The 114,117-nt window shown below is 70.5% G+C and carries 103 protein-coding genes, 1 tRNA gene, 3 pseudogenes and 1 riboswitch (1 of these 108 only partly in view); of the genes and pseudogenes, 52 read left to right on the forward strand and 55 right to left on the reverse strand.

The window, feature by feature from the left end; all coding sequences use genetic code 11:
* Positions 1–246 precede the first annotated feature (246 nt).
* From TN53_RS06790 to TN53_RS06800, 3 genes are all read right to left on the reverse strand, one after another.
* A complete protein-coding gene (locus TN53_RS06790; protein ID WP_046257472.1) occupies positions 247–1,611 on the reverse strand; it encodes a phosphomannomutase/phosphoglucomutase in 1,365 nt (454 codons plus the stop codon).
* Between the two features lie 102 nt (positions 1,612–1,713).
* Positions 1,714–3,330, reverse strand: a complete 1,617-nt coding sequence (locus TN53_RS06795; protein WP_046257473.1) for an L-lactate permease — start codon at positions 3,328–3,330, stop codon at positions 1,714–1,716.
* 171 nt (positions 3,331–3,501) lie between these two features.
* Positions 3,502–3,921 carry a DUF3499 domain-containing protein gene (locus tag TN53_RS06800; RefSeq protein ID WP_095046354.1) on the reverse strand — a complete coding sequence of 140 codons (420 nt, stop codon included), beginning with the start codon at positions 3,919–3,921 and terminating at the stop codon, positions 3,502–3,504.
* 294 nt (positions 3,922–4,215) lie between these two features.
* Between TN53_RS06800 and TN53_RS06805 the strand changes: the two genes are divergently transcribed.
* Positions 4,216–4,659 carry a metallopeptidase family protein gene (locus tag TN53_RS06805; protein ID WP_095046355.1) on the forward strand — a complete coding sequence of 148 codons (444 nt, stop codon included), beginning with the start codon at positions 4,216–4,218 and terminating at the stop codon, positions 4,657–4,659.
* Positions 4,660–4,663: 4 nt separating this feature from the next.
* On the opposite strand, the gene TN53_RS06810 is transcribed toward TN53_RS06805, so the two are convergent.
* From TN53_RS06810 to TN53_RS06820, 3 genes are all read right to left on the reverse strand, one after another.
* Complete coding sequence (locus TN53_RS06810; RefSeq protein ID WP_046257476.1) at positions 4,664–6,154, reverse strand: DUF5719 family protein; 1,491 nt, start codon at positions 6,152–6,154, stop codon at positions 4,664–4,666.
* The gene (locus TN53_RS06815; RefSeq protein ID WP_095046338.1) at positions 6,151–9,783 is read right to left on the reverse strand and encodes a glycosyltransferase family 2 protein; all 3,633 of its coding nucleotides are present in this window, start codon (positions 9,781–9,783) and stop codon (positions 6,151–6,153) included. Before TN53_RS06815 ends, TN53_RS06810 begins: the two co-directional genes overlap by 4 nt.
* Positions 9,784–9,963: 180 nt before the next feature.
* A complete protein-coding gene (locus tag TN53_RS06820) occupies positions 9,964–10,227 on the reverse strand; it encodes a WhiB family transcriptional regulator (RefSeq protein ID WP_003990679.1) in 264 nt (87 codons plus the stop codon).
* Between the two features lie 594 nt (positions 10,228–10,821).
* Between TN53_RS06820 and TN53_RS06825 the strand changes: the two genes are divergently transcribed.
* From TN53_RS06825 to TN53_RS06840, 4 genes are all read left to right on the forward strand, one after another.
* A complete protein-coding gene (locus TN53_RS06825; protein ID WP_046257478.1) occupies positions 10,822–11,334 on the forward strand; it encodes a cysteine dioxygenase in 513 nt (170 codons plus the stop codon).
* A gap of 34 nt (positions 11,335–11,368) precedes the next feature.
* Positions 11,369–12,328 carry a 2-phospho-L-lactate transferase gene (gene cofD / locus TN53_RS06830; RefSeq protein WP_046257479.1) on the forward strand — a complete coding sequence of 320 codons (960 nt, stop codon included), beginning with the start codon at positions 11,369–11,371 and terminating at the stop codon, positions 12,326–12,328.
* Positions 12,325–13,626: a coenzyme F420-0:L-glutamate ligase gene (locus TN53_RS06835; protein ID WP_046257480.1), complete on the forward strand. Its 1,302-nt coding sequence runs from the start codon at positions 12,325–12,327 to the stop codon at positions 13,624–13,626. Before cofD ends, TN53_RS06835 begins: the two co-directional genes overlap by 4 nt.
* 82 nt (positions 13,627–13,708) lie before the next feature.
* Positions 13,709–14,713, forward strand: a complete 1,005-nt coding sequence (locus TN53_RS06840; RefSeq protein ID WP_095046340.1) for a DNA-3-methyladenine glycosylase family protein — start codon at positions 13,709–13,711, stop codon at positions 14,711–14,713.
* A 39-nt stretch (positions 14,714–14,752) separates the two neighbouring features.
* On the opposite strand, the gene TN53_RS06845 is transcribed toward TN53_RS06840, so the two are convergent.
* Complete coding sequence (locus TN53_RS06845; RefSeq protein ID WP_046257482.1) at positions 14,753–15,835, reverse strand: sugar phosphate nucleotidyltransferase; 1,083 nt, start codon at positions 15,833–15,835, stop codon at positions 14,753–14,755.
* Positions 15,836–15,989: 154 nt separating this feature from the next.
* Entirely contained in the window at positions 15,990–17,327 is a 1,338-nt protein-coding gene (locus TN53_RS06850; protein WP_095046356.1) for a peptidoglycan recognition protein, read from the reverse strand.
* Positions 17,328–17,455: 128 nt separating this feature from the next.
* On the opposite strand from TN53_RS06850, the gene TN53_RS06855 reads away from it, so the two are divergent.
* From TN53_RS06855 to TN53_RS06905, 11 genes are all read left to right on the forward strand, one after another.
* Entirely contained in the window at positions 17,456–18,211 is a 756-nt protein-coding gene (locus TN53_RS06855) for a TIGR03089 family protein (protein ID WP_046257484.1), read from the forward strand.
* Between the two features lie 186 nt (positions 18,212–18,397).
* Positions 18,398–19,699 (forward strand): LCP family protein, encoded by a 1,302-nt coding sequence (locus tag TN53_RS06860; protein ID WP_046257609.1) that lies wholly within the window; start codon positions 18,398–18,400, stop codon positions 19,697–19,699.
* Between the two features lie 231 nt (positions 19,700–19,930).
* Positions 19,931–21,679 carry an LCP family protein gene (locus TN53_RS06865; RefSeq protein WP_095046341.1) on the forward strand — a complete coding sequence of 583 codons (1,749 nt, stop codon included), beginning with the start codon at positions 19,931–19,933 and terminating at the stop codon, positions 21,677–21,679.
* 273 nt (positions 21,680–21,952) lie between these two features.
* A complete protein-coding gene (locus TN53_RS06870) occupies positions 21,953–22,330 on the forward strand; it encodes a hypothetical protein (protein WP_052745148.1) in 378 nt (125 codons plus the stop codon).
* Positions 22,331–22,556: 226 nt separating this feature from the next.
* Complete coding sequence (locus TN53_RS06875) at positions 22,557–24,191, forward strand: LCP family protein (protein ID WP_095046357.1); 1,635 nt, start codon at positions 22,557–22,559, stop codon at positions 24,189–24,191.
* 558 nt (positions 24,192–24,749) lie between these two features.
* Positions 24,750–26,312 carry an LCP family protein gene (locus tag TN53_RS06880; RefSeq protein WP_095046358.1) on the forward strand — a complete coding sequence of 521 codons (1,563 nt, stop codon included), beginning with the start codon at positions 24,750–24,752 and terminating at the stop codon, positions 26,310–26,312.
* Between the two features lie 145 nt (positions 26,313–26,457).
* A complete protein-coding gene (locus tag TN53_RS06885; RefSeq protein WP_046257489.1) occupies positions 26,458–26,904 on the forward strand; it encodes a hypothetical protein in 447 nt (148 codons plus the stop codon).
* A gap of 14 nt (positions 26,905–26,918) precedes the next feature.
* Positions 26,919–27,368: a hypothetical protein gene (locus tag TN53_RS43990; protein WP_052745150.1), complete on the forward strand. Its 450-nt coding sequence runs from the start codon at positions 26,919–26,921 to the stop codon at positions 27,366–27,368.
* A 94-nt stretch (positions 27,369–27,462) separates the two neighbouring features.
* Positions 27,463–27,882 (forward strand): spore-associated protein A, encoded by a 420-nt coding sequence (locus tag TN53_RS06895; protein ID WP_095046342.1) that lies wholly within the window; start codon positions 27,463–27,465, stop codon positions 27,880–27,882.
* 116 nt (positions 27,883–27,998) lie between these two features.
* Entirely contained in the window at positions 27,999–28,418 is a 420-nt protein-coding gene (locus TN53_RS06900) for a hypothetical protein (protein WP_046257490.1), read from the forward strand.
* Positions 28,419–28,690: 272 nt separating this feature from the next.
* The gene (locus TN53_RS06905; protein ID WP_046257491.1) at positions 28,691–29,158 is read left to right on the forward strand and encodes a hypothetical protein; all 468 of its coding nucleotides are present in this window, start codon (positions 28,691–28,693) and stop codon (positions 29,156–29,158) included.
* A gap of 68 nt (positions 29,159–29,226) precedes the next feature.
* Here TN53_RS06905 and TN53_RS06910 read toward each other — a convergent pair whose 3' ends face one another.
* Positions 29,227–30,279 carry a glycosyltransferase family 2 protein gene (locus TN53_RS06910; protein WP_046257492.1) on the reverse strand — a complete coding sequence of 351 codons (1,053 nt, stop codon included), beginning with the start codon at positions 30,277–30,279 and terminating at the stop codon, positions 29,227–29,229.
* A 126-nt stretch (positions 30,280–30,405) separates the two neighbouring features.
* Between TN53_RS06910 and TN53_RS06915 the strand changes: the two genes are divergently transcribed.
* The 3 genes from TN53_RS06915 (at position 30,406) to TN53_RS06925 (ending at position 32,694) form a co-directional block, all read left to right on the forward strand.
* Complete coding sequence (locus TN53_RS06915; protein ID WP_046257493.1) at positions 30,406–31,848, forward strand: LCP family protein; 1,443 nt, start codon at positions 30,406–30,408, stop codon at positions 31,846–31,848.
* 170 nt (positions 31,849–32,018) lie between these two features.
* Positions 32,019–32,378, forward strand: coding sequence for a four-helix bundle copper-binding protein (locus TN53_RS06920; RefSeq protein ID WP_046257494.1), 360 nt, complete (start codon positions 32,019–32,021; stop codon positions 32,376–32,378).
* A 52-nt stretch (positions 32,379–32,430) separates the two neighbouring features.
* Positions 32,431–32,694 (forward strand): hypothetical protein, encoded by a 264-nt coding sequence (locus tag TN53_RS06925; RefSeq protein WP_046257495.1) that lies wholly within the window; start codon positions 32,431–32,433, stop codon positions 32,692–32,694.
* Here the strand turns inward: TN53_RS06925 and TN53_RS06930 are convergent.
* Positions 32,675–33,973, reverse strand: coding sequence for an LCP family protein (locus TN53_RS06930; RefSeq protein WP_046257496.1), 1,299 nt, complete (start codon positions 33,971–33,973; stop codon positions 32,675–32,677). The genes TN53_RS06925 and TN53_RS06930 overlap by 20 nt on opposite strands.
* A 119-nt stretch (positions 33,974–34,092) precedes the next feature.
* Between TN53_RS06930 and TN53_RS06935 the strand changes: the two genes are divergently transcribed.
* On the forward strand, positions 34,093–34,641 hold the full coding sequence (locus TN53_RS06935) for an acyl-CoA thioesterase (RefSeq protein ID WP_046257497.1): 549 nt from the start codon (positions 34,093–34,095) through the stop codon (positions 34,639–34,641).
* Between the two features lie 60 nt (positions 34,642–34,701).
* On the opposite strand, the gene TN53_RS06940 is transcribed toward TN53_RS06935, so the two are convergent.
* Positions 34,702–35,859 (reverse strand): acyl-CoA dehydrogenase family protein, encoded by a 1,158-nt coding sequence (locus tag TN53_RS06940; protein ID WP_046257498.1) that lies wholly within the window; start codon positions 35,857–35,859, stop codon positions 34,702–34,704.
* Positions 35,860–36,048: 189 nt separating this feature from the next.
* Between TN53_RS06940 and TN53_RS06945 the strand changes: the two genes are divergently transcribed.
* The 6 genes from TN53_RS06945 (at position 36,049) to TN53_RS06970 (ending at position 42,060) form a co-directional block, all read left to right on the forward strand.
* Positions 36,049–37,392 carry a UDP-glucose dehydrogenase family protein gene (locus tag TN53_RS06945; RefSeq protein WP_046257499.1) on the forward strand — a complete coding sequence of 448 codons (1,344 nt, stop codon included), beginning with the start codon at positions 36,049–36,051 and terminating at the stop codon, positions 37,390–37,392.
* Between the two features lie 426 nt (positions 37,393–37,818).
* Entirely contained in the window at positions 37,819–38,460 is a 642-nt protein-coding gene (locus TN53_RS06950; protein WP_046257500.1) for a hypothetical protein, read from the forward strand.
* Positions 38,457–39,758: a copper resistance protein CopC gene (locus tag TN53_RS06955; RefSeq protein WP_095046344.1), complete on the forward strand. Its 1,302-nt coding sequence runs from the start codon at positions 38,457–38,459 to the stop codon at positions 39,756–39,758. Before TN53_RS06950 ends, TN53_RS06955 begins: the two co-directional genes overlap by 4 nt.
* Positions 39,759–39,798: 40 nt before the next feature.
* Complete coding sequence (locus tag TN53_RS06960; protein WP_046257501.1) at positions 39,799–40,794, forward strand: cupredoxin domain-containing protein; 996 nt, start codon at positions 39,799–39,801, stop codon at positions 40,792–40,794.
* A gap of 112 nt (positions 40,795–40,906) precedes the next feature.
* Entirely contained in the window at positions 40,907–41,398 is a 492-nt protein-coding gene (locus TN53_RS06965) for a hypothetical protein (RefSeq protein WP_046257502.1), read from the forward strand.
* Positions 41,395–42,060 (forward strand): cupredoxin domain-containing protein, encoded by a 666-nt coding sequence (locus tag TN53_RS06970; protein ID WP_046257503.1) that lies wholly within the window; start codon positions 41,395–41,397, stop codon positions 42,058–42,060. Before TN53_RS06965 ends, TN53_RS06970 begins: the two co-directional genes overlap by 4 nt.
* Positions 42,061–42,070: 10 nt before the next feature.
* On the opposite strand, the gene TN53_RS06975 is transcribed toward TN53_RS06970, so the two are convergent.
* Positions 42,071–42,571 carry a CGNR zinc finger domain-containing protein gene (locus tag TN53_RS06975; protein ID WP_046257504.1) on the reverse strand — a complete coding sequence of 167 codons (501 nt, stop codon included), beginning with the start codon at positions 42,569–42,571 and terminating at the stop codon, positions 42,071–42,073.
* A gap of 95 nt (positions 42,572–42,666) precedes the next feature.
* Here TN53_RS06975 and TN53_RS06980 point away from each other — a divergent pair, with 95 nt between their 5' ends.
* Positions 42,667–43,029 carry a VOC family protein gene (locus tag TN53_RS06980; RefSeq protein ID WP_046257505.1) on the forward strand — a complete coding sequence of 121 codons (363 nt, stop codon included), beginning with the start codon at positions 42,667–42,669 and terminating at the stop codon, positions 43,027–43,029.
* A 17-nt stretch (positions 43,030–43,046) separates the two neighbouring features.
* Positions 43,047–43,430 (forward strand): VOC family protein, encoded by a 384-nt coding sequence (locus TN53_RS06985; RefSeq protein ID WP_046257506.1) that lies wholly within the window; start codon positions 43,047–43,049, stop codon positions 43,428–43,430.
* 241 nt (positions 43,431–43,671) lie between these two features.
* Here the strand turns inward: TN53_RS06985 and TN53_RS06990 are convergent, their stop codons facing one another.
* The gene (locus tag TN53_RS06990) at positions 43,672–44,790 is read right to left on the reverse strand and encodes a dipeptidase (RefSeq protein WP_046257507.1); all 1,119 of its coding nucleotides are present in this window, start codon (positions 44,788–44,790) and stop codon (positions 43,672–43,674) included.
* 103 nt (positions 44,791–44,893) lie between these two features.
* Complete coding sequence (locus TN53_RS06995) at positions 44,894–45,253, reverse strand: MerR family transcriptional regulator (protein ID WP_046257508.1); 360 nt, start codon at positions 45,251–45,253, stop codon at positions 44,894–44,896.
* A 122-nt stretch (positions 45,254–45,375) separates the two neighbouring features.
* Between TN53_RS06995 and TN53_RS07000 the strand changes: the two are divergent.
* A pseudogene (locus TN53_RS07000) lies at positions 45,376–45,702 on the forward strand (alkene reductase); the annotation flags it as partial.
* Here TN53_RS07000 and TN53_RS07005 read toward each other — a convergent pair.
* The 3 genes from TN53_RS07005 to TN53_RS07015 form a co-directional block, all read right to left on the reverse strand.
* Positions 45,651–46,829, reverse strand: coding sequence for a dipeptidase (locus TN53_RS07005; RefSeq protein WP_046257510.1), 1,179 nt, complete (start codon positions 46,827–46,829; stop codon positions 45,651–45,653). The pseudogene TN53_RS07000 and the gene TN53_RS07005 overlap by 52 nt on opposite strands.
* Before the next feature lie 5 nt (positions 46,830–46,834).
* Positions 46,835–47,335: a 5-(carboxyamino)imidazole ribonucleotide mutase gene (purE, locus tag TN53_RS07010; protein WP_046257613.1), complete on the reverse strand. Its 501-nt coding sequence runs from the start codon at positions 47,333–47,335 to the stop codon at positions 46,835–46,837.
* 77 nt (positions 47,336–47,412) lie between these two features.
* Entirely contained in the window at positions 47,413–48,552 is a 1,140-nt protein-coding gene (locus tag TN53_RS07015; RefSeq protein WP_046257511.1) for a 5-(carboxyamino)imidazole ribonucleotide synthase, read from the reverse strand.
* Positions 48,553–48,748: 196 nt separating this feature from the next.
* On the opposite strand from TN53_RS07015, the gene TN53_RS07020 reads away from it, so the two are divergent.
* Complete coding sequence (locus tag TN53_RS07020) at positions 48,749–49,306, forward strand: GtrA family protein (protein ID WP_046257512.1); 558 nt, start codon at positions 48,749–48,751, stop codon at positions 49,304–49,306.
* Between the two features lie 9 nt (positions 49,307–49,315).
* Here TN53_RS07020 and TN53_RS07025 read toward each other — a convergent pair whose 3' ends face one another.
* Together TN53_RS07025 and TN53_RS07030 are read right to left on the reverse strand one after the other, a co-directional pair.
* Complete coding sequence (locus TN53_RS07025; protein WP_046257513.1) at positions 49,316–50,587, reverse strand: ATP-binding protein; 1,272 nt, start codon at positions 50,585–50,587, stop codon at positions 49,316–49,318.
* A gap of 119 nt (positions 50,588–50,706) precedes the next feature.
* Positions 50,707–51,384: a response regulator transcription factor gene (locus tag TN53_RS07030; protein ID WP_046257514.1), complete on the reverse strand. Its 678-nt coding sequence runs from the start codon at positions 51,382–51,384 to the stop codon at positions 50,707–50,709.
* A gap of 325 nt (positions 51,385–51,709) precedes the next feature.
* Between TN53_RS07030 and TN53_RS07035 the strand changes: the two genes are divergently transcribed.
* The gene (locus TN53_RS07035; protein WP_046257515.1) at positions 51,710–53,206 is read left to right on the forward strand and encodes an oligopeptide:H+ symporter; all 1,497 of its coding nucleotides are present in this window, start codon (positions 51,710–51,712) and stop codon (positions 53,204–53,206) included.
* A 95-nt stretch (positions 53,207–53,301) separates the two neighbouring features.
* On the forward strand, positions 53,302–54,114 hold the full coding sequence (locus tag TN53_RS07040) for an alpha/beta hydrolase (RefSeq protein ID WP_046257516.1): 813 nt from the start codon (positions 53,302–53,304) through the stop codon (positions 54,112–54,114).
* A gap of 3 nt (positions 54,115–54,117) precedes the next feature.
* On the opposite strand, the gene TN53_RS07045 is transcribed toward TN53_RS07040, so the two are convergent.
* From TN53_RS07045 to TN53_RS07075, 7 genes are all read right to left on the reverse strand, one after another.
* Positions 54,118–55,386: a hypothetical protein gene (locus TN53_RS07045; RefSeq protein ID WP_046257517.1), complete on the reverse strand. Its 1,269-nt coding sequence runs from the start codon at positions 55,384–55,386 to the stop codon at positions 54,118–54,120.
* On the reverse strand, positions 55,383–56,438 hold the full coding sequence (locus TN53_RS07050) for a hypothetical protein (protein WP_199924528.1): 1,056 nt from the start codon (positions 56,436–56,438) through the stop codon (positions 55,383–55,385). Before TN53_RS07050 ends, TN53_RS07045 begins: the two co-directional genes overlap by 4 nt.
* A gap of 2 nt (positions 56,439–56,440) precedes the next feature.
* Positions 56,441–57,256 (reverse strand): LPXTG cell wall anchor domain-containing protein, encoded by an 816-nt coding sequence (locus tag TN53_RS07055; RefSeq protein ID WP_046257519.1) that lies wholly within the window; start codon positions 57,254–57,256, stop codon positions 56,441–56,443.
* Positions 57,257–57,380: 124 nt separating this feature from the next.
* A complete protein-coding gene (locus TN53_RS07060; RefSeq protein ID WP_046257520.1) occupies positions 57,381–58,061 on the reverse strand; it encodes an LPXTG cell wall anchor domain-containing protein in 681 nt (226 codons plus the stop codon).
* A 168-nt stretch (positions 58,062–58,229) separates the two neighbouring features.
* On the reverse strand, positions 58,230–59,507 hold the full coding sequence (gene serS / locus TN53_RS07065; protein WP_046257521.1) for a serine--tRNA ligase: 1,278 nt from the start codon (positions 59,505–59,507) through the stop codon (positions 58,230–58,232).
* A 335-nt stretch (positions 59,508–59,842) separates the two neighbouring features.
* Positions 59,843–60,358 (reverse strand): ATP-binding protein, encoded by a 516-nt coding sequence (locus TN53_RS07070; RefSeq protein ID WP_046257522.1) that lies wholly within the window; start codon positions 60,356–60,358, stop codon positions 59,843–59,845.
* Between the two features lie 243 nt (positions 60,359–60,601).
* Complete coding sequence (locus TN53_RS07075) at positions 60,602–60,970, reverse strand: STAS domain-containing protein (protein ID WP_046257523.1); 369 nt, start codon at positions 60,968–60,970, stop codon at positions 60,602–60,604.
* A gap of 240 nt (positions 60,971–61,210) precedes the next feature.
* Here TN53_RS07075 and TN53_RS07080 point away from each other — a divergent pair, with 240 nt between their 5' ends.
* Positions 61,211–62,116 (forward strand): RNA polymerase sigma factor SigF, encoded by a 906-nt coding sequence (locus tag TN53_RS07080; protein WP_046257524.1) that lies wholly within the window; start codon positions 61,211–61,213, stop codon positions 62,114–62,116.
* Positions 62,117–62,185: 69 nt separating this feature from the next.
* Here the strand turns inward: TN53_RS07080 and hutI are convergent, their stop codons facing one another.
* The 4 genes from hutI to hutU form a co-directional block, all read right to left on the reverse strand.
* Complete coding sequence (hutI, locus tag TN53_RS07085; protein ID WP_046257525.1) at positions 62,186–63,490, reverse strand: imidazolonepropionase; 1,305 nt, start codon at positions 63,488–63,490, stop codon at positions 62,186–62,188.
* Positions 63,487–64,839, reverse strand: a complete 1,353-nt coding sequence (locus TN53_RS07090) for a formimidoylglutamate deiminase (RefSeq protein ID WP_046257526.1) — start codon at positions 64,837–64,839, stop codon at positions 63,487–63,489. The genes hutI and TN53_RS07090 overlap by 4 nt, the downstream gene beginning before the upstream one ends.
* The gene (locus TN53_RS07095) at positions 64,836–66,092 is read right to left on the reverse strand and encodes an allantoate amidohydrolase (RefSeq protein ID WP_046257614.1); all 1,257 of its coding nucleotides are present in this window, start codon (positions 66,090–66,092) and stop codon (positions 64,836–64,838) included. The genes TN53_RS07090 and TN53_RS07095 overlap by 4 nt, the downstream gene beginning before the upstream one ends.
* 125 nt (positions 66,093–66,217) lie before the next feature.
* A complete protein-coding gene (gene hutU, locus TN53_RS07100) occupies positions 66,218–67,882 on the reverse strand; it encodes a urocanate hydratase (protein ID WP_046257527.1) in 1,665 nt (554 codons plus the stop codon).
* 115 nt (positions 67,883–67,997) lie between these two features.
* On the opposite strand from hutU, the gene TN53_RS07105 reads away from it, so the two are divergent.
* From TN53_RS07105 to TN53_RS07125, 5 genes are all read left to right on the forward strand, one after another.
* On the forward strand, positions 67,998–69,434 hold the full coding sequence (locus tag TN53_RS07105; RefSeq protein ID WP_046257528.1) for a diaminopimelate decarboxylase: 1,437 nt from the start codon (positions 67,998–68,000) through the stop codon (positions 69,432–69,434).
* A 187-nt stretch (positions 69,435–69,621) separates the two neighbouring features.
* A complete protein-coding gene (locus TN53_RS07110; RefSeq protein ID WP_046257529.1) occupies positions 69,622–70,026 on the forward strand; it encodes a hypothetical protein in 405 nt (134 codons plus the stop codon).
* Positions 70,023–70,910, forward strand: coding sequence for a hypothetical protein (locus tag TN53_RS07115; protein WP_046257530.1), 888 nt, complete (start codon positions 70,023–70,025; stop codon positions 70,908–70,910). Before TN53_RS07110 ends, TN53_RS07115 begins: the two co-directional genes overlap by 4 nt.
* 34 nt (positions 70,911–70,944) lie before the next feature.
* The gene (locus TN53_RS07120) at positions 70,945–71,430 is read left to right on the forward strand and encodes a roadblock/LC7 domain-containing protein (protein WP_046257531.1); all 486 of its coding nucleotides are present in this window, start codon (positions 70,945–70,947) and stop codon (positions 71,428–71,430) included.
* A gap of 24 nt (positions 71,431–71,454) precedes the next feature.
* Positions 71,455–71,829, forward strand: a complete 375-nt coding sequence (locus TN53_RS07125; protein WP_046257532.1) for a hypothetical protein — start codon at positions 71,455–71,457, stop codon at positions 71,827–71,829.
* A gap of 3 nt (positions 71,830–71,832) precedes the next feature.
* Here TN53_RS07125 and TN53_RS07130 read toward each other — a convergent pair whose 3' ends face one another.
* The 3 genes from TN53_RS07130 to TN53_RS44740 all read right to left on the reverse strand — a co-directional run bounded on the left by TN53_RS07130 (position 71,833) and on the right by TN53_RS44740 (position 75,374).
* The gene (locus TN53_RS07130) at positions 71,833–72,426 is read right to left on the reverse strand and encodes a hypothetical protein (protein WP_095046345.1); all 594 of its coding nucleotides are present in this window, start codon (positions 72,424–72,426) and stop codon (positions 71,833–71,835) included.
* An 81-nt stretch (positions 72,427–72,507) separates the two neighbouring features.
* Positions 72,508–73,440, reverse strand: coding sequence for a MurR/RpiR family transcriptional regulator (locus TN53_RS07135; protein ID WP_234441523.1), 933 nt, complete (start codon positions 73,438–73,440; stop codon positions 72,508–72,510).
* Positions 73,437–75,374, reverse strand: coding sequence for an aromatic amino acid ammonia-lyase (locus TN53_RS44740; protein ID WP_046257534.1), 1,938 nt, complete (start codon positions 75,372–75,374; stop codon positions 73,437–73,439). The genes TN53_RS07135 and TN53_RS44740 overlap by 4 nt, the downstream gene beginning before the upstream one ends.
* A gap of 141 nt (positions 75,375–75,515) precedes the next feature.
* Here TN53_RS44740 and TN53_RS07145 point away from each other — a divergent pair, with 141 nt between their 5' ends.
* The 5 genes from TN53_RS07145 to TN53_RS07165 all read left to right on the forward strand — a co-directional run bounded on the left by TN53_RS07145 (position 75,516) and on the right by TN53_RS07165 (position 79,318).
* Positions 75,516–76,553 (forward strand): ABC transporter ATP-binding protein, encoded by a 1,038-nt coding sequence (locus TN53_RS07145; RefSeq protein WP_046257535.1) that lies wholly within the window; start codon positions 75,516–75,518, stop codon positions 76,551–76,553.
* A complete protein-coding gene (locus TN53_RS07150; RefSeq protein ID WP_046257536.1) occupies positions 76,550–77,191 on the forward strand; it encodes an ABC transporter permease in 642 nt (213 codons plus the stop codon). Before TN53_RS07145 ends, TN53_RS07150 begins: the two co-directional genes overlap by 4 nt.
* Complete coding sequence (locus TN53_RS07155) at positions 77,191–77,853, forward strand: ABC transporter permease (RefSeq protein ID WP_046257537.1); 663 nt, start codon at positions 77,191–77,193, stop codon at positions 77,851–77,853. The genes TN53_RS07150 and TN53_RS07155 overlap by 1 nt, the downstream gene beginning before the upstream one ends.
* Positions 77,854–77,863: 10 nt before the next feature.
* Complete coding sequence (locus tag TN53_RS07160; protein ID WP_046257538.1) at positions 77,864–78,796, forward strand: ABC transporter substrate-binding protein; 933 nt, start codon at positions 77,864–77,866, stop codon at positions 78,794–78,796.
* An 87-nt stretch (positions 78,797–78,883) separates the two neighbouring features.
* Positions 78,884–79,318, forward strand: a complete 435-nt coding sequence (locus TN53_RS07165; RefSeq protein WP_046257539.1) for a membrane protein — start codon at positions 78,884–78,886, stop codon at positions 79,316–79,318.
* A gap of 15 nt (positions 79,319–79,333) precedes the next feature.
* Here the strand turns inward: TN53_RS07165 and TN53_RS07170 are convergent.
* Positions 79,334–79,885, reverse strand: a pseudogene (locus TN53_RS07170) (SDR family oxidoreductase); the annotation flags it as partial.
* Between TN53_RS07170 and TN53_RS44745 the strand changes: the two are divergent.
* Positions 79,885–80,181, forward strand: a pseudogene (locus TN53_RS44745) (transcriptional regulator); the annotation flags it as partial. The pseudogenes TN53_RS07170 and TN53_RS44745 overlap by 1 nt on opposite strands.
* Before the next feature lie 443 nt (positions 80,182–80,624).
* On the opposite strand, the gene TN53_RS07175 reads toward TN53_RS44745, so the two are convergent.
* A complete protein-coding gene (locus TN53_RS07175) occupies positions 80,625–82,010 on the reverse strand; it encodes a cystathionine beta-synthase (RefSeq protein ID WP_046257540.1) in 1,386 nt (461 codons plus the stop codon).
* A gap of 149 nt (positions 82,011–82,159) precedes the next feature.
* Here TN53_RS07175 and TN53_RS07180 point away from each other — a divergent pair, with 149 nt between their 5' ends.
* The 3 genes from TN53_RS07180 to TN53_RS07190 all read left to right on the forward strand — a co-directional run bounded on the left by TN53_RS07180 (position 82,160) and on the right by TN53_RS07190 (position 85,617).
* Entirely contained in the window at positions 82,160–83,185 is a 1,026-nt protein-coding gene (locus TN53_RS07180) for an SGNH/GDSL hydrolase family protein (RefSeq protein ID WP_046257541.1), read from the forward strand.
* Positions 83,186–83,330: 145 nt separating this feature from the next.
* Positions 83,331–84,551 carry an acetyl-CoA C-acetyltransferase gene (locus TN53_RS07185; protein ID WP_046257542.1) on the forward strand — a complete coding sequence of 407 codons (1,221 nt, stop codon included), beginning with the start codon at positions 83,331–83,333 and terminating at the stop codon, positions 84,549–84,551.
* Positions 84,552–84,834: 283 nt separating this feature from the next.
* On the forward strand, positions 84,835–85,617 hold the full coding sequence (locus tag TN53_RS07190; RefSeq protein WP_199924529.1) for a hypothetical protein: 783 nt from the start codon (positions 84,835–84,837) through the stop codon (positions 85,615–85,617).
* Between the two features lies 1 nt (position 85,618).
* Here the strand turns inward: TN53_RS07190 and TN53_RS07195 are convergent, their stop codons facing one another.
* Entirely contained in the window at positions 85,619–85,900 is a 282-nt protein-coding gene (locus TN53_RS07195) for a hypothetical protein (protein ID WP_046257544.1), read from the reverse strand.
* A 134-nt stretch (positions 85,901–86,034) separates the two neighbouring features.
* Here TN53_RS07195 and TN53_RS07200 point away from each other — a divergent pair, with 134 nt between their 5' ends.
* Entirely contained in the window at positions 86,035–86,265 is a 231-nt protein-coding gene (locus TN53_RS07200; protein ID WP_046257545.1) for a DUF4287 domain-containing protein, read from the forward strand.
* Between the two features lie 76 nt (positions 86,266–86,341).
* On the opposite strand, the gene TN53_RS07205 is transcribed toward TN53_RS07200, so the two are convergent.
* From TN53_RS07205 to TN53_RS07215, 3 genes are all read right to left on the reverse strand, one after another.
* Positions 86,342–87,268: a Bax inhibitor-1/YccA family membrane protein gene (locus TN53_RS07205; RefSeq protein ID WP_046257546.1), complete on the reverse strand. Its 927-nt coding sequence runs from the start codon at positions 87,266–87,268 to the stop codon at positions 86,342–86,344.
* A 193-nt stretch (positions 87,269–87,461) separates the two neighbouring features.
* The gene (locus TN53_RS07210) at positions 87,462–88,637 is read right to left on the reverse strand and encodes a 4-hydroxybenzoate 3-monooxygenase (RefSeq protein WP_046257547.1); all 1,176 of its coding nucleotides are present in this window, start codon (positions 88,635–88,637) and stop codon (positions 87,462–87,464) included.
* A gap of 242 nt (positions 88,638–88,879) precedes the next feature.
* Positions 88,880–88,962 (reverse strand) — tRNA-Leu (locus tag TN53_RS07215).
* A gap of 392 nt (positions 88,963–89,354) precedes the next feature.
* Between TN53_RS07215 and TN53_RS07220 the strand changes: the two genes are divergently transcribed.
* A complete protein-coding gene (locus TN53_RS07220) occupies positions 89,355–90,179 on the forward strand; it encodes an ABC transporter ATP-binding protein (RefSeq protein ID WP_046257548.1) in 825 nt (274 codons plus the stop codon).
* Positions 90,179–92,707 carry an ABC transporter permease gene (locus TN53_RS07225; RefSeq protein ID WP_046257549.1) on the forward strand — a complete coding sequence of 843 codons (2,529 nt, stop codon included), beginning with the start codon at positions 90,179–90,181 and terminating at the stop codon, positions 92,705–92,707. The genes TN53_RS07220 and TN53_RS07225 overlap by 1 nt, the downstream gene beginning before the upstream one ends.
* A gap of 53 nt (positions 92,708–92,760) precedes the next feature.
* Here TN53_RS07225 and TN53_RS07230 read toward each other — a convergent pair whose 3' ends face one another.
* The 15 genes from TN53_RS07230 to TN53_RS07300 all read right to left on the reverse strand — a co-directional run bounded on the left by TN53_RS07230 (position 92,761) and on the right by TN53_RS07300 (position 112,054).
* The gene (locus TN53_RS07230; RefSeq protein WP_046257616.1) at positions 92,761–94,050 is read right to left on the reverse strand and encodes an SAM-dependent methyltransferase; all 1,290 of its coding nucleotides are present in this window, start codon (positions 94,048–94,050) and stop codon (positions 92,761–92,763) included.
* A 220-nt stretch (positions 94,051–94,270) separates the two neighbouring features.
* Positions 94,271–95,653: an NAD(P)/FAD-dependent oxidoreductase gene (locus TN53_RS07235; RefSeq protein WP_046257550.1), complete on the reverse strand. Its 1,383-nt coding sequence runs from the start codon at positions 95,651–95,653 to the stop codon at positions 94,271–94,273.
* Positions 95,654–96,073: 420 nt separating this feature from the next.
* Complete coding sequence (locus TN53_RS07240) at positions 96,074–97,015, reverse strand: Ppx/GppA phosphatase family protein (RefSeq protein WP_046257551.1); 942 nt, start codon at positions 97,013–97,015, stop codon at positions 96,074–96,076.
* The gene (locus tag TN53_RS07245; RefSeq protein ID WP_046257552.1) at positions 97,015–97,614 is read right to left on the reverse strand and encodes a DUF501 domain-containing protein; all 600 of its coding nucleotides are present in this window, start codon (positions 97,612–97,614) and stop codon (positions 97,015–97,017) included. Before TN53_RS07245 ends, TN53_RS07240 begins: the two co-directional genes overlap by 1 nt.
* A 45-nt stretch (positions 97,615–97,659) precedes the next feature.
* Positions 97,660–98,136, reverse strand: coding sequence for an FtsB family cell division protein (locus TN53_RS07250; RefSeq protein WP_046257553.1), 477 nt, complete (start codon positions 98,134–98,136; stop codon positions 97,660–97,662).
* A gap of 101 nt (positions 98,137–98,237) precedes the next feature.
* A complete protein-coding gene (gene eno / locus TN53_RS07255) occupies positions 98,238–99,518 on the reverse strand; it encodes a phosphopyruvate hydratase (RefSeq protein WP_095046362.1) in 1,281 nt (426 codons plus the stop codon).
* Between the two features lie 340 nt (positions 99,519–99,858).
* The gene (locus TN53_RS07260) at positions 99,859–100,548 is read right to left on the reverse strand and encodes a transglycosylase family protein (RefSeq protein ID WP_046257555.1); all 690 of its coding nucleotides are present in this window, start codon (positions 100,546–100,548) and stop codon (positions 99,859–99,861) included.
* Positions 100,549–100,551: 3 nt separating this feature from the next.
* Positions 100,552–100,719, reverse strand: a riboswitch (cyclic di-AMP (ydaO/yuaA leader).
* 204 nt (positions 100,720–100,923) lie between these two features.
* Positions 100,924–101,847, reverse strand: a complete 924-nt coding sequence (locus tag TN53_RS07265; protein WP_046257556.1) for a transglycosylase family protein — start codon at positions 101,845–101,847, stop codon at positions 100,924–100,926.
* A 215-nt stretch (positions 101,848–102,062) separates the two neighbouring features.
* Entirely contained in the window at positions 102,063–103,343 is a 1,281-nt protein-coding gene (locus tag TN53_RS07270; RefSeq protein WP_046257557.1) for a cytochrome P450 family protein, read from the reverse strand.
* Positions 103,340–105,475 carry a hypothetical protein gene (locus TN53_RS07275; RefSeq protein ID WP_046257617.1) on the reverse strand — a complete coding sequence of 712 codons (2,136 nt, stop codon included), beginning with the start codon at positions 105,473–105,475 and terminating at the stop codon, positions 103,340–103,342. Before TN53_RS07275 ends, TN53_RS07270 begins: the two co-directional genes overlap by 4 nt.
* A gap of 188 nt (positions 105,476–105,663) precedes the next feature.
* Positions 105,664–106,650 (reverse strand): nucleoside triphosphate pyrophosphohydrolase, encoded by a 987-nt coding sequence (locus TN53_RS07280; protein ID WP_046257558.1) that lies wholly within the window; start codon positions 106,648–106,650, stop codon positions 105,664–105,666.
* An 88-nt stretch (positions 106,651–106,738) separates the two neighbouring features.
* The gene (locus tag TN53_RS07285) at positions 106,739–107,383 is read right to left on the reverse strand and encodes a SurA N-terminal domain-containing protein (protein WP_046257559.1); all 645 of its coding nucleotides are present in this window, start codon (positions 107,381–107,383) and stop codon (positions 106,739–106,741) included.
* A 171-nt stretch (positions 107,384–107,554) separates the two neighbouring features.
* Positions 107,555–109,048 (reverse strand): serine/threonine-protein kinase, encoded by a 1,494-nt coding sequence (locus TN53_RS07290; RefSeq protein ID WP_267886524.1) that lies wholly within the window; start codon positions 109,046–109,048, stop codon positions 107,555–107,557.
* Positions 109,049–109,086: 38 nt separating this feature from the next.
* Positions 109,087–109,728 carry a hypothetical protein gene (locus tag TN53_RS07295; protein WP_046257561.1) on the reverse strand — a complete coding sequence of 214 codons (642 nt, stop codon included), beginning with the start codon at positions 109,726–109,728 and terminating at the stop codon, positions 109,087–109,089.
* A 226-nt stretch (positions 109,729–109,954) separates the two neighbouring features.
* Positions 109,955–112,054, reverse strand: coding sequence for an N-6 DNA methylase (locus TN53_RS07300; protein ID WP_046257562.1), 2,100 nt, complete (start codon positions 112,052–112,054; stop codon positions 109,955–109,957).
* A 230-nt stretch (positions 112,055–112,284) separates the two neighbouring features.
* Between TN53_RS07300 and TN53_RS07305 the strand changes: the two genes are divergently transcribed.
* A complete protein-coding gene (locus tag TN53_RS07305) occupies positions 112,285–112,965 on the forward strand; it encodes a hypothetical protein (RefSeq protein WP_046257563.1) in 681 nt (226 codons plus the stop codon).
* A 131-nt stretch (positions 112,966–113,096) separates the two neighbouring features.
* Entirely contained in the window at positions 113,097–113,900 is an 804-nt protein-coding gene (locus TN53_RS07310) for a hypothetical protein (RefSeq protein ID WP_046257564.1), read from the forward strand.
* Between the two features lie 12 nt (positions 113,901–113,912).
* Here TN53_RS07310 and TN53_RS07315 read toward each other — a convergent pair whose 3' ends face one another.
* A protein-coding gene (locus tag TN53_RS07315; RefSeq protein ID WP_046257618.1) for a GNAT family N-acetyltransferase crosses the window boundary here: on the reverse strand, positions 113,913–114,117 show its end. The gene runs 539 nt beyond the window's last position; 205 of the gene's 744 nt are visible here — the last part of the coding sequence; the start codon falls outside the window, past its right edge — the gene reads right to left on this strand; it ends in the stop codon at positions 113,913–113,915.

Below are 114,117 nucleotides of genomic sequence, written 5' to 3' on the forward strand. Positions count from 1 at the left end.
GTTGGGGACAGGGTGGGTGGGTGTGGCCGCCGGAGGGTTTTCGCCCCCGCCGCCCTTACCCATTCCCATCCCCAGGGGCTGCGGCCCCTTCGACCACGCTCCCAGGGGGCTCCGCCCCCTGGACCCCCGTCGGCCCGAAAGGCCTCGTCCTCAAGCGCCGGACGGGCTGGAAGACGCGGGTGGGTGGGGGCGGGACGGCACGTTCTCGTCCTCACGCGCCTGACGGGCTGGAAGACGCGCGTTCCGTCAAGCTCGGATGATCGCCAGTACCTCGTCCCGGATCTTCGCCATCGTCGTCTCGTCCCGTGCCTCCGCGTTGAGGCGCAGCAGGGGCTCTGTGTTGGACGGGCGGACGTTGAACCACCAGTCGCCGGCGCTGACCGTGAGGCCGTCGAGCTCGTCCAGGGTGGTGCCTTCCTGGGACTCGTAGGCGGCGCGGATCGCTGCCAGGCGGCCGGTCTGGTCGGCGACGGTGGAGTTGATCTCGCCGGAGCCGGTGTAGCGGTCGTACTCGGCCACGAGGGCGGACAAGGCTCCCTGCTGACCGCCGAGGGCGGCGAGGACGTGGAGGGCGGCGAGCATGCCGGTGTCGGCGTTCCAGAAGTCCTTGAAGTAGTAGTGGGCGGAGTGCTCGCCGCCGAAGATCGCGCCGGACTTCGCCATCTCGGCCTTGATGAAGGAGTGGCCCACGCGCGTGCGTACCGGCGTGCCGCCGTGCTCCTCGACGACCTCGGGCACCGACCAGGAGGTGATCAGGTTGTGGATGATCACGCCGCTGCCACCGTTCCTGGCGAGCTCGCGCGCGGCGACCAGGGCGGTGATCGCGGATGGGGAGACCGGGTCGCCGTTCTCGTCGACGACGAAGCAGCGGTCGGCGTCGCCGTCGAAGGCGATGCCCAGGTCGGCGGACTCCTCGCGCACCCTCTTCTGCAGGTCCACGATGTTCGCCGGGTCGAGGGGGTTGGCCTCGTGGTTGGGGAACGTGCCGTCCAGTTCGAAGTACATCGGGACGAGCGTCAGGGGCAGGCCCGCGAAGACCGTGGGGACCGTGTGACCGCCCATGCCGTTGCCCGCGTCCACGACGACCTTGAGGGGGCGGATGGAGGTCAGGTCGACCAGGCCCCGCAGGTGGGCGGCGTAGTCCTCCAGCGTGTCGCGCCGGCTGATCGTGCCCTGGGTCGCCGCCGGGGCCGGGGCGCCCGAGTCGATCCAGCCCTCGGCCAGTTCGCGGATCTCGGTGAGACCCGTGTCCTGGCCGACCGGGGCGGCGCCCGCGCGGCACATCTTGATGCCGTTGTACTGGGCCGGATTGTGCGAGGCCGTGAACATCGCGCCCGGCAGGTTCAGCGCGCCCGAGGCGTAGTACAGCTGGTCGGTGGAGCACAGGCCGATCTCGGTGACGTCGACGCCCTGCGCGGCCGCCCCGCGCGCGAAGGCACGCGACAGGCCGGGGGACGAGGGCCGCATGTCGTGCCCGACCACGATCGCGCTCGCTGCGGTCACCCGGACGAAGGCGACCCCGAAGAGCTCGGCCAGCGTCTCGTCCCACTGGTCGGGAACGACACCGCGCACGTCGTACGCCTTCACGAGCTGTGACAGATCAGCAGCCACGGCCTAACCCTTCTCAAAGTCCTGTCGGTCGCCCCAAACTACCCGCCCCCACCGACAGCGGTGCCGTACGTCCCCAGAGTGGAACCTGGACGTAACCTCAGGTCAGGGCAGCATCCACCCCAGGACCGGCGAGCTCTGCCCGACCACGATGAGACACATCACCAGCAGCAGCCCCAGGCTCCAGGGCAGCACCTTGCGCAACAGGTCCCCCTCGCGGCCGGCGAGACCGACGGCGGCACAGGCGATGGTGAGGTTCTGCGGGGAGATCATCTTGCCGAGGACACCACCCGAGCTGTTCGCGGCGGCCAGGAGCTCCGGCGACAGCCCCGACTCGCGGGCCGCGGTCACCTGGAGCGCTCCGAACAGTGCGTTGGCCGAGGTGTCGGAGCCGGAGACGGCCACGCCGAACCAGCCCAGCACCGGAGAGAGGAAGGCGAGTCCGGCGCCCGCCGCCGCCACGAAGTGGCCGATGGTGGCCGCCTGTCCGGAGAGGTTCATGACGTACGCCAGTGCCAGCACCGAGGTGACGGTCAGGATCGCGAACCGCAACTCGTGGACGGTGGCGAGCCATTCCTTGACCGCCACGCGCGCGTGCACGCCGAGGACGACCGCCGTGCACAGCCCGGCGAGCAGCACGAGCGTGCCGCCGGTGGCCACGATCGGCCAGGTGAACACGTTGCCGCCGACCGGGTCGCCGTCGGGGTCCACGACGTTCAGGAAGGGCCAGTCGTAGGTCTGGGTCGCCTTCGCCAGCCAGTCCTTGACGACGGGGATCTGCGCGAAGGAGAAGATCACGACGATCAGGGCGTACGGGGCGTAGGCGCGCACGACTTCGGCGCGCGGGTCGGCCTCGTCGAGTTCCTCGCTGCGGGTGCCGGTCAGCACGGACGCGCGTACGGACTCGGTGGCGGGCACGCGTGCGCGTGGGACGGCGACGAGGGCGGCCGCGCCCAGCAAGGCGGCGCCGATGTCGGCGAGCTGGGCGGAGACGTAGTTGGAGGCGACGAACTGGCCGACGGCGAAGGCGGTTCCGCAGGCCAGGGCGGGCACCCAGGTCTCCCTGAGCCCGCGCCGTCCGTCGACGAGGAAGACCAGCACGAGCGGCACCACGAGGGCCAGCAGCGGGGTTTGGCGCCCCACCACGGACGCGACCGTGTCCAGGGGCAGTTCCGTCACCTGGGCGAGCGTCACGACCGGTGTGCCCATCGCGCCGAAGGCGACCGGCGCGGTGTTGGCGACCAGCGCGACGACCGCCGCGCGCACCGGGTCGAAGCCGAGTGCGACGAGCATGACCGAGCAGATCGCGACGGGCGCCCCGAAGCCGGCGAGAGCTTCCAGGAGGGCGCCGAAGCAGAAGGCGACGACGAGGGCCTGGATGCGGGGGTCGTCGGAGAGCCGCCCGAAGGAGCGGCGCAGGATGTCGAAGTGCCGGGTGCGGACCGTCATCCGGTACACCCACAGGGCGTTGACGACGATCCACAGGATGGGGAAGAGGCCGAAGACGACTCCCTGGGCGCCGCTGGAGAGCGTCTGCCCCAGTGGCATTCCGTACGCGAGCCAGGCGACCAGAACGGCCGCCAGAAGGCCGGTGAGGCCCGCGAGATGGGCTTTGAGGCGGACGCCGCCGAGCAGGACGAGGACGATCACCAGTGGCAGCGTGGCGACGAGGGCGGACAGGCCCAGTGAGTCGGCGACGGGTTCCAGTTCCTGGACGTACACGGGCGCCTCCCCGATTCCGATTCCGTCATGCGGAAAGCGATTTCTCGTTTCGGCTTCCGGAATGGTCGTGTCCGCGCCAAGCGGTCGTCAATGGTCGTGCGTCACTGAGCGGAACGTGCACCGAACGCACACAAGAAAGGGGGCAGTTGGGCGAGCCCGGGGGGAACCGGCTCAGTTGTCGGGCGAGCGCAGCACCCGCAGATGGCCGCGGCGGGCGACCTCCATCGGGTCCGCCGCACGTCCTCCGCCGGCCCGGGCGGCGCGTTCCTGCGGACGAGCCGCCTCGCGGACCGCGTTGGCAAGCGCTTCCAGGTCGTCGCCGCTGGGGCGGGCGGGGGCCGAACTGTCGAGGAGCCGGACGACCTCCCAGCCGCGCGGGGCGGTGAGGCGCTCGGAGTGCTCGGCGCACAGGTCGTAGCAGTGGGGTTCCGCGTAGGTGGCGAGCGGGCCGAGGACCGCGGTCGAGTCGGCGTAGACGTACGTCAGCGTCGCGACGGCGGGGCGGCCGCAAGCGGTGCGCGAACAGCGACGTACAGGGCTCACGACGTTGGACGGTACCGCACTCCTGAGCGGGCCGCGACGACTCTCCACCAGGTCGCCCCACCGTGTCGTGGTGTGAAACGCCCCACAGGCCTCTCCGGTCACACCGTCCTGACCTGCATAGACACCGCTTTCTAAGATTTCGGACAGTGTGCGGTCCGATCACCAGTCGGTACAAACAAGGTCAATTGCCTTGAGATCACCGGTCTCGGAGAGATACGGAATCGAGCCCAACCTTGGCCGGAATGGTCATCCTGCGACATGCCGTACGAGGCGGCCGAAGACCGCACGGGCACCGCGTGGGCCCGGGCACCCGGTCCCGCCGGGGACTACGCTTCACCAGTGATGGACAACCCCGTAACGCCCCGTGCCGCCGCTCCCGGGCCCCGCCGACGTGATCGCCACGGCAGGGGCATGCGCGGCCCGATCGCGCCGCCCCAGGTACCGCTCGCGGCAAGCCGTGCCGAGGCGTTCGCGGACCTGGTGCAGGACTCCGTGGAGCGCCTGGAACGACGGTGGCCGCAGCTCGCCGACATCGACTTCCTCGTGCTGGAAGTGCCCCGGCCGGAGGGCGAGACCTGGAACGACGAGGCGGTCCCCCTCGGCGGCACGATTCCCGCGCGCGAGGGGCGCCCCGGGCGCGTGGTGGTGTACCGGCGCCCCGTGGAGATCCGCACCAAGGGCCGCGACGAACGCGCGGCCCTGGTGCACGAGATCGTCGTCGAGCAGGTCGCCGAGCTGCTGGGGCTCACACCCGAGACCGTCGACCCGCGCTACGGCGAGGACTGACCGGCTACTTCTGCAGCACCGACAGGTCCTGATCGGCCTGCGGCACCTCGACCATGCCCCGGTCGTCCGGCAGTGTCTGCACCGTGAAGCCCGGGACGCCCTCCTGCGTGGCCACCAGGGTCCGCGCCGCGTAGACCGGGCCGCCCGACACCGGCTCGACCGTCAGCGCGTACGTGCCCTTCAGACCGCTCGGGACCGGCAGTTCGACGTCCTGCGTGGTGCCGCCCTTGATCGTGTACGTCTTCGAGGCCGCCTTGCCACCGCCGCTGCCCGCCGACGCGGTCACCTTGACCTGCGCGCCGCGGCCGGGGGCCACGAGGGACAGCGTCGTGCCCTTGGCGCTGTTGTCGACGACCGTCGCGCGCGTGCCCACCGCGTGCGTGGCGGGGATGAAAGCGGTCTCCTTCTCTTCGCCCTTGCCGCGGGTGACCCGAACCGCCGCGACGACCGGCACGGACTGGTCGGTCGGCGTCAACACCAGCGAACCGGCCTCCCCGCGCATGACGTCGCCCAGGTCGACCGCGGTCGTCATGCCCGCCTTGACGTGCAGCGTCTCGCTCCCGGCCGGTGTGATCAGTCCGGACGGCGAGGCGAGCTTCACGTTCAGGTCGGCGTCGGCGTCATCCGGCGTGAAGACGACCAGGCGTACGTCGGTGGCGTCCTTGGGGATGCCCGGCAGCACGAGGCTGCCCGCCGGGTCCGTGGACGCCGCCAGCCAGTCGCCGCCGATCTTGTCGTCGAGGGCCTGTACGGCGGCCCCGACCCGCCCGCTGCGGACGTTGACGTGCACCGTCAGGTTGGTCTGCTTGTCGCTGACGAGCGTGGACAGCAGGATCGGCTCGCTGGAGTGCGGCGGGACGGTGATGTCCTCACCGGCCGGGGCCTCCAGAGCACCGTCCTTGCCGTACAGCTCGATGTCGACGACGGCCGCCGAGTCGTCGGGGTTGGTCAGGTGGACGTAGTCGGTGCGGGCCGCGTCGGTGCTCGCGCCGGGGAACCAGAACTCCGTGTCGGCCGCGGTGCAGTTGACGCCCTGCAGGCCGCGTCCGGTGCCGGCGGCGACCTCGGTGGTCTCCTGCACGGTCCAACCGGGCGCGAACTGCCCCTCGGCGGTACCGATGAGCGCCGGGGAGTCACCGCCGGAGGTGTCGCCCGTGACCGGGCTGCCGGGCTCCTTCGGGGTGAGGACCGGCTTGTCGGCCTTCTTCTTTCCGGACTTCTTCCCGTCCTTCGACTCCTGCGCGGCGGAGACGAGTTCGGCCTTGCCGTCGCTCCCCGCGCCCTTGGTGACGGGCGTGAAGGACGTGTACGACGTCTCGGCGAGGTCGGAGATGCTCGGACTCGGGCACAGCAGGCTCGTGCGCTCCACGGGCAGCTCGGTGGCGGTCGTGGCGGTGTCCGTGCCGGACGCGTCGGGCGTGGTGAGCGTGGCGAACCCGGTGACGGCGGCGAGGGCGGTCGCACAGGCGAACAGGGACACGGTGCTGCGGTTCACTGCTGGCTCCCGTCGGGGTGCTCGCCGCCGTGCTGCTGCGGCTGCGCCGGGTCGTACGTCGCGTCGTAACCCTGGTCGTACGGCTGCCCGTACTGGTCGTACGACGGCTGCTGCGCCTGTCCGCCGTACGCGTACGGGTCGTACTGGCCGCCCTGGTAGGGGTCCGCGTAGTTCTGCTGGTCGTAGCCCGCCGGGTACTGCTGGGCGGCCTGGTACTGGTCACCGCCGTAGGCGTTGTACTCAGCGCCCGCGTAATTCGCCTGGTCCCACTCTCCGTAAGCCTGCTGCTGCGGAACCGGTACCGGGGTCTCCTCCGAAGGAGGAGACAGGGACTCGTCGTCCGGGGCCGTCTCCTCGGCCTCGGCCTGGGCGCGCAGGCGGCGGGCGCGGCGGCCCTCGCCCTCCGTCGCCTGGGCGGGGATCGCCCGCTCCTCCTCGGGGAGGTCGTCGTCGATGTCACGGCGCCGGCCCGGCAGGGCGAGCACCACGAGGACGACGGCGAGGGAGCCCTGCGCCCACAGCCAGGCGGTGTGGGTGATCGGGTCGTCGTAGACGACGTCCAGCCTGCCGCCGGAAGCCGGGAGTTCGAAGCCCTGGGCCCAGCCGTCGACCGTCCTGGCGGTCAGCGGCCTGCCGTCCAGGGTGGCCGTCCAGCCCTCGGCGGCGGTGTCGGCGAGGCGCAGGGTGCGGCCGTCGGCGCCGGCCGGGATCGTGGTGTGGATCTCGACGGGCCCCGCGGCGACGAGCGTCGGGGCGCCGGAGCCGCTGACGATGGTGGCGCGGGCGACATCCTGGTCGACGCGCCACAGCGCGCTGCCGTTCTGCTCGCTGAGCCGGGTCAGACCCGGGGTGGCGTCCAGGACGCGGGCGACCTCGCGCGGGGCACCCTTGTGGACCAGGACATAGCGCACGGCGAACTTGCCGAGCTGGTCGGACTGGTCGGCGCCGGAACCGGCGACGAGGTTGGCGACGACCTTGTCGAGGCGGCTGTTCTCGCCGTCGGCGGCGGTGAGTTCGGCATCGCCGAGACGGGCGCCGGAACCGCGGACCAGCATGTAGCCGACGTGGGCGGTGGAGTCGCTGTCCAGGACGAGGGTGCGGGCCCGGTCGCGGTTGTTGCTGTCCTCGGCGACGAACGCGGGCACCTGGACCGGGTCGCTTCGCTCCAGGGGGCCGTCGGCGCCGCGGAGCATCCAGCCGGCGGCGACGAGCAGGGGGCCCGCGGCGGCGGCGAAGGCGATCAGCGCGGCGACCGGCTGGCGCCAGCCGAAGCTCTGTTCGGCGACACGCGCGCGTGCGCCGTCGGCGCCGAGCACGGCGGCCGCCAGCAGGGCGAGACCGTAGACCAGGGTGGCCGGGCCCGCCCAGGTCGAGCCGTTGGACAGGACCGCGAAGACGAGGCCCACCAGGGCGACGACCCAGGCCGTCCAGATTCCGAACTGACGCTCCGAGCGCAGCAGGGCGGCCAGCGCGGCCAGCACGACGCCGATGAGCATCAGCCCGCTGACCGTGCCGGGGCCGCCGGGGCTGGCGCCGAGCAGGTCGAGGGCGGAGGCGGCCGAGGAGCCGTACGCGAGGCCGGCCTGGTCGAAGAACCCGAACGGGAGCAGCGTCAGCGACCAGGGCGCGAGGATCAGCAGGGGCGTGCCGAGCTGGGCCAGGAAGCGCAGGCCGTAGGCGGTGATGTCGGCGCGGCGCACGGCCAGGACACCGAGTCCGAGGAGCAGCGCGAGGGGCCAGATGATCGGCGTGAACGCGGTGGTGACCGTCAACAGCAGGGCGTAGGCCCAGGTGGCGCGCCAGCTGCCGCGCGCGTCCGAGGTGTTCGCGAGGCCGGATGCCGCGATGCCCGCGCGGGCGATGAGCGGCAGCAGGATCGCGAGGACGGCGGTGCCGAGGCGACCGCCGGCCAGCGCACCGGTGGCGGCAGGCAGGAAGGCGTAGACGACGGCCGCCCACGCGCGCAGGAGCCGCGACTCGACGAGCGGGCGGGAGGCGAAGTAGGCGGTGACGCCGGCCAGGGGCACCGAGCAGACGAGGAGGACCGTGATGGCGAGGCCCGTCGACCCGAACAGCAGGGACGCGAGCATCGCGACGAACGCCAGGTACGGCGGCGCCGACGTGGTTCCTCCGGCGCCGACCGCGTGCCAGGCGTCGAGGTAGCGCGACCACAGCTCGCCGGAGTCGGCCGGGGCGGGCAGCAGGGCGCCGCCCGCGAGCGCGCCGCCGCCGAGGAGTTCACGGCAGGCGGCCAGCGAGACGAGCAGCAGCACCAGGAAGAGCACCGGTCCCGGCTTGCGGGCGATGCGCTTGACGCGGGCGAACTGCTCGATCTCCAGGAAGTCGGCGTCGTCGCCGCCGGGTCCGGACTCGACCGCGCCGCCGTGCCGTCCCGCGCCGGAGGTGGCTTCGGGGTCGGAGCTGCCGAACAGGTCGCCGGCGACCTGTTCGAAGGTGGCCCGCACGGTCGCGCCGGGTGGCGGGAACAGCGGCCGCATCTCACCCTTGTCGACCACCGGGGTGCCGCGCCTGCGGCGGCCGGCGATGATCCGCTCGGGCCGCAGCAGTGTGCCGAGCAGGCCACGGATCTCGTCGAGGGCCTGTCCGGGGACCTTGCCGACGAGGTTGGCGACCGTCCGCAGCACCGTGCCGACGACGAGTCGCAGCAGGACCCAGGGCAGCACGGCCGTACGGCTGTTGACGAGCAGGGTGTAGGCGGCGCCCGCCTTGTCGACCTTGTGCGGGGAGGCCGCGGTGCGGCCCACGCAGTCGACGGCGCGGCGCTCGCGGGAGGCCGCCTCCGCGTGGCGTACGACCGCCTCGGGGGCGACGAGGACGCGGTGGCCGGCCGCCGTGGCACGCCAGCACAGGTCGACGTCGTCGCGCATCAGGGGCAGGCGTCGGTCGAAGCCGCCGAGCTGGTCGAAGACGTCCCGGCGCACGAGCATGCCGGCGGTGGAGACGGACAGCACGGGCCGGACGTGGTCGTGCTGGCCCTGGTCCTGTTCGCGGCGGTCCAGGCCGGTCCAGCGGCGCCCGGAGTGGGCGATGGTGACGCCGACCTCGAGCAGCTGCCGCTTGTCGTACCAGCCGCGGAGCTTGGGGCCCACGACGGCGACGTCGTCCCGGCCGAGCTCCAGCTCGTTCTCCACGACCCTCAGCAGCTGGGCCAGGGCGTCGGGTTCGGGGGCGCAGTCGTCGTGCAGCAGCCACAGCCACTGCACCGGCTCTCCGTGCGGGAGCTCGGGCAGGTCGTAGGCGTCGTCGCGCCACGTGCGCGTGACGGGGTCCCAGCCGCTGGGCCGCTTCAGGTACGGCAGCTCCTCGGGGGTGAGGAGGGGCGCGCTGCGGTTGGCCTCCTCGACGGCCTGGCCGAAGCCGGTGCGGCGGGCGAGGTGCAGCACGTGGTCCGGTCCGAGGGCCTCGGTGACCAGCTGCGCGGAGTCGTCCGCGCTGCCGGTGTCGGCGGCCATGGCGAACTGGACGGGGCGCTCCTGGCCGAGCAGCCCGGCGAGCGCGTCGGGCAGCCAGCGGGCGCCGTCGTGGGAGACGAGGACCGCGGTCACCACATGACGCGGAAACTCGGGAGTGGCAGCGTCGTGAGCTGCCGTGTGGCTGTGCACGGACATCGAGGTACGGGCCCCGGTTCGGTGGACTGCGGTGGACGCCTGTGCCCCCAGGGGGCAGCGGGGCGTCTCGGACGAGCGCCCACACTATCGGCTGGGCATGAGGACGGCCCGCCGCCTGTGGACAACCCACCTGCGACGGGCCGTAAGTCCCGTATGTGCGTGCGATGTGGAGCCGGTCGGTCAGACGGCTGCCTTCTTCAGGCGGCGACGCTCCCGCTCGGAGAGGCCGCCCCAGATGCCGAACCGCTCGTCGTTGGCGAGGGCGTACTCGAGGCACTCGGAGCGGACTTCACAGGACAGGCAGACCTTCTTGGCCTCACGGGTGGAGCCACCCTTCTCGGGGAAGAAGGACTCGGGGTCGGTCTGGGCGCACAGCGCGCGCTCCTGCCAGCCGAGTTCCTCGTCCGCGTCGTCGACCAGCAGTTGCTGCACCAGCTCGGTCATGTGCGCCCCTCGTCTGTCTTTCGCGTCCCCGTGATGTAGCCGTTACCGATGTCGGCTGAACGACACGAGTGAAATTACAAGTGTGCTGCTCCGGGCGAGTCAAGCCGAGATCTGCTATTGGGCCCCTTATTCACTCTGCGGAACCAAGGCCTAGCGGAAAGTGTTCAAATCGCCATAAACCTTGACAAGCAGATAGGGCCCGGGGGGACTTCCGACCCGCGCAGGACCTGTACGGAGAAGGACGCCCAGAACTTCGATCCCGTTCCGTGCGCCCGGTTGTGCGCCATGTGTCCCGGTAGACGTGTGAACAAACCTTTCACCTCACAGATGGACCGGATGAGGTGAAACATGTCCCACATGTCGGTGTCGAGTTGACAGTGCCGGGTGTGAGCCGCTGTCCTTGTGGGCATGCTCGCGAACTCGGCACTCACCTCGACCCGCACCTCCGGGTCCCACGGTGCTGCCCGCGCGCGCTGTAGCTGTTGCTGTCCCAGCTGTTGAGCGACACCCGCTCCAGCTGAAGGCCGAGTCGCCCCGCGACTCGGCTCTTCTGTTCCCCTCTGACCTTCTTTCACTGAGGAACCAGCGCATCCCATGAACAGCGACAACGACCTCCAGATCGCGGGCGACATCCTCGAGGTGCCGCACCTGCTCCAGGCTCCGCGCGAGCACCCGGCCACCGTCGCCGAGTTCGTCGGCCTGGCCCGCTCCATCGCCGCCGACCGCTCGCAGTGGGAGCACCTCGTCGAGTACGACGCGACGAGCCGCTGGTACCACCGGCTGCGCACCGGTCCGGGCTACGAGGTGTGGCTGCTGTCCTGGGTGCCCGGTCAGGGCAGCGGACTGCACGACCACGGCCTCTCCTCCGGTGTGCTGACCGTCCTGGACGGCGAGCTGACCGAGCGGACGGAGCGCGGCACGCGCGCGTTGCGGGCGGGCTCGCAGCGGGTCTTCGCGCCGGGTTATGTGCACGAGGTCGTCAACGACGCGCTGGAGCCGGCGGTCAGCCTGCACGTCTACTACCCCGGCCTGACGGAGATGCCGATGCACACGGCATGCACCGCGGCCCCCGCGACGTACGACGAGGTGGACGTCGTAACCGCCTGACGCGTTGTCGTACCCGCCTGCAAGACTTGCTCCCATGCGCATTGTGGTTCTGGCAGGCGGCATCGGTGGTGCCCGGTTCCTGCGCGGTCTGAAGCAGGCCGTGCCGGACGCCGACATCACGGTCATCGGCAACACCGGGGACGACATCCACCTCTTCGGGCTGAAGGTCTGCCCGGACCTCGACACGGTGATGTACACGCTCGGCGGCGGCATCAACGAGGAGCAGGGCTGGGGCCGGGCCGAGGAGACCTTCCATCTCAAGGAGGAGCTCGCGGCGTACGGCGTGGGGCCGGAGTGGTTCGGACTGGGCGACCGGGACTTCGCCACGCACATCGTGCGGACGCAGATGACCGGCGCCGGGTTTCCGCTCAGTGCGGTCACCGAGGCGCTCTGCGACCGCTGGCAGCCCGGCGTGCGGCTGATCCCGATGTCCGACGACCGTGTGGAGACGCACGTGGCCGTCGAGGTGGACGGCGAGCGCAAGGCGATCCACTTCCAGGAGTACTGGGTGCGGCTGCGGGCCTCGGTCCCGGCGGAGGCGATCGTGCCGGTGGGTGCGGAGCAGGCCAAGCCCGCGCCGGGCGTCCTGGAGGCCATCGCCGAGGCGGACGTCATCCTCTTCCCGCCGTCCAACCCCGTCGTCTCGATCGGCACGATCCTCGCCGTGCCCGGCATCCGTGAGGCGATCGCCGAGGCCGGGGTGCCGGTGGTCGGTCTCTCCCCCATCGTCGGGGACGCACCCGTGCGCGGGATGGCCGACAAGGTGCTCGCCGCGGTGGGCGTGGAGTCGACGGCCGCGGCGGTGGCCGAGCACTACGGCTCGGGGCTGCTGGACGGCTGGCTCGTCGACACCGTGGACGCGGGCTCCGTGGAGCGGATCGAGACGGCGGGCATCCGCTGCAGGGCCGTACCGCTGATGATGACGGACCTCGACACGACCACCGAGATGGCCCGCGAGGCACTCGCGCTGGCGGAGGAGGTACGCGCGTCGTGACCACGGACGGTTTCCGCGCCTGGGCCGTGCCCGGCCTCCCCGAGATAGCTCCCGGCGACGACCTCGCCAAGCTGATCGCCGCCGCCGAGCCCGGCCTCGCCGACGGGGACGTCCTCCTCGTCACCTCGAAGATCGTCTCCAAGGCGGAGGGCCGGGTCGTCGAGGCGGCCGACCGGGAGGCGGCGATCGACGCCGAGACGGTCCGGGTGGTGGCCAGACGCGGCGCCCTGCGGATCGTCGAGAACCGGCAGGGACTGATCATGGCGGCGGCCGGAGTCGACGCCTCCAACACTCCTGCCGGCACGGTCCTCTTGCTGCCCGAGGATCCGGACGCTGCCGCCCGCGCGATCCGCGAGGGGCTGCGCGACCTGCTCGGCGTCCAGGTCGGGGTCGTCGTCACCGACACCTTCGGGCGGCCGTGGCGTGCGGGGCTCACGGATGTGGCGATCGGCGCGGCGGGTGTGCGGGTGCTCGACGATCTGCGTGGCGGCACGGACGCGTACGGCAATCCGCTCAGCGCGACCGTCGTCGCCACGGCCGATGAACTCGCCGCGGCCGGCGACCTGGTGAAGGGCAAGGCCGCCGGCCTGCCCGTCGCGGTCGTGCGGGGGCTGGCGCATGTGGTGGCCGAGGAGCACGGAGAGGGGGCGGGTGCCATGGTGCGCGGCGCGCGCGACGACATGTTCCGGCTGGGCACCTCCGAGGCGATCCGGCAGGCGGTGACCCAGCGCCGCACGGTGCGGGCCTTCACGGACGAGCCGGTCGACCCCGGCGCGGTGCGCCGCGCGGTCGCCGCGGCCGTGACGGCTCCGGCGCCGCACCACACGACGCCGTGGCGTTTCGTGCTGCTGGAGTCCGCGGAGTCGCGGACCCGGCTGCTGGACGCGATGCGGGACGCCTGGATCGGGGATCTGCGGCGGGACCGCAAGAGCGAGGAGTCGATCGCCAAGCGGGTCAAGCGCGGGGATGTGCTGCGGAACGCGCCGTACCTGGTCGTGCCGTGTCTGGTGATGGACGGGTCGCACGACTACGGCGATCCGCGGCGGGACGGCGCCGAGCGGGAGATGTTCGTCGTCGCGACCGGGGCCGGGGTGCAGAACTTCCTCGTCGCGCTGGCCGGGGAGCGGCTGGGGTCGGCGTGGGTGTCCTCGACGATGTTCTGCCGTGACGTGGTGCGCGAGGTGCTCGGGCTGCCTCGGGACTGGGATCCGATGGGGGCGGTGGCGGTCGGGCATCCAGCGGAGGAGCCGAGGCCGCGTCCGGACCGGGATGCGGGGATGTTCATCGAGGTGCGGTGAGGGCGGCACACCTACCTCTACGCTCGATGGGACCCTCGTAGGACTCTCGCAGGCCCTCTCCATCTCTCCCGGGACTTCATTCGTGGCTGGACGGTTCACTCCACGGCCCACGCGTACGACCGTGCGCGGCGGGCATGTCGCCGTGCCCGGGGGTGTGCCGCGGCCGGTGGCGGCGCCGGGGCGGGTGCGGACGTGGGTGCCCGAGGGGCCGCTCGATCTGGGGCTGGTGCTCGGGCCGTTGCGGCGGGGGCCTGCCGATCCGACGTTTCGGGCGATGCCGGACGGGTCGGTGTGGCGGGCCAGTCTCACGCCCGCCGGGCCGGGGACGCTGCGGGTCGCCGCGGCCGGTGGTCAGGTGCGCGGGGAGGCGTGGGGGCCGGGGGCTCAGTGGCTGCTCGACGGGTTGCCGTCGTTGCTCGGGGCGGCCGACGATCCGTCCGCGTTCGCGCCCCGGCACCGGTTGGTGGCTTCGGCGCAGCATCGGCGGCCGGGGCTGCGGCTGACGCGGACGGGGCTGGTGCTGGAGTCGCTGATCCCGTCGATCCTCGAGCAGAAGGTGACGACCGACGAGGCGTATCGGGCCTGGCGGTCGCTGGTGCGCAAGTACGGCGAGCCGGCACCGGGGCCCGCGGCCGACGGCCGGCTGTTCGTGATGCCCTCTCCCCGGACATGGGCGTTGATTCCGTCCTGGGAGTGGCATCGGGCCGGGGTCGACAACAAGCGGGCGTCGACGATTCTGCGGGCGGTCCGGGTCGCCGCCCGGCTGGAGCAGGCGATGGCGATGGATCCGGCCGAGGCGCAGGCCCGGTTGGAGGTCGTGCCGGGGATCGGGCCGTGGACGTCAGCGGAGGTTGTGCAGCGCAGCCACGGCGCGGCGGACGCGGTGACCGTGGGGGATCTGCATCTGCCGGGGATCGTCGGGTGGGCGTTGGCCGGGGACCGGGATGCGGACGACTCCGTGATGCTGTCGTTGCTGGAGCCTTATGCGGGGCAGCGGCATCGGGCGGCGCGGTTGATCCTGTTGAGCGGGCGGACGCCGGCGCGGCGGGCTCCGCGAATGCCGCGGGGGGACATCGGGCGCCTGTGAAGCCGGCGGAGGGCGCGGACCCGCGCCCTCCACCACCCGCTACTGGTCCGAGGAGAAGCGCACCGCGCCCGCCGGGATCCGCGCGTCGCACCACACCCGGGCACCCTCGCGCAGTTCGTTGTCGGCGCCGACCACCGCGCCGTCGCCGATGACCGTGCCGGTCAGGACCGAGCGCTCGCCCACGCGTGCCCTGGTGCCGATCAGGGAGTCCGTGATGACGGCGCCCGGTTCGATGACGGCGCCGGGGAGGATCGTGCTGCCGAAGACGCGGGCGCCCTCGGCCACGAAGGCGCCCTCGCCGACCACGGTGCCGCCCGTCAGTTTGGCGTCGGCGGCCACCCGTGCCGTGGGGAGGACGAGGCGGTCGCCGCAGCGGCCGGGGACCGCCGGGGAGGGGGCGCGGCCGAGGACGAGGTCCGCCGAGCCGCGTACGAAGGCGGCGGGGGTGCCGAGGTCCAGCCAGTACGTCGAGTCGACCATGCCCTGGAGGTGGGCTCCCGCCGCGAGGAGGTCGGGGAACGTCTCGCGTTCCACCGAGACCGGGCGGCCCGCCGGGATCGTGTCGATCAGGGAGCGCCGGAAGACGTACGCGCCCGCGTTGATCTGGTCGGTGACGATCTCCTCGGGGGTCTGCGGCTTCTCCAGGAAGGCCAGCACCCGGCCCGACGGGTCGGTCGGGACCAGGCCGTACGCCCTGGGGTCCGTCACCTTCGTCAGATGGAGGGAGACATCCGCGTTCGTCGACTCGTGGGTGGCCACCAGCGCCCTGATGTCGAGGCCCGTCAGGATGTCGCCGTTGAAGATCAGGACCGGGTCGTCCGGTGCGGAGTGCAGACGGGACGCCACGTTGCGGATCGCGCCGCCGGTGCCCAGCGGCTCGTCCTCCGTCACGTACTCGATGTGGAGGCCGAGTGCCGAGCCGTCGCCGAAGTACGGCTCGAAGACCTCCGCCAGATAGGACGTGGCGAGGACGATGTGGTCCACGCCCGCCGCTCTCGCTCTCGCCAGCTGGTGTGTGAGGAAGGGGACCCCGGCCGCGCGCACCATGGGCTTCGGCGTGTGCACGGTGAGCGGGCGCAGCCTCGTGCCCTTGCCGCCGACCAGGAGGATCGCTTCTGTCACCTGTAGTCTCCGCTTCCTGCCGGTGACCGGCCGAACTGTCTTTCGACCGGTCAGTGTATGCAGACCGTTGTGCGGCGCTTTCGGCGGCAGTGCGGTACTCCGCCCCATGCCCCCGATGGCGGTGGAGATGACTGAACGCGGTCCCCCGGTTCCCCTAACGCCCCTGGTAGTCGGCCGCGCTCGAACGGGCCGAGCCGAGCTTGCGGTAGAGCTCCTTGCCGGGGCACTCGGTGGAGAAGCCGTCCCGGTGGCCGGAGATCACGTTCAGGCGTACCTTCTTCCCTTTTCGGTAGAGATTTCCACCACCCGACTTCAGGTATGTCTTTCCGCTCGGATTCGCGCCGAAGAGACCGAGCTTCCACGCCGTGAGCCGGGCGATCGCCGTCACGGCGGCGGCTTTGGGGCGGGTGGAGCCGAAGCTGCCGAGGACGGCGATCCCCATGCTGTTGGTGTTGAAACCGAGCGTGTGGGCGCCCAGGACCGGCTTCGCCACTCCCCCGGCGCGACCCTCGTAGATCTTTCCGCACTTGTCGACGAGGAAGTTGTAGCCGATGTCACGCCATCCCATGCTCTGGACGTGGTAGCGGTAGATACCGCGAATGACGGAGGGCGCCTGCGAACACTTGTAGCTGTTCCCGGTGGCGGTGTGGTGGACGAAGGCGGCCTTGACCTTCTTCGTGTAGACGAAGGTCCTCTCGCGCAGGCTCTCGTTCGCGCCCCAGCCGCGCCGGGTGACGATACGTGGGCGCGGGCCGATGTACGGCTTGACCCGCTGGCGCTCCGTCAGTTCGCCGTCCCGCAGGGGGAACAGTTCCCGTTCGGTCCGCGCACGGTCGAGGGCGGGGATCTCCAGGGCGCCGAGGGGCGCGAGGCCGGCGTTGGCGGCGGAGGCGGTGACGGACTCGGTGCCGAGCGAGCCGGCGCGCGCGCCGCCCACCGGCGGGCCCTCGGGAGCCGCCGCCTCCCCGGGGTCCACGAGTTCCAGACGCAGCCCCGACGGCAGGACGCCGGGCGAGGCGGCACGCTGCTCGGCGCCCGCACGCACGCGTACCTCGACGCCGTCCGAGTCCCCCACCCACAGCGGCGCCGTCGCCCCGCGCACCCGGCCCGAGGTCCGCTCGGCCGTGCCGGGGTCGGCGCCGTCGTCGCCGTAGTGCGTCTCGACGTCCTGCCAGCCGGACCAGGTGCCGGACGTGACGGCCCGCGTGCGGACCTGGACGCTGCCGTGCAGTGCGGTGTCCGGGTTGTCCCAGACGACACCGACCATCGAGAAGCGCCGCACATCGCGGGCCGGCAGGCCCTGTTCGGCGGTGGGGCCGAGGGCTCGGTCGCGGCCCAGGGGGGCGAGGGGCAGGGACTGGGTGCCGCCGGGGACGAACACTTCCGCGTTCGGCGCCGGGCGCGCGACGGTCGCGGCGGCGGGCGGGCCCGGCGGAAGGGCCAGAGCGGCCGCGCAGGTGACACCGATCGAGGAAGCAAGGAATCCACGCATGCCAACGATCGTGGACATACCCCAACATTTCCGCCATTCAGGAATTGACGGGCCGTGGGGCCCCGTTCCCCCGAACCGGCGACCCCGCCCCTCGTTGCGCGACGCCGCCCCCGCGTACGCTTGCGCGGGTGACCACCACCGACCGCACCCCTGCCGACCTGCTGCGTTCCGCGCTCGCCGCGGACGCCGGACGCCCCCTGGTGACCTTCTACGACGACGCCACCGGCGAACGCGTCGAACTGTCCGTGGCCACCTTCGCCAATTGGGTGTCCAAGACCGCCAATCTGCTCCAGGGCGAGCTGTCCGCGGAGCCCGGCGACCGGGTCGCGCTGCTGCTGCCCGCGCACTGGCAGACGGCGGTGTGGCTGCTGGCCTGCTCGTCGGTGGGCGTGGTCGCGGACGTGGCCGGCGACCCCAAGGCCGCCGACATCGTGGTGAGCGGCCCGGACACGCTGGACGCCGCCCGGGCCTGCTCCGGCTCGCGCATCGCTCTCGCGCTGCGCCCGCTGGGCGGCCGGTTCCCCCAGGCGCCGGACGGCTTCGCCGACTACGCCGTCGAGGTGCCGGGGCAGGGCGACCGCTTCGCGCCGTTCGCGCCGGTCGACCCCGAGGAGCCGGCGCTCATCGTGGCCGGGCGGGAGTTCAGCGGCGCCGAGGTCGTCGAGCGGGCGGCGGCGGAGGCCTCCGGCCTGGGGCTGACGGGGCCGGGGTCGCGGCTGCTCTCGGGGATGTCGTACGACACCTGGGAGGGGCTCGGCGCCGGGCTCTACGCCCCGCTGGCCACGGGTGGGTCCGTGGTGCTGTGCCGCCACCTGGAGCAACTGGGTGAGGAATCGTTGGTCCAGCGGATCGAGAGTGAGCGGGTGACGGCGACTGTGCGTTGAGCGGGGCGGTCGTTCGTCTGCGGGCACGTCGTGGCTGGTCGCGCAGTTCCCCGCGCCCATAAAGGGGCGCGCAACGCCCTCTCCCCCGTTCGGCCCCCCATGGCTCACCCCCCGCCTCCCATCCACGCCATGGTCGTAGGAGCAGCCGCAGTGGACGCTCGTACGCCATGAGGGGTGGATCCGGACGTGACCGACACCGCTGGTACGCCCTCGGCAGGCACCCTCGGTCCGGGAGCGGGGGCGTCCGCGACGGGGAACGGGCTGATACGACGGCGTCGGCGGCGGTGGCTGCGGTACGGGGCGGCCGGGGTGGCCGCCACCGTGCTGGGCGCCGTGGGGGCCGGGTGGGCGGTGTACGCGAAGCTGGACGGCAACATCACGCCGGACAACGCGGCGGCCGCGGAACTCGCCCGGTACGAGAAGGACCGGCCCACCGCGCTCGTCAAGGACGCGCAGAACATCCTGCTGATCGGGTCGGACTCGCGGTCCGGCGACGGGAACGCGCGGTACGGGCGGGACTCGGGGACCGAGCGGTCGGACACCACCATCCTGTTGCACCTCGCCGCCGGGCGGCGCAGCGCCACCGCCGTCTCCCTCCCCCGCGACCTGATGGTGCACGTGCCGGCCTGCCGGCAGCCGGACGGCAGCCGGACCGAGCCGATGTTCGCGATGTTCAACTCCGCGTTCCAGAAGGGTGGTTCGGCCTGCACCATCCGAACCGTCGAGAAACTCACGGGAGTTCGCATCGACCATCACGTGGTCGTCGACTTCCGCGGCTTCAAGGACATGGTCGACGCGATCGACGGCGTACGGATCTGTCTGGACGAGCCCATCCACGACAAGGCCGCCAAGCTGAATCTTCCGGCGGGCAGGGTGACACTCAGCGGCGAACAGGCCCTCGGGTACGTGCGCGCCCGCAAGTCGCTCGGCAACGGCAGCGACACCGACCGGATGGACCGCCAGCAGCGGTTCCTCGCGGCGCTCGTCAACAAGGTGCAGAGCAATGACGTCCTGCTGAACCCGGTGAAGCTCTATCCCTTGCTCGACGCGGCGACCTCGTCGCTCACCACCGACCCGGATCTGGCTAACTTGCGCGGTTTGTACGATCTCGTTCGCGGGTTGCGCGACATCCCCACCGAACGTGTGCAATTCCTGACCGTCCCCAGGGAGTCGTACGCCTACGACGCCAACCGCGACCAACTCGTACAGGCCGACGCCGAGAAGCTGTTCGAACGGCTGCGCAGGGATCAGCCGCTGGCGGTCGCCGGGGAAGTCCCACAGGATTCCGCGACCAAAAGCCCCAATTCGAGCGACGGTTCGCAAGAAGAAGCGGATCCCCAGGAGGAGTCGTACGACGACGACTACTCCGAGTACGGAGACCACTACGACGGCAAATCCGGCACGAAGCGGCCCGATGAGCCCGTCGCGGCCGCTTCGCCCGCACCCACGTTCCGCGGAAACACCGCCGCCGAGGACACCTGTAAGTAAAGCGATTGCCAAGGCGACGTACAGGTGTCCAAGGAAATGGGGCAGATTGACCAGTTGTAGGGACGTGGAATTTGTCACCGTCGTCGCTTGACGATGAACTGGCCGGATAGTGTGAGCGATCCTGCGCATCCGGCCATCAGGTCTTCCTGGGGTCGGGCACAGGGTGACCGAGACCCGAGCGCCTTTGAGGGGGAAGGCGCCGCGTGGCCCCGACGGAGGATTCAGACAACCGTGGACGCGCAAGGCCGTGGGCGGGCGGACGACATCGACCCCGCAGACCAGTGGGTGCTCAACCCGACCACTGGCGAATACGAACTGCGACTGACTCCTTCCGCACCGCAATCACCGGTGCCAGGACCTCGTAGATCCGCTCCCCGCTCCGGCGGCAGAGGAGGCTCTGCGGGCGGAGCCACGCGCAGCAGGTCGGCGGCCCCGGGCCGTACGGCACCCGCCGAGGCGCCCGGCCGTGACGTGCCGCCGCCTCGCAGACGCCGTGGCGCGCCCGAGGAGCCGCTGCCGGGCCGGCGCAACCGGCGGCCGGTCAAGAAGAAGTCGAAGGCCAAGAAGGCCGTCGTGTGGACCGGCGGCGTCATGGCGTTCGTCCTGATCGGCACGGCCGGTGCCGCCTATCTATACCTCAAGCACCTCGAGGGCAACGTCACTACCGAGGACGTCGGCAACGTGGCGGATGACGGCTTCAGCAAGGACGAGGCCTTCAACATCCTGATCATCGGCACCGACAAGCGGACCGGCGGGGGCAACGAGGGCTACGGCGACAAGGGGAGCGTCGGGCACGCCGACACCAACATCCTGCTGCACGTCTCCAAGGACCGTACGAACGCGACCGCGATGAGCATCCCGCGGGACCTGATCGTCAATGTGCCGGACTGTGACGGCAAGGACGGCGCGGTCATTCCGGGCACCCAGAACAAGCGCTTCAACACCAGCCTCGGCCAGTACGGCCGCAACCCCGGCTGCACCATGAAGACGGTCGAGGAGCTCACCGGCATCGACGTGAACCACTTCGCGATGGCCGACTTCAACGCGGTGAAGACGCTGACGAGCGCGGTGGGCGGTGTGGAGGTCTGTCTCGCCAAGAACGTCAACGACCCCGACTCGCATCTGAACCTGTCGGCCGGCAAGCACACCATCGAGGGCGAGGAAGCACTCGCCTTCGTCCGCACCCGGCACAGCTTCGGCAACCAGGGCGACCTGGACCGCATCAAGGTCCAGCAGCAGTTCATGAGTTCGCTGATGCGGAAGATGACCTCGGGCGACACCCTCACCAGCCCCACGAAGCTGATAAAGCTCGCCAACGCCGCCACCAAGGCGCTCACCGTCGACAAGGGCATCGGCAAGGCCAGCACGCTCAAGGACGTGGCGCTGGAGCTGAAGAAGGTGCCGATGAAGAACCTCACCTTCACCACGGTCCCGGTCAAGGACAACCCGGCCGAGGTGGTCAAGGCGACCGTCGTGCCCCTTGAGCCGAACGCCTCGCAGGTCTTCAACATGATCAAGAGTGACACCTCCTTCACCGCGGTCAAGGCCAAGGAGAAGAAGGAGAAGGCCGCCGTCGCCGCCCGGCTGAAGGGCACCAAGTCGGCCGCCGACGAGGTGCGGGTGCGCATCCTCAACGGCGGCGCCCCGGGCGGCAGCGCCCAGGAGGAGCTCACCTACCTCCAGACCGAGGCGGGGGTGACCAAGTCCGAGAACGCGGGCAACGCCGACGAGACGCAGACGAAGACGACCCTGGAGTACGCCCCCGACCAGGCCGACCAGGCCCGCCGGCTGGCCGCGATCATGGGGCTGTCCGGGTCGGCGCTGAAGCCGGGCGAGAGCGTCACCAACGCGCAGGGGCTGCCGACCATGACGCTGACGCTGGGCGAGGACTTCAAGGGCGCCGGGGTGAAGATGAACTCCTCGGCGGCGCCGGCGAACGTCGACAAGACCACGGCGAACGAGGTGAAGTGCGCTAGTTGAGAGACCGCGACCTCACGGGCCTGTCACACGTCGAACCGGACGCGTGACAGGCCCGTTCGGCTCCCCCGCCCAAGGTGAGGCGAAGGTCACAAATGACAGCCTTGATCACCTCGCCGAACCGTGAGCGAGTTAACTGATCGCGCATCAACCCTTTTGAACTCTTAGGAGGTTGCTTTGCGCGGCATGTTGCGCACGCGGATCACTTCGGCGGCTGGAGCAGTCACACTGCTGACGGCCGGACTGATAGGCCTTTCAGCCGGACAGGCTGACGCGATGTCCCGGGTCAACTACTGCGGCAGCTCTTACGGCTTCCTGAAGTCCTGGGCGATCAAGGACGGCTGGTACCCCAATCCCACCGTCGGCTACATCGACGTCTACTACAACAGCTCGAACGGGAACAACTGCGTCATCACCCGCGCGAACGACAGCGAGGTGGGCGGCGCCAACCACATCGTCGCCGGCCTCCGTAAGAGCGGTTCCAGCACCTGGAAGCTCGACGGGACCAATTCCAACTACACCTCCTACGCGGGCCCGTTGTACGTCTACGCCGCCGGCAGCTGCATCGACATCTACGGCGAGCTCAACTACACGAACGGCGGCACGGGGGCCGGCGCCGGCAGGACCGTCTACGAAGACGTGCACTGCGGCTGAGCCCCGATTCACCCGGGCGGGATGCGGCGGCCGCACAGGCCGACAGTCGACGTCGGGGGATTCGGAACGGCGGTGCTCAGGGCGCGCGGTGGGGGAAAGTCCTGCCCGGCCGCAGAATGATGAATCTTGAGTGCACCAAGCGGCTCTGTCTCCCGTCTGACTTGACGCGAGACAGAGCCATGTCAGGTGTGGGGCGGAGAGGGCGGGGCAGTTGCCGCAGAACGGTGTGCGGGGGCAGAGAAGAAGTACGTTTTCGGGCGTCGGACCCGCTCTAGGACGGGGTCCGACCGACAGCCCGTCCGAGGGCGGAGGCGGGACCGCAGGGCCGAAGGGCAGAGGCCAACACGGGAGACGGCGACCGCAACACGGTCATCGTGTACTCAGATGGTCCGCGACCACACTCGCAGTGCTGATACTGGGCACGGCGGGCGCCGGTTACCTGTATTACCAGCACCTCAACGGCAACATCGAGAAGGGCGAGCGCAGCAGCGGCGACTCCAAGGCGGACAAGTCCGCGCCGAACGCCGCCGGCCAGACCCCGCTGAACATTCTTCTCATCGGCTCCGACAGCCGCGCCTCCGACGAGAACGTGCAGCTCGGTGGAAGCAAGGACAACCGCGGCAACCCGCCACTGGGCGACGTGCAGATGCTCATCCACCTGTCCGCGGATCGCAGAAGTGCCGCGGTGGTGAGCATCCCGCGGGACACCCGCGTCGACATTCCCAAATGCACGGACCCGAAGACGGGCGCCACATACCCGGCGACCAACGACATCATCAACACGTCGCTGGCCCGCGGTGGGGCCGGCTGCACCCTGGCCACCTGGCAGAACCTCACAGGCGTCTACATCGACCACTGGATGACGATCGACTTCGCGGGCGTGGTGAGCATGGCGGACGCCATCGGCGGCGTCGAGGTCTGTGTGAAGCAGAACGTGTGGGACCGCCCGATGCCCGGCGTGCCCGGAGGTTCCGGCTTGAAGATGACGGCCGGCCGGAAGGACGTCAAGGGCAAGCAGGCGCTGCAGTGGCTGCGCACACGCCACGCCTTCTACAGCGATCTGGGCCGCGCCAAGGCCCAGCACATGTACATGAACTCGATGATCCGTACGCTGAAGAAGCAGAACGTATTCACGGACACCGGGCGGCTGATGAAGCTGGCCGAGGCTGCCACGAACTCGCTGACCGTCTCCGAGGAGGTCGGCAGCGTCAAGAAGCTGTACGACCTGGGCATGCAGCTCAAATCGGTGCCAACGGACCGGATCACCATGACGACTCTGCCGACCGTCGAGGACGACCAGAATCGGAACCATCTGGTGCCGGACGGTGCTGGGGCCGAGAAGATGTGGCAGATGCTCCGCGACGACGTGCCTTTCGACGACAAGAGCACCCCCTCGGAGAAGAAGAAATCGGACGAGGAGAAGGTCTCGAAGGACCCGGCGGCAGCCGACGATCAGATCGGTGTCCTGGTACGGAACGCGACGAGGTCCACCACACTCGGTGCGGTCTCCGGGCGGGCGGGGACGATCAGCGGGGTACTCGTGCAGAAGGGCTTCACCCGGGCCTCGGCCGACACCTCGGCGGCGCTCACCGAGGACCGGACCGTGGTGAAGTTCCCGAGCGCGGACCTGGAGGGCGACGCCCAGCGGGTCGCCAAGTCACTGGGAGTTCCGCTGAGTTCGGTGAAAAGATCGCCTGACGTCTCCGGTGTCACCGTCGTTGTGGGCGCCGACTGGCGCTCGGGTACGACCTATCCGAAGCAGTCCCCTCCGAAGGCCGGGGACCTTCCGAGCAACGCTGACGAGATGAACGGGGCGGACAGCGGTCAGTGCATGGACGTGTACAAGCGGTACCGCTGGTGAACCGTCGGCGGGGAGCAGCGGCCCGTCAAGCGCGCGGCGGATGCGATCACGGACACCCGGAACAAGCCATTCCATGATCAGCAACGCCATGGGCTGCAACTGACCGCCGTCTCCTGCCCCAGATCACTCACACCGCTCTCCACAGGCGCCGTTGTAGCCGGCCGCATGGCCCGGGTTTACCGCAGACGCAGCGTCATCGACTCCATGAACGGCTGACCGCCTCGCCCGTGGGGCCTGCGCCGCGGCACTGACCGCGGTGAGTACGCGGGCGACGAACTGCGGCTGATCTACGGGGGCGGCCCAGCGGGCGTGAGCCGAGGTCGCACCCCACAGCAAACTCCTAACTCCCTGCAGAATGATGAAGCGTACTCACGTCCGAGAGTTCGATCGGCGTTCGACACCGCATTCGACAGTAGTTCTCGCGTACGCTTTCCGACCAGGCGGACGAGGCATAAAGGCCGGTCGCCGGGCTTGGGGAGGCTCGGCAGTCCGCAGGGTGGGGAGGACAGGGAATTGGCGCAGAGCGTGCGCGGAGAGGTGCCCGCGGTCGAGGACACGATGTCCCTCACACCGCAGGACCCCAGACCGCCCGCCGGTCACGGCAGGGGACGGCGCGGCAGAGGCGACCGCAGGCGGGGCCGGCGGTTCCTGCGCTGGGCGGCGATCGGGCTGGCGGTGGTCATAGTCGGCACCGCGGGCGCCGGATACCTCTACTACCGGCACCTGAACGGCAACCTGAGGAAAGACGACCTGAACATCGGCGACGAGAAGGACAGGGCGGCCAAGACGGAGGCGAACGCCGCCGGGCAGACGCCGCTGAACATCCTGTTGATCGGCTCGGACGCCCGGGACAACGCCGAGAACCAGAAGCTCGGCGGCGCCAAGGAGACGTACAACGCCGCGCCGCGCGCGGACGTCCAGATGCTGCTGCACGTGTCGGCGGACCGTTCCAACATGTCGGTGGTCAGCATGCCGCGCGACACCCTGGTCGGCATCCCGAAGTGCACGGACCCGGACGACGACAAGGCCTACCCGGCGCTCACCTCGGCGATGACGAACCAGTCGCTGGGCCGGGGCGGCCCCGGCTGCACGGTGGCGACCTGGGAGAAGCTCACCGACATCCACATCGACCACTTCATCATGGTCGACTTCGCGGGCGTGGTGTCGATGGCGGACGCGATCGGCGGCGTGCCCGTCTGCGTGGACGCAAATATCCACTCGCACACCTCCTCCGGCAAGGGCTCGGGCCTGAAGCTCAAGAAGGGCACCACGCCCATCAAGGGCAAGCAGGCCCTGCAGTGGCTGCGCACCCGGTACGGCTTCGAGGACAGCACCGACATCGCGCGGGCCAAGGCCCAGCACCAGTACATGAACTCGATGGTCCGCCAGCTGCGTGAGAACGCGACGCTGAACAGCCCGAACAAGCTGCGCAAGCTCGCCGAGACGGCCACCGAGGCGCTGACGGTGGACGACGGGCTGGGGTCGGTGACGAAGCTGTACGACCTGAGCAACGAGCTGCGCAAGGTCCCCACGAAGCGCATCACCATGACGACGATGCCGTGGCAGTACGCCTCGGACGGCAACCGGGTGGTGCCCAAGCCGGAGGAGGCGGAGAAGGTCTTCCGGCTCGTCCGTGAGGACATCGCCCTCGACGGCAAGGACAAGAAGAAGACCGCGACGGAGGACGAGACCTCCGACGACCCGGCGGCCGCGGACGACAAGATCGCCGTGCAGGTGCAGAACGGTACCCGGACCGGTACGGAGGCGGCAGCGAGCGGACGCGCCACCGATGTGACCGAGTTGCTCGTCGGCAAGGGCTTCACCGCGTCCAAGGCGGACTCCTCGGTGATCCTCAGCGAGGACAAGACCCTCGTCCGCTATCCGAGCGCCGACCTGGAGGGCGACGCCCAGCGGGTCGCCAAGTCCCTTGGGATCCCGATGAGTTCGGTGAAGAAGTCCACGGAGGTCTCCGGGGTCACGCTGGTCGTCGGTGCGGACTGGCGCTCGGCGACGAAGTACAAGGCCGCGAAGGAGGACGACTCGTTGCCCGAGTCGGACGACACCTTCAACGGCGCGGACACCAAGGCCTGTATGCACGTCGATCCCGACTACACCTGGTAGCAGCCTCCCCCTGAGAGCGCTTTCGGCCAGGTGATCAATTTCTGGCCAATGCTTTACACCGTGGTCATGTTTGTTACTTGAACATGACAGGATCTTTAGCGATCTTCGACCACGACCGAAGCAACAAGCGCTCCAGGGGGAGAAGTTGAAGCTCAAGAGCAAGGCCGCTAGATACATCACGTCCCTGGCGATGATGCTGTCCGCGATCGCCGGCTACTCACTGGTCACGGCTCCGGCCGCCAGCGCCGCCACCTACGGCTGCAACGGATCCCAGATCGACAGTTGGAACAACACCTACAACGGCACCACGTACGCCAAGACCTACCTGTTCTGGGACGGCACGTACAACTGCGTCGCCGCCGTGAAACAGGGCTCCTATTACGGCGTCCGTTCGCGTATCGCCGTGGATGCCTGGACGGACAAGGACGGCTACGTCTCGCCGGGTGACGACGGCCAGTACCTCTACTACGCGAGCTTCAAGTTCTACGGCAAGGGCCGCTGCATCGCCGTCGAGACCGACGTGTGGAGCCTGAGCGGCAGCAACATCATCCAGGACCACGTGCCGAACTCCGGCTACTTCCACTGCGGTTGAGAACGGAATCCGACATGAGCATCCTCAAGTCCAAGGCCGCCCGCTGGCTGACGAGTACCGCGGTCCTGCTCGGTGTCGCCGTGGCGGGCCCCGTGGCCACCGCGCCGGCCGCTTCGGCCGCGTCGGGCAGCTGCTCCGGCAGCGTCATCGACACCCTCAAGCACTACAACTACAACGGCACCCACGTGGCGACGTCCTACCTGTACTGGGACGGCACCTACAACTGTGTCCGCGCCGACAAAGTCGGCTCGTACTACGGCGTCAGCTCGCGCATGTCGCTGACTATCTACAGCCAGAAGGGCGGCGCGGACCCGGACAGCGGGTACTTCAAGTACTACGCGGGCCCGGTCAAGGTGAACGGCCAGAACACCTGCATCGCCTTCGAGCTCGACATGTGGAGCACCAGCGGCGCGGACATGCTCCAGGACCGGGTTCCGGCCGGCGGCTACAACCACTGCGGCTGAACTCGCTCATGACCAAGGCCCTTCTCCTCGGAAGGGCCTTGGCGCTCATGAACTGACCACACCCGTCGCACGGGACACTGACAGGGACTCAAACATGCTCAGACTGAAGCGACTCGGCTCCGCCGCGGCCGTCATCGGCCTCACCGTTGCCGGAACGGTCGCCGCCACCGGCACCGCCTCGGCGGCCTCCTACAACGGCGCCTGCGGATCCGGCTACAGCGTGATCGACACGAAGGACGTCGGCGACGGAACCGCCTACCTCACCTACAACAGCTCCAGCGGCAAGAACTGCGTCGTCACCGTCTCCGACAAACCGGGCACCACCATGCTCCTGGACGCCCGCGTGCGGCTGCACCGCACCAACCTCGACTGGGCGGACAGCGAGTACGACGCGGGCTTCTTCAAGTACTACGCCGGCCCGGTCTACGCCTCCGCCGCAGGCAGGTGCATCGACTGGGGCGGCAATGCAGGCACCGAAACCTGGCATGTCAACTACAACGTGCACTGCGGCTGAGCCCTGTCGGCCATCGACACATGGCGAAGGCTCCTGAACACCACCCCCAAGAGGGGCCGTCGGCACTCATGAAATGATCACACTCATACCTACAACGCACTGACAGGGATTCAAACATGCTTGAGCTCAGGAGACTTGGCTCCGTCGCGGCCGTCATCGGCCTCGCTGCCGCCGGAACGATCGCCGCCACCGGTACCGCCTCGGCGGCTTCCTACAACGGCGCCTGCGGGTCCGGCTACGGCGTGATCGACACCATGGACGTCGGCGACGGAATCGCCTACCTCACCTACAACAGCGCCAGTGGCAAGAACTGCGTCGTCACTCTCACCGACACCCAGGGGACGCCCACGATCCTGGGCGCCAACCTGCGGCTGCACCGCACCGACAACGTGTGGAAGGACAGCGAGTACGACAACGGCACCTACAAGTACTACGCGGGCCCGGTCTACGCCTCCGCCGCGGGCAGGTGCATCGACTGGGGCGGCCACGCAGCCTCCAACTACACGCGCATCGACTACGGCGTCCACTGCGGCTGAGCCCCACCGGCCATCGGCCCATGACGAAGGCCCCTTCCCCGCTGCCCTGGTAGGGGCCTTCGGTCCGCGCCGGCCTGCGGAATCGCGCTCATCGTGAGGGTCATTCCGCTTTTATCAGCCAATTGAGATTGATCTTCAGCCATCAATGAACGTAAATGATCATTTAATGACCGGAACATGACAGCATTTTTATGCCGTTCACGGGGGCTTCAGGAGATCCCATGTCGAGGTGGGCGGCTCCATTGCGTCTCGAGATGAGAGGTCTCCAACTGATGTCCAAGCGCGTCAAGTTCAGAGCTACCCGTTGGATCACCACCGCGGCGATGACCCTCGGCCTGGGCGTCGCGGTCCCCATGGCCGTCGCCCCCACCGCGTCCGCCGCCGCTACCGCTGGCTGCAGCGGGAGCTTGATCGACCAGATCAAGCACTACGACTACTCGGTGAGCTCGCACCCGCTCGTCGCCACGACCTACCTGTACTGGGACGGCACCTACAACTGTGCGAGGTCCGTCAAGGCGGGCTCCTACTACGGCGTCAGTTCCCGCATGAACCTGGACCTGTGGTCCAAGGCCGGCGGGCACGACAACGACAACGGCTACTTCAGCTACGAGGCAGGCCCCGTCACGGTGTACGGCAAGAACACCTGCATCAACTTCGAGCTGGACATGTGGAAGCCCAACGGTGGCGCCAACTTCCTGCAGGACCACGTCCCCCCGTCGGGCTACTTCCACTGCGGCTGACGTCCGGGGGGAGTGATGGTTGCCGTGGCACAGCCGCGGCAACCATCACTCTTATGACGACCGTTCCCTCACGAAGCCGCGTCGACCCTGCGCACCGCCGGACGCCGCGAGGCGATGACCCTCCGCGCCAGTGACCTGGGGCTGGTCAGGAAGCCGTAGCCCCACGACATGTGCATGGTGGCGAGGGCGACCGGGATCTGGAGGCGTGCCTTCAGGGACAGGCCCCTGCCCGCGGGCAGCGACCCGAGGGCGATCGCCGCGAGATAGCCGCCGGGGATCACGAAGCCGAGCGGGGTCAGGGCCGCACCCACCACGATCCCCGCCGCGATCGCGCACACCGCGACCGGCGGCGCGAGGTAGCGCAGGTTGATGGAGCCGGAGTGGTAGCGGGCGACGACGTGCCGCCAACGGCCGTAGTCCTTGTACTGCTTGGCGAGCGCCTTCACCGACGGCCTCGGGCGATACGACACCCTGAGCTCCGGCGAGAACCAGATCAGCCCGCCCGCCTCACGGATGCGGAAGTTCAGCTCCCAGTCCTGGGCGCGGATGAACTCCTCGTTGTAGCCGCCCTGTTGCTCCAGCGCCGCGCGCCGGAACACCCCGAGATAGACGGTGTCCGCCGGCCCGGCCTCGCCGCCCGTGTGGAACGCGGCGTTGCCGACCCCGATCTTCGAGGTCATCGCGGCGGCGACCGCGTGCTCCCAGTCGTTCTCGCCCTCGGCGTGCATGATGCCGCCGACGTTCTGCGCGCCGGTCTCCTCCAGGAGCCGTACGGCGGCCGCGATGTAGTCCGGGGAGAGCATGCCGTGGCCGTCGACGCGGACCACGATCGGATGGCGGGAGGCCTTGATCGCGGCGTTGAGGGCGGCGGGCGTGCGGCCGGTCGGGTTCGGGACGGTGTGGACACGTCCGTTCGCATGGGACGCAGTGTCGCGTACGAGCTCGGCGGCGATCTCGTCCGTGCGGTCCTTGGACGGACCGAGGGCGATCACGATCTCCAGCTCGCCGGCGTACTCCTGCGCGAGGATCGCTTGGACGGCTCCGCGCAGATGCCGTTCCTCGTCGAGGACGGGCATGATCACAGACACGGCGGGGAGCTGCACGTCGGACTTGGCGTTCATAGGGGGCTCACGTTACCGCGAACGGGGGACACCGATGCGCCCCGCCCGGGTGGTTCCGGTGGCCGCAGATCGTATGGGCCTACGGTGCTGATGATCCCACGTACGGCCCTCGCGGAGGTGTCCCCCATGCCCACGCCGCCCCGCCGCTCCCCCACCCACCGGCCCCGACCACGGCCGCCCGTACGACGGCGGAAACCTCGTTGGGCCGCTCGGGCGGTGACGACGCTCTCCGTGGTGATTCTCGCCTCGGCCGGGATCGGACACGCGGTGCTCTCCAGCCTGGACGCGGACATCGCGCGCGTGGACCCCTTCAAGGACATGAAGAACCGGCCCAGAGCCGGCCACGGCATGAACGTGCTGCTGGTCGGCACCGACGGCCGGGACAAGATCACCGAGGCCGAGCGGCAGAAGTACCGGCTCGGTGGCGCCCCCTGCCACTGCACCGACACGGTCATGATCGTGCACATCTCGGAGGACCGGGAGCGGGCGAGCGTGGTGAGCCTGCCGCGCGACTCGTACGCCATGACCCCGGCGCACACCGACCGGACCACCGGCAAACCGCACCACGGCCACCCCGTCAAGCTCAACGCGGCGTACGCGGAGGGCGGCCCGAACCTCACCGTGCGCACGGTCGAGAACATGACCCATGTGAAGATCGACCACTATCTGGAGGTCGACTTCACCAGCTTCATGAAGACGGTCGACGTGCTCGGCGGCGTGAAGATCTGTACCGCCGACCCACTGAAGGACGCGTACACCGGACTCGACCTCCCCGCCGGAACCCACACGCTCATGGGCGGCGAGGCCCTTCAGTACGTCCGCTCCCGGCACATCGACGGCGCCGCCGACCTCGGCCGGATGAAGCGCCAGCAGCGGTTCATGGCCGCGCTGATCGACCGGGCCACCTCCTCCGGGATCCTGCTGAACCCGATGAAGTTCCGGGACATCACCCGGGCCGTGCTCGGCTCGGTACGCGCCGACAAGGGCTTCGGCACGGACGAACTGCTGGACCTCGGACGGGCGATGCGCAACTTCTCCCCCTCCTCCTCGGAGTTCACCACGGTCCCGATCGGGCAGATGGGATACGCCGTGAAAGGCGTCGGTTCCACCCTGAAGTGGGACCCCAAGAAGTCGGGCCGCCTCTTCCAGGCCCTGCGCGACGACAGGCCGCTGGCCGCGCACAAGCCCAGGAGCACGGCCGTACGCGTGGGGGTGGCCCCGCAGCAGATCCGCGTCCAGGTCGAGAACGGCACCGCCACCGCCGGTCTCGGCAAGCGCGTCGACTCCCAGCTCGCCGCGACCGGCTTCCGCACCACCCGCCAGCCGGTGACCTCCACGAACCGCACCGTCAAGCGCACGGTCGTCGCCTACGACCCCCGCTGGGACCGCTCCGCGAAGTCCCTCGCGGCGGCCCTGCCGGGCAGCGAACTGCGGGCGGTGACGGGACAGGGACCGGTCCTGAAGGTGATCGCCGGGGCGGACTTCGAGAAGGTGCGCAAGGTGCGGGCGGAGGATCCGTATCAGGGGGAGTTCGGGGTGGTCACGGGGGATGAGGTGGGGTGCCTGTAGGCACGCCGTCATCCCGATGGCCCTTCCTGGAGAAATAGCCGGGACCGCACGATTGCGTCGCTTACGTTCCGGATTGTTGCCGTCCGCCCGATGGCGCCCCGCGCCGTCCGGGCGTAGGACGGAAGGGCGACGGAGCCCGGCCCGGGCTCCCGCACCCCCCAGGAGGAGCCATGACCCAGCCCGGAATGACCGCGATGAGCAAGGAGATGCAGGACTGCGTCGAGGCGTGCATGTCCTGCCACAGCATCTGCGAGGAGACCATGAGCTCCTGCATGCAGATGGGCGGCCAGGCCCAGATGCAGATCATGCGCGCGCTCATGGACTGCGCCGAGACGACCCGCATGTGCGCGGACATGATGATGCGCCGCTCGCCGATGTCGGCGGAGATGTGCGCGATGTGCGCCAAGGCCTGTGAGATGTGCGCGGAGGCGTGTATGGGCATGCCGGACGACGAACAGATGATGCGCTGCGCCGAGGCGTGTCGTCGCTGCGCGGAGATGTGCCGGACGATGGCGGGCGCCACGATGTGAGGCGGGCCTGAGGCCGTTCCAGGGGCACCCTGCGGGGTGCCCCTGGTCCTTTGTGCGGCAGGCTGCTTCTCGTGACCGCCCTGCCCGGGTCGTCTGGGACCACCGGGCCGGCGTCGAGGAGTGGTGGAGCGGGGCCGCGGGCGGCGTCGCCACCATCGGGCTCGTCGTCACCTCGCAGGCCACGCAGACCGTCGTACGGGTCAGGCGGGAGTACGAGCGGCTGAGTGCCGAATTCGCCGAAGGGGAGGGCCGGTTGGTCCTCCCCCACCGTGCGCTGCTGGCCTCGGGTCGGCGGCTCAGTTGCCCGAGACCGTGACCGTCTCGTCGTTCTTCAGCTGCTCCACGAGCGTCTTCACCTTCGCCGTGTCCCAGACGAGGTTGCCGTTGGAGGAACCGGAGATCGGCATGTTCATGGACTTGCCGTCGCCGCTGTTGACGCTCTTCATGGCCCAGAACATGTCGGCGAGGTCGAACAGGCCCATGTCCTTGTCGACGATGAGGGAGTCGAGGCCGGCGCCCATGGTCGGGTAGAGCTTGAAGGGGTTCAGGACCGTGCCCGGGGTGGCGACCTGGTTGGCGAGGGCGGCGAGGAACTTCTGCTGGTTCTTCGTACGGTCCAGGTCGGAGGCCTTGAGGGCGTACCGGGTGCGGACGAAGGCCAGGGACTGCTCGCCGTTCAGGGTCTGCTTGCCCGCCTCGAAGTCGGCGCCGGACTTGGTGTCCTTCATACCGCCCTTCGGGATGGTGATCTCGACGCCGCCCACCGCGTCCACGATGTTCGCGAAGCCCGCGAAGCCGATCTCGACGTAGTGGTCGATGCGCAGCCCGGTGTTGAACTCGACCGTGCGGACCAGCAGCTCGGGGCCGTCCTCGGCGTACGCCGCATTGAGCTTCGTGTGCCGGCCGGTGCCCTTGTACGTCTTGCCGGACTCGGAGCCGACGAACGACGGGATCTCCACGTCCGAGTCACGCGGCAGGGAGACCAGCGTGTCGCCGTTGCTGCCGGTGTGCAGGATCATCATCGAGTCCGTGCGCTTGCCCTCGGCGGACCCGGTGTGCAGCTTCTTCTTCTCCTCGGCGGACATGCCGGCACGGCTGTCGGAACCGACGATCAGGTAGTTCGTGCCCTCGCCCCCGTCAGGCCGGTCGATGACCTTGGAGAGGTCGACCTCGCGGTTGAGCTTGGAGTCGGCCCAGAAGTAGGTGCCGATCGTCGTCACGACCAGGACGGTCACGACGGTGATCGCCGTCCACTTGATGCGGCGGCGCCAGTTCGGCGCGGGACGCGGCTCGTGCGTACCGCCGCCGGGACCGCCCGGTCCGCCGCCGCCGTAGACCTGGCCGGTGTTGTAGCCGCTGTCGTACCCGTCGGCGGCGGTGGCGTCGCCGTAACCGCCGCCCCCGTACGCCGGCTGCTGCGGCACCCCGCCCGCGTGCGGCGGCGCGGACTGGCCGGGGCCGCCCCCGTAACCGCCCGAGGCGGGGCGGCGGACCTGCCGCATGGCGCGCGCACCTTCGGGCTGTGCGCTGGCGCTGCCGCGTCCGTACCGGTTGCCGCGGTTCTCGTCGGACCATGCCTCGGGCCAATCGTTCATGGGGCCCAGTGTGCAGGGAACGGCTGTGTCCTTTACAAGGGTCGTAGGAAAATCAGGGCACTGCTGTTGCGAACCCAACACAAAAGCCGCTGATGTGACCTCGGCATAAGGTGGAGGCCATGACAGACCAGGCCCCTTCGGCGGAGTCCGACATCCCGGGCAAGCCCACCTCGGCGTCCCGCACCACGCTCAGCCACATCATGACCCACAACGACACCAACCTGCTGGGGACGGTGCACGGCGGCGTGATCATGAAGCTGGTCGACGACGCGGCGGGCGCGGTGGCCGGACGGCACTCAGGCGGGCCCGCCGTCACCGCCTCCATGGACGAGATGGCCTTCCTGGAGCCGGTCCGCGTCGGTGACCTCGTCCATGTGAAGGCCCAGGTCAACTGGACCGGGCGGACCTCGATGGAGGTCGGGGTGCGGGTGCTCGCCGAGCGCTGGAACAAGTCCGACCCTGCCACCCAGGTCGGCTCCGCCTACCTCGTCTTCGCCGCGGTCGACGCCGACGGCAAGCCCCGCATCGTGCCCCCCGTCCTCCCGGAGACCGAGCGCGACAAGCGCCGCTACCAGGAGGCCCAGATCCGCCGCACGCACCGGCTGGCCCGGCGCCGCGCGATCATGGAGCTGCGGGAGAAGCGGGCGGCGGAGGGGTTCGAGGACTGACCTCACCGGCAGCGAAAAGGGGCGCCCGGTCGACCCGGGCGCCCCTTCGCGTGCTGCGCGCTACGGCAGGTTGCGGGCCATCACGATCCGCTGGACCTGGTTCGTACCTTCGTATATTTGTGTGATTTTGGCGTCGCGCATCATGCGCTCCACCGGGTAGTCACGGGTGTACCCGTACCCGCCCAGCAGCTGCACCGCGTCCGTCGTGACCTCCATCGCCACGTCCGAGGCGAAGCACTTGGCGGCGGCGCCCTGGAAGGTGAGGTCGGAGTCGCCGCGCTCGGAGGCGGCCGCGGCCTGGTAGGTGAGGGCGCGGGCGGCGGCGATCTTCATGGCCATGTCGGCGAGCATGAACTGGATGCCCTGGAACTCGGCGATGGCCTTGCCGAACTGCTTGCGCTCCTGGACATAGCCCTTGGCGTAGTCGAGGGCGCCCTGGGCGACACCGAGGGCCTGGGCCGCGATCGTGATCCGCGTGTGGTCCAGGGTCTTCATCGCCGTGGCGAAGCCGGTGCCCTCCTCGCCGATCATGCGGTCGGCGGGGATGCGGACGTTGTCGAGGTAGACCTCGCGGGTCGGGGAGCCCTTGATGCCGAGCTTCTTCTCGGGGGCGCCGAAGGAGACGCCCTCGTCGGACTTCTCGACGACGAAGGCGGAGATGCCCTTCGAGCGCTTGGAGGGGTCCGTCACGGCCATGACCGTGTAGTACTCGGACTCGCCCGCGTTGGTGATCCAGCGCTTCACGCCGTTGAGGATCCAGTGGTCGCCGTCGCGGACCGCCTTGGTCTTCATGCCGGCCGCGTCGGAGCCCGCGTCGGGCTCCGAGAGCGCGTACGAGAACATGCCGTCGCCCTTGGCGAGCGGACCCAGGTACTTCTTCTTCAGCTCCTCGGAGCCGGAGAGGATCACCGGGAGCGAGCCCAGCTTGTTGACCGCGGGGATCAGGGAGGAGGAGACGCAGACGCGCGCGACCTCCTCGATCACGATCACCGTGGCCAGCGCGTCCGCGCCCGCGCCGCCGTACTCCTCGGGTACGTGTACGGCGTGCAGGTCGCTCGCGACCAGAGCGTCGAGGGCCTCCCGCGGGAAGCGGGCCTCCTCGTCCACCGCGGCGGCGTACGGCGCGATCTTCGCCTCGGCCAGCGAGCGGATGGCGTCGCGGAGCATGTCGTGCTCCTCGGACGGGCGGTACAGGTCGAAGTCAGCCGATCCGGCCAAGGTGTCTCACGCTCCAAATGCGCTGCGATGCCGACGCTAATTACCGTTAAGTAACTCAAATTTTAGGGGCCCGCTCACGGGAGTGATACGTGAGCTTGGCGACAGGGGGAAAGCTGCCCGCCGTGGGGCCCCGCCACGCCCCTACTAGGATCGGGCAGCGCACCCACGACGTCCCTCTCTGGAGCATCCATGAGCCTCAAGATCACCGTGATCGGCACCGGCTATCTCGGCGCCACCCACGCCGCGGCCATGGCCGAGCTCGGTTTCGAGGTGCTGGGGCTCGATGTCGTGCCCGAGAAGATCGCCATGCTGCAGCGCGGCGAGGTCCCCATGTACGAGCCCGGCCTGGAGGACCTGCTGCGCAAGCACGTCGCCGGCATCGAGGGTTCCACCGGGCGGCTCCGCTTCACCATGGACTTCGCCGAGGTCGGCGCGTTCGGTGACATCCACTTCGTCTGCGTGAACACTCCGCAGCGGCACGGCGAGTACGCCGCGGACATGTCCTACGTCGAATCCGCCATCGCCTCCCTCGCGCCGCACCTCACGGGCCCCGCCCTCGTCGTGGGCAAGTCCACCGTCCCCGTCGGTTCCGCCGACCGTCTCGCCGCCTACCTGGCCGAGAACGCGCCCGCCGGTGCGGACGCCGAGCTGGCCTGGAACCCGGAGTTCCTGCGCGAGGGCTTCGCCGTCGACGACACGCTGCACCCCGACCGGGTCGTGGTCGGGGTGCGCAGTGAGCGGGCCGAGAAGCTGCTGCGCGAGGTGTACGCGACGCCGGTCGAAGAGGGGACGCCGTTCGTCGTCACCGACTTCCCGACCGCCGAGCTGGTGAAGACCTCGGCGAACTCCTTCCTCGCCACGAAGATCTCCTTCATCAACGCGATGGCGGAGGTGTGCGAGGCCGCGGGCGGCGATGTCGTCAAGCTGGCCGAGGCCATCGGGTACGACGACCGGATCGGCAAGAAGTTCCTCCGGGCCGGCATCGGCTTCGGCGGCGGCTGTCTGCCCAAGGACATCCGGGCCTTCCTGGCGCGTGCCGGTGAGCTCGGCGCGGACCAGGCGCTGTCGTTCCTGCGCGAGATCGACTCGATCAACATGCGCCAGCGCGGGCAGATGGTGGAGCTGGCCCGGGAGGCGCTCGGGGGCGGGTCGTTCCTGGGCAAGCGGGTCGCGGTGCTCGGGGCCAGCTTCAAGCCCGACTCGGACGACGTGCGGGACTCGCCCGCGCTGAACGTCGCCGGCCAGATCCACCTCCAGGGCGGCCAGGTGACGGTGTACGACCCGAAGGGCATGGGGAACGCCCGTCAGGTCTTCCCGACGCTCGGGTACGCCGATTCCGCCGTCGAGGCCGTACGGGGTGCGGATGTCGTGCTGCATCTGACGGAGTGGCGGGAGTTCCGCGAGCTGGACCCGGCGGCGCTGGGCGAGGTCGCCGCGACCCGGCTGATCCTCGACGGGCGGAACGCGCTCGACCCGGAGGTGTGGCGCAAGGCCGGATGGTCGTTCCGGGCAATGGGCCGGCCGACGGCCTGAGCCTGCGTGGTGGCGGAATTCGGAATTAGGCAATAACGCGGCAAAGAAATACTCGGCGAGCGGGTCTCCGTCCATAAAAGCGGTGGCCCGCTTCGTCTTGCGTGGGCCTGCCAGGCCGCTCCAGCACTGGGCGGCAGGCCTTTCGTACGGCGGCATATGCCAGGCTCCCTGAAATCACCAGACGGGGTTCGATTTCATTCGAGCACTGTGGCGGAAATATCGATCCGCCTCCCCGAATTCTTCACTTTCACAATGCGCGGAATAAAGGCGGTCTAGCCCGTTCTCACAGCGGGGTCACTCCCCGAAGAGAGCCAGGCAACAATCGGTTAACGGGCGCGTAGTCAGGCGGAATCCACCCTCCACTCCACTGGTGCGCATTCGCAGCACTCTCCGTTCGGGTTGACCGGACCATGACAGGAGTGACTCATGCCGTTGTTCCGCAGGGCGCAGTGGCCCGGCGACCATCGCGATGAACTGGTCGCCGGCGCGCTCGTCGGCGCGGTGGTGATCGTGCTCGGCTACGCGTCCGGCATCGGCGCCCCCACCGCCTCCGGTGCCGGTGAGGCCGCCGCGCCCCCGACCTCGCCGCCCGCCGCCACGGCACCGCAGAGCCCGACCGTGCCGTCGTCGCAGGACCCGGGCGGACAGGTCCCGGTCGGCACCGGGGAGTTTCCCGGGTACGGCACCATCGGCGGCACCGGCGACAGCGCCGCGCACACCGGGCACGGCACCGGGAGCGGGGGCGAGGGGCACACCGGCCACGGCGACACGCCCGGCACCTCCCCCGGCGCCCCGGCCACCCCCGCGCCCGCCCCCTCGCCGTCCGGCTCGACGACGGAGCCGCCCTCCGACACCTGCGCGGACGGCGAGGTACGGCTGGTCCAGCCGCTGCTCACCGGCCTGACCGGCACACTGACGGGTCTGCTCACCACCCCCACCGTCGCCCCCACCGTCACGCCCACCGCGACCCCGTCGGCGGAGCCCTCCCCCTGCGTCGGCCTCGCCCCCGTATCCGTCCCCGGCCTCCTCGGTATCAGCGCGTCCCCGCTGCCGGAGGCCACGCCATGACCGTCCGCCGCGCCGTCGTCCTCCTGCTCCTCCTGTTCGCCCCGGTCCTGCTCGCCACCCCCGCCGCCGCCCACACCGAGCTGGTCCGCTCCACGCCCGCGGACGGGTCCGAGCTGAAGCGCGCCCCCGAGCAGCTCACGCTCGTCTTCGACGAACCGGTCGCCCTGGACGACATACGTGTCGTGACGATGGACGGCAACCGGCTCCCGGTGTCCCGCCTCGGCAAGGACAGCGTGCGGGTCGCCCTCCCCCGGTCGGGCGACGGCGAGACCGCCGTCACCTGGTCGGTCATCGACGAGGAGGACGGTCACGCCTCCTCCGGCCGGATCGCCTTCGGGGTCGCGGTACCGGCCGCCCAGGACCGCGGCGACGAGGCCGCACCCGCCCTCTCCCCCTCGGTGCGGAAGGGCCTCGTCGCCGCTCGCTGGGCCGGCTATCTGTCGCTGGCCCTGTTCGTCGGCGGGCTCGCCTTCGTCGCGCTGCTGTGGCCGCGGGGTGCGGGTGTGCCGCGGGCGCGGGTGTTGCTCGCGCTGGCGTGGACGGGCGGGGTGCTGTCGACGGTGGCGAGCATCGGGCTGCAGGGTGCCTACGTCTCCTTCGGCGGTCTGCGGGACGCGTTGCGGCCCTCGTCGTACGCCGACGTCCTGACCACCGAGCCCGGCATCGCGCTCGCCGCGCGCGGGCTGCTGTGGGTGCTGGCGGCGGTGGTGCTGGGCGCGCTGCTCCAGGGCGGGGCGCGGACCTCCCGCTCGCCGGGCTGGCGGGTGGGCGCGCTCGCGGTGTCGGTCGGTCTGTTGCGGGCGACCGGGATGAGCGGGCACAACTCCGAGGGCGGCGAGCCGACTTGGGGTGCCCTCGCCGATCTGCTCCATCTGCTCGGCGCCGCCCTGTGGATCGGCGGGCTCGCCATGCTCGCGGTGGCGGTGCTGCCGCGTCGGCGGGCGGGCGAGCTGGCGGAGGTGGTGCCCGGGTACTCCCGGCTGGCGGCCGTCGCCGTCACCGCGATCGTCGGTGCCGGGATGGTGCTCGCGTGGCAGGTCGTGGGGTCGTACGACGGTCTGCTGCACACCTCGTACGGGCATCTGCTGCTGGTCAAGGCGGCCGTCCTCGCGGCTGTGCTGCTGATCGCGCAGAGCAGCCGCCGGTGGGTGCGCACCCGCCTCGATCTCGCCGTGCTGCTGCGCGGCGACGCCGCCACCGTGCGGCCCTTCGGTTACTCGGTCGCGGCCGAGACGGGGCTGGTCCTCGTCGTGCTGGCCGTGACGAGTCTGCTGGTCACGGCCGATCCCGGCCGCTGACTCCTCCCACACAACTCCCCACAAGCAAAAGGAGTTCGGAGTGATACGCACCAACGAAACCGGCGAACGGCGGCGCCGCCCGCCCGCCGGAAACCGGGCCCTGCTCGTCGCGGGGCTCGGGGCGGCACTGGCCGCCGTGCTCAGTCTGGGGCTGCTTCAGGCAGCCGCGGGCAGCGGCACGACGGCCGCCTCGGACACGGCTGCGGGCGCGGCTCAGGCGCCCGCGGCCGCCGCCGAGGCCCAGCAGGCCGCGGCAGCCGCGCCGGACCACCAGGTCGACATCATGAACAACAAGTTCGGCGACGGTAAGCAGCTCGTCGTCGAGGTCGGCCAGACGGTCCGGTGGACGAACCACGACAGCGTTCCGCACACGGTCACCACGACCAAGGGCCCGAAGAAGTTCGACTCGGGCACGCTGGAGCAGGGCGACTCGTGGTCGTACACGTTCACCACGGCGGGGACGTACGAGTACTACTGCGCCGTGCACCCGGACATGGTGGCGTCGGTGAAGGTCGTCGAGCCGTCCGACGGCGGTGGCGGAACGACGCCCACGCCGACCGCGGCACCCACCGCGACGCCCACGGCCACACCTACGGCCACGCCCACCGGGGCGCCCACCGCGACGCCGACCACCGCTCCGACCGCCACCCCGACCGGCGGTTCCGGTGACGGCGGCGACGGGCAGTGCGCCAGCGTCCAGGACGTACTGCTCCCGATCCTGCAACACCTCAACGCGGCCCACCTGGAGCGTTCCCCGGGTCAGCAGGTGCAGGACGCGCTCGCGCTCGACGCCTACATCAAGACGCACACGGTGTGGATCGAGAGCATCCTGACGCCGCTCACCTCGGGCGGCGGGGCGGTCGCCGACGACACGCTCAGCGTGCTGCTCGCCCACATCAACAGCGCACACCTGGAGGAGTCGCTCGGGCAGCAGGTCACCGATCTGCTGAACCTGGACAGCTACGTGAAGATGCACACGGTCTGGGCCGAGCACCTGCTCGCACCCACCGAGAGCTTCGTCACCGGCAGCTGCTGACCTTCCCGGGACGAACGCCGGTCCGGCCGAGGCTCAGTCGGCCGGACCGGCGCCGCTCCCCATTCTCCACGCCCCCGCCTCCCCACGGGAACCGCTTTCAAGGAGCCCCCGGATGAGAACCGTCACGCTGCCCTCCGAGCAGCGGCACCTCCCCCGGCCCGGGCGGTACGCCGTCGCGCCCGGCCGCTCGCTCGTCGAACTCGCCGCCCGGTACGGCCCGTTGCCCACCTTCCGCCGCCGCCTCACCCTCGCCGCCGCCTCGCTCACCGTGCCGGACGACGCCCCGGACGCCCGGCCCTCCTTCCGCTTCGAGCTGCTCGACCCGCGTGCCGTCGTCACCGGCGCGCACGTCGAGCCGCTCGACGGCGGCCGGCGCCTCCAGGTCACCGGCGACCTCGAACTGCGGGATGTCGCCTTCCCGGTGCTGCTGCGGCTGCGGGTCGTGGAGCGCACCGACGACCTGCTCCTCGTCGTCGGCACGGTCCTGGTGCCGTACCGGTTGCTGCGCCGGGCCACCGGGTTCCGGCTGCCGTGGCGCCGGCCGGCCACGCGGCTGCGGCTGCTGATCGCGGCGGAGTTCGTGTGTGCCACGGAGTCCGCGTGAGGGCGGCCCGGCGGGCGGCGCCCGGCGCCGTACTCGCCCTCCTCGCCCTCACGTTCCTGGCACCGGGGCAGGCCTCGGCGGCCTCGTACCGGGTGGCGATGCAGGGGTACGCCTTCGCGCCCGCGTCCCTCACCGTGCACGTCGGCGACTCCGTGACCTGGACCAACGGGGACACGGCACCGCACGACGTGAAGACGACGTCCGGTCCGGTCGCGATCCACTCCCCGATGCTGGACAAGGGGCAGAGCTGGACCTACACGTTCACCGCGGCCGGTGCGTACGGCTACTACTGCACCGTGCATCCGGACATGACGGCGCGGATCACGGTCCTCGCGGCACCGAAGCCCACTCCCAAACCCACGCCCACCCACCACCACGAGACCGGCACCTCGCACGAGGCCATGCCGATGCCGACCCGGACGGCCCCGACCACGCACCGGGCCGCCGCCACGTCCCCGAAGCCCTCCTCCGCACCCGCCTCGCCGTCGGAGTCGCCGAGCACCCCGCCCCCCGTCGCGGCGGCGGCCCCGCAGACCGAACCCGTGGCCGCGGCCCGCCCCCTGCAACCCCTGCTGCTTCTGACCGGGCTCATCGCCGGGGTGGCCGTCCTCTGTCTGCTCCTGGTCGGCTCCCGCGCGGCCGCGTCCCGCGGCGAGGACTGAGCGTGCGGCGCTATCTCGCCCGGTAGCGCCGCATCTTCGCACGTGCCCCGCACACCTGCATCGAGCACCAGCGGCCCCGGCCCGCGGGGCTGCGGTCGTAGTAGGCCCAGTGGCAGTCGGCGGCCTGGCAGGCCTTGAGCCGCAGCCAGGTCCCCGCGACCAGGGCCTCGGCGACGGCCGCCGCGACCCCGGAGAGCAGGGGCGTCCCGTCGGCGGGCGCGAGCGCGGCCGAGCCGTCGCCCGAGTCGACCGTCACGACCAGCGGCGCCGCCGCCAGCAGTTCGCCGAGTGGGGTGACCGCGCGGTGGGGCGGGTGGCCGGCGTGCGCGAGCAGGGTCGCGCGCAGTGATTCGCGCAGCTCACGAGCGGGTACGGCCGCTTCCTCCGTGAGTCCGAAGCGTGCCCGGCCGTCGGCCGTGTCGAGCGCGTCGGCGCCCGACTCGATGTCGAGCGTGTTGACCAGGGACTCCACCAGAGCCAGGCCCCCGGGAGCGGCCGATCGTTCACTCATGCTTGCGACGTTACCGCCTATGGGGCAGCATGCAGTAACCGCAACTGTTACCGGTTGCCCGGCTATAGCGGTAACTCCGCTTCGAGGAGGAAGTCATGGCTCTCGCCACACTGGGCGTCGTCGTCCTGGACTGTCCGGACCCCCGTGCGCTGGCCGGTTTCTACGCCGAGGTGCTGGGCGGCACCGTCGAGGGCGACGGCGAATGGGTGGACCTGAAGGTGCCCGGCGGACCGTCGCTGGCCTTCCAGGCCGCCTCCGGGTTCGTACCGCCCGAGTGGCCACGCGCGGACCACAACTCGCAGCAGTTCCACCTGGACCTGACCGTCGATGGCATGGACGCGGCCGAGGAGAGGGTGCTGGCCCTCGGCGCGCGGCCGCTGGACACCGCCGACCGCTCGCGCACCTGGCGTGTGTACGCGGACCCGGCGGGGCACCCGTTCTGCCTGTGCGCCTGCTGAGACCTGGAGGGTCCGCCGTGACTGTGGCTCGTTTCCGTTCCGTCGTGATCGACTGCCCCGACCCGCTCGCGCTCGCCCAGTTCTACGCGGCGATCGTGGGCGGAACTCCCAGCGTGGGGGAGGTGGACTGGGTCGTCCTGGAGACCCCCGGAGTGCCACGGCTCGCCTTCCAGCGGGCAGCCGGGTTCACGCCCCCGGAGTGGCCGCGGGCGGACCGCAACTCGCAGCAGTTCCACATCGACCTCGACGCCGGGTCGACGTGGGAGGAGATCGACGCGGCGGAACGGAAGGTACTGGCCCTGGGCGCGCGTCTGCTGCACGCCGAGGACAAGGAGGACTTCCGGGTGTACGCCGATCCGGCGGGCCATCCGTTCTGCCTCTGCCGGATCGAGCACGCGTGACCGGTGAGGGCGCGGCCTCCCAGCCGGCCGCGTCCCGCGCCGTGGTGCGGGGGATCAAGGGCTTCGCATCCCGGTACGCGGCCCGTGGCGCTGAGCGGGCCGGGTGAAGTCCACTGCGGTTCGGCAGCGCCCCGAAGGGGAGCGAGGCTGTGTCCATGTGCGGCTGCCGCCGCGTGGGCGCGACCATGCACGGCGGCGCCGCAGAAACAACATCCCGTCCACCGCACTGCCGGCGGAGCGCTCAGCCGTCCAGGTCGGAGATCTTCGCCGTCGACGGCTCGCGGCGCTCCTGGGCCGCGCGGGCCGCGAAGTCGGCGCCGCGCAGTACACGCTGGACGTTGGCCCAGGCCAGCAGGGCGACGTCGGACTCGGACCAGTCGCGGCGCAGGAGTTCGGCGATGAGGTGCGGGTAGCAGGAGGCGTCGGCGAGGTCCTGCGGATGGGCGGTGCCGGCGTCGTAGGTGCCGGACAGGCCCACGCACTCGGCGCCCGCGAGGGAGCGGACGTGGTCGAGGTGGTCGGCGACGTCCCGGACGGACGGGCCGGTCTGCTCGGCGGTGAGCGGCACCATGCACAGCCCCTTGGCGGCGCCCAGCTCGGTGAGCAGGTCGTCGGGGAGGTTGGCGGGGTGGGGGCGCAGGGCGCGGGCGGCGGAGCGGGTGCACACGACCGGCGCCTTGGAGACGGCGAGGGCACGGCGGACGGTGTCGGCGGAGGCGCCCGAGAGGTCGGCGAGGACACCGAGCCGGTTCATCTCGCGCAGCATCTCCTCGCCGAACCGGGTCAGCCCCGCCTCGCTCGCCCAGGTCACGCCGGACAGGGTGAGCACGCGCAGGCCGAGGGCGTGCAGCGAGCGCAGGATGCCGAGCGAGTCGCCGAGCGCCGCGGCACCGGCGGGCCCGAGCAGTACGGCGACCCGGCCGCAGTGCCGTACATCGGCGGTCTCCCCCGCGGTACGAGCGAGCCGTAGCCCCTCCGGATGGGCCCTCACGACGGTCTTCACCAGGTCCAGCTGCTCCAGCGTCGCGCCGACGGCCCGGTCGCCGCCGATGCTCTCGGGCAGATGCAGCGACCAGAACAGCGCGCCGACATGCCCTTCCCGCAGCCGCGGCACATCCGTGTCGACGGAACTCTCACCGAGCTCCAGGTCGAACCACGGCAGATGCCGCAGCGCCCACGGCAGCCCGCTGTACCCGTCGGCGACGGGATGCGCGGCGAGGATGGCGTGCGCCCGCTCCAGGGGCTCGGTGTCCGGATCGGAGACCGGGGTGTAGGGCTCCGACTCGACGAACGGGTCGGACAGGTCGTCGAGCTCGCCGACCTCGCTGGTGGTGTGCAGTTCGTCCTGGAGGTCTGCCATGGCGGGCTCCGTACGTCGTGATCGTCGGCATCAGCAGTACGGTCACCGTCGCACGGGGGGCGGAAGGCTTCCTGGTGAGCGGGGCGTTCGGGGGTCCGCCGGTTCAGTGACCCCGCGCCGCGTCGATCACTTCGTCCAGGGTGTCCCGGGACCGGACCAGGTCGGCGATCATCCGGTCGATGCGGTCGCGCTCCGCGGTGAGGTCGGCGACGAGCCGTGGTGTGGCGACGGCGGAGGGGCCACCGTCGGTGTCCCGCATACAGGGCAGCAACTGGGCGATCCGGCTGCTGTGCAGTCCGGCCGCGAACAGCTCCTGGATCCGCACGACCCGGTCGACGGCCGCCTCGGGGTAGTCACGGTGTCCGCCGGGGGTACGGTCGGCGCGCAGCAGCCCCTGGGTCTCGTAGTACCGCAGGGACCGCTCGCTGACATTGGTCCGCCGGGCCAGTTGACCGATCCGCATGGGCAGCCGCTCCCGAGCTTGAATCTGACATCAGTGTCAGGTTCTACCGTACGGCCATGACGCAGACAACGGACTTCCTCGCACCGGCCCGCCTCGGCTCGCTGGCCCTCCCCAACCGTCTGCGGATCCGCGCGCAGTGGCCGGGAACCCTGATCGCGAACCCGGTACTGAAAGACCTCTCCACCGGCGAAGTACGGCACGCCGCCGAGCGTGCCCTCGCCGCCGGAGCCGAGCTCGTCGCCCTCGGACGTCCGTTCCTCGCCAACCCCGACCTGGTGGCGCGGCTGCGAACGGACGCGCCGCTCAACCCCGTTCGGGGCCGCTACCTGATGTACGTGGGCGGGGCGGCCGGATACACCGACTACCCCGCCCTCGACGCACTCTCCGAAGAGCCCGCTCAGCCGTCCAGCGACTCGATCGTCGCGTTCGACGGCGAGCGCGTCGCCTGAAGGTCCCGGGCCACGTCCTCGGCGGCGCCGAGCACCCGTACCGCGTTCTGCCAAGTGAGCTTGGCCAGATCGGGCTTGGACCAGCCGCGGTCCAGGAGCTCGGCGATGAGGTTCGGGTAGCCGGAGACGTCGTTGAGGCCGTCGGGAGTGAAGGCCGTGCCGTCGTAGTCGCCGCCGATGCCGAGGTGGTCGATGCCCGCCACCTCGCGCATGTGGTCCAGATGGTCGGCGACGGTGGAGGCCGTGGCGATGGGGCGCGGGCGCTGCTCCTCGAAGGCGCGGTGGACCTTCATCGCGTCCGCAGTCGTGGCCAGATGGTGGAAGCCGTGGGCGCGCATGTTCTCGTCCGCCGCGGCGGTCCAGTCGACCGCGGCCTGGAGCACGAACTTCGGCACGAACGTCACCATCGCGAGGCCGCCGTTGGCGGGGAGACGCTCCAGGACGTCGTCCGGGATGTTGCGCGGGTGGTCGCACACCGCCCGCGACGACGAGTGGGAGAAGATCACCGGCGCGAGCGTGGCGTCCAGCGCGTCCCTCATCGTCGTGGCCGCCACATGCGACAGATCGACGAGCATGCCCTCGCGGTTCATCTCCCGCACCACCGCACGGCCGAAGGCCGACAGCCCACCGACGCGCGGCGCGTCCGTCGCCGAGTCCGCCCAGTCGTTGTTGTCGTTGTGGGTGAGGGTCATGTAGCGGACGCCGAGGGCGTACAACGCGCGTAGCGTGGCAAGGGAGTTGGCGATGGAGTGGCCGCCCTCGGCCCCCATGAGGGAGGCGATACGGCCCTCCGCCCGCGCCGCCTCCATGTCCGCCGCGTTCAGCGCGGCCCGCAGGTCGGCCGGGTGCCGGTCGATCAACTGCCGTACGCAGTCGATCTGTTCCAGCGTCGCCGGTACCGCGTCCGGCAGGTCCGAGCGGACGTACACCGACCAGTACTGCGCGCCCACGCCACCGGCCCGCAGCCGGGCGAGGTCGGTGTGCAGATGGGCGCTCTGGTCGGTGGCGATGTCCCGGGCGTCGAGGTCGTAGCGGACCTGTTCGCGCAGTGCCCAGGGCAGGTCGTTGTGGCCGTCGACGACGGGGAACTCCCGCAGCAGTGCCCGGGCGGTCTCCACAGAGCTCACAGCCGTCACTTCCCGAAACCGAAGCCGTTGCCCGGCGCCTCGACCTTGGCGCGCAGCCGCTTGCCCTTCTCGGCGGCCTGTTCGCCCAGCTCCTGCTGGAACTCCTTCATCCGGCCGAGGAGCTCTTCGTCGTGGGCGGCGAGAATGCGGGCCGCGAGGAGGCCCGCGTTGCGGGCACCGGCGACGGAGACGGTGGCGACGGGCACACCGGCCGGCATCTGCACGATGGAGAGCAGCGAGTCCATGCCGTCCAGGTACTTCAGCGGCACCGGCACGCCGATGACCGGCAGCGGGGTGACGGAGGCGAGCATGCCCGGCAGGTGGGCCGCGCCGCCGGCGCCCGCGATGATCACCTTGATGCCCCGCCCGGCCGCCTCCTCGCCGTACGCGATCATCTCGCGCGGCATGCGGTGGGCGGAGACGACGTCGACCTCGTACTCGATCTCGAACTCGTCGAGCGCCTGGGCGGCGGCCTCCATGACGGGCCAGTCGGAGTCCGACCCCATGACGATGCCGACCAAGGGACAGGGGCGCGCGTCAGCGCTCGTTGAGGGGTGGTGGTCGGGCGACGGGTGGGCGGGGCTCATTCGGTGATCGTGCCTCTCAGGTAGCCGGCTGCGTGACGGGCGCGCTCCAGCACGTCGTCGAGGTCGTCGCCGTAGGTGTTGACGTGGCCGACCTTGCGTCCGGGCTTCACGTCCTTGCCGTACATGTGGATCTTCAGCTGGGGGTCGCGGGCCATGCAGTGCAGGTACGCGGAGTACATGTCGGGGTAGTCGCCGCCGAGGACGTTCGCCATGACCGTCCACTTCGCGCGGGGGCGCGGGTCGCCGAGGGGCAGGTCGAGGACGGCGCGGACGTGGTTGGCGAACTGGGAGGTGATCGCGCCGTCCTGGGTCCAGTGGCCGGAGTTGTGCGGGCGCATCGCGAGCTCGTTCACCAGGATGCGGCCGTCGTGGGTCTGGAACAGTTCGACGGCGAGGTGGCCGACCACGTCCAGTTCCTTCGCGATGCTGAGCGCCATCTCCTCGGCCCTGAGCGCGAGGGCCGGGTCCAGGTCGGGCGCCGGGGCGATCACGGTGTCGCACACGCCGTTGACCTGCTGGGATTCCACCACCGGGTAGGCGACGGCCTGGCCGTGCGGCGAACGTACGACGTTGGCGGCGAGCTCACGGACGAAGTCGACCCTCTCCTCCGCCAGGACGGGGACACCGGCCCGGAAGGGGTCGGCGGCCTCCTCGACGCTGTCGACGACCCACACCCCCTTGCCGTCGTAGCCGCCGCGGACGGTCTTGAGGACGACCGGGAAGCCGTCCCCCTCCTCCGCGAAGGCGGCCACATCGGCCGGGTCGCTCACGATCCGGTGCCGTGGGCACGGCACCCCGATCGCGTCGAGCCTCGCTCGCATGACGCCCTTGTCCTGGGCGTGCACGAGCGCGTCGGGCCCGGGGCGCACGGGGATACCGTCCGCCTCCAGCGCCCGGAGATGCTCGGTGGGTACGTGTTCGTGATCGAAGGTGATCACATCGCAGCCCCTCGCGAAGTCACGCAGCGTGTCGAGGTCGCGATAGTCGCCGATGACGACATCGCCTACGACCTGCGCCGCGGAATCCTGAGGGGTGTCACTGAGGAGCTTGAACCTGATGCCGAGCGGGATGCCTGCCTCGTGTGTCATACGAGCGAGCTGGCCTCCGCCGACCATGCCGACTACCGGGAACGTCACGCTCCTAGGGTATCGGCCATATCGGGGCGGCCGGATTCCGTACCTTGTGCACGCGATTTCCGCCGATCTGGCCCGAAACGCGCACCTGTCTTCACGTCCTGTTCCCAATCTGTGAGCTCGTCCACAAGCGTTTGCACAGGGGGGTGGTTAGCATGGCTTGGTTGACGAAAACGGACGGACGGGGGCTTGCACGACCATGGGACGTGGTTCCTCGGCGCTTCATGCGGCGCCTCAGAGCGCGGTACGACAGCGCGTCGACCGGCTCGTGCGCGAGGCCGCCAAGTTCGGCGCCGTGGGCGGAGCGGGTCTGCTCGTCAACCTTCTCGTCTTCAACCTGGTGCGGCACACGACCGACCTCCAGGTGGTGCGCGCCAGTGTGGTCGCCACGGTCGTCGCGATCGTCTCGAACTACATCGGCTTCCGGTACTTCACGTACCGGGAGCGCGACAAGAGCGGCCGCACCAAGGAGCTGACTCTCTTCCTGCTGTTCAGCGCGGTCGGTCTGGTGATCGAGAACGGCGTGCTCTACGCGGCGACGTACGGGTTCGGCTGGGACAGCCCGCTGCAGAGCAACGTCTTCAAGTTCCTCGGCATCGGCATCGCCACCCTGTTCCGCTTCTGGTCCTACCGGTCGTGGGTGTTCAAGACCCAGCCGGGGCCCGAGGTGGTCGCCAGCGCGGAATCGTTCCTGGCGGAGGCGGAAGCGGTGCAGACCCGGCGACCGAAGCAGCGGGCCAGACAGCGGGTCGGCTGAGCCGCCCGGTCACCGTACGGTCGGTTCCGCTTCCGGTACCGGCTTCTGCACCGGCGTACGCGACAGGAACAGCCCGAACACCGCCGGCTGCGCCTGGAGCATCTCCAGACGCCCTCCGTCGGCCTCCGCGAGGTCCCGGGCCACGGCGAGGCCGATGCCCGTCGAGTTCCGCCCGCTGATCGCCCGCTCGAAGATCCGTGCGCCCAGGTCCGCGGGCACCCCCGGCCCCTCGTCCGTGACCTCGATGACCGTCTGGTTGCCGGTCACCCGGGTACGCAGCGCCACCGTGCCGCCGCCGTGCATGAGCGAGTTCTCGATCAGTGCCGCCAGCACCTGCGCCACCGCGCCCGGTGTACCGACCGCCCGCAGATGCCGCTTGCCGGAGCTCACGATGGCGCGGCCCGCGCTGCGGTAGGCCGGGCGCCACTCGGCGAGCTGCTGCTGGATGACCTCGTCGAGGTCGAAGGAGACGGCGGAGCCGGTACGGGGGTCGCGGGCGTTGGTGAGCAGCCGCTCCACCACGTCCGTCAGGCGTTCCACCTGCGTGAGCGCGATGGTCGCCTCTTCCTTCACCGTGTCCAGGTCGTCGGTGAGGGTGATCTCCTCAAGGCGCATGGACAGGGCGGTGAGCGGCGTGCGCAGCTGGTGGGAGGCGTCCGCCGCCAGCCGCCGCTCGGCGGTGAGCATACGGGCGATGCGCTCGGCGGAGGAGTCCAGGACGTCGGCGACCCGGTCGAGCTCGTGGACGCCGTAGCGCTTGTGCCGGGGGCGCGGGTCGCCGGAACCGAGCCGTTCCGCGGTCTCGGCGAGGTCGGTCAGCGGCGACGCCAGCTTGTTGGCCTGCCGTACGGCGAGCAGCACGGCCGCGATCACCGCGAGCAGCGCCACCGCCCCGATGATCAGCAGGGTCCGGCCGACCTCCCGGGTCACCGACGAGCGAGGCTCCTGGACGGTGACCTTCTCGCCCGCCTCGCCGGTCTCCGTGGCGCTGATGACGTCGCCGGTGAGCTTGGTGCCGACCTCGATGACCGGCTCGCCGGGGATCCGGATGACGGCGTACCGCTCCCCCGTGACCTGCTCCTTCAGGACCTGGGCGTCGACCGTCTGATGCCCGAGCAGCCGGCTGTCCACGATGCTGGCCAGCCGCACCGCCTCGGAATCGACCCGCTCCTGGGCGCTGTTGCTGATGGTGCGGGTCTCGACGATGACGAGGCTCACACCGAAGACGGCGATGACGACCAGCACCACGGCGAGCGTGGACTGGATGAGACGGCGACGCACGGAGCCCTCCGGACGGTGACTTTTATGAGAGCGGCACGCCCGACCGACCTGAGGGGCGCGGGGAACTGCGCGACCAGCCCCCACCGGCCCGCGCGAACCACACAACCCTCGACAGGCAGCTAGCTTTTCTCGAACCGGAACCCGACACCACGCACGGTGGCGATGTACCGAGGATTGGCCGCATCGTCACCGAGCTTCTTCCGAAGCCACGAGATGTGCATGTCGAGCGTCTTGGTCGACGACCACCAAGTCGTGTCCCAGACCTCGCGCATCAGCTGGTCCCGGGTCACCACGCGCCCCGCGTCCCGCACGAGGACCCGCAGCAGGTCGAACTCCTTGGCCGTGAGCTGAAGCTCCTCGTCGCCCATCCACGCACGATGCGACTCGACGTCGATGCGCACCCCGTGCGTGGCCGGCGGCTGCGCCGGCTCCGCGGCACCGCGCCGGAGCAGGGCCCGAACCCGGGCGAGCAGCTCGGCGAGCCGGAACGGCTTGGTCACATAGTCGTCGGCGCCTGCGTCGAGGCCCACGACGGTGTCCACCTCGTCCGCGCGCGCGGTCAGGATGAGGACGGGCACGGTGAGGCCTTCGGCGCGCAGTCGGCGGGCCACTTCGAGGCCGTCCATGCCGGGGAGTCCGAGGTCCAGCACGACCAGATCGATGCCGCCCTGGATGCCGGCGTCGAGCGCGGTGGGGCCGTCCTCGCGCACCTCGACCTCGTACCCTTCCCGTCGCAGTGCGCGGGCCAGCGGCTCCGAGATGGACGCATCGTCCTCGGCGAGCAGTACACGGGTCATGAGCTGATGGTAGACCGCCCTTGACAGAACATGGGGTGTGATCGCAAGCCCGTGATTCTTACCATGGGGCGATTTGGTACGAACCTATGTACCAGAGGTGAAAGGCCGTCAAGAGCCTTGGAAAACGTGTGTAAGGTTCCGCTGCCACCTGTGATCCATCTCTCAAGTCCTTCCATTTCCGGCACTGTCCTGCCGTATGGTGAAAGACGCCTTTTGCAGCACGGGGACCTTTGGCAATCACTTCACGCTGAAGGTCTCTTTCATGTGCGGGCCGGCCACCGCCAGCCTTGAACACGTTGCGCGTCCCCACCAGCAAGGAACGACCATGGCGTCCAGCCTGACGAAGGACTCGGCCCGCCCGGGCACCCCCGGAACCGAGCAGACCTTCTTCGGCCACCCCCGCGGACTGGCCACTCTCTTCATGACCGAGATGTGGGAGCGTTTCTCCTACTACGGCATGAGGGCTCTCCTCCCGCTGTACCTCGTCGCCCCGGGCGGCCTCCACCTCAGCGCCGCGACGGCGACCGCGGTCTACTCCGTGTACGTGTCGCTCGTGTACCTGCTCGCGCTGCCCGGCGGCTGGTTCGGCGACCGCGTCTGGGGCCCCCGCAAGACCGTCGCCGTCGCCGGTGGCGTGATCATGCTCGGCCACCTCACGCTGGCCCTGCCGTCCTCCGGCACCTTCTACGCCGGTCTGGGCCTCGTCGCGCTCGGCTCGGGTCTGCTGAAGGCCAACATCTCCACGATGGTCGGCCACCTCTACGACGGCCCGGACGACCCGCGTCGCGACGGTGGCTTCACCGTCTTCTACATGGGCATCAACCTCGGCGCGTTCGCCGCGCCGCTGGTCATCGGCACCATCGGTGAGAACGTCAGCTGGCACCTGGGCTTCGCGCTCGCCGCGCTCGGCATGGCGCTGGGCCTCGGCCAGTTCCTGATCGGCTCCCGCCACCTGGCGGACCGCTCCAGCGTCGTCCCCACACCGCTGTCCGCCGAGGAGAAGCAGTCCACGCTCCGCAAGGCCGCCGTCTGGGCCGGTATCGCCGTGGTCTTCTACGCGATCGTCGGCTTCTCCGGCCACTACACGCTGAACTGGATCCTGGTCCCGCTGACCCTGCTCGGCCTGATCATCCCGGTGATGGTGCTGGCCCGCATCAAGCGCGACAAGGACCTGGACCGCACCGAGCAGAAGTCGATGTCGGCGTACATCTGGTTCTTCGTCGCCGCGGCCGTGTTCTGGATGATCTACGACCAGGGCGGCTCGACCCTGTCGATCTTCGCCGACTCCTCGGCCGACAACACCATCTTCGGCTGGGAGTTCCCGGTCTCCTGGTACCAGTCGGTCAACCCGGTCCTGATCATGGCGCTGGCCCCGGTCTTCGCCTGGTTCTGGCTCGCGCTGAACCGGCGCGGCAAGGAGCCGAGCACGATCGTGAAGTTCGCCTCGGGTCTGGTCCTGGTCGGCGCGTCCTTCTTCCTGTTCCTCGCCCCGCTGTCGATCGCCGAGGGCGGTCACAAGGCGGCCGCGGCGTGGCTGGTGGCGATCTACTTCGTCCAGACGGTGGGCGAGCTGCTGCTGTCGCCGGTCGGCCTGTCGGTGACGACGAAGATGGCCCCGGCCAAGTACGCCTCCCAGATGATGGGCGTCTGGTTCCTGGCCGTCACCGCCGGCGACGCCACGACCGGACTGCTCTCCATCGCCGGCGTCGACCTCAACAAGACGGGCATCGTCGCCCTGGAGGCCACGCTCGCCGTGGTCGCCGGTGTCGCGGTCTGGATGTACCGCAACCGCGTCAAGGAGCTCATGGGCTCCGTGCACTGACGTTTCTTCGAACGAAGGGCCGCCTCACCACCCGGTGCGGTGGCCCTTCGGGGTTTTCCGGCCGCGCTCGAGGACCGCACCACACCATCGAGAGCATGCGTCGTACGTTCCTGTCGGTGGCCGCGGCCCTCGGCTTCCTCATGTCGTCGTCCGGCACGGTCGTGGAGGCGGTCCCGGAGACGATCCCGTACGGCGGCCACGAACGGCAGACCGTCACGGTGTACGGCGACCGGGGCGCCCCGCCGCTGGTGATCCTGCACGGCGGGTACTGGGCCGAGGACGCCGACTGGAGCCGCACGGCACGGTGGCTGGCGGCCCGGGGCTTCCGCGTCTACGAGACCGACTACCGCCTGAACACCGACGCCCGCTGGCCCGCGCAACGCGAGGACGTCCGGGCGGCTCTGCGCTGGATCGCCGCCGACTCCCCGGGCCGGCCCCTGCTGCTCGGCTCCTCCGCGGGCGGCCAGCTCGCGCTGGACGCGGCGACGTACGGTGCGGGCGGATCGCTGGTCCGGGGCGTGGTGGCCCTGTCCCCGGTCGCCTCCCCGTACCGGGCGTGGGTGGACGGCGGCCGCCCCGGAGCCACGGCCCAGCAGCGCCGCTTACGCCAGGAGGCACGCCGCCTGGTCGGCTGCGACCCCGACCGCACGGGCCCCCGCTGCTGGACCCGCTGGGGCGACCTCGCGGCCCGCGCACACGCCTCCGGCGCGGACGACGCCCCGATGCTGCTCATCCACTCGGAGCGGGACTTCGTACCGTCGGCCCATTCGACGGAACTGGCGGCGGCGGAACGGCGATTGGGGCTCGAGGACATCACCGTACGCACGCTGGAGGGCGCCTCGCACGGAGGCGCCCTCATGAGCCGGGCGAGGAAGGACATCCTGCTCTGGTTGCGGGAGCACTCCTGACCGCTACCTCAGGCGGCGCCGTCCCGGCATGAACGTGAACACAGCCGCACCCAGCAGGACGGCCGTACCGGCAACCAGCCCCAAGGCCTTCAGCGCGTCGTGGTCCTCGGAACCCGTCGCCGCGAGACCACCGGAGGTCGAGCCACCGCCCGTCGACGACGAACCACCGGATGCCCCACCCTCCTGCTCGGTGGTGTCCAGGGTCAGCGACACCGACGTCTTGTCCGGCGTGCACGTCGTCGTCGTACCGAGCGCCTCGATCGTCAGCACCCCCGGCGACAGCGTCGACTCACCCGTCGCCCCCGGCTTGTAGGTACCGGTCATGTCGGGGATCTCGATCGGGTCGCCCGACTTGATGTCCTCGGCGTTGGTCGGCCCCTCCACATGGACCGCACCCTCGTCGTCGCCGCCCAGCACCACGTCCATGGAGGGCTTGATCGAGTCCTTCGGGATGTTGGCCGGACTGTTCATCGGCGACTTCTTGAACTGCACGGTGATGTCGAAATCCCCGCCGTTCTTCTTGGCGTTGATCTGGATCGTGGAGGTCGCCTTCTGCGTGCCGATGGGCGACTCACAGGTGTAGGGGATGTCGACGACCTCGCCGGTGAAGTCGGTCTGCCCGCCGTCGGTCTCGGACGCACTCGCGGAGGGGGTCTCCGTGGCACTCTCCGTCGGCGTCGGGGACGTGCTCTCGCTCTCGGTCGGACTCGGGGTGGGACTCGGAGAACTCCCGTCCCCCTCCTCGACCTTGATGGTCGCGGCCGTCGGCACGGCCGCCGTCGGCGCGCAGTTGGTCTTCGTACCGTAGGCGTTGACGACGAACGCGTCCGGCGTCAGCGTCACGTCGCCGGCCGTCGTCAGTTTCAGTGTGCCCTTCATGTCGGAGAGCACCATGTCGCTGCCGATGGGGATCTCCGGGTTCTCCTGCGGGCCCTCCATCGCGATGTCGGCGCTCTGCGCACCGGCCGCCTTGAGGGTGCCGGTCGGCTTGACCTTGTCCTTCTCGATGACGATGGGGCCGGGGTTCTTCGAGGCGGCCTGGACGAACTTCCACACCACCTCGACCTCGTCGCCGACCTTCGCGGTCTCCGGGGCGGTGATCTCGACCTTGGTGGTGCCGTCCACCGGATCGCCCACGGGCGGTATGCAGTGCGTCGCGAACGACACCTCGGCGGCCTGCGCGGGCCCCGCGGCCACACCGATCAGCGCGCCCGCACAGCCGAGTGCGAGCGCGACTCTCGCGCCCGGCAGGACTCTCCTTCGCTGTCTCACGTGGATCCCTTTCTGGTGGGGGTCGTGGAGTTGTCGTCGTGCGGTGCGGAGAGCCGGTCGGCCGCGCCCGGATCGGAGTCCGGGGTGAACCACGGCAGGGTCGATGAGGGCGGCGGCTCCCGGTCCTGGGTGTGCAACCCCGGGAGCCGCAGGGTGAGTTCGGGCAACCGCAGCCGGACCGGGGTCCGTGCGCGGCCGGACCGATGCGGCCGCGCACGGTCGATCACGGCCATCCCGATCCGGAACAGCGCGGCGGGCACGACCAGACAGACCAGGATCCAGAACAGGGTCACGCCCCAGGGCCGGCCCACGCCCCAGGGCTGTTCGGCGAGGACCTTGCCGCCGTACTTGAGGGACACGGTGTAGTCGCCGTGCGCGCCGCCGGTGAGCTCGACGGGCAGTTCGATGCGTGCCTTCTTGCCGGGCGCGATCGTGCCGCGCCACTGCTGTTCCTCCCACCGCGGCGCGAACACGCCGTGGGAGGTGCCGACCTGGAAGACGGGGTTCTTGATCTCCGAGGTGCCGACGTTGCCGACGGTGAAGACGAGGGTGCGGGCGGGCGGTGCACCGAACCAGGTCAGCAGTCCGCCGGAGCCGTCGAGCCGGGTGTCGGTGAGCACCGACAGTCGCCCGCCGGAGGCCTCGGCCGGCAGCGGCTCCACCGCGTGTCCGGCGACCTGGAAGATGGCGTCGGCCTCGGCCTTCGCCCCGGTCACCGTCGCCACGTGCACCACACAGGGGCAGGGCACGGGCGGCTCGGCGACCGGCAGCTTCTTGCTGAAACGGCCGTCGGCGTCCGTGGTGACGGCCCGGCCGTCCGCGTTGGCACAGGAGTTGGTGCCGCCGGGCACACCCCGTGACGGCACGGCCTGACCGCAGACGAGGATCATCAGCAGCGCCTTCGGCCGCCAGCCGCCGCCGGTGAGGGTGATCAAACCGCCGGTCCCCGCCTGGGACTTGGAGAGCTTCACGACGGGCCGCTCGGCGGCCTGGACGGGCGACGACACGACCGACACCAGCGCCAGGAGCACCGCCGCCACCAGGATCCGCACCTTCACGACACCGCTCCCGTCAACTCGACCTCGGCACAAGAGGGTTCGGGCGCGTCGCCCCTACGGCGCCTTCGACGTCGTACGACGAACAGCGCTCCCCCGGCCGCCACCACCCCGGCGACCCCCACCCCCCACGGCCCGTCCCCCGTCGACACACTCGCCGCGTCCCGCACCCCACCCGCCGCCGTCACCGTCAGCCGCACCTCGACAGAGTCCAGCGCGGGCGCACTCCATGGCTCGCTGAGCCCGAGCCGCCGCCCCGGCGCCAGCTCGGCCGTCAGGGTGCGCGGGGCCCGGTCGAGAACCCGGCCGAAGACACCGTCGGCACGGACCGCGAGCGTGGGTACGAGCGGGGTCGTACCGCGATCGACCAGCTCGTACGTGATGCGATCACCGTGCACGGCGAGGTGCTCGACGGTCAGCGCGGAAACGCTGGGCACAACGGCCCGCAGGTGAAGAGTCACCCGCCGGGTGCGCCCGTCGGAGTCCCGGACCACGATCCCGGCGGCCCCGTCCTCATCGGGAACGGTCACGGTGAAGGGCACCTCGGTGCGGGTGCCCGGGGCCGGCCGGAGCCGGTCGTCGGCGAAGGTGACGTCGACGCCCTCGCCCCTCAGAGAGACGTCGACCGAGCCTTCGCCGCGGTTGGTCAGCGCCACCGTGTCCTGAAGCACGGCCCCGGGCTCACCCTCCCCGTAGAACGCGGGCCGCCCCTCCCCCGAGGGCGCAACGGACCACCCGCCGACGGCAGTTGCGACCGGGACGGCGGAGAGCAGAGCGAGCAGGGTCAGCCCCAGCACACGAAGGGCGAACGACATCGGCGGCTCCGTAAAATCGTGCGTTGCGGTACGCGCCCCGTCAGGGGCGCAGGGAACTGCGCGAGCAACCACGAACCGCCCGCAGCCGCCAGAAGCCATGGCCCGGCAGATCCGATGGCGCACCTCACCCGACAGAACGCCGACGCCTCCGCGTCACCCACAACGACCCCGCCGCCCCCGCGAGCAACACCGTGCCGCCAAGCGTCCCCAGCGCGATCGCCGAATCCTCAGGCCCCGTCTGCGGAAGGGAATCACCGGAGCCGGACTCACTCTGCGCACCCCCGGCGGAGCCACCCGCGGCGGTCACATCGAGACTCAGAGACGGCCCAGGACTGTTCGTCGGCGTACAGGTGGTCGTCGTACCGAGCGCGATGATCGTCAGCACACCCGCCGTGAAGGTGACCTTGCCGGACCCCTTCGGCGTGTACGTACCGCTCAAGTCATTGATCTTGATGGGGGTGTTGGCGGGCACCACCGCCTGGTTGGCCGAGCCGGTCACCTTCAGGGTGCCCTTCTCCGCACCGCCCAGCTGGATGACCGCGCTCGGCTTCATCGACCCCTTGCCCAGATCGACCGGGCTGGACGAGACGCCCTTCTGCCAGGACATGGTGATCTTGTAACCGCTGCCGCTCTTTACGCCCTTGATGTCGATGGGCGAGACGGCGCTCTTGTCGCCGATCGGCGTCTTGCACTGGTACTTGACGTCGACGACCTCGGCCCGGGCGGCGGGGGCGGCCATCAGCACCACCGAGCCGGCCAGGGCCGCGGTGGACGCGAGCGCGGCGGTTCGTTTCCGGTACGACACGGTTCCGCTCCCTTACTCGTTTCCCTGACTGGTTCCTGCCTTGCGCGAGTACCTGACGGCACATCAGATGGGCCGTCAAGGTACGCCCGGGCTCGCGAGGAGGGAAGACAAGGTGCGCGCCGGAGTTGTGACGATCCGGCGCGCACGAAAGGGGATTCGAGTGGAGAGCTAACCCCGGGTAACCCGAGGACGGAGGAGCTCGGGGGCTCCCCAGCGCCTCAGTACCCGCGGCACCTCGACCGTTCCGTCGGCCCGCTGGTGCTGTTCCAGGATGGCGGGCAGCAGCCGGCTGGTGGCGAGGCCCGAGGCGTTGAGGGTGTGGACGTACGCCGACTTGCCGCCGCCTGCCGGACGGTAGCGGATGCCGCCGCGCCGGGCCTGGTACTCGCGGGCGTTCGACACCGAGCTGACCTCGGTGTACGCGCCGAGGCTCGGCAGCCACACCTCGACGTCATAGGTCTTGGCCTGGGCGGGGCTGATGTCCTCGGCGGCGAGCTGGGTGACCCGGTGGTGCAGCCCGAGTCCGGCGACCAACGCCTCGGCGCGGGCGAGGAGTTCCCGCTGAGCCGCGGCCGAGTCCTCGGGGCGGGCGAACTGGAACAGCTCGACCTTGTTGAACTGGTGGCCGCGCAGGGTGCCGCGGTCGGCGGTGCGGTGGCTGCCGCTCTCCTTGCGGTAACAGGGCGTGTAGGCCACGTACTTGAGCGGGAGTTCGGCCTCGTCGAGGGTCTCGCCGCGGTGCAGGTTCACCAGGGCGGTCTCGGCGGTGGGCAGGAGGAAGTGGTCGTCGTCCGTGCGGAAGACCTCGTCGGCGAACTTCGGGAACTGTCCCGCCGTATAGCCGGCTTCGTAGGTGAGCAGGTGCGGCGGCAGCACGAACTCGTAGCCCGCCCGGCGATGGGTGTCGAGGAAGTGGTTGAGCAGCGCCCACTCCAGGGCCGCGCCCTCTCCCCGGTAGACCCAGTGGCCGCTGCCGGCGAGCCGGGTGCCGCGTTTGTGGTCGACGAGGCCGAGCTCCTCGGTGAGCTGGACGTGGTCCTTGGCGTCGAAGTCGAACGCGGGCGGGGTTCCGGTGGCCCGCACGACCTGGTTGTTCTCCTTGCCGCCCGCGACGACGTCGTCGTCCGGGAGGTTGGGCAGGGCGTCCAGGAACGTCCGGTGTTCCCGCGCCAGCCGGGCGAGCTCCGTCTCGGCCGCGGCGAGCCGGTCGGTCAGCTCCTTGGCGCCGGCCCGGAGCCCCTCGGCGGCTTCGCCCGCGCGGCGTCGTACGGCGATGTCGGCCGAGATCCGCCGCCGCTCCCCGCGCAGCCGCTCCACGGCGCTGCGGGCCTCGCGGAACTCGGCGTCCAGGGCGAGGAAGGCGGGGAGGTCGGCGTCCACGGCGCGCTTGCTCAGGGCGTCCTGGACTCGGTCGGGATGCTGTCGGATGAGGGTGACGTCGAGCATGGTGCCCGCTCCGTCCGGTTCTGCCGGAACGGCGGGCGCCGCCCCGGGGTCGGTCCCTCGGGGCGTGGGCGAGAGGGTGCTCGCGGTGCCACCACGCCTTCACCGTCGTAGAACCGGATCTCTTCGGCCCGTACGACGGTCTCGTTCGAGCCCGATGACGGGGGCCAGCCGGCGGGGCATTTCCTCCCCGCACTCGGGAGTGGATTCGCACCGGGACCGCGAGGCCGCCTTCACAGCTGTCGGCGGCTCTCTCTGCTCGCGTGGCCCGGGGCTACTTGTCTCCGTCAGCGCGTTGCGGTCGAGGGTAGGGGGCCGGGCCCGGCGCGCCAACCGGATTACGCCGGTGCGCCCAGCTCCGCCCACACCTTCTTGCCCGCCAGTCCGGGGCTGCGGACCACACCCCAGTCCAGGCAGAGGCGCTGCACGATGAACATGCCGTGGCCGCCGGGACGGCCCGCGCGGTGCGGGGTGCGGGGGGCCGGCTGACCGTTGCCCCGGTCGGAGACCTCGATGCGGATCACCTTGTTGTCGAGCGTGATCCACAGCTCGTCGGGGCCCTCGGCATGCAGACAGGCGTTGGTGACCAGCTCGGAGACGACGAGCAGGACATCCTCGGCGGCCGCCCGCTGGTCGGCCGTGGCGGCGGGCAGCCAGTCCCATGCGTACAACGCCTGACGGGCGAAGTCACGGGCCAGGGGGACGACGCCGCTCGCGCCGTCGAACCTCAGACTGCGGACCTGCCGGCCCGCCGACGACTCGGGCGGCACGGCCCCACCCCCTTCGGACACCCCGGAAGCGCCGTCGGCCTCCGGGCCACGGTCGCCCGGCGAGAAAGGCCGGGTGCTGCTCATCAGCGCTTCACCTCACCGATTCACCAGTTCACGATTCAATAGTCAGAGTGCAGTACGTAGATCGACGATGGATCCGTCGCCGCGCCTGACGCCTTTTTCAGGATGCTCCTGCCCGACCGAACGGGCAGAACACCCCCTGTTTCGGCACGCGTCTTTCCTCGCGGGGGCGGACGTGTGTGGAGAGCACCGGTCGCACAGGGACGCCCGGGGCACCGCGAGGCCCGACGGACCGGCTCAGCCGGTCTAGTCGGCCAGGGCCGCTTCGAGCGTGTCATGGACGGTGAAGACCGCATCGGCGCCGGTGATCTCGAAGACGCGCGCCACCACGGGCAGCATCCCGGCGAGATGCACTCCGCCACCTGCGGCCTCGGCCTTCAGTCGTGCGCCGAGAAGTACGTTGAGCCCGGTGGAGTCACAGAACTCCAGACGCGAGCAGTCCACCACCAGGCGGTTGAAGCCGTCGTCGAGGCAGGCCTCGAGTGGCTCACGCAACAGATCGGCGGTGTGGTGATCCAACTCACCCGCCGGGGTCACGACGGCGCTGGCGCCTTGTTTCCGCACCTCGACCAGAAGCCGGCCAGACTGTGCGCTGCCGACCGTCCCGCGGTCCATGCCGTCTCTCTCTCCCGACGTCGTGGCTGCTCCTGACGCCCACGAACACTACGCCTTCCCTCCACGCACTGACACCCGAACATCTGCACACAAACGGACATATCCGAACAGAATGCACTTGCGGTGGGGTCGGGAAAGCGGGTAGGGCTAGTAAGGACACGTACTCGACACGGCCGGCTTTGGAGGCGCCGCACACCGCAGTGCACGCAAATGGCTTCGGCAGCCCATATGCCGAGAACGATGGAGGACATCATGTCACCCCGGCTCGACGCCTCGCATACCCAGACAGCGACGTCGACATCCCCCCCGGAACATCTGGATCCCATCGAGCAGGACGACCTACTTGCCGGGCTTCCGGAGATCCCCCCGTTCGACGAGGTGGGGCCGGTGGACGCACGGGCCCTGTCCAAGACCCTCTTCGCGCGGCTGGAGTCGCTGGAGGAGGGCACCCACGAATACTCGTACGTCCGTAACACGCTCGTCGAGCTCAACCTCGCCCTGGTCAAGTTCGCCGCCTCCCGGTTCCGCTCCCGCAGCGAGCCGATGGAGGACATCATCCAGGTCGGCACGATCGGCCTGATCAAGGCGATCGACCGCTTCGAGCTCGCCCGCGGCGTGGAGTTCCCCACCTTCGCGATGCCAACCATCGTCGGTGAGATCAAGCGCTTCTTCCGCGACACGTCGTGGTCGGTGCGGGTGCCTCGCCGGCTCCAGGAGCTCCGGCTCGACCTCGCCAAGGCCGGCGACGAGCTGGCCCAGCAGCTGGACCGTGCGCCGACGGTGGGTGAACTGGCCGAGCGCCTGGGCCTGACCAAGGACGAGGTCGTCGAGGGCATGGCCGCGTCCAACGCGTACACGGCCTCTTCCCTGGACGCCCAGCCGGAGGAGGACGACGCCGAGGGCGCCCTGGCCGACCGGATCGGCTACGAGGACCACGGCATCGAGGGCATCGAGTACGTCGAGTCCCTCAAGCCCCTGATCGCCGAACTGCCGTCCCGGGACCGGAAGATCCTCTCCCTGCGGTTCGTGGCGGGGCTGACGCAGTCCGAGATCGGCGACGAGCTCGGGATCTCGCAGATGCATGTGTCGCGGTTGCTGTCGCGGACGCTGGTGCGGCTGCGGAAGGGGCTGACGGTCGAGGAGTGACCCCGCCGGCGCGAGCGCGGGACATGACTGTCGTGAGCGCGGGGCGTGCGGGCGGATCTGGCGTAGTGCTCAGATCTCGCGCACGCCCTGTCGCCATACCCCGGCGACCAGCGGCACACCCGGCCGGTAGGCCAGGTGGACATGGCTCGGGGCGTCGAGAAGGGTGAGGTCGGCTCGGGCACCCGGACCGAGGCGGCCGATGTCGTCGCGGCGCAGGGCCGCCGCGCCACCCGCCGTGGCCGACCAGATCGCCTCGTCGGGGGTCATGCCCATGTCCCGTACCGCGAGGGCGATGCAGAACGGCACGGACGAGGTGAAGGACGAGCCCGGGTTGCAGTCGGTCGACAGGGCCACCGTCACGCCGGCGTCCAGGAGGCGGCGGGCGTTCGGCCACTGCGCGCGCGTGGAGAACTCGGCGCCGGGGAGGAGCGTGGCGACGGTGTTGCCGTTCGCCAGTGCCTCCACGTCGGCGTCCGTGAGGTGGGTGCAGTGGTCGGCGCTGGCGGCGTCGAGTTCGACGGCGAGCTGGACGCCGGGGCCGTAGGAGAGCTGGTTGGCGTGGATGCGCGGGTGCAGCCCCTTCGCCTTGCCCGCCGCGAGGATCGCGCGTGCCTGGTCGCCGTCGAAGGCACCCTTCTCGCAGAAGACGTCGATCCAACGGGCGTAGGGGGCACAGGCGTCGAGCATCTCGCCGGTGACGAGGTCCACATAGGCGGCCGGGTCCTCGGCGTAGTCGGGCGAGACGATGTGCGCGCCCAGGTAGGTGACCTCCTCGGTGTGCGCGGCGGCGATGCGCAGGGCGCGGGCCTCGTCCTCGACGGTCAGGCCGTAGCCGGACTTCGTCTCGAAGGTCGTGGTGCCCTGGCGGAGGGCCTCGGCGAGGTAGCGCGTGAGGTTGGCCTCCAGATCGGCGTCGCTCGCCGCCCGGGTCGCCGCGACCGTCGTACGGATGCCGCCCGCGCTGTACGCCCGCCCCGACATCCGGGCGTTGAACTCCTGCGTCCGGTCGCCCGCGAAGACGAGGTGGGAGTGGGAGTCCACGAAACCGGGGACGACCGCCCGGCCGGCCGCGTCGACCCGGTTGTCAGTGGCGGGTGCTTTGCTTTGATCACCGGTCCACACGACGCGGTCGCCCTCGATGACGACGGCCGCGTCCTGGATCAGTCCGAGGGGGGATCCGTCACCTAGAGAGGGGTCGTTGGTGACCAGGGCGGCGATGTTGGTGATGAGCGTGCTTGCGGTGCTCGCGGAGTGGGCGGGGCTGACGGTCGTCGCGTTGCTCATGGCGTCCTTGGTGGCCTGGTCGGCGGTGGGGGCGGGTTCGGGGACTTCCGGGACGGAGGGGAGCCGCGCGGCCGGGCGGCCCGCGGTCATCCGCGCAGGGCTTCGACCGCGTCCGCGAGGGCTTTCGGTACATCCGGTACGAGACAGTGGGCCCCGTCCCGTACGACGTGCCGACCGCCCACGACCGTATGCGACACGTCTGCTGCCGACGCGGCGAATACGGCCGTCTCGGCCCCGAGCCGCGGAAGCGGCCCTGCCGTCCTGACCGAGTCGAGCGTGATCGTCGTGAAGTCGGCGAGCGCGCCGGGTTCCAGGGTGCCCGCCTCGTCCCAGCCGAGGGCCGCGTGACCGTCGGCGGAGGCGGCCCGTAGCAGCGCGGCGGCGGTCCAGTGGCCCCGGGTGCGGGTGCGCAGGCGCTCGTTGAGCTCCATCGCCCGTGCCTCTTCGAGCAGGTCGATGACGGCGTGGCTGTCGGAGCCGAGGGAGAGCGGGGAGCCCGCTCTCTGCAGGGCGACCGCGGGTCCGATGCCGTCCGCGAGGTCGCGTTCCGTCGTGGGGCACATACAGGTGCCGGTGCCGGAGCCGCCGATGAGGGCGATGTCCTCGTCGGTGAGGTGGGTGTTGTGGACGCCGGTGGTGCGCCGGCCGAGGACGCCGTGCTCGGCGAGCAGCTGGGCGGGAGTGCATCCGTGGGCCGCCTGGCAGGCGTCGTTCTCGGCGGTCTGCTCGGACAGATGCACATGGAGCGGGGCCCGCCGCTCCTCGGCCCACTGCGCCACCGTCGCCAACTGGCTTGCGGGCACGGCTCGTACGGAGTGGACGGCCGCCCCGATCCGCGCGTGATCCCGTTCCTTGAGAACTGAACAGCGTTCGGCCCAGGCGTCCGCGCTGCCGTCGGAGAAGCGGAGCTGGTGGGTGTTGGGCGGCTGTCCGCTGTGCTTGTTCAGGATGCCTGAGGAGAGGTAGGCGGTGTCGAGGAGGGTGATGCGGATGCCGGCGTCGGCGGCGGCCGCGATGAGGGCCTCGCCCATGGCGTTGGGGTCGGCGTAGTGGGTGCCGCCGGGGGCGTGGTGGACGTAGTGGAACTCGCCGACCGCGGTGATGCCGGCCAGGGCCATCTCGGCGTAGGCGGCCCGGGCGAGAGCGTGGTAGGTCTCCGGGGTCAGCCGGTCGGCCGTGGCGTACATGACCTCGCGCCAGGTCCAGAAGGTGCCTGAGCCGACCTGGACGGTGCCGCGCAGGGCGCGGTGGAAGGCGTGCGAGTGGGCGTTGGCGAGGCCGGGCAGCGTGAGCCCGCGCAGGATCTCGGCGCCGGGGGGTGGGGTGGGCGTGTCGGTGCGGACGGTGGTGATGCGACCGTCCTGTGTCGTCACGGCCACGCCCGGCTCGACGTGGGTGTCGAGCCAGGCGTGTTCGAGCCAGTAGGTCTTCCGGGTCACCTGCAGGCCAGCCCTTCCAGTACGTCGGCGAGTGCGAGTACCCCGGCCACGCAGTCGTCCTCGGCCGCGAACTCGGCCGGGGAGTGCGAGACACCCGTGGGGTTGCGTACGAACAGCATGGCGGTCGGGATGTGCCCGGAGAGGATCCCGGCGTCGTGTCCGGCGCCGGTTCCCAGGACGGGGACCTTGAGGTCGGTGCCGCCGCTGCTGCCGAGGATGCGGGCGAGTTCGTCGCGCAGGGCGTGGTCGAACTCGACGACGGGGGTGAAGGACTCGCGGACCACGTCGAGGTCGATGCCGTGGGCTGCCGCGTACTCGCGGGCGGCCTTCTCGACCCCGCCGACCACGGCGTCCAGGCTCTCCTGGTCGGCGGCGCGGGAGTCGAGCCAGCCGCGGACCAGGGACGGGATGGCGTTGACGCCGTTGGGCTCGACGGAGATCTTGCCGAAGGTGGCGACGGCACCGGCGAGTTCGGCCTCGCGGCGGGCGGCGAGCACGGTCTCGGCGTACGACAGCATCGGGTCGCGCCGGTCGACGAGGCGGGTGGTGCCGGCGTGGTTGGCCTCGCCCCGGAAGTCGAACCGCCACCGCCCGTGCGGCCAGATGGCGCTGGCGAGCCCGACCCGGTCACCGGACAGGTCAAGCGCCCGGCCCTGCTCGACATGCAGCTCGACGAAGGCGCCGATGCGGGAGAGCCGCTCCGGGTCCGCGCCGAGGGCGTCGGGGTCGTACCCGGCGGCCTCCATGGCCTTGGGGAGCGTGACCCCGTCCCCGTCGGTGAGCCGGTGCGCCTGTTCGACGGTGAGCTGCCCCGAGGTGAGCCGCGACCCGACACAGGCCAGCCCGAACCGGGCGCCCTCCTCGTCGCCGAAGTTGACGAGGGCGAGGGGCCTGGTGAACGTCGCCCGGCGGGCGCGGAGTTCGTCGAGCGCGGCGAAGGAGGACACGACGCCGAGGGGACCGTCGAAGGCACCGCCGTCCGGCACGGAGTCCAGATGCGACCCGGTGACGACGGCGTCCCCGGCGGACGGATCCCCGAGCCACGCCCACTGGTTGCCGTTGCGGTCCAGCTCGTAGGCCAGCCCGCGAGCCTCCGCCTGCTCCTTGAACCAGGCCCGGCACTCGGCGTCGGCGCCGGTCCAGGCGTAGCGGCGGTAGCCGTGGGAGTCGGGGTGCCGGCCGATGGGGCGAAGGTCGCTCCACATGGTGTGGAAGGAACTGGCAATCCCAGGCTGTGGGCAGTCGTTCCGCAGGGCGGTGGGGGTCCCCCCGCTCGAAGGAGGCTGGGAGTGGGGGCGGGTGGGCGCGGCCGGATCCGTGCCCGGCGACGAGGCCTCGGTCCCCGCCGGAGTGTTGACGCGCCCGCTCTCGCTCACCGTCACGCGTCGTCACCCTCGCGCATGGGCACCCGCACACCGCGCTCATCGGCGACCGACGCCGCGATGTCGTACCCCGCGTCCACGTGCCGGATGACACCCATGCCGGGGTCGTTCGTCAGCACCCTGCGGAGCTTCTCGCCGGCGAGCTTCGTGCCGTCGGCCACGGACACCTGGCCCGCGTGGATCGACCGCCCCATGCCCACGCCGCCACCGTGGTGGATGGACACCCACGACGCGCCGGACGCCACGTTCACCATGGCGTTCAGCAGCGGCCAGTCGGCGATCGCGTCGGAGCCGTCGAGCATGGCCTCGGTCTCGCGGTAGGGGGAGGCCACGGAACCCGAGTCGAGGTGGTCGCGGCCGATCGCCAGCGGGGCCGCCAGCTCGCCCGAGGCCACCATGTCGTTGAAGCGTTCGCCGGCCTTGTCGCGTTCGCCGTAGCCGAGCCAGCAGATACGGGCGGGCAGGCCCTGGAAGTGGACCCTCTCCCCCGCCATCTTGATCCAGCGGTGCAGGGACTCGTTCTCGGGGAACAGCTCCAGGATCGCCTTGTCGGTCTTCGCGATGTCGGACGCCTCGCCGGACAGGGCCGCCCAGCGGAAGGGGCCCTTGCCCTCGCTGAACAGCGGTCGGATGTACGCGGGGACGAAGCCCGGGAAGGCGAACGCCCGCTCGTACCCGGCGAGTTGGGCCTCGCCGCGGATCGAGTTGCCGTAGTCGAAGACCTCGGCACCGGCGTCCATGAAGCCGACCATGGCCTCGACGTGCCGGGCCATCGACTCACGGGCGCGCTGGGTGAACCCGGCGGGGTCCTTCGCCGCGGCGTCCGCCATGTCCTCGAAGGCGAGGCCCGTCGGCAGATACGCCAGTGGGTCGTGGGCCGAGGTCTGGTCGGTGACGATGTCGATGGGGGCGCCCATGGCGAGCAGCCGCGGCAACAGGTCCGCCGCGTTGCCGAGGACGCCGATGGACAGCGGCTTGCGCTGGTCACGGGCCTCGACCGCCAGCTGGAGCGCGTGCTCGAGGCTGTCGGCCCGCACGTCCAGGTACCGGTGCTCGATCCGGCGCTCGATCGCCCGCGGGTCGCAGTCGATGCAGATCGCGACACCGTCGTTCATGGTGACGGCGAGCGGCTGGGCGCCGCCCATGCCGCCGAGGCCGGCGGTGAGGGTGATCGTCCCGGCGAGGGTGCCGTCGAACTTCTTCGCGGCGACGGCGGAGAACGTCTCGTAGGTGCCCTGGAGGATGCCCTGGGTGCCGATGTAGATCCAGGAGCCGGCGGTCATCTGGCCGTACATGGTCAGGCCGAGGGCCTCCAGGCGGCGGAACTCCTCCCAGTTCGCCCAGTCGCCGACGAGGTTGGAGTTGGCGATCAGCACGCGCGGCGCCCACTCGTGGGTCTGCATGACACCGACGGGCCGGCCGGACTGGACCAGCATCGTCTCGTCCTGCTTGAGGGTGCGCAGCGTGCGGACCATCGCGTCGAAGGAGCGCCAGTCACGGGCCGCCTTGCCCGTGCCGCCGTAGACGACGAGCTTGTCGGGGTGCTCGGCGACCTCGGGGTCGAGGTTGTTCTGCAGCATCCGCAGGGCGGCTTCCTGCTGCCATCCCAGGGCACTCAGTTCCGTACCGCGCGACGCTCGGACGGGGCGGGGTCCTGACATGGTCTGCCTCCTAGCGGACTGTTGCTGCTGTTATTCACATCCTGACTTTCTGAATAGACCTAGTCAATAGCGCGGTCCTTCGACGTGGGGCAGGAACCGGTGTTTGGCTGGACGCATGGGCACGGACATCGACCTGACGGGGGACGGCGTGGACATCGGCGACGGGGAGCAGCCGGCACGTGCGGTGCGGCGGGACGAGGCGGTGCGGGCCGCCGTGGAGCAGGGGCTGCTGGGGCCCGGCCACCCCATCGTCGGCCTGCTGGACGTGACCGGCATCCGGGAGTCGGCGGCTGAGCTGCGCGCGGCGTTCGACGCGGTCACCGCGCCCGGCACCCCGGTGCTGCACGCCTTCGCGGTGAAGGCGACCCCGCTGGTGCCGGTGCTGCGGCTGCTGCGGGAGGCGGGGATCGGCGCGGAGGTGGCCAGTCCGGGCGAGCTGGCGCTGGCGCGGGCGGCGGGGCTGCGTCCGGAGATGACCGTTCTGGACTCGCCCGCGAAGACGCCGGCCGAGCTGCGGGAGGCGCTGGCGCTGGGGATCGCCGTCAACGCCGACAATCCGCAGGAGCTGGACCGTATCGACGCCCTGATGCTCCCCCACGGCCCGAAAGGCGTGGGAGGTACCCCCATGGCCACGAGCCGCTCCCCCATCGGGATCCGGGTCAACCCGCAGGTCGGCGGGGGTTCGATCGGGGCGACGTCCACGGCCACGGCGACCTCGAAGTTCGGGGTGGCGCTACGGGACGAGGGCGCCCGGGAGTGGATCGTGCGCGCCTACGCCGACCGCCCCTGGCTCACCCGGCTGCACGCGCACACCGGCTCGCAGGGCATCCCGCTGTCGCTGATGGCGCAGGGGGCCGCGGAGACGTACGCGCTCGCCGAGGAGATCAACCGGAGCCTGGGGCGGCGGCAGATCGACACGGTCGACATCGGTGGCGGGCTGCCGGTGAACTTCGGCTCGGACGCGACGGCGCCGACGTACGCGCAGTACGCGCGGCTGCTGAGCGAGGCGGTGCCGGGCCTGTTCGACGGGCGGTACGGGCTGGTCACCGAGTTCGGGCGGTCGCTGCTGGCCAAGCACGGGACGGTCGTGGCGCGGGTCGAGTACGCCAAGAGCGCGGGCAGGCGGGCGATCGCGGTGACGCACGCGGGGGTGCAGGTGGCGACGCGGACGGTGTACGTGCCGGGGTCGTGGCCGCTCAGGATCGCGGCGTACGACGCGAAGGGGCGGCCCAAGGAGGGGCCCGAGGTGGTGCAGGACATCGCCGGGCCGGCCTGTTTCTCGGGGGATCTGCTCGCCGAGGGGCGGGCACTGCCGCTGCTGGAACAGGGGGACTACGCGGCGGCGCTGGACACGGGGGCGTACTACTTCGCGCATCACTACGCGTACAACTCCCTGGCCCGGCCCGGTATTTACGGGTTCGCACCGAGCGACGGCCGTGGTGACGGCGGCGGTGGCGGGGTCGCTTTCGCGACCGTGCGTACACCGCAGACACTCGACGAGATCGTGGCCGAATCAGGAGGGGCGCACGCGTCCGGGCTCACCACCCTCTGAGCAACCGCGCGCCATTGACGCACGCCGGTGGACATGTAGGTCAACTGTTCCGAAAACAAGCTCAGTTGACCCACCTTAGTCATCTGGCGCATGTTCCACTGGAAAATGCCAGAATCCTCACCCCTCACGCACACCCTGCGTAGTTTCGGCGTCACTCAGCCGAACCCCATGCGGGAGGGGAACCGCGGTGCCCGGAATCGACGAGTGTCTGCTGGAAGCCATGCAACTACCCGGTGCCCGGGGCGCCGCGCTGGTCGACTGGACGAGCGGGCTGGCCCTGGGCACCGCCGGGGAGTCACCGGGCGGCGACCACGAGGCGGCCGCCGCGGAGGCGGCCGAGCTGGCCCGACTGGCCGCCGAACACCGGGCGTTCGCCCCGGATGACCCCGAGGACCCGGCGGACGAGGCCGCCGACCCACCGGTCGAGGACGTCATCATCAGCAACCGGGACAGCTACCACGTCCTGTGCTTCGTCCGGACGTCCTTCGACAGCAGCGTCTTCCTGCATCTCTGGCTGGCCCGCGTGGAGGGCAACCTCGCGCTGGCCCGGATCCGCCTCGGTGAGATGACCGGACGGCTGGTGCTCGGATGACGACGGTCAGGACCCCACCGCCGCCCAGGCTGCCGGTGCGGGACAAGGCGGAGGCCCGCGACCGGGCGTGGGGCGGCGTCTCACCGATGCTGACCCGGCTCGCCGCCGAGCGGGCCACCGGTGTCCTCGTGCGCGAGCGCGGCACCCTGCATCTGGCCGAGGGCCGGGTGGTGCACGCCGAGAGCCCGTCGGCGCCGGGCCTCGACGTGCTCCTCACGGCCCACGGCACGCTCGACGCGGACACCTGGAGCCAGGCGGTCGCCGAGGCCGACGGCGCTCCGGGCGCCGGTCTCCTGCTGGCCGGGCGCGGCCGGCTCACCCGGGGCGCGCTGGAGCTGTGTCACCTGGAGGCGCTGTACGACGCCGCCTACTTCGCGCTGGCGCCCAGCAGCAGCCCGGGCCGCTTCCGGTACACGGGTACCGGCCGTCTCGGTGCCGTGCACCCGGTCACCGTGGCCGCCCTGGAGCACGAGACGCTGCGCCGCCGCGACCTGCTGCACCGCATCTGGCCCGACCCCACGACGGACGAGGCGCCGCTGCTGCCCGCCGACGCCCTCGCCGCCCCCGGCCTCACGGCCCGCCAGCGTGCGGTGCTGCGCCTGGTCGACGGCGTCCGCGCGGCGTCGGACATCGCCCACCGGCTGGGCCGCCCGGCGTTCCACACCCTGGTGGACGTACGGCGGCTGGCGGCGGCCGGGGTCGTGACCCGCGACCCGGCCGCCACCCCCCGCGGACCGGGCCCCACGCGCCACGGCACGCCGATACCCCTGGCCACCCGCGGCCCGCAACGCCCCTCCGATGCGGCCATGACTGACCCGTTGAGGGTTGCCGATCCCGACATCACGTTGTTGAAGAGGCTCAGGGATGCGCTGGAGTCTCTTTGAGCGGCAGCGGGCACGCGCCGAGAGGAGAGACCTGATGGCGGCCGAACCCGAAATCCTGGACGAGCTGCGCCGGTTGAGAAGCCGGGTGCCGCACCTCACCGGCGCCCTGGCGGCGAGCGTGGACGGACTCGTCATCGCCCAGGACACGCCCGGTGTCGAGCCCGAGGGCATGGCCGCGCTGACCGCCGCCGCGCTCGGTGTCGCCGTACGGCTGGCCGACGCGACCGGGCAGGGCGACTTCCGCGAACTGCTGGTGCGGGGGGCCTACGGCTATGTGTCGACGTACTCGGCGGGTCGCACGGCGGTCCTCACCCTGCTCGCCCAGGACGGCGTGAGCGTCGGGCGGCTGCATCTGGAGGGCCGTCGCGCCAGTGCCCGCATCGGGGAGCTCGTCGACTCCCGGGCCCCCGTCGAGACGCCCGCGAAACCGGCCCGGGCACCCACCCGGACCGGCACCCCACGAACGAGAACGGCGCGCACGCCACGTACCACCAACGCGCGCACATCCACGGAAAGTTGAACCCGAGTAGAGGGGCACACCACCATGGCCAACACCGAAACCTGTCTGAAGGAAGCTCTCGCCTCCATCGAGGGCGCGACCGGAGTCGCCCTCGTGGACTACACCAGCGGTATGGCGCTCGGCACGATGGGCGGCAGCAAGAGCTTCGACCTGAACGTCGCGGCCGCCGGGAACACCGATGTCGTGCGCGCCAAGATGCGCACCATGGAGCACCTGGGACTCAAGGGGCAGATCGAGGACATCCTGATCACGCTCTCCGACCAGTACCACCTGCTCCGTCTGATCAGCGGTCGCGGCGGCAACGGACTGTTCATCTACCTGGTCCTGGACGCCAAGCGCTCCAACCTGGCGATGGCCCGCCATCAGCTGCGCAAGATCGAGGAGGACCTGGAGGTCTGAGGCTCAGACCAGTGCCGCGGCGCGGCGGCGCGCCCCGCCCGGGGCCGCGTCGCCCGCCGCGATGCCGGTGCCGCGGTAGGCCTTGACCGCCTTGCCGGCCGGGCGTCCGCCGCGTGCGCCGAGCCAGTCGACCCGCACCCACAGCAGGGCGTCCTCGGCCCGCTCGCGCCGCCCGAGCCACGCGGCCTTCAGCCACAGCCCCACGCCGGTCCCGGCGAGCAGCATGCCGCCCGCCGCGGGGACGACGAAGGAGCTGCCCAGCGCGGCCGCGAAGGTGAGCAGCAGCCACCAGCGGTGGCCGCGGCGCCAGTTCCGTACGGTCACCGCGCGGTCCTGGAGCACATCGTGCTTGCCGGCGCGGGCGGCACCGCGGGTCAGGGCGCTGTAGCGCCCCCGACGGCGGTACGACACGACGGCCGCCGCGATGATGAACAGCGCCGCGCCCGCCAGGACGCCGATCCGGCGCCCGGTCAGCCCCGGCACCAGGACGCCCACACCGGCCGCGAACACCCCGGCCCACCACAGTGGCGCGGCCCCGGCGCGTACGACCACGGCCACCCGGGCCAGACCTTGAGCTCTGCGATCTCCGTGTGCCACGTTCCGCCTCCCAGCCGTTTCGGCACAGTCCTTCGGCCGCGCAGGCTAGTGAGCGAACGTGAGACGAGTCTTAAAGCCGCGTCATTCCACGAAAAGACCCCGCGCCGCCGCCCGCGCGTCGAACTCCTCGAGGCGGGCCTGCGCCTGCGGCAGGTCGTCGCACATCGCCTCCAGCAGCACCCGCCCGAGCAGCATCGGCGCGCACGCGGTGTCGAAGGCGAGCCCGGTGCCCACGGCGGCCGGCAGCAGCAGGTCGGACACCTTGGCGACCGGCGCGAACGCGGAGTCGGCGACGGTGACGACGGTCAGCCCGGCCTCCTTCGCGTACCCGAGGGTGTCCACGACCTCCCGCGGATGCCGGGGCAGCGCGAAGCACAGCAGCGTCGAGGCGCCCGCGCGGACGGCGGCGTCGATCCGGTCGTGGATCATCGTGCCGCCCTCGTGGAGCAGCCGTACGTCCGGATGGACCTTGGCGGCGAAGTACGCGAAGCCGTAGGCCTGGGAGGCGGCCGCCCGCAGGCCCAGCACCGGCAGCGGACGCGAGGCCGCGAGCAGCCGTCCGGCCTTCTGCACGGGCCGCGGGTCGGCGAGCAGCTCCGCCAGGTGCCTGAGGTTCTCGATCTCGGCCTCGACGGCCTGCTGGTATTCGTTGTACGACGCCGAGGCCGCGCTCTGTTCGGCGGGCGCGACCTCGCGCAGGTGCTTGCGCAGGGCCGGGTAGCCGTCGAAGCCGAGGGCGACCGCGAAGCGGGTGACGGACGGCTGGCTGACCCCGGCGAGCTCGGCCAGCTCGACGCTGGACAGGAACGGCACGTCGGCGGCGCGCCGCACCATGCTGTGCGCGATGCGCCGCTGGGTCGGGGTGAGCCGGTGCCCCTCGAAGAGCGCCTGGAGCCGTGCGGCCGGGCTGTCGGTCACGGCCGTGGCGTTCTCGCCACCGCGCTCGGCACTCGGCTCGCCACCGTGCTCGGCACTCGGTTCGCCACCCTGCTCCGCGGCCTTCTCCGCGCTCATGACTCGCTCCCCCTCCAGATGTCCGTGAACCGGTCGAGCAGTGCGGTCGCCGCCCTCACGTCGTCCGTGAGCGGCCGGTCGGCCTGGTCCTCGTCGAGCACCGCCATGGCGAGCTCCAGCGCGCGGCCCACCGGGAGGTCCGGGTCGGGGCCGAGGTCGCGCTGGCGCAGCGCCCGTACGGCGGCGACGAGTTCGCAGCCCACCACCAGACGGTACGCACCGCACGCCCGCAGTGTCTGACGGGCGGCGAGCGAGGCGAAGCTGGCCTGTTCCTCGACGCCTCGGGAGAGTACAGCGTGCCCGAGCGACGCGGGTGCGGAGAAGGCCCGCAGATCGCCGAGGGCGGCGCCGGCGGCGTACTCCAGGATCATCACGCCGGAGGAGGCGGGTTCGTGGTCGGCGAGGAAGGGGCGCAGACGGGTGTAGGCGGGTTCGTTGAGGGTGGAGAGCCGTGACGTCGACAGCCGGGCGACCTGCGTCAGCGCCAGTCTGAAGTGGTCCAGGGCGAGGGCGAGTTGGGCCTGGTAGAAGCCGCCGTGGTGGTAGGCGGCCATGTCCTCGGGGGTGATCAGCGGGTTCTCCGCGGCCGCGTTGATCTCGATCGCGACGACCTCCTCCAGGGCGTCGGCCGCGTCATGGGCGGGACCGTGGATCTGGGGCAGACACCGGAAGCCGTACGGGTCCTGGATCCGCCCGAGCGGCGGGGTGGGCCGTTCGTCGGCGCCGATCAACTCCCGCATCCGCCGGGCGACTTCGGAGGACCCCCGGTGCGGCCGGGCGGCGTGCACGGGCGCCGCGTACGCCTCGTGCGACCCGTCCACGGCGAGCAGGGACAGCGCCCCGACGACCTGCGTGGCCTCCAGCAGCCCCCGCAGCTCGTGCAGGGCGAGGGCGGCCTGGCCGAGGGTGAGGGCGTTGCTGCTGATGAAGGCGAGGGCATCGTTGTTGTCGAGAAGCTGCGGCTCGGGCGCACCGACCGAACCTCGCAGCTCCCTGGCCCCACCCCCACCGAGCCCACCGGAGCTGCCGCGCAGCCCCGACCCACCGGAGCCACCGCGCGAGCCCGAGCCGCCGGCAGCACCCGGGCCCCGCTCGCCACGAGCGTCCGCATCCAGCCCGCCGGAACCCGCCACGCCTGCCCGGCCAGGGCCGCCCGCACCACCGCCACCACCGCCACCGGCGACGCCCGGCCCGCCGGAGCCCTCAGAGCCTCGCCCGCCGGAACCCTCCAGTCCTGCCGGGCCGGAACCACCCGCGTTCGGCCCGCCGGAAGTGCCGGCGCCGAACCCTACGGAAGCGCCGGTCAGGCTCGCCCCACCGGAGGCATCCACGCCGGGCCCGCCGGAGGTTCCGCCCGCACCGGAGCCGCCGAAGGTGCCGGCAGGGCCCCCGCCCGCTCCCGCCCCTCCCCGCCACGGGTGCTCCCCCGCCAGCGCCAGCCCCACCTGTGCCAGCGCGGCGATGTCCCCGGTGCCCACTGAGCCGAACTCGTTGACGACCGGATACGCCCCGCTCTCCAGCGCCTCGCACAGCGCGGTGACCACGGTCGGTCGCAGACCCGCGCCGCCGGCCAGCAGCTGGTTCGCACGGACGGCGAGCATCGCGCGGACCTGCCTCGCCGGGAGCTCCTCCCCGATCGCCCCGGCATGGCTGCGCAACAGCCGCAGCCCGTGCTCGGCGGCCGCCTCGGTGGGCACGGACTCATTCCGGTTGGCGCCGACGCCGGTGGAGCGGCCGTAGACGCGTCCGGTCGCGGCGATCTGCCGGGCGGCGTCCCAGGACTCGGTCACCCGCTTCATCGCATCGGTCCCGGGCACCGGCCGCGCGGCCCCGTCGGCGAGCCGCACGACGTCCGTGACGCCGAGTCCGATCCCGTCGAGGACCACCAGACCGGTATGCACAGGACTGGCCGCGTCCACGATCCGAGACGACATAAGGCCCAAACTCCCCTCAATCCGGACACGCGATCTTGCCTGCCGGTCATCCGTTACGTCGGATTTACATCAACCCGTTGACAAGTTATTCAGCTACAGAGAACTCTGCATGACGTTATACAGCCGGGCAAGGGACATCTCATGATCCAGTTCGACGCGGTCCACAAGCGCTTCCCCAACGGCACGACAGCAGTGCACGACCTGACCCTCGACATGCCGGAAGGCGGTGTCACCGTCCTCGTCGGATCCTCCGGTTGCGGCAAGACGACCACCCTCAGAATGATCAACCGGATGGTCGAGCCGACCTCCGGCACCATCAAGGTCGGCGGCAAGGACATCACCGACCAGGACGCGGCCGAGCTGCGCCGCTCCATCGGCTACGTCATCCAGCAGGCCGGCCTCTTCCCGCACCGCACGGTGCTCGACAACATCGCCACCGTGCCGCTCCTCCTCGGCCACGGCCGCAGGAAGGCCCGCGCCCGCGCCGCCGAGCTCCTGGAGACCGTGGGTCTCGCACCGGACGCCGGCCGCCGCTACCCGCACCAGCTCTCCGGCGGCCAGCAGCAGCGCGTCGGCGTGGCCCGCGCCCTCGCCGCCGACCCGCCGGTCCTGCTCATGGATGAGCCGTTCGGCGCGGTCGACCCCGTCGTGCGCACCCAGCTCCAGGACGAACTCCTGCGGCTCCAGAAGGAGTTGGGCAAGACCATCGTCTTCGTCACCCATGACATCGACGAAGCGGTCCGGCTCGGCGACCGCATCGCCGTCTTCCGCACCGGCGGCCACCTCGTCCAGTGCGCCGGCCCCGCCGAACTCCTCGCCCGCCCCGCCGACGACTTCGTGGCCGACTTCCTCGGCGCCGAGCGCGGCCTGAAGCTGCTCTCGCTGAAGACCCTGGCGGACGTCCCGCAGGGCCCGGCACCCGAGGGCGGCACGTGGTCCCTCGTCCTCGACGCGGCAAACAAGCCCCTGCACTGGGCCACGAAGGACGCCGAGATCCCCGTACGGCCGCTGACCGACAACGATTCCCTGCTGGCGGCGCTCAACGAGTCCATCGCCTCCCCCACCGGCCTGATAGCCCGCGTCGACGCGACGGGCGTCCTCACCGGCGTCTCCTCCCGCGACGACATCCACGAGCACGCCGGCCAGGCGCACAGCGAGGCCAGGGTGGTGACCGCATGACCATCGACTGGTCATGGATCGGCGACCACACCGACGACCTCACCACCCTCACGATCTCCCATCTGCAAGCAGCCCTCAGCGCCGTCTTCTTCGGCGTCCTGATCTCACTGCCCCTCGCGGTGATCGCCCACCGGATCCGGCCCCTGCGCGGCTTCCTGCTCGGCGTCTCGAACGTCCTGTTCACGATCCCGTCGATCGCGATCTTCGTGCTCCTGCTGCCGGTCAGCGGCCTCACCCGCACCACGACCGTGATCGGTCTGACCGTCTACACGCTGGTCGTGCTGCTCCGGAACACCGTCGAGGGCCTCGACTCGGTCCCCGCGAAGACCAAGGAGGCGGCGAAGGCGATGGGCACGCGCCCGCTGCGCACGCTCCTCACCGTCGAGTTGCCGCTCGCGCTCCCCGTGATCATGGCGGGCGTCCGCATCGCGACGGTCATGTCGATCTCCCTCGTCTCCGTCGCGACCTACATCGGCGACGGCGGCCTCGGCCAGCTCTTCACCGACGGCTTCCAGCGCAACTTCCCGACCCCGGTGATCGTGGGCGTGGTCCTCACCATCCTCCTCGCGGTGGTCGCGGACGCCCTGCTGGTCGCCCTCCAGTACGTCCTCACCCCGTGGAAGAGGCGGCGAGCCTGATGTACGAACTCTTCAAGAACCTCGGCACATGGCTGACCAGCGGCGCGAGCTGGTCCGGCTCGGACGGCATCGCCCACCGCCTCGCCGAGCACCTCCAGTACTCGCTCCTCGCGACCCTCATCGCGGCCGCGATCGGCCTCCCCCTCGGCCTGCTGATCGGCCACACCGGCAAGGGCACCTTCGTCGCGATCAACCTCGCGTCCTTCGGCCGCGCACTGCCGACCGTGGGCCTGGTCGTGCTGGTCTTCCTGGCCGGCGGACTGTCGATGCTGCCGGTGTACGTCGCCCTGGTCGCCCTCGCGGTCCCGGCGATCGTCACCAACACCTACGCCGGGATGACGGCCGTCGACCCGGACGTCCGCGACGCCGCCCGCGGCCAGGGCATGCGCGGCCACCAGGTCCTGTTCCAGGTCGAGCTGCCGCTCGCGCTGCCCCTGGTCATGACGGGCCTGCGCCTGGCGCTGATCCAGGTCGTCGCCACGGCGACCATCGCCGCGTACGTCTCCTTCGGCGGCCTCGGCCGCTATGTCTTCGACGGTCTGGCCCAGCGCGACCTCGTACAGGTGCTCGGCGGCGCGGTGCTGGTCGCCGCGATCGCCGTGGTCCTGGACCTGGCCCTGTCCGGCCTCCAGCGCTTCCTCTTCCGCCACCGCACTGCCTAGGGACCCCTCGATGAACCGACGCACTCTCCTCGGCGGCCTCTTCGCAGCGGCCTCCGTCCCCGCCCTGACCGCCTGCGCGGGCGGCATCACCTCCCTCGACGGCGAAGGCGCCGGCACCGGTGGTGGTGGCGGCTCCAGCAAGAGCGGAGTCACCATCGGCACCGCCAACTTCACCGAGAACCAGGTACTGGGCTACCTCTACGCGGCCGTCCTGGAAGCGGCCGGCGTGAAGGTGAAGGTCCGCCCCAACCTCGGCACCCGCGAGATCCTCATCCCCGCCCTCAGGGGCGGCGACATCGACCTGCTGCCCGAGTACCAGGGCGCCCTCCTGCACTACCTCGACCCGAAGGCGACGGCCACCGAGGAGGGCGCGATGCAGAACGCCCTCGCCGTCGCGCTCCCCGCCGGGCTCCAGGTGCTGCCGTACGGCATGGCCGAGGACTCCGACGCCTTCGTCGTCACCCGGGAGACGGCGAGGAAGTACGGCCTGACCTCCCTCGCCGACCTGCGGAAGCAGAACGGCAAGCTGGTCATCGGCGCGGCACCGGAGGTGAAGAAGCGCCAGGTGGGTGTCGTAGGACTGAAGGACGTGTACGGCGTCGAGTTCAAGGAGTTCAAGTCGCTGGACTCCTCAGGACCGCTGGTCAAGGGCGCCCTGAAGAAGGGCGACGTGGACGTCGCGAACCTCTTCACCACGGACACCGACATCCAGGCCAACGACTGGGTGGTGCTGACCGACCCCAAGAACCTCGTCCCCGGTCAGCACGTCGTCCCTCTCATCGCCGACCGCAAGGCCGACTCCACGGTCCGCAAGGCCCTCGCCCGCCTCGGCAACGTCCTCACCACGGCCCAGCTCACCGAGCTCAACCGCCAGGTCGACAAGGACAAGAAGGACCCGGAGGACGTGGCGAACGCGTACGCGACACAGCACGGGCTGAGCTGACCGAGGGGCTGAACCCGACCATCAACACGGGGGGTATCCCCAGTGCGGCGGGCGTCGGCGCTGCCTAACTTGGAATCCATGAGCGGAATGGACGCGCGGGACGCCGACCTGAAGAAGGAACTCGACGCCACCCTGCAGGCCCGCAGGGAACTGGGCGAGGAGTACGAGTCCGCGCTGGTCGACTCCTTCCTCGAGAAGGTCGACCAGCGCATCGACGGCGCGGTGGAGCGCCGGGTGCGCCGGCAGATGGCCGAGCAGCAGATGGTGGTGGCCCGGGGCTCCCGGTCACCGAAGCCCACGGACTCCTGGGGGGAGCGGTTCGGCTTCGGCATCGTCTCCATGGTCCTGGCGATCCCGCTGTCCGCGATCGGCGGCGGCATCGCCCACCTCCCGGGCCTCCTGGTCGCCTGGGCCGGCATCGTCGGGGTGAACGCCTTCCAGGCCGTCCGCAGCAACCCGGAGATCTTCAGCGGCCGCCACCACCGCCGCCGGCACAAGGACGGCGACGACTGGGCGGACTGACCGGGGCCGGCGGCCTCACGCCTGCCGGGTCGGCAGCACCATGATCTGCCGCAGGTTGACGTGCCGGGGACGGCTGGTGACGTACGCGACGACGTCGGCCACCTCCTCGGCCGACAGCGTGCCCACCGCGTCGACCATCCCGCCGAGCTGCTCCCGCAGCCCGCCGCTGTCGATGTGCGAGGCGAGCTCGGTCTGCGTCAGCCCCGGCTCGACGTTGGTGACCCGCACATCGCGCGGCCCGAACTCACCCCGCAGGGACTGGGAGAGATAGGTCAGCGCGGCCTTGGTGGCCCCGTACACCGCGTAGTTGGGGAACGTGACGTGGGCACCGATGGACGAGATGTTCACGAGGTCCGCGGTCCGCCCCTCGGCGGCGGCGCCCACCAGATCCGCGGTGAAGGCCCGGATCATCCGCAGCACCCCGGTGACATTGGTGTCTATCATCCGCTGCCACTCGTCGGCCCGCCCGTCGTCGACGGGGTTCGGCAGCATGACACCCGCCGAGTTCACGACCAGGTCGACAGCCCCGAAGGCGGCATGGATCCGCTCCACGGCCGCGTCCAGCGCGGGTCCAGGCCGGCCACCACCAGAACGACCGGCAGCTGACCGCGCTCGTCGGCGAACTCTCCCTCAAGAGCGAGGACTTCCGCCGCCTGTGGGCCGACCACCAGGTCAGGGAGTGCGCCTTCGGCGTGAAGCGTGTCCAGCACCCGGTCGCGGGCCGGCTGGTCTTCCCGTACGAGAGCCTGACCCTGCCGAGTGACGGGGATCTGACGCTGCTGGTCTACACACCGGAGCCGGGGTCGGAGACGGCGGAGAGGCTGGCGCTGCTGGGGAGTTGGGCTTCCGCCGAGGTGCGTTGAGAGGGTCCCGGAAAAGGCTATTCGCGGGGACCGCCGCACCCCCGTTGCCGGGGGGCGGGACGACGGCGGTCCCCGCGAGGGACGCTGACCGGGCAGGGCCGGGCCTCGCGTCCAGGCGTCTGTGGAGGTCCGGGAGCCGCTCCGGAGGTCCTGTGACGCCGTTTTGGTGCCGGCCGGGGCGGGGAGCCGCTCCCGCCCTGCCGACATCCACTAATGTGCCCGACCCGTGTTAAGCGTGTGCTGCGCGGACGTGACGCGCTCGTACCACTTCCGCGAAGTCCACCACTTCGGTAGGCAAACGGAAGTCCGCCTGCCGCACCACCGGTTCACCGGAGGTTCACCGTCACTTCCCGCCTTCGGCGAGGAAGGCCGTCAGGGTCCCGGCCGGACCCGGGCCTCGGGGCGGGAAACGGCCCGTGAGAACGGTCGCGTCGCCCCACGCCTCACTGAGCGGCGCGCGCCATGTAGGCGAGGAGGTCCTGACGCGTCACCACTCCGGTCGGCTTGCCCTCGACCAGCACGATGGCGGCGTCCGCACGGCCCAGGACCGCCATGAGGTCCTCGATCGGCTCACCGGATCCCACCTGCGGCAGAGGCGACGACATGTGCTTCTCCAGCGGGTCGGTGAGGGTGGCGCGCTGGGTGAACAGGGCGTCCAGGAGGTCCCGTTCGACGATGGAGCCGATCACCTCCGCTGCCATGACATCGGGGTGGCCGGCCCCCGGCTTGACCACCGGCATCTGTGAGACCCCGTACTCGTGCAGCACCTCGATGGCCTGGCCGACCGTCTCCTCCGGGTGCATGTGGACCAGGCTGGGGATGGCGCCCGCCTTGTACCTCAGGACGTCCGCGACGCTCGCGGTCGGCTCCGACTCCTCGAGGAATCCGTAGGACGCCAGCCACTCGTCGTTGAAGATCTTCGAGAGGTACCCGCGCCCGCTGTCCGGCAACAGCACCACGACCACATCGTCCTCGGTCAGCCCCTCGGCCACCCGCAGCGCCGCCACGACAGCCATACCGCAGGAACCACCGACCAGCAGCCCCTCCTCCTTGGCCAGGCGGCGGGTCATCTGGAAGGAGTCCTTGTCGGACACGGCCACGATCTCGTCGGCCACGGTCCGGTCGTAGGCGGTCGGCCAGAAGTCCTCACCGACGCCCTCGACGAGATACGGCCGCCCGGACCCGCCGGAGTACACGGACCCCTCGGGGTCGGCGCCGATGACCTTCACCTTGCCGTCGCTGGCGTCCTTCAGATAGCGGCCGGTGCCGGAGATGGTGCCGCCCGTTCCCACACCCGCGACGAAGTGGGTGATCTTCCCCTCCGTCTGCTCCCACAGCTCGGGGCCGGTGGAGTGGTAGTGGGAGAGGGGGTTGTTGGGGTTGGAGTACTGGTCGGGCTTCCACGCACCGGGAGTCTCACGGACGAGCCGGTCGGAGACGTTGTAGTACGAGTCCGGGTGCTCGGGGTCGACGGCGGTGGGGCAGACGACGACCTCGGCCCCGTAGGCCCGCAGCACATTGATCTTGTCGGTGCTCACCTTGTCGGGGCACACGAAGATGCACTTGTACCCCTTCTGCTGGGCCACGATGGCAAGGCCGACCCCGGTGTTGCCACTGGTCGGCTCGACGATCGTCCCGCCGGGCTTGAGTGCGCCGCTCTCCTCCGCCGCCTCGATCATGCGCAGGGCGATGCGGTCCTTCACGGACCCGCCCGGGTTGAAGTACTCCACCTTGGCCAGGACGGTGGCCTGGATGCCCTTGGTGACGTTGTTGAGTCTCACCAGCGGGGTGTTGCCGACGAGGCTGATCATCGAGTCGTGGAATTGCACCGTTGTCTCCGGATGCTGCAAAAGATGTGGTCTTAGTGGTTCCGCCAGCCTAAAGCCCGGAGCGGTCGTTCACTCGCCGTTGAGATTGGACGACCGCCGGTACGGGGCAAGGAGTGGTTGTACGGCTAGCACGGAGGTGGCGGCGACGTATGACCAGCATGTCGAGGGCGAGGGTGGCCCGGCGGATCGCGGCCGGCGCCGCGTACGGCGGCGGCGGGATCGGTCTGGTGGGTGCGGCGGCCGTGGGGCTGCTGCTGGCGGAGGTGCGGCTGGCCAAGCGGCAGGTGGGCAACGGTTCGTCGCCGCATGTGCCGAACGCGCAGGGCCTGTACGGCATCGCGTACGCCACGCCGGGTGAACCCGCGTTGCGGCTGACGATGCTGGGCGACTCCACGGCCGCCGGCCAGGGCGTGCACCGCTCGGGCCAGACGCCCGGGGCGCTGCTGGCGTCGGGGCTGGCGGCGGTGGCGGAACGCCCGGTGGAGCTGCGCAACGTGGCGAACCCCGGCGCGCGCTCCGACGACCTGGACCGCCAGGTGGCGCTGATCCTCGCGGACCCGGGTCGGCTGCCGGACGTCTGCGTGATCATGATCGGCGCGAACGACGTGACGCACCGCATCGCGCCGACCCAGTCGGTCCGCCATCTGGCGGCGGCGGTGCGCCGGTTGCGCACGGCGGGCGCGGAGGTGGTGGTCGGCACCTGCCCCGACCTCGGCTCGATCGAACCGGTGCAGCAGCCCCTGCGCTGGCTTGCCCGCCGGGCCTCCCGCCAGCTGGCGGCCGCCCAGACGATCGGCGCGGTCGAGCAGGGTGGCCGCACGGTGTCGCTGGGCGACCTGCTGGGCCCGGAGTTCGCGGCGAACCCCCGCGAGCTCTTCGGCCCGGACAACTACCACCCCTCGGCGGAGGGCTACGCGACCGCGGCCATGGCGGTCCTCCCCACGGTCTGCGCGACCCTGGGCCTCTGGCCGGCGGAGGAAGAGCGCCCGGACGTCTCCCGCCGCGAGGGCTTCCTCCCGGTCGCCCGAGCAGCCGCGGAGGCAGTGGCGGAACCCGGCACCGAGGTAACAGCAGCGATGCCGACGGGCCCGAAGGGACCCTGGGCCCTGCTGAAGCGCAGGAAGCGCCGCCGCGTATCGGTGACGGAACCGGAGCGAACCCCGGCACAGCCTTGATCCCGCCCGGCAGAGGGCGAGAAAAGCAAGCGCTTAGTAAACTGCGGTCAGGGTCACACCCCCATACCCGTGACCTCGCCCATACGTACGGGTAACTTCCCAACCAGCCCTGCCCGAAGAACCCCGTAACGCCAATGGAGTCGTCATGCCCGAAGCAGTGATCGTCTCGACCGCCCGCTCCCCCATCGGCCGCGCCTTCAAGGGCTCCCTCAAGGACCTCCGCCCGGACGACCTCACCGCCACGATCATCCAGGCGGCCCTGGCCAAGGTCCCGGAGCTGGACCCCAGGGACATCGACGACCTGCACCTCGGCTGCGGCCTCCCCGGCGGCGAGCAGGGCAACAACCTCGGCCGCATCGTCGCCGTACAGATGGGGATGGACCACCTCCCCGGCTGTACGGTCACCCGCTACTGCTCCTCCTCGCTGCAGACGAGCCGCATGGCCCTGCACGCCATCAAGGCCGGCGAGGGCGACGTCTTCATCTCGGCCGGTGTCGAGATGGTCTCCCGCTTCACCAAGGGCAACTCCGACAGCCTCCCGGACACGCACAACCCGTTCTTCGCCGAGGCCGAGGCCCGCACGGTCGAGGTCGCCCAGCAGGAGGGCACGACCTGGCACGACCCGCGCGAGGACGGCCTCGTACCGGACGCCTACATCGGGATGGGCCAGACCGCCGAGAACCTCGCCCGCATCAAGGGCGTCACCCGCCAGGACATGGACGAGTTCGGCGTACGGTCCCAGAACCTCGCCGAGGAAGCCATCAAGAACGGGTTCTGGGAGCGCGAGATCACCCCGGTGACGCTTCCCGACGGCTCGGTGGTCAGCAAGGACGACGGTCCGCGCGCCGGCGTCACCCTGGAGGCCGTCGGCGGCCTCAAGCCCGTCTTCCGCCCCGACGGACTCGTCACCGCCGGCAACTGCTGCCCGCTCAACGACGGCGCCGCCGCGGTCGTCATCATGTCCGACACCAAGGCCCGCGAGCTCGGCCTCACCCCGCTCGCCCGCATCGTGTCGACCGGCGTCTCGGGCCTGTCCCCCGAGATCATGGGTCTCGGCCCGGTCGAGGCGAGCAACCAGGCCCTGCGCCGCGCCGGCCTCACCATCGACGACATCGACCTGGTCGAGATCAACGAGGCGTTCGCCGCCCAGGTGATCCCCTCCTACCGCGAGCTCGGCATCGACCTGGACAAGCTGAACGTCAACGGCGGCGCCATCGCCGTCGGCCACCCCTTCGGCATGACCGGCGCCCGCATCACCGGCACGCTCATCAACTCCCTCCAGTTCCACGACAAGCAGTTCGGCCTGGAGACGATGTGCGTCGGCGGCGGCCAGGGCATGGCGATGGTCATCGAGCGCCTCAGCTGACCAACTGCCCGTGATCCCACGGGCACCCCGCGTGAGCCTCGGGCCCAGAACCCTTGAACCACCAGGGTTCTGGGCCGTTTTGTGATCCAATCTCCCCCAGGATGTGACCTATCTCCCTTCGCGAAGGGATTTACGCAGGTCAGAGTCGTTCTCACACTAAACTCCGGGCCCAAAGTCCTGCCCGTTTCGTGACGTTACGCACTGACAGCGGGATAGTCCGCCCTTCAAGCTGATGTAGGAAGTCGGGGGTCGACTTTGAACCGGGAGTACGTCAGTGAGCGCCATGCCGATCGCCTTGCTGGTCACCACGGCCGCCACGGGCGCCGTGGCCGTCGCCGTCCTGCGCACCCTCATGCAGCTGCGCCGCCAGGTCGCGGCCCTGCACACCGAGCTTGCCAGGACGAACGCGACCGCCGCGCGCGGTCTCGTGCCGGCCGCCCGCCACTCCGCCGACGCCGCTGAGATACGGGCCGCCGTGGCCGAGGCCCTCGCCGAGGAGCGGGAGCGGGAGCTCGCCGAGGCGCGGGCGTTCTGGGCCGCCCAGGAGGCCCGTGACGCCTCCGACGCGCCGACCCTGCTCGGCCTGCCCGACAGTGAGCTGTTCCTGCCCCGCCAGGCCGATTTCGCGGGCCTGGAGCCGCTGGAGCCGGTCTCCGAGCAGACGTCCGACATCGACGAGTTCGCCGGGGACTCCCCGGAGCTGGCCGCGGCCCGCCGCCGCCACCCCTCCCACCCGGACTTCGTCCCGGTGCAGTCGCCGGTGGTGAACGACCATGAGCGCACGGTGGCCACCCTCGAGGAACTGGCCTCCGGTCGCGTGGAACTGGCCGACGTCCGCCCGGGCCCGCTGGGCACCCTCGACGTCTATGTCTTCGCCGACGGCACCACGCTCTGCATGACCCCGGGTCACCGGGAGACGGCGGAGCGCCTCTCGGCGGCCCTGACGGCGGGCGAGACCCCGATACTGCTGGGCGGTTCGGGAGTGTCGGGCGCGTACACCCTGACCTTCGCGTGCGGCGAGGAGAACGTCTACATCCTGGCCGACAGGGTCATAGCGAGCCTCTAGCTCAGACCCCGGCGCGCTTCTGCGCCTCCTCGACCAACTGCACAGCCTCATCGACCTGGCCCTCGTCCGTAAGTACGAGGGCCAAGTCATGCACAGCGACGGTGATTTGGTCCGCGGCCGCGAACATCCCCGCATCCGGCATCTCCCGAGGCTCTCCCGAGGGATCCTCGAGAAGCTGCGCCTGACGTGCCAACTCCCTGGCCAACCGCAGAGCCTCAGTGGCAGCGCCCCGCTGCAACCGGCTCTGGGGGGCTGCCCTCAACCGGTCGGCGAAGTGATCCACGGCTTGCGTCAAACGCGCTGTATCGGCCACGGCGACACCGTACGCGCCGCACCGGGACTGTTGCCAACGGGCGAACGCTCAGGCACGGTGACCTGAAGGACCGGCTTACATCCCCTTTGCGTCCGGAGGCGCCGATGTCCCACGTCCTCTCCGAGGAGACCCACCGCAATCTGCTCGCCCGCATCCCCCATTGCACCGGTCGTGAAGTGTCCGACTGGCTCCGCACCGTCGAAGAAGGCCCCTCTCTCTTCCGCTTCGAGGAAAAGGTCAGCTGGCTCCGCCACGAACACAACCTCGCCTACGGCCACGCGAAGGCTCTCATCCACGAGTACGACCTGAGGAGGGCCGCGCGCAACCTCCTCTAGGCGCGCGCACGCACCTCACCCAGACGACGAAGGGGCCCCGGGAGAACCCGGGGCCCCTTCGCGCACGCGGAGTGCGTCAGTCGCTGCTGTTGAGGATCGCGATCAGCCTGAGGAACTCGAGGTAGATCCAGACCAGCGTCATCGTCAGACCGAACGCCGCCAGCCAGGCCTCCTCGCGCGGGGCACCGTAGGCGATGCCGTCCTCGACCTGCTTGAAGTCGAGGGCCAGGAAGCACGCACCGAGCAGGACGCCGATGATGCCGAAGACGATGCCGAGGCCACCGCTGCGGAAGCCGAGGCCGTCACCGCCGCCGAAGGCGGCGAACAGCAGGTTCACCATCATCAGCAGGACGAAGCCGAGCGCGGCCGCCATCACGAAACCGTAGAACCGGCGGTTGACGCGGATCCAGCCCGCCTTGTACGCCACCAGGACCGCGGCGAAGACCGCGAGTGTGCCGATCACGGCCTGCATGGCCGCACCGCTGGCGATGCGGTTGTCGACGACGCTGGAGACGACGCCGAGGAAGACACCCTCGAACGCCGCGTACGAGACGATCAGCGCGGGCGAGGCCTTGCGCTTGAAGGACTGGACGAGCGCCAGGACCATGCCGATCAGGGCGGCGCCGATGGCGATGCCGTACGACCGGCCGATGTTGGCGTCGTCGACCGGCAGGGCCGCCCAGGCGACCGCGGCCGTGACGACCAGGATGCCGAGGGTGGTGCCGGTGCGAAGGACGACGTCGTCCATCGTCATCCGGCCGGTGGTGGCCGGGGCCTGCGGCGGTGCGCCGTGCTGCAGGTCCTGCTGGGCGTAGGGATTCTGCGCGTACGGGTTCTGCGCGTGGGGGTCCGCCTGCGGCTGGGCATACGGGTTGCCCTGCGCGTAGGGGTTGCCCTGCGTGCCTACGGCGGCGCCCCCGGCCTGCGGCTGGGCATTGAAGCCCGCGTAGCCGTTGTCGCGGCTGAACCCCCGTCGCGAGAAGACCGGGTTGCTGCTCCTCATTTCACTCCTCCATGGCCACTGTTGCGGGCCTTGGCTCAAGAGTAATAGGTAGGCAAAGGATTGACCCTAATGCTTGGGGAGGATCTTTCCCTTGTTGTGCTGGCCAACACGCTACGCGGCCCGCTGATTCCCGGCCACGGAGGGGCGGGTTCATGACCAAGCCGGTACATCGCCGCGACCGGGCGGAGATCACTCACCCGAACGGGAACCCCGTGTACCCCTCGGCCAGATCGGTCTCGGCGGCCTCGGACGAGGCGATCCGCTCCAGCCGCGCCACCTGGAGCCGGTCCTCGAAGGGGGTGGCGTCGGGGGCCCGGTGCAGCAGCGTCGTCATGTCGTACGAGAACCGCTCGGCCTGCCAGACGCGGCCCAGACAGGTCTCGGAGTAGGCGTCGAGGAGCTCGGTGGACCCCGTCTCCTTCTCATGCGTCAGCGCCCGCGCGAAGGTGACGACGTCCCCTACGGCGAGATTCAGCCCCTTCGCCCCGGTCGGCGGCACGATGTGGGCGGCGTCCCCGGCGAGGAAGAGCCGGCCGTGCCGCATGGGCTCATGGACGTAGGACCGCATGGGCGTGACGGACTTCTGGGTGATGGGGCCCCTCTGGAGCCGCCAGTCGTCGTCGGTCTCGAAGCGCCGCTCCAGATCGTCCCAGATCTCCTCGTCGCCCCAGCCCTCCGCGTCGGCCCCCTCGGGCACCTGGAGGTAGAGCCGGGAGACAGACTGCGAGCGCATGGACAGCAGGGCGAAACCGCGGTCGTGGCGGGCGTAGACCAGTTCGTCGTGGGAGGGCGGGACGTCGGCGAGGATGCCGAGCCAGCCGAAGGGGTACGTCCGCTCGAAGACCCGGGTCAGCTCTTCGGGGATCGCCTTGCGGGCGATCCCCCAGAATCCGTCGCACCCGACGACGTACTCGCACTCGAGTACGTCCTCGCGCCCCTCGTGCCGGAACCGGATGCCCGGCCTGTCGCCGTCGGCCCCCTCCACGGCCAGCGCCTCCGCCTCGAAGAGCAGCGGCCCGCCCTCCTTGAGCTGGAGGGCGATGAGGTCCTTGCACACCTCGGTCTGCGCGTAGACCATCACGGACCGCCCACCGGTGAGGACCGGGAAGTCCACCCGGTGCCGCTTCCTGTCGTACCGCAGCTCGATCCCGTCGTGCCGCAGCCCCTCCCTGTCCATCCGCTCCCCGGCCCCGGCCGCCCGCAGCACGTCCACGGTCCCCTGCTCCAGGATCCCGGCCCGCTGCCGCTGCTCGACGTAGGAGCGGTCGCGGCTTTCGAGGACGACCGAGTCGATGCCGGCGTGGTGGAGCAGCCGGGCGAGGAGGAGGCCGGCGGGGCCTGCTCCGATGATGCCGACGGTGGTGCGCATCGGTCGTTCCCTTCGGTGGGCGTCATTGCCGCTGTTCGTCGAGTTCGTATAGTGAAATTTCCTTCACCAAGTTGCTCTCGCGAGTCTGCGACGGGCGGCGCCCTGTGTCAACGGTCGGTGCGGGGGCAGAACGCCCGGGCGGGTTCGCGGGGGCCCGTACCGCCCTCGCCCTGTCGCGATGTGCTGAAGGAAGGACCCCACGGGAAGCGGTGTCTGCCTACGGGTCCTGAAAAGGTCGGAGGTGCCCGGAACCGGACTTGAACCGGTACGCCCGCGAGGGGCAGCGAGGTTTAAGCTCGCCGTGTCTGCATTCCACCATCCGGGCAGGCCATGGGCTCCGCGTCGAGGTTCGAGCCTATCGGGATACATCCTCCGAACAGCGGACGGGCGGACCGATGTTGTCTTATTTTATTGATGCCTGAGGGTGCATCAGCCCGTGGAACGGGCCATCCGCACTTGCCAATAGCCTTACGCGCGACGGTCGGCCGCGCATGCGGAATGACGGAATTTCACCGCCCGAACAAGGGGGCTCCACCTGTTCTCGACGCGGCCCGCGCTCACGGGCTCCCGTCATCCCCAGGTATGACACGGCCGGGCGCGGTCAGCCGGAAGTCGCCCCCCGGAACCGGAACAGCGGCTGACTACACGGCGGCGGGGTGCCGAGACGATGGTTCACGTCCCCCGAACATGTCGTCGTCCCGTCAGGAGCGCCCACCCGTGACCACCACTCCCATCGCCGGCCGAGCCACCACCGTGGCCGCTCGCGCCACGGATCTGTCGAAGATCTACGGACAGGGCGAGACCCAGGTGGTCGCCCTCGACCGGGTCTCCGTCGACTTCCGGCAGGCCGAGTTCACCGCGATCATGGGCCCGTCGGGGTCCGGCAAGTCCACGCTGATGCACTGCGTGGCCGGACTGGACACGTTCTCCTCCGGGTCCGTGCGCATCGGCGACATCGAACTGGGCTCCCTCAAGGACAAGCAGCTCACCAAGCTCCGCCGGGACAAGATCGGCTTCATCTTCCAGGCGTTCAACCTGCTGCCGACGCTGACCGCGCTGGAGAACATCACGCTCCCCATGGACATCGCGGGCCGTAAGGCGGACAAGCAGTGGCTGGACTCGGTGATCCAGATGGTGGGGCTGAAGGACCGCCTCTCCCACCGGCCCTCCCAGCTCTCCGGCGGCCAGCAGCAGCGCGTCGCCGTCGCCCGTGCCCTCGCCTCCAGGCCCGACATCATCTTCGGTGACGAGCCCACCGGAAACCTCGACTCGCGCTCCGGCGCCGAGGTGCTGGGTTTTCTCCGTAACTCCGTACGGGAGTTGGGGCAGACCGTGGTGATGGTGACCCATGACCCGGTCGCCGCCGCGTACGCGGACCGGGTCGTCTTCCTCGCCGACGGGCGGATCGTGGACGAGATGTACCGGCCGACCGCGGAGAGGGTCCTGGACTTCATGCGCCTCTTTCCTGGGGGCGCTGACACCAGCGGCTCCGCCGCGCGGCCCCAGACCCCCGAGTTCGACGCGAAGGGCCGTACCTCCTGATGTTCCGCACCGCCCTGCGCAACGTCCTCGCGCACAAGGCCCGGCTCCTCATGACGGTGCTCGCCGTGATGCTCGGCGTGGCCTTCGTGTCCGGGACGCTGGTCTTCACCAGCACCATCTCGAACGCCTACCAGAACAGCTCGGCCAAGGGCTTCGACCAGGTTGACGTGGCCGTGCAGCCCAACTACCAGGAGAGCAAGGGCGACAAGGTCGGCAAGACCCCCGAACTCACCCAGGCACTGCTCGACACCAGTGCGAAGACCGACGGGGCCGCCTCGGCCATCGGTGTCGTCAACGGCTTCACCGCCATCGCCGACAAGGACGGCAAGCTCATCGGCGGCGGCTTCCAGTCGCAGGGCGGGAACTACTGGGGCGACAAGGACCCGCGGTACCCGCTCAAGGAAGGTGCGGCACCGCACGGCGCGAACCAGGTCGCCATCGACTCCGAGACCGCCGAGCGCGCCGGCTACAAGGTCGGCGACACGGTCCGGATCTCCGTCGACGGGCCGGTCCTCGCGCCGAAGATCACCGGCATCTTCACCACCGACGACGGCAATGTCGCCGCCGGCGGCAGCCTCGCCCTGTTCGACACGGCGACCGCGCAGACGCTGTTCGGCAAGACGGGCACGTACGACCAGATCGACGTGAAGGCCGCCTCCGGCACCTCCCAGACCGCGCTGAAGGCCGCCCTCGACAAGGCCCTGCCGATGAACCTCGTGGAGACCACGACGGGGCGGCAACTCGCCGACGACCAGGCCGAGATGATCTCCGCGTCGATGGCCGGGCTGAAGCAGGGTCTGCTGGTCTTCGCGGGCATCGCGCTCTTCGTCGGCACGTTCATCATCGCCAACACCTTCACCATGCTGGTCGCCCAGCGCACCAAGGAACTCGCGCTGCTGCGGGCCGTCGGCGCCTCGCGCCGGCAGGTCACGCGGTCGGTGCTGATCGAGGCGTTCGTGGTCGGCACGGTCGCCGGGGTGACCGGTCTGGTCGCGGGCATCGGCATCGGCGCCGGGCTCCGGTCGCTGATGGGCACCCTGGGCGCCACCGTCCCCGACGGTCCGCTGATCATCTCCGGCGGCACGGTCGCCACCGCCCTGGCGGTCGGTGTCCTCATCACCATGCTGGCGGCGTGGCTGCCGGGCCGTCGGGCCGCGAAGATCCCGCCGGTGGCCGCGATGAGCAGCGTGCACGCGCAGGCCACCACCAAGTCGCTGGTGCTGCGCAACACCCTGGGCGCCCTCTTCAGCGGCGCCGGCGTCGCGGTCGTCCTGGCGGCCACCACGATGCAGGGCTCGGACGGTCAGGCCCCGATGGGCCTCGGCGCCGTCCTGCTGATCATCGGTGTGTTCATCCTGACCCCGCTGCTGTCCCGCCCGCTGATCGCGGCCGCCGCGCCGGTCCTGCGGATCTTCGGCACGGCGGGCAAGCTGGCCCGTCAGAACTCGGTCCGCAACCCCCGTCGTACCGCTGCCACCGCCTCCGCGCTGATGATCGGCCTGACCCTCATCACCGGTATGACGGTGATGGCGGGCAGTCTGCAGAAGTCGATCGACAAGATGGCGTCGTCGGCGATCCGCGCGGACTACGTCGTGTCGATGGCGAACGGCAACGAGCTCTCGCCGGACGTCGCGAAGGAGCTGACCCGGGTCGACGACGTCACCGAGATCAGCCCGATGCGCAACTCCCCCTCGCGCATCAGCGGCGAGACGGAGTACCTGACCGGCGTCAACGGAGCCTCGTTCGGCAAGCTCACCGATCTCAAGGTCGACGACGGTGCCTTCAGGGTGGGCGGCACGCAGGTCGTCGTGGACTCCGATCGTGCCAGGCAGCGTGGCTGGAAGGCCGGTTCGAGCTTCACGGTCGCCTACGAGGACGGCAGGAAGCAGAAGCTGACGGTCGCCGGGGTCTACGAGGGCAACGAGTTCTTCAGCGGCGTCCTCCTCGACAACGCCACGCTCACCCCGCATCTGTCGGACACCGCCGACATGATGGTCATGGTGAAGACGTCCGACGGCGCGACGAGCGCGACGAAGGACAAGCTGGAGAAGGCCCTCGGCACCAACCCGGCCATCAAGGTCCAGAGCAAGCAGGACCTGTCCGACGACATCGCGCAGATGTTCACGCTGATGCTGAACATGCTCTACGGCCTGCTCGCCATGGCGGTGATCGTCGCGATCCTCGGTGTCATCAACACCCTGGCCATGTCGGTCTTCGAGCGTTCCCAGGAGATCGGCATGCTCCGCGCGATCGGCCTGGACCGCAAGGGCATCAAGCGGATGGTCCGTCTGGAGTCCCTGGTGATCTCCCTGTTCGGCGGGGTGCTCGGGATCGGCCTGGGCGTCTTCTTCGGCTGGGCGGCCGGCGAGCTGCTGGGCGCCAGGATGGCGACGTACGAACTCGTCCTGCCCTGGGGACGGATGACCCTCTTCCTGCTCGGCGCGGCGGCGGTCGGCGTCCTGGCGGCCCTGTGGCCGGCCCGGCGCGCGTCCCGGCTGAACATGCTGACGGCCATCAAGTCGGAATAGCCGTAGGGCGTTCGGGGCCCGTCGCGTGCGAGCGGCGGGCCCCTTGCGTCTGTTCAGTTCCAGGTGCGCGCCCGCAGCGGCAGCCCCAACGCGCCGGATGCCGGTGGCCGGACGGCCAGGACCTGGTTGACGCCGATGCGGTTGCGTTCGAAGGCCAGGGCGCAGGCCGCCATGTAGAGGAGCCAGACCCTGGCCCGGCCGGGGCCCGCGATCCGCTGGGCCCGGGGCCAGTCGGCCTCCAGGTGCGCGACCCAGCGGCGCAGGGTGAGGCCGTAGTGCTCGCGGATGGACTCGACGTCGCGCACCTCCAGTCCGGCGCGCTCCAGTTGGGTGACGGTGGTGCCGAGGGGGGCGAGTTCGCCATCGGGGAAGACGTAGGCGTCGATGAACTCGTCGACGTGGTAGGTGGTTCCGTCGCGCTCCGGGCGGCGGGCGATCTGGTGGTTGAGGAGCCGTCCGCCGGGCTTCAGGAGGGAGTACAGGTCCCGGGCGTACTCCAAGTACCGTTCGGCGCCGACGTGTTCGGCCATGCCGATGGAGGCGATCGCGTCGTAGGGCCCGTCGGTGACGTCCCGGTAGTCCTGGACGCGGATCTCGACCCGGTCGGTGAGTCCCTCGTCGGCGACGCGCTTACGGGCGTAGGAGGCCTGTTCCTGGGAGAGGGTGACGCCGACGACGCTCACACCGTGCTCGCGTGCGGCGTGGACGGCCATCGATCCCCAGCCGCAGCCGACGTCGAGGAGCCGCTGACCGGGTGTCAGGCCGAGTTTGCGGCACACGAGTTCGAGCTTGTCGCGCTGGGCGGCTTCGAGCGTGCTGTGGGGGGACTCCCAGTAGGCGCACGAGTACACCATCGACGGGCCGAGGACGATCTCGTAGAAGTCGTTGCCGACGTCGTAGTGGTGGCTGACGGCGCGTCTGTCGGTGCGCTTGGTGTGGAGGTGGCCGCGGCGGCGGACCTCCTCGCGGGGCGGGGCGGGCGGCAGCGGAACTCCGCCGAGCTTCACGAGGCCGCGCACGGCGGACCGTACGTCGGGATCGCGCAGCGCCTCCGAGAGGCTCCTGGAGTCCTCGTCGCGCTCCCAGACGAGGCCCGAGATGAGGCCGAGGGCGGTGTAGAGGTCGCCGTCGATGCCCAGGTCGCCGGCGACCCAGGCGCGCGCGAGGCCGAGCTCGCCGGGCTTGAACAGCAGCCGCCGGACGGCCCGGCGGTTGCGCACGACCAGCACGGGGGCGCCCGGCGGGCCCGCCTGGGATCCGTCCCATGCGCGGATACGCACCGGAAGGGGGGCTCTCAGCAGTTGTTCCAAGAGGTTCTTCAGCCGCAGTGCGGCATCGGACATGGCGCACACCTCCGTGACGAGGATCCCGGTTTTGTCCACCTGCATAAACAACAGCAGGCCGGAAGGCAATCCCGGCGCGCACCCCTAGCCCGTCCGGCGTTTGAGGACGAGGCCGTCCAGGCCGACGGGGGGCCGGGGGCGCAGCCCCCGGGAACGCCGAAGGACCCCCTGCACCACGGATGGCAGGAGGCCCTTCGGTCGGATCAGCGACCGGTACCGGTCAAGAGGCCTTCGCCTCGGTCTTCTGCTCCGGCTTCGCGGCCGCCGGCACGGGCTTCGCGGCCTCGTAGAACTCCTCGCGCGGGTGCTCCATCGCGCCGAGGGAGACGACCTCGCGCTTGAGGAACATGCCGAGGGTCCAGTCGGCGAAGACGCGGACCTTGCGGTTCCAGGTCGGCATCGCCAGACCGTGGTAGCCGCGGTGCATGTACCAGGCCAGACGGCCCTTGACCTTGATCTTCACCTTGCCCATGACGATCATCGCGACGCCCTTGTGGAGGCCGAGACCGGCCACCGCACCCTTGTTGGAGTGCGCGTACTCCTTCTGCGGGAAGCCCCGCATGCCGGAGACCACGTTGTCGCCGAGGACCTTGGCCTGACGCAGCGCGTGCTGGGCGTTCGGCGGGCACCAGGCGTTCTCGACGCCGGCCTTGCGGGCGGCGACGTCCGGGACCTGGGCGTTGTCGCCGGCGGCCCAGATGTAGTCGGTGCCCTGGACCTGGAGGGTCGGGGCGGTGTCCACGTGGCCGCGGGGGCCGAGCGGGAGGCCGTAGCGCGACAGGACCGGGTTCGGCTTGACGCCGGCGGTCCACACGATGGTGTTGGAGTCGACCTCAAGGCCGTTCTTCAGCACGACGTGGCCGTCGACGCAGGAGTCCATCGAGGTGGAGAGGTAGATCTCCACACCGCGGCTCTCCAGGTGCTCCTTGCCGTACTGGCCGAGCTTGGGGCCGACCTCGGGCAGGATCTTGTCCGCGGCGTCGACCAGGATGAAGCGCATGTCCTCGCGGGACACGGTCTTGTAGTACTTGGCCGCGTCGCGGGCCAGGTCCTCGACCTCACCGATGGTCTCCGCACCCGCGAAGCCGCCGCCGACGAAGACGAAGGTGAGCGCCTTGCGGCGGATCTCCTCGTCGGTCGTGGAGTCGGCCTTGTCGAGCTGCTCAAGGACGTGGTTGCGCAGGCCGATGGCCTCCTCGACGCCCTTCATACCGATGCCCTGCTCGGCGAGGCCGGGGATCGGGAAGGTGCGGGAGACCGCGCCGAGCGCGATGACCAGGTAGTCGAAGGGCAGCTCGTACGCCTCGCCGACCAGCGGGGCGATCGTGGCGACCTTGCGGTCCTGATCGATGGTGGTGACCCGGCCGGTGAGCACCTCCGCCTTGGGCAGCACGCGTCGCAGCGGGACGACGACATGGCGAGGGGAGATGTTGCCGGCGGCGGTTTCGGGGAGGAAGGGCTGGTAGGTCATGTACGACCGGGGGTCGACGACCGTGACGGTCGCCTCGCCGTAGCGCATCTTCTTGAGAATGCGCCGAGCTGCGTACAGGCCTACGTACCCACCGCCTACTACGAGGATCCTGGGACGCTCCGTGGTGCTCATGCCATCGAGTATCCACCCGCCCCTTGAGGGTCGCTCGTGCGCCCCTTCACAAGCTCCGACGGGGTGTGTGTTATCCTCCGCGACTCGCGTGATCCAGGTCATGGCGCGGGTCGGGAACCGGCGTGTAGGGCGGGCCGTTGTCAATGCCGCGTGAGCTGCCTCTCCGGGCTTTCGGAGCCTTCGTGAGACCTTCGAAACGATCTAGCGCAACCCCCTCGCAGAGGGTCCGCGTCCCGCCGTTTTGAACGTGTTCACAGGGGCGTCGGGGCCCCGGAAGGGTCAACCGGGCCACATTCCTCGCCCAACAGGACCGATTTCCTTGTGAAGAACTTCACGAACTTTTCCGAGGGCACGCGACAGAGGGGCCCCGAAGGGCCCCTCGGACGCGCTCATACGTTGTTCTTCCTGCTCAGCAGAGGGCTACGTGATCGACCACGCGATGCCGTCGAGGATGTCGTGCTCACTCACGACGACCTCCTCGGCCTCGATCCGCTCCATGATCGAGAGCAGTACGAGAGCCCCCGCGGCGATGACGTCCACGCGTCCGGGATGCATGGAGGGCACTGCCGCGCGCTCGGCGTGCGTGGAGCGCAGCAGCCACTCGGTGATCTCGCGGACCCGCTCGCGGGAGATCCGGGAGTGATGGATGCGGACCGAGTCGTACTCGGGCAGCTCCTGTGCGATCGCCGACACGGTGGTGACGGACCCGGCGAGCCCCACCAGCGTGCGCGCCTCGCGCAGCGGCACGGACTCCTCGGCGAGGTCGAGGGCGGCCTCGATGTCGGCACGCACGGCGGCGATGTGCTCCGCGGTGGGCGGGTCGATCACCTGGCCGTCCTGGACAAGGTGCCGCTCGGTCATCCGCACGCAGCCGACGTCCACGGAACGGGCGGCCCGCACATGGTCGTCCCCGACCACGAACTCCGTCGAGCCGCCGCCGATGTCCACGACGAGGTAGGGCCTGGCGAGGTCGTCCCGGCCCGTGAGCTCCTTCGTCGCGCCCGTGAAGGAGAACTCCGCCTCCTGGTCACCGGTGATGACCTCGGGCTCGACACCGAGGATGTCGAGGACACCCCGGACGAACTCGTCGCGGTTCTCGGCGTCCCGGGAGGCGGAGGTGGCCACGAAGCGCAGCCGCTCCGCCCCGTGCTCCTTGATGATCGCCGCGTACTCACGACAGGCGGCGAACGTCCGCTCCAGCGCCTCGGGAGCCAGCCGTCCGGTCCGGTCGACGCCCTGTCCGAGCCGCACGATCGTCATCCGGCGGTCCAGGTCGACGAGTTCACCCGTCTTCGGGTCACAGTCGGCGACGAGGAGCCGGATGGAGTTCGTACCGCAGTCGACGGCGGCGACACGGGTCATCACTCGCCTCCCTCGGCCGGCTCGACGGCCAAGTGGCCCGCGCCGTCCTCGGAGACGTCCCGCTGCCCCTCACCGGCCGGCGGCCCGCAGGGCGTCACGCAAGGGCCCTTGCGCCACCACTCCGGCAGCATCTCGATCGCCTCGTCGCCCAGCGGGTTCACACCGGGCCCCGCGGCCAGGGAGTGCCCCACCAGCACATGCAGACACTTCACCCGGTCCGGCATGCCACCCGCGCTGGGGAAGCCCTCCAGGACCTCGATGGCGTCACGGCGCGCGATGTAGTCCTCGTGCGCGGCGCGGTAGGCGGCGGCGAGCTCCGGGTCGCTCTGGAGCCGCTCCGTCATCTCCTTCATGACGCCGTTCGCCTCCAGCGTGCCGATCGCCGAGGCGGCGCGCGGGCACGTCAGGTAGTACGTCGTCGGGAAGGGCGTGCCGTCGGGGAGCCGGGGGGCCGTCTCCACCACGTCCGGCTGGCCGCACGGACAGCGGTGCGCGATGGCGCGCAGGCCGCGCGGCGGACGCCCGAGCTGCTGCTTGAAGGCCTCGACGTCGGCGTCGGTGGGCTCGGTGCGCTCAGTGGTCGGCGGGGGCGTTTCCATGCCGTACGAAAGTCTCTCTGCTGTCTGACTGCGGAAAAGGTCGGTTCACTGGTCGGAGGCGTCGGACTTGTCGACCCCGTCCCAGACGTTGGAGTACCAGGGGCGGTCGGCCGCCCCCATGTCGGCCCGCGACTGCCGCGCCGCGCCCGGGTCGACGACGATGAACCCCGTCTCCCCCGGCATCACATAGTGGAGCCGCTCGCGGATCCGCTGCTCGGCGTACGCGTCGTCCTGCCAGCGCGCCTTCTGGTCCCGCAGCTGCTCGACCCGCTGCCGGGCCTGTTCCTGCTGCCGCTGGAGGTCCGCGATCTCGGCGCGCTGGGAGACGTACTGCCTTATCGGATAGGCGAGCGCGACGATCAGCGAGCACAGGACCAGCGCGAGCAGTGCCGCCCGGCCGGTCAGCCGGGAGCGGCGGGCCTGCCGCTTGGTCTGGGAACGGTAGACCCGGGCCGCGGTCTGCTCGCCGAGCAACCGGATCCTGGTCGCGGTGGAGAACCGGTCCCGGTCCTTGACGGCCATGTCCCAGCCCCTCCTTCACACACGCGCGTACGTCCCCGCACACGGTACGGGACCGGTGCGGGGACGTACGTACGACTGGCTAAGGATTGGCCCTGCCGAGATCAGCCCTTGAAGCGGGGGAACGCCGAGCGGCCGGCGTACACCGCGGCGTCGTCGAGGATCTCCTCGATGCGCAGGAGCTGGTTGTACTTGGCGACGCGGTCCGAGCGGGCCGGGGCGCCGGTCTTGATCTGACCGCAGTTCACCGCGACGGCGAGGTCGGCGATGGTGACGTCCTCGGTCTCGCCGGAGCGGTGGGACATCATGCACTTGAAGCCGTTGCGCTGGGCCATCTCGACGGCGTCCAGGGTCTCGGTCAGCGAGCCGATCTGGTTCACCTTGACGAGCAGGGCGTTGGCGGAGCCCTCCTCGATGCCGCGGGCGAGGCGCTCGGGGTTGGTGACGAACAGGTCGTCGCCGACGATCTGGACCTTGTCGCCGATCTTCTCGGTGATGGTGTTCCAGCCGGCCCAGTCGTCCTCGTACAGCGGGTCCTCGATGGAGACGAGCGGGTACGCGGAGACGAGCTCCTCGTAGTACTCGGTCATCTCGGCGGCCGAGCGGGACTTGCCCTCGAACTCGTACTTGCCGTCCTTGTAGAACTCGGACGCGGCGACGTCGAGCGCGAGCGCGATCTGCTCGCCGGGGACGTAGCCGGCCTGCTTGATGGCCTCGATGATGAGGTCGAGGGCGGCGCGGTTGGACTCCAGGTTCGGGGCGAAGCCGCCCTCGTCGCCGAGGCCGGTGGACAGGCCCTTGGTCTTCAGCACCTTCTTGAGGGTGTGGTAGACCTCGGCGCCCCAGCGCAGCGCCTCGGAGAAGGACTCCGCGCCGATGGGGGCGATCATGAACTCCTGGATGTCCACGTTGGAGTCGGCGTGCGAGCCGCCGTTCAGGATGTTCATCATCGGAACGGGCAGCAGGTGCGCGTTCGGGCCGCCCAGGTAGCGGAAGAGCGGGAGGTCGCTGGCCTCGGAGGCGGCGTGGGCGACGGCGAGGGAGACGCCGAGGATGGCGTTGGCGCCGAGCGAGCCCTTGTTGTCGGTGGCGTCCAGGTCGAACATGGCCTGGTCGATCAGGCGCTGCTCGGTGGCGTCGTAGCCGACGAGCTCCGGGCCGATCTGCTCGATGACGGCGAGGACGGCCTTCTCGACACCCTTGCCCAGGTAACGGTTGGGGTCACCGTCGCGGAGCTCGATGGCCTCGAAGGCACCCGTGGAGGCACCGGAGGGAACGGCGGCACGACCCGTGCTGCCGTCGTCGAGGCCGACCTCGACCTCGACCGTGGGATTGCCTCGGGAGTCCAGGATTTCCCGGGCTACGACGACGTCGATGGACGGCACGAGCATCTCCTTCTTGGGATGTGACACGGTCCGCCGGGACCGCGGTGTGTTCTGCGAGACGAGCCTAACCGGCTCGGGGCGATCGGCCACCGCGTGGACCGCCCCGTGGACAGAACCGAGAGTAAATTGTTTCCGAACGGAACAAAGACGGTTTCGGAAACCTGGCAGAACCGGCGCAGAAACCGGCACAGAAAAAACCCCGCCCCGGTGCGTACGGGGGAACACGCACCGGAGCGGGGAGCCCGTGGGGACGGGGGGACCCTCACGAGGCCTTCAGTATGAGGACCACGGATGTGAGGGCACTGTGGTTCAGCTGGGTCCTGCTTGAGTGCCGCAGCCCTTACTTGAGGTGCAGCTGCTGACCCGGGTAGATGAAGTCGGCGTCGCTGATGATGTCCTTGTTCAGCTTGAACACCTTCTGCCAGCCGCCCTTGACGTCATGCTCCTCGGCGATGGAGCTGAGGGTGTCACCCTTGACGACCTTGTACTCGCCGTCGCCCTTCTTGACCTTCTTGCCGGTCGGGGTGGTGACGGTCTTCTTGGTGGCCGGGCGCTCGGAGGAGCGGGAGGTCTGCTGCTCGGAGGAGCGGGTGCTGGTGCCGCTGTCGCCGGAGGAGCTGCTGCCCGAGGAGCTCGACGAGTCGCTGCCGGTGTAGCCCGCGCTGGACAGGCCGACGCCGCAGGACGGCCAGGCACCCTTGCCCTGGCTCGCGAGGACCTTCTCGGCGATCTCGATCTGCTGCGCCTTGGTGGCCTGGTTGGCCTGCCCGGCGTACGCCGTGCCGCCGTACGCGGCCCAGGTGGAGGCGGAGAACTGCAGACCGCCGTAGTAGCCGTTGCCGGTGTTGATGGCCCAGTTGCCGCCCGACTCGCACTGGGCGACGGCGTCCCACTCGGAGGCGGTGGCGGCGGAGGCGTTGCCGGCCGCCATCAGCGGGGCGGCTATGGCGACACCGGTGACGCCGGCGAGCGCGGCGGCGCGGGTGGCCTTGGACGGACGACGGTGCTTGCCCTTGCCGGAAAACAGCATGGTGGATCCCCTCACCGACGCCTGCGAGGTGAGCTGTCGGGTTCGGGCCGGTTGAGTTGCCCGGCCGCACATCTCGCGATGCGCGACTTCACCCCAAGCCGGTCCAGCGTGAACTGCTGGGCCCGGCACTTACCTTGGGTCCCCCGCTCCTGCCTACGGCGCTTGACGCGACGACTGTTCCCGTACGGCCGCTGGCAGGATTCGGCGTTGCGGCAGACGGGGCTCGCGGTGACGAGCGGTGTTGACCGTAGACAGGGAATCCGGGGAATTTCAAAGACGATCAGGGCTTCTGAGACTCATCCCACACTTTCACCAAACCGGACATTTACTGCGAAGTGCGGCGTGAACTCCCGGCATTTCCCTGGGGATTTCGCCCTATTCGCTACCGAGTACGAGGGTCTGACCGGGCTCGATGCTGCTCGGGTCGGCGCCGATGACCTGCTTGTTCTCGGTGTAGAGCCGACGCCATCCGCCGTCGACGTCAAGGGAGTCGGCGATGGAGGCGAGCGTGTCGCCGACGCGGACGGTGTACGAGCCCTCGTCGGCGCTCGCGCCACGGTGCCGGCCGGCACTCTCCTTGGGGGCAGAGAGGGCACCGGTGTCGACAAGAGCCGAAGAGCCGCCTTCTTGCCAGGAGTTGTCCGATTCGTCACTCTTTGCCGGTGCTGTGGATGGACTGTCGGACGGCTGTGAGTTCTCGGTGCCGGGGTCAGCGGTGTCCGACTTGGAAGAGTTGTCCGCTTCGGTGGATGCCGAGGGCGAGGGGGTCGGATCGGCGGAGGACTCGGTCGACGAGTCGGACGATCCGGAGGAGTTGGACAGCCCGGACGAGGCAGATGAATCGGACGATTCAGATGAACCCGACTCTTCGGATGCCGACGGGGTGCCGCTCTCTACGCCGGTGTCGACCTCGTCCGAGGCCGAGTCCTGGCTCAGCCCGTTCAGCAGACCGCAGGTGCCCCAGACGCCGACGCCCTGGTCGGCGAGAACCTTCTCGGCGACGGCTATCTGCTGGTTGCGGCTGGCGAGGTCCGGGCTCGTGGCGTAGTCGAGGCCGCCGTACTTCTCCCAGTTCTGCTGGGAGAGCTTGAGCCCGCCGTAGTAGCCGTCGCCCTTGTTCGCGCTCCAGGAACCGTCGGTCTCGCACTTGGCGACCTGGTCCCAGGTGTTCCCGTCGGCCGCGCTCGCGCCGGTGGCGCCCAGGAGCGGGATCGCGATGGCGGAGCCGGTCACTCCGGCCGCGACGAGCAGTGCCGGAGCCTGGCGGGGGCGACGGTGACGACCGTTCCCGGTGAGCATGCGGAGGCCTTTCGCGAGACGACAGTGACCGGCGCGGCGGGTGGAGACAGTCGCCGCGCTGATGCGTGAACGTATCGGCAGTCGATCACTTGTCACAAGTTAATGCCGCGTAGATCACGTGAAGATCACAGAGCTGAGGGCGTGTCATGTTTACAAGGAGCTGCGGGGACGGGCGAGTTGGCGTGAAGCCGCGCATGGATTCGACGCGAAGCCGATTACCGGACCTGACTCGTGGGCGTGAACTCGACCGGCAGGGTGCGCAGTCCGCGCATGATGAGACCCCCACGCCACCTCAAATCGGCCGAATCCACCGCGAGTCGGAGGTCCGGCAGCCGGGTGAGGAGAGTGGCGAGCGCGGTCTGGCCCTCCAGACGGGCGAGTGGGGCGCCGAGGCAGTAGTGAATGCCGTGGCCGTATCCGAGGTGCTGGTTGTCACGCCGGGAGAGGTCGAGGACGTCGGGATCGGCGAACCGCTCCGGGTCCCGGTCCGCGGCGGCGAGTACGACGAGGACCGGGTCGCCGGGTGCGATGTCCTGTCCGCCGATGCTGAGCGGCCGGGTGGCGAAGCGCCAGGTGGCGAGTTCGACGGGGCCGTCGTAGCGGAGGAGTTCTTCCACGCCTGTTTCCAGGAGGTCGGTCTCTCCGGCGGCGAGGGAGTTCTGGAGACGGGTTCTCTGGTCAGGGTAGGCAAATAGGGTAAATACTCCGTTTCCTACCAAGTTCACCGTGGTTTCGAACCCAGCGAAGAGAAGGATGAAGGCCATGGCCGCGGCCTCGTTCTCGGTGAGGTGCTCGCCGTGATCGGAGGCGCGGATGAGACCGGAGATGAGGTCCTCGCCGGGAACGGGGTCGGCGGGGAGCCCCGCACGCTTGCGGTGGATGAGTTCCAGCAGATAGCCGCGCATCTTCTTGACGGACCGGGCGACACCGCCCCTGGGCCCTCCCCCGTGCCGGATCATCATGCCCGCCCAGTCCCGGAAGTCGTCCTGGTCCTCGCGCGGGACGCCGAGCAGGTCGCAGATCGCGTAGATGGGGAGTGGGAAGGCGAACTCGTGGATGAGGTCGGCGGACCCCTTCTCCGCGAACTGGTCGATGAGCTGATCGGTCAACTCCTGCACCCGGCCGGCGAACTCGGCGACCCTGCGGGGTGTGAACGCCTTGCTGACGAGCCGGCGGAGCCTGGTGTGGTCCGGTGGATCGATGTTCAGCAGATGCGTCATCAACTCGGCCTTGCGCTCACCGGGGATCCCGGTCTTCCCCTTCGCATGCGCGGGCTCGGCGTGATGCGCCGGGTTCTTGCTGAGCCGCTGGTCGGCGAGGGCCTGCTTGGCATCGACATAACGCGTGACCAGCCATGCCTCCACCCCGCTGGGCAGCTTCGTCCGGTGCACGGGGGCGTGCTCGCGGAGCCAGGCGTAGGCGGGGTAGGGGTCGGTGGCGAACTCCCAGGTGAAGAGCTCGGGGGCCGCGGGGACGGGGGTGGGCTGGTCGGTCACTCCCTGACGGTATCCGGGTTTGCCTCAAGGACCTTCTGCGCACCTGGGTGGCCCATGTCGGCGGCTCTGCGGTACCAGGTCTTCGCTTCGTCGGGCTTGCCCTGCTTTTCGAGGAGGGCGGCGAGGCGGTAGGCGCCGTAGGAGTCGCTGTGCGCGTGACCTTTCTCGTACTGCACGAGGGCCTTGTCGAGGTGGCCCTGCTTTTCCATGACGAGGCCGTAGTGAGTGGCGTCGAGCGGGTACGCGCGGCCGTCTTCGTCGCCCCCGAAGTATTCCTCTGGGTCATGCATCGCCAACTCGCCCCGGGCCACCTTCAACAAGCTGGCCGCCACCTCGTCGCCTGCCTCCACCGCCCGCGTCAGGAACACCTCGGCCACTTCGCTCGAGCCCGTCAGTAAAGCGTGCACACCCGAACTCCGGGCAACAGCCGCGTATCCGCACTCCTCTGCATTCAGGTAGTGCACCCACGCCCTGTCGAACTCACCACTCCCGAGCAGCAGATCCCCCAGGAGGTGCGCCGCCTCCGGAACGCCCGCATCGGATCCGGCCCCGAGCCACCGTCGCGCGCGGCCCAGGAGCAGCTTCCCCAGCAGCGTCGCCGCCTCCGCGTCTCCCGCCTCGGCCGCAGTCTCCAGAAAGGGTTCCGCCTCCTTCTCCTCGCCCCGCTCCACGAGCATCCGCCCAAGGCGCCCAGCAGCTGCTGTCTGCCCCGCCTCGGCCGCCCTCCGGAACCAGTCCTCGGCCACCACGCGCTCCCCCAGGCTCTCGGCCAGCAGCCCGAGCCTGAGCATGGCCCGGCCGTCCCCGGCTTCGGCCGCCCGGCGGAACGCCTCGCGCGCGGTCTCCACCACCGCCTTGTGGTCGTACGCCGTGTCGGTGTGAGCAACCTCCAGCGCCACGTCCCACACCGCGCTGTCTACGGTCGGACACCCCTCCCCCTTGAGCATGACGTCCACGAGGTAGGGCGCCGCCTCCCACATCCCCGCCTCGCCCCCGCGCAGCAGCGGCAGTACACCGAGCCGTTTCTCGGCCGCCCATGCCAGCGCGTCCGCCAAGGACTCCCGCTCCAGGCCGGTCACGTCCTCGTAGCCCTCGTGCACCTTGGTGAGCAGATCCTGGGCGAGCGGGCCGCGCAGCCCGCACCGGGCCAGGTCGATCGCCGCCCGCACCAGCGCGTGGCCTCGTGGATGCCGATCGGCCCGGCGGGCCCGCTGCCAGTCCTCCCAGAGCTGCGGGCCCACGGCGAGATACGCGGCGATCCCCTCCGGACCACTGTGCAGGGCGGCGTCGGCCAGCCGGACGTCTCCCGCCCGCAGGGCTCGCCGTCGCTCCCCCACACTCCATTCCCGGGGCACTTCGACGATGTGCGCCAGATCCAGGAGCCGGCCGTCCGCGGTCTGCCGGAGTTCGTCGTACGCCACTTCGCGCAACGTGGCCACCAGGACCACGCCCTGTCCGATCAGCTGAGCCAACAGACGCGGCTCCAAACCGCCCCCGCCGGCTTCAAGGTGGACGTCGAGGTCGTCGAGCCAGAGCACGTACGGCTCGGGCCGCCTGCGCAACACGGTGGGCAGCACCCGCAGGTCCTCACCGCGGCCGGGTGCAAAAACCCGGACGTCCGGCATGGCCTCGGCGAGGCCCTGGAGCGCCGTCCGCGTCTTGCCGGCGTACGGCTCGCCCAGAACGACTACGAACTTGCCTGCCGAGTCGGCCAGGAGTGCCGACCTGACCGCATCGTCGACGTCGCGCTCCGCATAGGGCGGCAGCGGCGGGAGCCCCTTCACCCTGCGGGTCGGCCGCACACCGTGGGCGAGCGGCTCCATGTCCTTCGCCGACGGCCAGTCGTCCGGCACGGGGTGCGGGATGCCCGGGCGGGTCTCGTAGGTATGGCGAACGTGCTGCACACCGATGACCGGCTCGTGGAAGGTGGCATCGCGGAAGTCGAGGTGGTCACCGCTGACGTAGGTCGCGCCGTCTGCGGTGGCCACGGAGTTGCCGTCACCGGTGATGGCGATGCCGATGTCGCGGCCGGCTGCGACACTCCTTGCTCCTGGGGCGGCGGGCGGCTTCGACGCGATGGCTTGCAGTTCGGCGAAGGCCTCGGGCTGCTCGCGTCGCAGAACGCTCAGCATCCCGACTCCGCCCCGAACGGTCGACCATTGCCACTGAACGCTGCCGAAGAACCGCGACAGCACGTCCATGACCCGCTGAGCCGTTTCCGGCGACTCGTTCATCACGCTCTGAAGCGCGTCCCTGAATTCCCCCAACTCCGTTGCCACACAAGCCCCCACGCCTCACACCGTCCGTGAAGGCAACGGTACTAAGCGCCGACCCCCTCAGCAGCACGTACGGCATCTCGATAGGTCCGCGCGGCAACCCGCAGCGCCGCTTCGGGGTCGACGCCCTCGGCCTCGGCACGGGCCGCCAGAGCGAGCAGTTCGTACCCGATGCCCTCGCCCGTGGGCAACGGGACCTCCAGGCCCGCCGTCCGTACCCTCGACGCCAGCTTCGACGCCAGCGCCAGGCCCGGCTGGCCGAGGGGGATGCCGTCGGTGACCGACTCGCGCTGTTTCTCTATCGCCTTCGTGCGCAGCCAGTGCTCCTTCACCTCCTCGGGGGTCGTCGCGGTCTCGTCGCCGAAGACGTGCGGGTGGCGGTGGATGAGCTTGGTGACGATGCCGCCCGCCACGTCGTCGATGGAGAAGGGGGCGTCCGGGTCCTCCTCCGCGATGCGGGCGTGGAAGACGACCTGGAGGAGTACGTCGCCGAGCTCTTCGCGGAGTTCGTCGCGGTCGCCCTCCTCGATGGCCTCGACGAGTTCGTAGGCCTCCTCGATGCCGTACTTCGCGAGGCCCTTGTGGGTCTGCTGCGAGGACCAGGGGCACTCGGCGCGGATGCGGTCCATGACCTGGACGAGGTCGAGGAGGCGGGCGCCCGGGAGGTCGTAGGAGGCGGGGAGGAGTTCCAGGTCGGGCATGGACACGCGGCCCGAGCCGGCGAGGCGGGCGAGGCCGTCGGTGAGCTCGGGCTCGCCCTCGCCCGTCGCGACCACGACCACGGTGTGGCCGCCCGCGCACGCCTCGACCAGTTCCTCCGCGGTCGGGGAGGCCTCGTCGACCTGTATCCCGGCCTCGCGCAGATACGGCAGCTGCGGGTGCGCACCGTCCGCGCACAGCACACGGCCGGCGTCGTGCAGCGCCTGCCAGGCGGGCCAGGACAGCAGACCGGGGGCGACACGGTGGCTGGTGGTGAGCAGGACGATGCGGCCGGGGGCGGCCTGGGCGGATTCGGGGCTGGTGGTGTTCACAGCTCGAAGCTAACCCACACCGCCGACAGAGCCGATCAGTTGTCCACAGACCCGGGGGCGGGGTGGGATCGTATGACCGGCGACGGCGTCACGCCGTCTCCTGTGTCCCCGTCGCCGTGACCTCCCGGACCCACGGCGTCTTGGCGTCGACGCGGCTGCTCTTCGCGTCGTCCCAGGTGCCGTAGCGGGGGTTGAGGTCGATGTCGAGTTTCTTGGACGCCTTGGCCAGGGCCTGCCAGAAGTCGGCCTTGCCGGTGTCGGTGCCGAGGACGGCGGCGAGTTTCTGGGCCTCGAGCTGGAGGCGGAGGTTCTCGTCGAGGCGCTCGGGGGCGATGCCGTAGCGCTGGAGCCAGGCCGTTTCCAGGGCCTTGGCGCCGCCGGCCTGCTGTTCCAGGCCGGTGCGCATGTCCTGGATCTCCTTGCGGGTGACCGTCACCCCGGCGTCCTGCGCCGCGCGGTGCAGGACCTGGTCGAGGACCATGCTGTGCAGGGTGTCCCGGCTGAGGGTGCCGGTCTTGGCGATGGCCTGCGCGTACTGCGCCTCGTCCGGCACCGCGGCGCGCTGTGCCTCGCGCACCTCGCTCACCCTGGTCTCCAGCTGGGCGACGGTGATCCGCTGGCCGCCGACGACGGCTGCCGCACCGGGATGCGCGTCGTTTCCGCAGGCGGTGAGGAGGGGCGCCGCGACGATCGCGGCGGAGAGGAGGAGCGCGGTGCGACGGCGGCGGTGCAAGGAAGCCTCCCGAGGAGATTGTGCGACGGTGCACAAAGTCTTGCGGTGATCGATGGTAGGCAGTGGACAAGCTCTGGCCAACCCATTCGACCAACGATTCACCAGGACTTCGGGCACCGACGCACTCTGTCGAGGCACGCGGGCTGTATGCATGTGCGGCCACCGCCGCGTTCAGCCGCGTACCTGCCCCAGCCACTCCAGGGTGCGCCGGACCTCCACCGCGAGCGGGTGGCCGGGGCCGTGCAGGCGTTCCACGTCGTGCACGAGGCGGGCCAGTGTGTCGTGGGCGGCGGCGCGGTCGCCGAGGGCGAGCAGGAGGTGGCCGATGCGGCGGCGGACGTCGTGGGCGAGCTCGGGGTCGCCGGCCACGTACTGGTTCTCGTAGTAGGGCAGCAGCGCGCGGTACTCGGCGAGCGCCGCCGCGGGTTCGCCGAGCTGCTCCAGGCACTGGGCGGCCTCGTAGCGGAAGCGGAGCGACTGGGTGTCGGCCTGGCCGGCCTCGGCGGCGCGTTCGTCGGCGAGGCGGCGCAGTTCGGGCAGCGCGCGCCGGTACTGACCGTCGTCCATGAGGGTGGCGGCGTACTGCTTGCGCAGGGTGCGGACGACCGGGGAGTGCTCGCCGTGCTGTTCTGCCGCCGCGGGCAGGATCGCGCCGAGGATGTCGACGGCCTGGGTGATGCGGCCTTCGCCGAGGAGGCGCTTGACCTCGTCGACGGCACGTGCGACGTCGGGTTTCTCGGCGGGGGACGCGTGCGGCATGGCGGGTGCCGGCTGGGGCGCGGGGGTGCGGGCGCGGTCCGGCCAGGGGGCGTGCGGGCGAAGGAAGGGGCGCGTGGGGTCGAGGGGCGCCCCTGTGGGGGTCCCGCGCGCTGGCAGGAGGAGCGCCAGGTGCTCGTACACCTCCTGCGCGCTGGCGGGCCGGTGCTGCGGGTCCTTGGCGAGCAGGCGCAGGACGAGCGCCTCGAGCGCCTCGGGGACTTCGGGGCGCAGGCGGCGCACCGGGAGCGGGGGCTCGTAGAGGTGGCGGTGCAGCACACCGAGCGCCGTGGAGCCGGAGAACGGGACGTCGCCGCTGAGGAGTTCGTGAAGCAGTACGCCGAGTGCGTACAGGTCGGTGTAGGGGCCGACGGCGCCGCCCATGGCCTGCTCGGGCGCCATGTAGGCGGGCGAGCCGATGGGGGTGCCGGTGTGGGTGAGGCGGGTGGTGTCGGCGTCCATGACGGAGGCGACGCCGAGGTCGAGGACGGTGACGGTGCCGTCCTGCTTCACCATCACGTTGCGCGGCTTGAGGTCGCGGTGGACGATCGGCACGGCGTGCACGGCGCTCAGTACGGCGCAGAGCTGCGCGGCGACCGCGACGGCCCACTGCCAGGGGTACGGGTCGTGCTCGGCGAGGTGGTCGGAGAGGTCCGCGCCGTCGACGTACTGCATGACGAGGAACAGCTCCTCGCCCTCGCTGCCCGCGTCGTGCACGGTGACGAGTCCGGGGTGGTCGACCTGTGCGGTCACCCGGCATTCGCGTACGAAGCGGCGGCGCAGCTCGTCGGCCTCCTGCCCGGCCACCTTGTCGGGGCGCAGCAGCTTCACCGCCACGCGCCGGTCGAGCCGTTGGTCGTAGGCCGTCCAGACCTGTCCCATGCCGCCCTGTCCGATGAGCGTGGACAGTTCATAGCGGCCTGCGACGACACGTCCTGTCGTCACGGTCACCTTCCGCCCTCATAGCCGCCGTTGGGGTTGCCGTCCTGCCGGCGCAGGTAGTCGCTCAGTTCGTCGAGCTCGGCGCGCACCTGGTCGATGCGGGCGGGCGCGGGGCGCTGGGGCGGCTGCGCGGGGGGCACGGGCGCGTGGGGCGCCGCGTCGCGGGGTGCGGTCGGGGGCGGCAGCGGGCTCTGCGGGATCGGCGCGGGTGTCTGGGGCAGGGTCGTCGCGGTGTACGGCGGCTGGGGCTGCGGGTAGCCGTACGCCGGTGCCGGGGCGGGCTGCGGGCCGTACGCCGCGTAGCGGAGCTGGTGGAAGTGGCGGATGTCCGCGGAGAGGTAGTACGAGATCGCGGCGATGAGCGTGCCCAGGAGCAGGATCAGGCCGGTCCAGCCGCCCACGGTGTGGATCTCTTCGCCGCCCTCGATGCCGAGCAGCACCAGTCCGGTGACGATCGCGGCGAACGAGGCCACGAACAGGCCCCAGTCGAGCCCCCGGCGCGTCACGAGCGCCAGGCGCAGCAGCATCGACCAGGCCAGCAGGCCGATGGAGAAGACCGAGATCACCACGAACAGCACGCGCAGGAAGACCAGCAACGCCGGATGGGGCGGCTGCTTCACCGGCTGCGTGTAGCCGTGGCCATGCATGACAGCTCCTGGGGCCTGAGGTGGGCATACGTGGGCGGCCGACGCCCGGCAACCCCGTTCCTGCGATTGTCGCTTCGAGCGTATAGGCCGACAACGACATGCGGTCCAGGGTTGTACCGAACCGTTGTCGTGCTGATCACGTCGTACGGCGGCGCAGGTCATGGCGGAGGCGGCCGGAGGGCCGGATTCCGTAACTGTCGGGCGCCACCCGGCCGTCAGTCGGGCGTCAGTCGGGTGCGACCGTGCCGTCGGTGAGGCCGTCGTACATGCCGCGCACGAGCTGGTTCCCGAGTCGGCCCGCGTGCCGTAGCGCCCGCTCGAACTCGTCGAGTGCGCGGAAGCGCGCGCCGTAGCGGCGTTGTTCGTCGAGCGGGAGCCGGGGCAGTTGCAGACGGCGCACGTCCAGGCGTGTCGCGGTGGAGGCGTAGCTGCTGGCCTGGCGGTTGTTGGCGGTACCGCGCAGGAAGCCGGCGAGGAACCAGGGGTCGAGCGCCGTGGGATCGGGGCGCAGGAGCACGAGACTGCGCCCCAGGGCGGCGCCCCCGCTCGCGTCGTCGATCACGCGCGCCATCGAGCCGCCGCCGAGCACCGGCACGACGACGTCGCCCGGCTCGACCAGCACGGCCTCCTCGTCGCTCTCGGGGAGCGTGCCGGAGGGGGTGGTGCCGGCGATGACGTCGTGGTCGGTGAGGACGGGCACGCGTGCGTGGCCGCCGTTTCCGCCGGTGCGCATCACCAGGGCGCCCCCGCGCGCGAGTTCGCCGACGGTGGTGAGCGGCCAGCGTGCGGGCTGTGCGGTGTCGGCGGGCGGGGGGGTGAGGTCGGTGGTCAGGCGCAGGGTCTCACCGAGGCGCTCGCGCACGGCGGTGAGCGCCTCCGCGCCGTCGGCGGCCGTGGCGGGCGGGAGGTGGCGGGCCGGGGCGAGGTCCACGTCGTCGTCGAGGAGAGCGATGACGGGCAGGGAGCGCGCGAGGCCGGGGTGCTCCTGGAAGGTGCCCGCGCGGTCGAAGGCGCGCCAGGCGTCGAGCACCGCTTCCCGCACGGCCCGCCAGTCGGGTCCGCCGCGCCCTTCGGTGGCGAACCGGCCGGTGTCGGCGAGCAGCACCTCGGGCTGGGCGGGCGCCTTCTCGGGTCGGCGCAGCACCCACAGGTGGAGCGGGATGTTGTACGGGGGTGCCGCGCCGACCGGCAGGGCGACGACCGCGCGCAGGGCGCCCCGGCGCAGCAGGTCGGCGCGGATACGGCGACCCGAGCGGCGGGAGGCGGCGGCGGGCGGCATGAGGAGTACGGCGGTGCCACCGTCCTTGAGGCGTGCGAGCGCGTGCTGCACCCAGGCCAGCTCGGACTCGGTGCGGGCCGGGAAGCCGTACTCCCAGCGGGGGTCGTAGGCGAGTTCGTCGTGCCCCCAGTTGCGCTCGTTGAACGGCGGGTGGCACAGGACGGCGTCGGCGCGCAGTTCGGGGTGGGCGTCGGCGCGCAGGGTGTCGCCGGCGGCGCCGTGCACGGCGGCGCGGGTGTGCAGGGCTAGCCGGAGTGCGGTGAGGGTGGCGAGTTCGGGGGCGCTGTCCTGGGCGTACAGCTCCTGGTCGGCGCGGGCGGTGACGGCGCGCAGCAGGGCGCCGGTGCCGCAGGCCGGGTCGAGGACGGTGCGGGCGGGGCCCGCGAGATCGGCCATGAGGCCGGCGAGGTCGGCGGGGGTGAGCGTGTACTGGCGCGGGTTGGCGTCGAGGTGCCGGCCGAGCAGGAACTCGAAGGTCTGCCGGGCACCCAGCTCCGCCGCGAGTTCGGCGGCCCCGCGCAGGAGGGGGACAGAGGGGAGAAGTTCGGGGCCGAGGGGGGTGTGAACGGCGGTGCGGGGGCTCACAGCGGGTGAGGTGTTCACAGCGCCGGGGCTGCCGTTCACGGTGTCCGACGTGTTCACAGCCGCCGCGGCACCGAACCGAGGCGCCAGTACCTCTTCCAGCACTCCCGGCAGCATCGCCGCCAGACGTGCGTCGGAGCCGGCGCTCGCGTCCAGCCAGACGGTGGGGCGGTCATGGATGAGCAGCAGGACACAGCCGGCGTGGGTGAGGGCGGTGACCGGGCCCTCGGGGTGGCCGGAGAGCTGCTGCCAGACGCGTTCGCGCAGCGGGACCTCGGCGAGTTTTCCCTGGTCACGCAGCCAGGTCTCGACCTCGGCGAGGGCGAAGGACGGGCTGGTCTCGGTGCCGCCGACCGGCTTGGGGAAGTCGGTGTGGCGGCGGCGCCAGTTGCTGACGGCGGCGCGGCCGACGCCGGCGAGCCGGGCGATCCCGGCGGCGGTCACCTCTGTGGCGTTGTCCTGCACCGGCCCGGCTCCCCTCGTCGTACTGCGTGGCCGCGCGCGTCCCCGCAGCTGCCTGCGCTCCGCGTGTGACGCCGAGCATAGCGGCGTACGCAAGATCTACCCATTCACGGCCGTGTACTCCACAGATCTCGTGAACCGTGTTGACTCGGTTCACACTCTCTGGTCTTATTGACCCAGCGAACGAATGGCAGCCGATCGGCGGCTGTCACCGTGTTGGAGGGGACACAGTCATGGGCATGAAGGGCAAGGTCGCGCTGGGGGCCGTCGTGGGGATCGTCGTCATCGGTGCCGTGTCGGCGAACTCCGGCGACGACAGCAGCGACTCCACGAGCAGCGACAAGGGCTCTTCGTCGTCCGCACAGGCGAAGACCGGCGGCGAGAAGGAGGCGGCGCAGGCGGCCGAGGAGAAGAAGATCGCGTTCGAGGGGGACGGCGACTTCGAGGTCGGCTCGGACATCAAGCCCGGCACCTACCGCACGACCGGCAACGACGACGGCATGTGCTACTGGGAGCGCGCCAAGGACTCCTCCGGCGAGATGGACTCCCTGCTCGCCAACGACAATGTCACCGGCAGCAGTTACGTGACGGTCAAGGCCTCCGACAAGCTCTTCAAGTCGAGCGACTGCAACGACTGGGAAGCCGTCGACACCAAGACGAAGGGCTCCCCCGCCGCCAGGATGTCCGGCGACGGCGGCATGTTCAGAGTCGGCGCCGACATCGCCCCCGGCACCTACAAGTCCACCGGCAACGAGGACGACATGTGCTACTGGGAGCGCACCAAGGACGCCGAGCACGGCCTCGACTCGATCATCGCGAACGACAACGTGACCGGCTCGGCCATCGTCACGATCAGCGCCTCGGACACCTACTTCAAGACGTCCGGCTGCACGGACTGGAAGAAGACCGGCTGACGCCGGCCACCGTACGGCGCGGTCCGGCGGGGCCGACCCACGGCAGTACCCGCCGGACCGCGCTCTCCTTCCGCACGCTGCGCATCTCGCCGCACGCGCTCACCACACCGCGACACCACCGAGGAATTCCCATGCGTCGAACCGCACTTGCCGCCCTCTGCCTCACCGCCGCGACCACCCTCGCGCTCACCGGCTGCCAGTCGGACCAGTCCGGCCGGTCCGCAAAGGACAAGGCGGACGGCAAAGCCCGCGCCTCCAGCCCGTCGAGCAGTCCGAGCAAGGCGAAGGAGCCGTTCGCCGGACTGACCGGCGGCGAGATCGCCGACCGGGCCGTCGAGGCCACGACCGGCGCCTCGTCGCTGCGGATGAAGGGGGACATCCCCGACGACGCGTCCGGGGGCACCATCAAGATCGACATGGCCCTGAACAAGCAGGGCGAATGCGCCGGCACGATGAGCGTGGGCGGCCAGGGCAAGGCCGATCTGATCAAGGTCGGCGACACCGTCTACATGAAGTACGACGAGGCCTTCCTGCGCGCCCAGAGCAAGGGCGAGAAGAAGTCGGACGTCGACGCGGGCGTGGCGCTGCTGGCCGGGAAGTGGACCAAGATGTCCGCGAAGGGCGAGGACGCCAAGGAGATCGCGGGCTTCTGCGACCTGGACACGGTGCTCGGCGACGCCGACGACGTGGACTCGGACTCGTCACGCGGCAGGACGACCACCGTGGACGGCACGCCCGCGATCGTGCTGCACGAGCGGGACGGCAAGGAGCGCTACACGCTCTACGTCGCCACCGAGGGCAAGCCGTATCTGCTGCGGGTCGACAGCGCCTCCGCGAGCGACCCGGGCACCCTGACCTTCAGCGAGTACGACGAGCCCGTCCCCGCGCAGAAGCCCAGCGGCGAGATCCTCGACCTCGACGCCCTGGGCGCCTGAACCGCCGTACGGCTACAGCGGATGCCGCATCCACACATTGGGCTCGACGTACACCGCGTACCCCCGCTCCGGCTCGCACCGCACCGGTACCAGCGCCCCGGGCACCTCGATGTCGCCCCGGGTGTCGAAGGGCAGCCCCGTCCAGCGGCGCCACTGCTCCAGCGAACCGGCCACCGTCATGGAGGCCGGCGCCACGCAGTGGATGGTGGCGCCGGCC

The sequence above is a fragment of the Streptomyces sp. WM6386 genome (assembly GCF_000972385.1).
Classification (GTDB): Bacteria; Actinomycetota; Actinomycetes; order Streptomycetales; family Streptomycetaceae; genus Streptomyces.

Coding starts and splice junctions, on each gene's coding strand:
- hutU (WP_046257527.1), bottom strand. CDS start 67,882: ATGTCAGGACCCCGCCCCGTCCGAGCGTCGCGCGGTACGGAACTGAGT.
- TN53_RS07295 (WP_046257561.1), bottom strand. CDS start 109,728: ATGCATGGCCACGGCTACACGCAGCCGGTGAAGCAGCCGCCCCATCCG.
- TN53_RS07135 (WP_234441523.1), bottom strand. CDS start 73,440: ATGAGCGCGGAGAAGGCCGCGGAGCAGGGTGGCGAACCGAGTGCCGAG.
- TN53_RS06945 (WP_046257499.1), top strand. CDS start 36,049: ATGAGCCTCAAGATCACCGTGATCGGCACCGGCTATCTCGGCGCCACC.
- TN53_RS06900 (WP_046257490.1), top strand. CDS start 27,999: ATGCTTGAGCTCAGGAGACTTGGCTCCGTCGCGGCCGTCATCGGCCTC.
- TN53_RS07160 (WP_046257538.1), top strand. CDS start 77,864: ATGAACCGACGCACTCTCCTCGGCGGCCTCTTCGCAGCGGCCTCCGTC.
- TN53_RS07210 (WP_046257547.1), bottom strand. CDS start 88,637: ATGCGCACCACCGTCGGCATCATCGGAGCAGGCCCCGCCGGCCTCCTC.
- TN53_RS07245 (WP_046257552.1), bottom strand. CDS start 97,614: ATGGAAACGCCCCCGCCGACCACTGAGCGCACCGAGCCCACCGACGCC.
- TN53_RS07200 (WP_046257545.1), top strand. CDS start 86,035: ATGTCCCACGTCCTCTCCGAGGAGACCCACCGCAATCTGCTCGCCCGC.
- TN53_RS07305 (WP_046257563.1), top strand. CDS start 112,285: ATGGGCATGAAGGGCAAGGTCGCGCTGGGGGCCGTCGTGGGGATCGTC.
- TN53_RS07205 (WP_046257546.1), bottom strand. CDS start 87,268: ATGAGGAGCAGCAACCCGGTCTTCTCGCGACGGGGGTTCAGCCGCGAC.
- TN53_RS07240 (WP_046257551.1), bottom strand. CDS start 97,015: ATGACCCGTGTCGCCGCCGTCGACTGCGGTACGAACTCCATCCGGCTC.
- TN53_RS06895 (WP_095046342.1), top strand. CDS start 27,463: ATGCTCAGACTGAAGCGACTCGGCTCCGCCGCGGCCGTCATCGGCCTC.
- TN53_RS07260 (WP_046257555.1), bottom strand. CDS start 100,548: ATGCTGTTTTCCGGCAAGGGCAAGCACCGTCGTCCGTCCAAGGCCACC.
- TN53_RS06975 (WP_046257504.1), bottom strand. CDS start 42,571: ATGAGTGAACGATCGGCCGCTCCCGGGGGCCTGGCTCTGGTGGAGTCC.
- TN53_RS06820 (WP_003990679.1), bottom strand. CDS start 10,227: ATGACCGAGCTGGTGCAGCAACTGCTGGTCGACGACGCGGACGAGGAA.
- TN53_RS43990 (WP_052745150.1), top strand. CDS start 26,919: ATGAGCATCCTCAAGTCCAAGGCCGCCCGCTGGCTGACGAGTACCGCG.
- TN53_RS06955 (WP_095046344.1), top strand. CDS start 38,457: ATGACCGTCCGCCGCGCCGTCGTCCTCCTGCTCCTCCTGTTCGCCCCG.
- TN53_RS06995 (WP_046257508.1), bottom strand. CDS start 45,253: ATGCGGATCGGTCAACTGGCCCGGCGGACCAATGTCAGCGAGCGGTCC.
- TN53_RS07145 (WP_046257535.1), top strand. CDS start 75,516: ATGATCCAGTTCGACGCGGTCCACAAGCGCTTCCCCAACGGCACGACA.
- TN53_RS06980 (WP_046257505.1), top strand. CDS start 42,667: ATGGCTCTCGCCACACTGGGCGTCGTCGTCCTGGACTGTCCGGACCCC.
- TN53_RS06965 (WP_046257502.1), top strand. CDS start 40,907: ATGAGAACCGTCACGCTGCCCTCCGAGCAGCGGCACCTCCCCCGGCCC.
- TN53_RS07105 (WP_046257528.1), top strand. CDS start 67,998: ATGGGCACGGACATCGACCTGACGGGGGACGGCGTGGACATCGGCGAC.
- TN53_RS07125 (WP_046257532.1), top strand. CDS start 71,455: ATGGCCAACACCGAAACCTGTCTGAAGGAAGCTCTCGCCTCCATCGAG.
- TN53_RS06950 (WP_046257500.1), top strand. CDS start 37,819: ATGCCGTTGTTCCGCAGGGCGCAGTGGCCCGGCGACCATCGCGATGAA.
- TN53_RS07075 (WP_046257523.1), bottom strand. CDS start 60,970: ATGGACCGCGGGACGGTCGGCAGCGCACAGTCTGGCCGGCTTCTGGTC.
- TN53_RS06935 (WP_046257497.1), top strand. CDS start 34,093: ATGACAGACCAGGCCCCTTCGGCGGAGTCCGACATCCCGGGCAAGCCC.
- TN53_RS07020 (WP_046257512.1), top strand. CDS start 48,749: ATGGGACGTGGTTCCTCGGCGCTTCATGCGGCGCCTCAGAGCGCGGTA.
- TN53_RS07275 (WP_046257617.1), bottom strand. CDS start 105,475: ATGCTGAGCGTTCTGCGACGCGAGCAGCCCGAGGCCTTCGCCGAACTG.
- TN53_RS06910 (WP_046257492.1), bottom strand. CDS start 30,279: ATGAACGCCAAGTCCGACGTGCAGCTCCCCGCCGTGTCTGTGATCATG.
- TN53_RS07080 (WP_046257524.1), top strand. CDS start 61,211: ATGGAGGACATCATGTCACCCCGGCTCGACGCCTCGCATACCCAGACA.
- TN53_RS07190 (WP_199924529.1), top strand. CDS start 84,835: ATGCCGATCGCCTTGCTGGTCACCACGGCCGCCACGGGCGCCGTGGCC.
- TN53_RS07235 (WP_046257550.1), bottom strand. CDS start 95,653: ATGAGCACCACGGAGCGTCCCAGGATCCTCGTAGTAGGCGGTGGGTAC.
- TN53_RS07180 (WP_046257541.1), top strand. CDS start 82,160: ATGACCAGCATGTCGAGGGCGAGGGTGGCCCGGCGGATCGCGGCCGGC.
- TN53_RS07310 (WP_046257564.1), top strand. CDS start 113,097: ATGCGTCGAACCGCACTTGCCGCCCTCTGCCTCACCGCCGCGACCACC.
- TN53_RS07155 (WP_046257537.1), top strand. CDS start 77,191: ATGTACGAACTCTTCAAGAACCTCGGCACATGGCTGACCAGCGGCGCG.
- cofD (WP_046257479.1), top strand. CDS start 11,369: ATGCGCATTGTGGTTCTGGCAGGCGGCATCGGTGGTGCCCGGTTCCTG.
- TN53_RS07185 (WP_046257542.1), top strand. CDS start 83,331: ATGCCCGAAGCAGTGATCGTCTCGACCGCCCGCTCCCCCATCGGCCGC.
- TN53_RS07120 (WP_046257531.1), top strand. CDS start 70,945: ATGGCGGCCGAACCCGAAATCCTGGACGAGCTGCGCCGGTTGAGAAGC.
- TN53_RS06825 (WP_046257478.1), top strand. CDS start 10,822: ATGAACAGCGACAACGACCTCCAGATCGCGGGCGACATCCTCGAGGTG.
- TN53_RS07030 (WP_046257514.1), bottom strand. CDS start 51,384: ATGACCCGTGTACTGCTCGCCGAGGACGATGCGTCCATCTCGGAGCCG.
- TN53_RS07055 (WP_046257519.1), bottom strand. CDS start 57,256: ATGTCGTTCGCCCTTCGTGTGCTGGGGCTGACCCTGCTCGCTCTGCTC.
- TN53_RS07150 (WP_046257536.1), top strand. CDS start 76,550: ATGACCATCGACTGGTCATGGATCGGCGACCACACCGACGACCTCACC.
- TN53_RS06805 (WP_095046355.1), top strand. CDS start 4,216: ATGGACAACCCCGTAACGCCCCGTGCCGCCGCTCCCGGGCCCCGCCGA.
- TN53_RS07115 (WP_046257530.1), top strand. CDS start 70,023: ATGACGACGGTCAGGACCCCACCGCCGCCCAGGCTGCCGGTGCGGGAC.
- TN53_RS07070 (WP_046257522.1), bottom strand. CDS start 60,358: ATGAGCAGCACCCGGCCTTTCTCGCCGGGCGACCGTGGCCCGGAGGCC.
- TN53_RS06915 (WP_046257493.1), top strand. CDS start 30,406: ATGCCCACGCCGCCCCGCCGCTCCCCCACCCACCGGCCCCGACCACGG.
- TN53_RS44740 (WP_046257534.1), bottom strand. CDS start 75,374: ATGTCGTCTCGGATCGTGGACGCGGCCAGTCCTGTGCATACCGGTCTG.
- TN53_RS06905 (WP_046257491.1), top strand. CDS start 28,691: ATGTCCAAGCGCGTCAAGTTCAGAGCTACCCGTTGGATCACCACCGCG.
- TN53_RS06990 (WP_046257507.1), bottom strand. CDS start 44,790: ATGGCAGACCTCCAGGACGAACTGCACACCACCAGCGAGGTCGGCGAG.
- purE (WP_046257613.1), bottom strand. CDS start 47,335: ATGGGGTCGGACTCCGACTGGCCCGTCATGGAGGCCGCCGCCCAGGCG.
- TN53_RS06920 (WP_046257494.1), top strand. CDS start 32,019: ATGACCCAGCCCGGAATGACCGCGATGAGCAAGGAGATGCAGGACTGC.
- TN53_RS07165 (WP_046257539.1), top strand. CDS start 78,884: ATGGACGCGCGGGACGCCGACCTGAAGAAGGAACTCGACGCCACCCTG.
- serS (WP_046257521.1), bottom strand. CDS start 59,507: ATGCTCGACGTCACCCTCATCCGACAGCATCCCGACCGAGTCCAGGAC.
- TN53_RS07250 (WP_046257553.1), bottom strand. CDS start 98,136: ATGGCCGTCAAGGACCGGGACCGGTTCTCCACCGCGACCAGGATCCGG.
- TN53_RS06930 (WP_046257496.1), bottom strand. CDS start 33,973: ATGAACGATTGGCCCGAGGCATGGTCCGACGAGAACCGCGGCAACCGG.
- TN53_RS06880 (WP_095046358.1), top strand. CDS start 24,750: ATGTCCCTCACACCGCAGGACCCCAGACCGCCCGCCGGTCACGGCAGG.
- hutI (WP_046257525.1), bottom strand. CDS start 63,490: ATGACCGCGGGCCGCCCGGCCGCGCGGCTCCCCTCCGTCCCGGAAGTC.
- TN53_RS07230 (WP_046257616.1), bottom strand. CDS start 94,050: ATGTCCGATGCCGCACTGCGGCTGAAGAACCTCTTGGAACAACTGCTG.
- TN53_RS07225 (WP_046257549.1), top strand. CDS start 90,179: ATGTTCCGCACCGCCCTGCGCAACGTCCTCGCGCACAAGGCCCGGCTC.
- TN53_RS06850 (WP_095046356.1), bottom strand. CDS start 17,327: ATGCGTGGATTCCTTGCTTCCTCGATCGGTGTCACCTGCGCGGCCGCT.
- TN53_RS06870 (WP_052745148.1), top strand. CDS start 21,953: ATGTCCCGGGTCAACTACTGCGGCAGCTCTTACGGCTTCCTGAAGTCC.
- TN53_RS07035 (WP_046257515.1), top strand. CDS start 51,710: ATGGCGTCCAGCCTGACGAAGGACTCGGCCCGCCCGGGCACCCCCGGA.
- TN53_RS07040 (WP_046257516.1), top strand. CDS start 53,302: ATGCGTCGTACGTTCCTGTCGGTGGCCGCGGCCCTCGGCTTCCTCATG.
- TN53_RS06815 (WP_095046338.1), bottom strand. CDS start 9,783: ATGTCCGTGCACAGCCACACGGCAGCTCACGACGCTGCCACTCCCGAG.
- TN53_RS07265 (WP_046257556.1), bottom strand. CDS start 101,847: ATGCTCACCGGGAACGGTCGTCACCGTCGCCCCCGCCAGGCTCCGGCA.